This is a genomic window from Niastella sp. OAS944 (genome assembly GCA_024809215.1).
In the GTDB taxonomy this organism is placed as follows: Bacteria; Bacteroidota; Bacteroidia; order Chitinophagales; family Chitinophagaceae; genus Niastella.
The window spans coordinates 230,687-336,542 of record JANUBW010000011.1; the positions used below are offsets into that span (position 1 = coordinate 230,687).

Here is a 105,856-nt window from a genome sequence, read left to right on the forward strand (position 1 = left end):
TGGCGCCCACAAGCCGGTCCTGGTGAATGATACATTTTTTATAATAGCGCTTTGCTTTATCTAAGAAAATGATCTCTTCATATTCGTCGTTGGGGCATTCGGGTATACCAATACTACAAAGGTCAAAGCCATGGATCTTAATAATATTCATGAACAGGCTGCCTTTATAAAAGCTGGCGATATCGCCCTGTAAATAGCGGGCTACTACATGCGCCTGTTGCTCTGCCGCTGCCGTAATACCATACAGTATACCTTCAAATTCGGCAATTTCACCAATGGCAAAAATATTGGGGTCGCTGGTTTGCAGGCGTTCATTTACAATTACCCCGCGCTGGCAATGCAAACCGGTTTCCCGGGCCAGCTCAATATTAGGTACGGTACCAATGGCAAAAACCAGGGCATTACAATCTATAACCACACCGCTTTTTAACCGAATACCTGTTAATTCACTACGACCGTAGAACAACGTCACTTCATCGTCGTAATAAACATCGCATTGCTGATCAACCATTTCTTCATGCAGCATCTGGCTTCCTAGTGGATCGAGCTGCCTGTCGAGAAAACGCGAAATACGTTGTACAATGGTTACTTTAATTCCTACCTCACGTAATGACGCTGCCAGCTCAAGCCCTAATAAACCACCACCCACAATTACCACATTGCCATCGGCCGGTACGTGGTTCTTAAATTCATCGGCATCGGTACGGCTGCGCATGGTAAAAATTCCTTTCAGCGCAGGCACATTACGTGGAACCGCAGCGCGGCTACCCGTGGCCATCAGCAACACATCATAATATGTGGTACGACCGGTTGAGTCAATGACACATTTATTTTCGCGATCTACCTTTTCTACACTTACACCTCTGTATAATTTTATATTATAACCTATTTCCTCTGAATCTTTCATTTTTACCAGCTGGTCCCAGCTTTGGGTACCACTGATATAGTCGGGCAACATCACGCGGTTATAAAAAGGAAAGTTCTCTTTACTAAAGATCACCAGTTCATCTTCACTGTTCATTTCGCGGTACGATTTCACAAAACCAAAGGCACCGGCGCCGGCTCCTATGATCACAATTCTTTGACGCGGCTTTTTAAATGGCGCTACCTGTACGGCACAATATTTAAAATCGGGCTCTTTTGAAATGGGATCTATGAGGGTGCTGGTAATGTTGTTTGCACGATTAAGATCGTTGTTCAGGATCTTACCCCAGTGCATGGGCAAAAACACCACGCCTTTTTTGATGGTGTTTGATACGTTTACCTTAACCTGTACCTCGCCCCGGCGTGAAGTTACCACGGCAATATCGCCTTCTTTCAAATGCAGGCGGCGGGCATCTTCGGGATGTATTTCAAGAAACGCCTGTGAAATATGTTGTTTAAGTTTATTTACCTTACCGGTTTTGCTCATGGTATGCCATTGATCGCGAATACGGCCGGTAGTTAGAATGAACGGAAAATCGCCATCTGGTTTTTCACTGGTAAGATCATCGGATACCGGGTGAATGATGGCTTTGGTGGAAGGGGTATAAAATATTTTGTCGGTAAACAAACGCGCAGTGCCCTGACCCGTTTCCCCTTTGGGAAAGGGCCATTGCACCGACCTCCTGGTTTTTATAGTACTATAGTCAAGTCCGCTTATATCAATATTAGTGCCTTCGGTGAGACGGGCATGCTCATCATAAATAGCTGAAGCATCTTTATAATCAAAACCTGTATAACCCATCTTCTGTGCGAAACGGCAAATGATCTCCGCATCGGGCAATGCTTCACCCGGTGCATCAACAATTTTATTCAGGTAGGTAATTCTTCGTTCAGAGTTGGTCATGGTGCCCTCTTTCTCCGTCCAGCTGGCGGCGGGCAGAATTACATCAGCATATTTGAGCGTCTCAGGTTTATTGCTCACGTCCTGAACCACCACAAACTTCGCTTTCTTCAACCCTTCCTCTGCAACACGGGCATTGGGCAAACTTACCAATGGGTTGGTACAGATGATCCAAATGGCTTTTAACTTACCCTCATTCAATGCATCGAACATTTCGGTAGCAGTAAGCCCCGGCTTGGGATTGATTGTGGTACCACCCCAAAACTTTTCTACTTCAGCGCGGTGTTCGGCATTAGCCAGGTTCCGATGCGCCGGCAACATGTTCGATAAACCACCTACTTCGCGGCCCCCCATGGCGTTGGGCTGACCAGTTAACGAAAACGGACCAGAGCCTGGTTTGCCAATATGGCCTGTAATGAGGTTGAGGTTAATAAGGCTGAGGTTTTTATTAACACCCACGGCGCTTTGGTTAAGCCCCATCGTCCACAGGCTTATAAACCCTTTGGCATTGCCAATATGTTGTGCAGCCAGTTTAATAGAAACTACATCAACACCGCAGATCTCAGCTGCTTCCTCAAGCGTACGCTGAAAAACGATCTTTTTATATTGTTCAAATCCTTCGCTGTGGTTCTTTACAAAATCAAGATCAACATCACCGTTCTCTATCAACAACCTTCCAATGGCATGGTTCAGTGTAACGTCTGTACCTGGGTTCAATTGTAAATGAACATCGGCCAGTGAACAGGTATCGGTTTTACGCGGGTCGGCAACAATGATCTTTACATTGGGGTTGGCAGCTTTATGCGCTTCAATACGGCGCCATAAAATAGGATGGCACCAGGCCGGGTTAGCACCAGTTACAAAAAAACAATCGGCCAGTTCAATATCATCATAACAACCAGGCACACTGTCTTCACCCAGCGACATCTTGTAACCAACCACGGCGCTGCTCATACATAAGCGCGAGTTGGTATCTATATTGTTGCTGCCAATAAACCCTTTAATCAGTTTATTGATAACATAATACTCTTCGGTAAGGCACTGTCCGGATACATAAAAAGCAACGGAATCAGGACCATATTTATCGATAAAGGTTTTGAATACAGCGGCAGTGCGGTCAAGCGCATCGTTCCAGCTTACCCGCTGCAATGGCATATTTTTATTATAGCGCATTTGTGGGTAGAACAGGCGGTCGCTTTTGTCGTTCACCGTATAATGAATGTTCATGCCTTTGCTGCACAACATGCCTTTATTGACCGGATGATTTTTGTCGCCTTCAACCGTAATATTCCCTCTTTTGTCCTTGTTTACAACGATACCACATCCCACGCCACAATAGCTGCAGGTTGTTGTCACCGATTCGGGATGCTGATTATTCATGGTTACCAATCTTTAATTAATGCTTTCTTTTCACTTCGTCATTCAACATTCAATATTCATCTGTTTTTCTTAGGCTCTTGCCAAAGCAGCTTCGTCTTTTAGGTTTGTAGCAGCTTCTACGCCACGTGCAGTACGCAAATGCGTTAACAGTACAACCAAACCCACCACAGCCACTCCAATGCCTATGTAAAAGAAAGCCTGTGAATAGGTTATGTTCTTTGATTTAAAAAGGAATCCAATAAGCATGGCGCCAATATTTCCACCTGCACCTACAATACCCGACACACTTCCTATGGCTTCTTTGTTTACAAATGGTACAATTGAGTAGGTACCGCCATTTGCCATTTTAAGAAACAGGGCAAACAGCAACATGGAGAAAATAGCTACAGGTAAACTACCTGCTTTTGAGAACAGTACAATACCCAAACCTTCCAGTACCAGGAAGCCCGCCAGCAACAATCCTTTTCCACGCAAACCGTAGGCTTTACCTACTTTATCGCTTACAATACCACCCAGGGCGCGGGCAAACAGGTTCATAAAACCAAAGATGCTCGCCAGCGCACCGGCCATAATAAGGGTTGCTTTATAATTATCTACAAAATAGGTAGCCGCTACGTTATCAACTGTTATTTCAACACCAAAACAGGCTGCATAAGCAATGGCCAGCACCCATGTTCTGTAATCCTTCATAGCCATTATGAAAGTGCCTTTTTTCTTTTCTTTCGTTTGGCGTTTTATTTCGCTGTAATTACCATTAGGAGTATCTTTTGTAAAGCGGTAATAAACAAATGCCATTACCAGCAAAATAGCGCCGGGCACTATCATAGCTACGCGCCAGCTATTGCCTTTGTCAATATAACCGGCGCCTACAAAAGCGGCCGCAACCAATGGCATTACAATTTGAGTAACACCACCACCCAGGTTACCCCAACCACCGGCAACCGCATTGGCTGTTCCAATTACATTGGGAGCAAACATTACTGAAGTATGAAACTGTGTTATTACAAACGAAGCACCTATGATGCCGATCACAAGACGGAACAGCAGGAACGATTCGTAACTATTGGCAAAACCAATACACATTACGGGAATAGCACCCAACACAAGTAAGATTGTATATGATAAACGGGGGCCCAACGTATCGCACAAACGGCCGATGATCAACCGGGCAATAATGGTGGCAGAAACAGATGCAATGGTAATATTACCAACCTGCTCTTTTGTTAAATGTAATTGCTCACGTACCAGCGGCATCAACGGTGCAATGCCAAACCAGCCAAAAAAGCAAAAGAAAAAGGTTAACCAGGTAATGTGGAAAGTGCGCATCTGAATGCCCTTGCCTGAGAAAATGTTCAGCTTTGACAGTGGTTGATTCATACTTCAGTGATTAATGCTTTTAAAAAAATTAGCTTAGGGTTTATTTCCTTGTTAACTCGTCAACTTGTTAACTCGTCAACCTACTCCTTTATATCGTCAATTGAAAACTTATCAATTAATAAGTTTAACAACTTATCGTGCGTTTCCATGTAAACCGGGTCATGCACAATGTCTTTCTTGTTACGCGGCCGCTCCAGGGGAACCGGCACTATTTCTTTGATCGTTGCTTCGGGCCCGTTATTCATTACCACTACCCTGTCGCTTAAGAAAATAGCCTCTTCAATATCGTGGGTAACCATTACAATGGTCTTCTCGCGATTATCGAGGTTCCATAATTTCAGCAACTCTACGTGCATGTTGCTTTTGGTCAGTGCATCGAGCGCACCAAAAGGCTCATCGAGCAACAGGATGGTTGGGTTAATGGCGAATGCTCTTGCAATGGCCACCCGTTGTTTCATACCACCCGATAAATGACCGGGCAGTTTGTCTTTATGGTCCCACAAATGCACGGTCTTCAGCGTTTGCTCAACCAGTTCTTTCTTTTCGCATTTTGATAAATTCTTTAAAGCAGAGTCCACTGCCTCATATATATTCCTGTATACAGTTAACCAGGGCAGCAATGAATAATTCTGAAAAACAATGCCTCTGTCGGGTCCCGGACCTTCTACTTTTTTACCATTGGCTATCACTTCCCCTGTTGTTGGTTTTACCATACCGCTGATAGTACCCATAAGGGTTGATTTGCCACAACCTGAGTGACCGATCAATGATATGATCTCACCTTTTTGAACGGTGAGGGAAATTTCCTTCACCGCGGTATATGTGCCTTTAAGCGTTTTAAAACTCACCGTAACATTATTTACTGCAATAGCTGTTGACGGTGTTAGTACCGGCTCCAAAATGGAGTCGGCAATATTTTGTGTTACTGTTTTAGTGGTTGCTGAGTTCATCGTTTGCCGATTTAATGCGTTAATAATTTAATTGTTTACACCGCATAGGTGAATCGCTTTTGTAAACTGGTAAATAAGCGATCGAGTAACAATCCCACCGCACCGATGATCAAAATAGCCACCAGTATCTTTCCTACACTTCCGCCATTAAATCCTTCTTCCCAAACAAAATACCCAAGCCCAATACCACCCGACAACATTTCACCGGCAACGATCACCATCCAGGCCACACCTATCGACAAACGCAAACCGGTGAATATATGTGGTAAAGTATAAGGCAACATTATTTTGGTAATGTATTTCCAAACCGAAAAACCAAATGCCTTGCCTACATTCTTATGATCCTGCGGAATGCTTGATGCACCAAACGACGTATTGATGAGCGTGGGCCACAGCGAACAAATAAAGATCATAAAGATGCTTGCCTTGGGCGAATCCTGAAATATGGCCAGCCCCAGTGGAAACCAGGCCAGTGGCGACACCGGTCGTAATATTTGCACAATGGGGTTTATGATATTCATTGCAATACGGCTGCTGCCCAAAACAAATCCTAATGGAATGGCAATTAAACTTCCCAAACCAAACCCTATCCCCACACGGGCCAGCGAGCTCAGTAATTTTGTTCCAATACCTTTATAATCGGGATCGTTTTGAAAAGGATTGGTCATAACCTCTTTGAACGTACCCCATGTTGCAATAGGTGAAGGAATTTCGCCTTTGGTTATACGCGAAACCATATCCCACATACCCAGTAACAACAACATGCCCGCCACGAAATACACCAACGACCAACCTAACTTTATTGCTTTTGCTTTCATTTGTTGATAATTGAATGGTTAATAAATCGGGTTTACTTTGGCGAAGCAACGATATATGCTTTCGGATTATTAGGGTCGAATGTTGCAGCCTCGATATTCAGCTTAAAGGGCTTCATATCATCGGCAGGAACCGGTATGTTCATGCTTTTGGCCACTTCGGCATACAAATCGTCCATAATAAGTTTATCGGCAATCTCCTTGTAATTAGCAGGCAAAGCACCGATCATACCAAACCGGGCATATTGCGCCAGGAACCAGATGCCATGCGCTTTTCGCGGAGCATTTACAAAGCCATTATTATGGAACAACATGTAATCATCTTTATATTTTTGCACGCCCAGTTCGCAACCCAAATCGTTGCTACCCATAAGGCGGGCTTCCAGCACAGTTACCGGTGCATTTACATAATTAGGCTTTGAAAGTATAGCCGCAGCTTTTTTTCGGTTGCCCATGTTATCGAGCCATTTGCAGGCTTCCAGTATGGCCTTCATCACATTCTTCAGGTCTTCGCGGCTGCCATCGGCAAATGTTTTATTTACTACCAATGCTTTTTCGGGGTGGTTCTTCCAAATATCCTGTGTGGCAATATGCGTAAAGCCAACGTTTTGTGATGCAGCCACCCCATTCCAGGGCTCACCTACACAATAACCTTCCATATTATCAACCCGCATGTTGGCTACCATTTGCGGTGGCGGAATGGTGATGATGCCAACCGATTTGGCATTAACCCCACATGCCGCCAGCCAGGTGCGTAACCATATGTCGTGTGTACCGCCGGGAAAGGTTTGAGCAAACGTGACTTCTTTTCTCGATTGCACCGATTTTACTGCAGCCGCTACTTTCTTCAGGTCTTTAAACCCAACCAGCCCACAGAAATCTTTCGACAGCGTAATTGCCTGGCCATTATTGTTTAACATCATGGCAATACGCATTTCGGAACCAGCCTTACCACCAATGCCTTCGTATACTGAGAACGGCATAGAGAACAGGCAATGTGCCCCATCCAGTTCGCCATTCAATACTTTATCACGTACATTGGCCCATGAGGCCTCTTTAGTAACCTGAACATCGAGCCCATACTTTTGAAAGAACCCCATTTCTTTTGCTATCACCAGCGGTGCGCAATCGGTTAAAGGAATAAACCCCAGTTTAATAACTTTTGCGGGCCGGTTTGTTGTGCGATTTACAAACGAGGTTGAGATAATGAAAACAACCAGCGACGCTATTAATATTTTAGATATGTTGTAAATTCTCATTGCAGTTAGATTTTATAGTTCATCATTATTGTTTAATAGCCACTGGTTTTGTGAAGAAGAAATCCGGGCGGATGTTGATCATCAGGTAAGCCCAGTTGGCATTGTGCCGCGCCTGGTCCATAGTTGATCTTTTCACATACTCGGTACTGTTGTTTGCCTTCATAAAGGAGTAACCGAGCTCCAGTGTGGTGAACTTGTTCAATGAATAGTTAGCTATAAAATCAAACTCGTAGCCTAAATTTTTATCGATGTTAGCTTTTTCAGGATCGGCTGCATTGGCTATATCCTCTGCCAATCTGAAATTGTGCGCATCGAGACTTACAAAGAATAAATTGGTTTGGTATTTTACTTTGAAGTAAGCATCCTGCAAACCACCTACGGGTGAACCGGTGCCTACATAATAATAATCCATGTAGCCCCAGTGTTTATGTGGTGTGCCATACAGAGGATCGAAGCGGCGCGATTCTGTGCCCGGCGTTGTAGATGTGTTACCTGATAAATAATCATAACCGGGGCCAAAGCTGAATTTACCTTTTTGCAAGGTCAGCATAGCTGTGTAATGCGAAGCGGTAAGGTCTTTTCCATCGCGGTCTTTACCACTTTGAAAATAAGCGCCAACCTGCCATGCTTTTTTCAGTCCGGATGCGTTACCAATAGTACCATTGATCATTAAGCCGTAGGTAAGGCGGCTGTTTACGCCCTTCACGTCATATCTTCTGCCAAAAACATAACCTGAAGAAGCGGTGCCTACTGAATCGAGGCGGTATTTAGAGAAATCGTCTTTAAAGAAAAGGCCCGCAAATTTCGTTTGCCCAAACTTGCGGCTTATATACAACATTTGAAATGATTTGTATTGCTGGTTCATGCCATTGGTGCTAACGGTATTGCTTAATACCGGTGCACCTGCTTTATTGCTGGCGGCAGCAGTAGAGCCATTGGGTGCCAGGGGTATAAAACCTGCGGGAGTAGCTACCAGGGCTCCTGCCGAATTGGTAACATAAGCAGGCACATTGCCGGCTGTATAATTAGTTCCGGTAATACCAAAGGCGTCGGAGTTCTGGTTGAAGCCGGCGCCCAGGTCAACCTGCCAGCCATGGTGTAAAGCTTTTACCAATAAGGCATCATGGCGGCGCGCCTGTTGTAACCAATCGAGATCGCCCAGTAAACGAACATCATCATAGATAAGGGCCTGGCGGCCGATCTTAAAGGAGAGATTGTCGATACCTTTTGTTTTAATGGTGGTATCTGCCACATTCATAAGCGTAACTTCGGCCCATGCTTCGTGAACCATCAGTTTGTTGCCATCGGAATTAGTAATTGAGGAAGCGTCTTGTCCCCACACACGCACGTCCTGAACGGAAAAGTTGAAGTTTAAACGGTCCCATTTGTAGCCGAAAGTGAGACGGGTCCGTTGAGAAGTGAAAAAAGCAGCATCAGTACCTTTAGCATTGAGTGTTCCGAGCCCGTCACGTACTTCTGAACGGGTCCGCAGCTGCCCCTGCAATGAAAATTGCGCGGCACTGTTGAAAGGTTTAGCTAAAAAACACCCAATTCCGGTTACTGTCATGAAAATTAAATTTTTCATACTTTTGTTTTGGTTTTTTTAAGATGATGTCTCATTTTAAAATTTGCTTACCCCGGCCAGACTGCCATCTGCCGGGGTTTTTAGTTGGCTGGCGAATTTTTCGATGTGACCATACAGTGAATTTGGTGAACAATGTAGGAGAAAAAGCGGCAAGCAATTGTTACCTTAATCATAAGCTGGCAATCGTCGGAATCATCTCTTAAAACCTATAGCTCACTTCTCTGTTAACTACTCATTATCTTCTATACCTATATATACCAGATCGTTTTCAATTTTAACAGCGTATGTTTTCAGATCGCCGCAATCGTCGCCGCTCAAACATTTTCCGGTAGCAAGTGAAAATGTTTTTTTGTGAAAGGGGCATGCCACTTTAGGCTCATCGCCTTGTGTTCCTATCATGCCACGGCTGATGGCCATTTGCATTCTGTGCGGACACATATTTTGGGTTGCATACCACTCACCACGACGGGTAAAATTGAACAGCGCAATTTGATCGTCCTGATATTTTACACATACGCCTCCGTTCTCAGGTACATCAGTAGTGCGGCAGGCTAAAAACCAGGTAAGTACGTTTTCTTGTATCATAATATGGGCATTGTGTTTTTACAAAAAGATTCCCTATTCAGCTTTCACTGATTTTCCAAATGGCATTCAAAAAGGGGAAATAGAGATCTTGCTGCATCGTGTGATGCAGACAAGCAATCGTTAGTATATGCAGCCGGTACCAGCAATAGCCGGTAAGCCACATAGCAAGTGTTTGTGTGAGTGTTTTAGTATATCAGAATGTTATCAGAAGAAATTGACAATGATCTTTCGATCTGGTGCACGTTTGCCAATTAAGTGTGTTGCATTTTTATCATTTGGCTTTCGCCATTCATTAGCACATTAGCCCATTATCACATTAGCTAATTAGCTATTTCCACTCCTTCGCTTTTTTCTGTTCGCGCATTGGCTCAAACTTTATCGAAGGATCTTTTGTTTCGGGTGCATTTACGAAATGGCTGAAACGTTTGCGGATCTCAGGATTCTCAACCGCTTCTTTCCATTCGCATTTGTAATTATCTACCAGGGTTTGCATTTCTGCCTCCAGTTCTTCGGCTATACCTAAACTGTCGTTCACTACAACATTTTTCAGGTAATCGATGCCACCCTCCATTTTGTTTAACCAGGTAGCGGTACGGGTTAACGGATCGGCCGTTTTGATATAGAACATCAAAAAGCGATCGATATATTTAATACATGTTTCAGAATCTATATCAGTTGCCAGTAACAGCGCGTGTTGTGGTTTCGAACCGCCGTTTCCGCATACGTACAGGTTCCAGCCTTTTTCGGTAGCAATGATGCCGAAATCTTTGCTTTGTGCTTCGGCACATTCGCGAATACAACCCGATACGGCTGACTTTAATTTATGCGGTGCGCGTAAACCACGGTATCTTTCTTCAATTTGAATAGCAAAACTAACGCTGTCGTGCAAACCAAAACGGCACCAGGTGCTGCCCACACAGCTTTTTACTGTACGTAATGCTTTACCATAAGCATGACCGCTTTCAAAACCGGCTGCTATCAGCTCTTCCCAAATAGCCGGCAGGTCGTTTACGTGTGCGCCAAAAAGGTCAATACGTTGTCCGCCGGTGATCTTTGTATAGAGATTGTATTTCTGTGCAACCTGTCCAATTACGATCAGCTTTTCAGGCGTGATCTCACCACCGGGGATACGAGGCACTACTGAGTATGTACCACCTTTTTGAATGTTGGCCAAAAAGCGGTCGTTGCTATCCTGTGCCGTATCGTTGCCTTTTGCCAGGATCATATCGTTCCATAAGCTGGCCAAAATGGAAGCAACCGGAGGTTTACACAATTCGCAACCATCACCGGTGCCCAGCTTATTCAGCACTTCATCGAAGGTCATAAGCTTATGAACTTTAACCAGGTCGTACAATTCCTGACGGCTATAGTTAAAGTGTTCGCACAATACGTTACGTACGTATTTACCTTGCGATTTAAGTGTATGTGTGATGAGGTCTTTTACCATGGGAACACATCCGCCGCAACCTGTACCGGCTTTGGTACATTTCTTAATGGCATCCATGGTTTCGTTGCCATCGCATACGGCCTGGCAGATATCGCCTTTTGAAACGCTTTCGCAACTGCAGATCAAAGCGTCATCGGGCAAACTTGTTATACCAGCGCCGCCTTCACCACCTGAACCGCCGCGGGCGCCAAGAATTACATCTTCAGGGTTTGGGGGCAGAACTACTTTGTTCTTAGTGGTTTGCAGTAACATATTATATGAATCTGCATCGCCTACCAAAACGCCACCTAATAAATATTTTCCGTCGGTTGAAATATTAATGCGTTTGTAAACCCCCTTCATGCGGTCTTCCAGCACAATGCTGCGACCTTCGGTAGCAGGTACAAAAGGATCACCAAAGCTGGCCACATCAACACCAATCAATTTCAGCTTGGTGCTCATATCGAAACCGGTGAACGATTTATCGCCACCCATTAAGTTGGTAGCAACCACTTCGGCCATTTCATAACCAGGCGCCACCAGACCATATATCATACCACCATGTAAGGCACATTCGCCAATGGCAAATATGAAGGGATCTTCAGTAGCCAGTCTGTCGTTCACTACAATTCCACCGCGGTGACCAGTTTCTAACCCAGCCAGTTTTGCCAACTCATCGCGCGGCTTGATACCGGCAGAGATCACCAGCATATCTACATCAAGCTTTGTATCATCAGAGAACTGCATACCGGTAATACACTGATCGCCGAGGATCTCAGAAGTGTTCTTGCTGGTGTGAATGCTAAGTCCTAAAGACTCGAGCTTTGACTTTAATATATTAGAACCGGCTTCATCAATTTGCCGGGGCATAAGACGGGGAGCAAATTCAATTACGTGCGTATTGGTAACGCCCAAATCGATCATAGCCTTGGCAGCTTCTAACCCAAGTAAACCGCCACCAATTACCGCACCGGTCTTTGCTTTTTTAGCATAGGCCGTCATCATTTCCAGATCTTCAATAGTGCGGTAAATAAAAACGCCTTCTTTTTCAACACCGGGAATGGGTGGAACAAAAGCTGCTGAACCGGTTGCCAGCACCAGGTAATCGTATGATTCATTAATACCATGGTGAGAGCGAACGGTTTTTTGTTCGCGGTCTATATAAGAGATGGGATCTCCCAGGTAAAGCCTGATGTTTCTTTCAGCATACCAATCGAGACCGGCCATTGTAAGGTCGTCGGCTGTTTTTCCGGCAAAATATTCGCTAAGATGAACGCGATCATAGGCCGGACGGGTTTCTTCGCCAAAAACAACGATCTCGAACTGCCCGGGTTGGGCTTTGGCTGTTAGTTTTTCACAAAACTTGTAACCAACCATTCCATTGCCAATAACTACTATTTTCATAATCTGCGTTTTTAGGTCATTATTAATTCGCAGGCAATCGTTAAACATTAAATTAAATCACATGTAATATCAAAATGGCAATTCACTAAAAAATTTACCGCTGTTTTGTGATCTGTGTAATAAAAATAAGCTCTTTTTGTTATTATTTTTACTCATAATTACTAGAATCATGATATATTTATTTTATACATGTATAATCTATTAAGATTTTACCTCAATTTTGAGGGTAACAAAAGCTCGTATGAATTTGTAAAGGCGCTAATGCGGTTTTGCAAGTCATATTAGTCCAAAGACATTACATTAAATATTTTTACATATATATTATTACCATGAAAAGAAACAAACATGGTTGCGACCTGAAGAGCTGCTTTTTATGCAGACTATGCTCAAAGGAATGGCTTCCGGCCATAGATGTCCATCGCCAAAGCTTTCATGTTAATAAAGGTGAAGTGCTTTTCACCGAAGGAAGCGAGGTTACCGGTATATACTTTATATATAAAGGAACTTTTAAAGTGCATAAAAAATGGACCGATGATAAGGAGATGATCGTTCGCCTGGCTAAGAGCGGCGCCATTTTAGGTCACCGCGGTTTGGGTAATGATGTGTTTTATCCTGTTTCGGCCACAGCATTGGAACCTTCGGAGGTTTGCTTTATTGATCTTGGTTTCTTTCAGAGCACCCTCAAGGTGAATTATCAGTTCCTGTATGAATTAATGATGTTCTTTGCCGGTGAATTAAAAGAGTCGGAGAAAAAAATGCGCAACCTGGCACATATGCCGGTAAAAGGCAGAATAGCCCAGGCGCTGCTTTCAATGCATGCTAAGTTTGGCACTAATGCCGACGGCTTTATTGATATCAACTTAAGTCGTCAGGACCTGGCTTCCTATACCGGTACTACATACGAAACTGTGTTCAGGCTTATGAACGAACTGGTACAGGAAGGAACAATAGCATTACAGGGCAAACACATTTGCATACTTGATAGCAATAAGCTGAACGAACATGCAGGTGAGTGACATAGCAGCTGTCAACTTATGACATCAACTACTGCAATTAATTAACTTATTAAAGTCTCAGCAATACATATATTATATGTAAATACAGTTGAGCTTATTCAAAATATTTATTTCTGTGGCAGATACTCCTATTCAACCCGAACTGATTGTAGCAGGCGCCGGTGCCGGCGATCCCGAACTAATAACACTAAAAGCATACAAACTTTTACAGGAAGTACCTGTAGTGTTATATGATAACCTGGTGAACAAATCATTGCTTGAATATACCAAACCAGGCTGTGAGAATATTTATGTTGGTAAGCTACCCTATGGCGATTATACACCACAGGAACAAATTCATGAGCTCATTAAAGAGAAGGCTTATGCGAAAGGAAAAGTATTAAGGCTGAAAGGTGGCGACCCTTTTATTTTTGGAAGAGGATTTGAAGAGATCTTGTTTGCACGTAAACATAACATTAAAACAACCTTCATACCCGGTATTACCAGTATGCAGGCAAGTGGTTTTTATGATATTCCTTTAACGTTCCGCAATATAAGTGAAAGCATTTGGGTGGTTACCGGTACTAAAAAAGACGGGTCATTATCTGCCGATCTGCAACTGGCCATTCAAAGCAAGGCAACTGTTGTTATATATATGGGTATGAAAAAACTACCTGAAATAGCCGGTACATACATTCATAAAGGTTATGGCGATATGCCTGCTGCCATCATTCATTATGCTTCTTTGCCTTATCATAAACTGGTTAAGGGTAAAATTAAAGACTTACCAAAACTGGCAGCTGAACAACAAATAACACATCCGGCATTGATCATAATAGGCCCTGTTACCGATATAGATCTATTGTTGGAAACCCAATAGCCAACAAAAATCTGTTAATGTATATTAGTTCAATAAAATAAAACGTTATATATTACAATTAATTCTGGCGTCAAATCGTAACTTACAGCAGGATTCCTACCGATAACGAATGTACTAAGTTACAGCAAAGAGACTCACTAAGTGATTCTATGTATCGCCTTCTACATATTGAAACGTATATTAACAAGTTTTGCACTTTTTTTATTGTCATTTAATAACAAATGGGTGTTTTATAACCTAGTGTTGCTCTATATAGCAGCAGTAAATTTTTAGCGATTACTGCGTCTCAAATTTCTTAAAGTAAACACAAAGGCTCTGGTTAGGCACTAAGAGCTCCCGGCGATAAAAACCGGGAGCTTAATATTTCGTTATGGAAATTTTATGCACTACACCAGGATTTACAGGCCAGAAGGATGGGTTCATTGCTACTACCGGCCTGCATAAAAAAAAGGAAGTAGTTTATTCAAAACACTTTCAACATCCTTCTATTACCTTGTCCTTACGCCCTTTTTGCATACCTCTCGATATGCCTGCTGTTTATAGCTGGGCATGGAAGCAGAGCCGCTCGCCCAACACAATAGCAACAAGCTATTTGTATGCCGGCAGTTCTGATTTTATTCGCTCTTTTATGATAATGCTTAATGACAGAAGGGCTCTTTGCCAGGTTGATATTTGTGCAGCTGACAAAGACGAACTTTATGATGCTTATCCAACCACAACCGGCGATTACATTATCAGGTTAGTGATGAACACCAACAGAAATGTATTTCGTCCGCTTCACCTCAAAGCCCTTCAAACCTTTGTGGAATATTTCTTTTTATTCCCGGAGATCAGGCAGATCATTGCAGAACCCGAAGCCGAAAACAAAGTGTTCAACGACACCTTGTTGAAAGCAGGATTTCAGTTTGAAGAACAGGTACACAATCACTATTCGGTTTGTAACCTGTTTATATGTACACGAGAAAGCTTTATAGCTGCATAAAGGTCAGAATTGATGAAATAAAGATAAAGAGCTACCACATTTCTCTTTAACCTTATTTCGCCAATAGCTGGCGATACCATTACAACCTTGTCCAAATAAACCTTGTCCGAAACACTAACCAAGCACGTTAAAAAGTAACGCAATTTGCTTTTACATGTTCTTAGCCGTTACTGTTAGCCTTGTCCTGAAACTAAGAGCTTAAAGTGAGTAAGAGAGATATTAAGCGCTTTCCATAAACCTCTTTTTACTCTTTTACTCCTTTCACGCTCTTGGTTGTTACTAACCTTGTTCTGTGCTAACAACCTTGTTCTATGAGTTTTCATCCCTAAGTCAGGCGATAGTAGTGATATCTCCCGACACTAATGCACCTCGTGATGCTTACCTTATCCTTATTATACCTTATCCCCCATGGGATGCGCCATGGGCTATGAAGCAGAATTTTATAGAATTATTAAACCCATTCAGGAGGGAGCCTTACGGTTTCCTCCTTTTTTATTTCTCACTATTTCTTGCTTATTACCGGCCTGTAGATTAATCTCTACACCAGCCCTCCTTCTTCAGGCATGAATTTTTAGCACCTATCTTAAATAGGGTTCAATGCAACACGGACAAAAAAAGAGAAAGGTACGCCCGGCACAAAAAGTTAAGAAGAAGCAGGGGAAAGAAAAGCAAATGGAGCCACAACCGGTTTTTGAAAAAGAACGGGACGTGTTGCGCCTGCGAAATAAAACAGCCATTATTACCGGCGGCGATAGCGGCATTGGAAAAGCAGTTGCCATTGCATTTGCTAAAGAAGGCGCCGATGTGGTGATATCTTATTATGAAGATGATGAAGATGCCCGCTCAACAGCAGCACGTATTGAAAGCATAGGACAACAATGCTTATTGATACCCGGCGACATTGGCAAACCGGCACATTGTAAAAAGATCATTGAAAAAACGATGAGGCAGTTTGGCAAGTTGAATGTTTTGGTGAACAATGCCGGTATTCAATTTCCACAAACAGAACTGTCGGCCATAACACCCGACCAATTGAAAAAAACTTTTGAAACAAACATCTTTGCAATGTTCTACATGGTGCAGGCTGCGGAAGAATACTTACAGGAGGGCGCATCGATCATAAACACCACTTCTGTTACTGCCTATAGGGGCAGCTCACATTTATTAGACTACTCGGCAACCAAGGGCGCCATAGTAAGTTTTACCCGCTCGCTGTCGGCCTATTTTGCAAAGCTTAATATAAGAGTAAATGGAGTAGCGCCCGGCCCTGTATGGACGCCACTCATTCCGGCCACGTTTCCGCCTTCGCATGTTTCAACATTCGGTTCCGATACGCCGTTAGGGCGTGCCGGCGAACCGGTTGAAATTGCAAGCAGTTATATTTTTCTAGCTTCTGATGAATCATCATACATCACCGGTCAGGTACTTCACCCTAACGGTGGCGAAATTGTAAACACTTAAACCATTTTTATGAAGGCATTTGGAATAATACTGATTGTTATAGGCATTGCCATGGTACTGATAAGAGGAGTAAACTTCACAACAAAAAAAGAGGTAGTTGACCTGGGGCCTGTTGAAATAAATAAGAAAGAAAAGAAAGCGGTTGCCTGGCCAACCTATGCTGGCATTGCCGTAGCAGTCACCGGCGTAGTAATACTGGTTACTTCAACCCGTAAAACAACTTAACGGCAGGCTTTCCCTCTATGGGGATTTTTATGGACAGTAACAAACAGATATAGACTTATAAGTCAACGTATTAATTGCGGAATAGTATTTGAAGATATATAACAACAATATCTATTACTTATTTAAAAATTATAATCATGACTACAACGACTAAAGTTATTTTGGGCCTGGTGGGTGCTGCTGCTGTAGGCGCTGCGGTAGGTATGTTATTGGCTCCCGAAAAAGGAAGTGACTTAAGAAAGAATATAAAAGACTCTGCAGGTAAATGGAGCGACAAGCTTTCAGACATGTGGCAAAATGGTAAAAAAACTGCCGAAAAAGCCTCTTCTCGGATTCAAACCGAAATGTAAGATTTCTGGTTTATCCAATGAAACCATATCCGGGCAGGCTATAGGTCTGCCCATTTTTATGCCCGCCTCAAAAAAAAGCTGCCCCTTGAAAGGAGCAGCCGTGTTTTTATCCTATTAAATAATCTGCTTGTTTAATTACGCTTTTATCAATTTCACTACAGCTGTTTTATTTCCCTGCCATACAACAACCGTATAAACTCCCGGCCGCCAGCGTGCACCTACCGTTACCTGTGCAAAATTATTGCTTATGTTATATATAGAGGTAACCTTGTGCCCCGACGAGTCATATACGTGCAGGAAGATATCATCTGTATTGGCACTTGTAATAGTGAGCACAAATACACTGGTTGATGGGTTTCTATCCGGCTTCACGGTTAGTACGCCCAGATTTGGCAGCTTACTATCTACCACCGTCACAGCCATTGTTTCATTATTACCTGCTCCTTTATCGTCAATAACTGTTAACCTGAAAACATAAACACCAGGTACCATGTTGCGCATTTCGGTAGTGGCCGCATTGGGCGTCACCAGCGTAAAGGTAGAAGGACCGCTTACTTTAGTCCATTTATAGGAAACGATCTGTCCATCAGGATCATAAGATTGTGAACCATCCAGTGTAATACTGGGGATAGGCAGCTGTGCTGAAAAATCTTTTGGCAAAATAACTACCGGAGGTTGATTACCGGGCGAGGTAGCATTAAGTACAATAATTGTAACATCATCATTGGCTGTTGCCCCGCTATTATCAGTTACAGTCAACCTGAACACATAAGTACCAGCTACCAGGTTATTAATGATGGTAACCTGAGAACTTGGGCTGGAGATCATGTACTGGGAAGGTCCGCTTACTTTTGACCAGGCATATTGTGCAATATACCCATCGCTATCTTTTGAAGCCGAACCACTCAATTTAACGCTATTGGTTGGCAATGTAATAGACATATCAGCTCCGGCATTGGCTACCGGTGGTTGATTTACCGGCACATTGGCATTATTAACTATAACATTTACTTCATCTGAAGCAAAAGCCCCTTTGTCATCATAAACGGTAAGCCTGAATACATAAGTACCGGCAACCAGGCCACCTAACGACGTGGCAAGTGCATTTGGATCACTTATTGCGTATGAGGCAGGTCCGTTTATTTTTGACCATACAGATTTTACAATGGTGCCATCCGGATCTTTTGAAGCACCCCCATTAAGGGTTGTGGTATTGGTTGGCAGTGTAATGCTTATATCAGCGCCTGCGTTTGCAACAGGCCCCAGATTAGCAGCATTTACAGTTACAGTAACGTCATCGTAACCAGTGGCGCCTTTGTCGTCTGTTACCGTTAGGCGGAAAACATAAACACCAGCATAGAGACCAGTTACTGATGGCTGCACAGCCCCTGCATTTACAATGCTGAATTGCGAAGGACCAGCAATTTTTGTCCATGCATATGTAACGATCTTTCCGTCTGTATCCCGTGAAGCTGTTCCATCCAGGTCTACAAAATTTTTAGGCAAGGTAATGGTGATATCAGAACCTGCACTGGCAATGGGTGACTGGTTACCTGGCTGACCAACCGGAGAAGGAAAAAGCTGGCTCACCGGAACAAACTCGAGTACGGTGCTGGGACTCGACCAATACAGTTCCAACACACTACGATCATCTGAATTAAAATATTCCAGCTTAATATCATATTTCTGCCCTGCTACCAGGTTTATGGGAGAAGTGTTAAACGAGTTTGGATACACCTCCGTAAACTTATCGAGGACCAGTTTACCATCTATCCAAAGACGATGACCACCACCCGCGTTTAACTGAAATGTATAGGGTTCAGAAAACTGGGCCATTATCTGTCCTGTCCACCGCATTGAATACTTTAAAGTTGAAAGTGGAATTTTATAGTGGACTCCCAAACGCATCCAATCCTGAAAACAAATATTCGGATCTATTCTTGTAAATACCAGGTTTGAAAAGGTGTCATCTTTATAATACTCGCCTTTCAACCCGGTTCCATCGCCCCAAACAGTAGGAGCAAAAGGAGCAATATTTGTTTTACCCGACTTGGTAAGCATAAAAGGCTGACCGCTTATCGGTTGCACTCTAAAATTTTCCTTTGAGGTGGCATCGCTGCTAAGATAAAAATCAACCTGGGTTGTTGGTTTGGAAAGTGTACCACCTGCGGTACCGGCAATATTACATTGTACAACATCCAACCTTTTTGCACCGGCCGGCGATTGATTTATGATACCTGCTATTTTATGACCGGTAATTGTACAGTTCCTGATAAAAACTGGGAAAGGACCGTCGAGAGGACCTTCATCCAGGATCACACCGTAATCCAATCCGGCCGCATCGATCACCAGGTTTTCATACTTAGCCCGGTTGCTGCTTAAAGAAGCGGCTTTAACCATTATTGGGGCATTGTACAGAACACCGTTGCGATAGATGTATGAATTCACATAAGCGCCACCATAGATACCCGTTTCACAATTATATACAACAAATTTCTCAATGATATGGTGTGCTTCGTTGTTTTGCCATGATACCAAACCGCCCGAGCAATTATGGGCCATATTACCGTTAAAGATCCAGGGACTTTCAATTAATCCCTCATCCCAAAAATAAGCACCCCCCAGGCGAAAATCACCAGGATTTCCAACAACTACATTATTAGTACACACGTTGTCATCGCCTATACCCAGTAAAAAAGAAGATACCGTTAATGAGTTGGAAGACCCTGGTACATATTTACTCAAAGCTACTATGTTGCTATCCCATACAACACCATGGGTAAGGTCCAGCACATCCCACCAAAACGCAATTTCAGTAACATTGTATGCTACGTTGCCTTTCATGGTAATACCATTCGAAACGTGTGGTACATAGGAATGACTGTCGCAATCACGTATAACACATCCCTGTACTGTTGTTCCTACACTGCCATCCATACAATGGTGAAAGTGCATGCCATATCGCCCCAATACAAATTCAGATGCAAGACTGGTCTTTTTGCGTGGGCCTGCATAGCGAATTTGCACATATTGAATATTTTGTGGAACAGAGGAACGAATAAATACATGCGTTCTGCCACCGGCTGTACCTTCAATACGCACATTGCGCGTAAGGTTGATCACTTCGGCCGACCACTGGCCATTTATTTGCGGATGTTGCCTAACCGTACCAGCATTTAAAGTAACTGTAGATCCTGAGATACTATTAATAGTACGGTCTTCAAATCCGGTAAGATAAGCATCGCCAACTGTTGGCGACTGGGTAGGCGCAATGGTGATATTATCAGTTGCCTGCCAACCTGTAGGTGAGGTGTTCAATGGAATAGAAGTTGCACCTGCCGCAATATTTCCGGCAGCACGTACAAAAGAAGTTTTTGAAGAACCTACCAGGTCTAACAAACCTGCACCCATCACCCACAAACCAACATCGCTAGCAACGGGGTCCATACCCCCACCAACAAATTTGGTTTCGTCGATATTAATAAACTGTAAAAAATGAATGACGCTGGCACTTGAAGGACGCATGATCAATTTCCCTTCAACCACTACATTGCCTGAAGTTTGTAGCGTAGCGCTTCGGGCACTATCGAATTCCAATGTAGCCCCACTACTAACGCTAACACCTGCATAGCTTGCTGAAGCCATGTCGTACGTCACTATGTGTCCTGAAGAAATAAGAGGAATATCAGAAGGTGTTGGTAATTTACCACCAGCCCATGTGCCGGGATTAGACCAATTACCTGATTGAACAGTGGAGATTGTTCCTAACAGCGCGAAGGTTTGCTTCGGCGCACACTCTATTGTTTTGGCACGGACATCTTGCTTCTTCGCTCCCAATTGCGAAGTCACGACTAAACCGGTTGCAGTCATAGACGCATCCCGTAGGAATTTCCTTCGTGTAGTGTTGATCATAGGGATATTTTTACGTTTTTCTTAAAGAGTAGTTTCACGAGTTAAACAACAATTATGATGCCGGGAACATTGATCATAAAAAGAATCATAAAAAAATAGACTTAAGTCAAACACATCTTCAGGAATTAAAATATGTAATATGCATTTCGTACATTTTCCTCATCCGTTACTTACTACAACTGCCTTCCCTACTCGACTTCATAATAAACAGTATTGCAATGATAAAAGTATGAGCGAAAAATTCAGATCCCCAAAACCAGCAATGTTCCGCATAATTACACCCTACTATTACTACACAACAATAGAAATATTACTACAAAATAAAGAGCACTAGTACTTAGTTAAATGTGGAAAATAATAAGCGTCTGAAAAAATGCGGCAACGAGTCAAGGTTCGAAATAGTACGATGCGCACAAAATAAAAAAAGTCAGTCCCATTAAGAGTAAACTTAATAGAACTGGCTTTACATTAATAATATTAAGAAGATGCGAGCGCTAACAGCACTGCCTTTTTCTACTTAAAGATCTTTTCGAAGCGGTTAAATACTTTTATAAATCCCCAAACGCACACTTTGAATTTCCAGAAAGGAAATACGCCGCTCAGGTGTATGCGGCTAACAAACAACGGATTTATGACCGGTAGTTTATCAACCCAATTACTTACCCTGAACGCCAGCCTGATCTCATTTTGTTTCAACAACTCAAACATTGCCACCCGTTTGTTATCGTCCTTTTGGTTATAAGCGCCAAAAGTATAGGCGTGACAAGGTTGTACAGGAATCCCCAATTCTTTTAACCGGTGTTTTGTTTTTTTGATATCCTCGTCAATTTCGGGCAGGCTCAGTTTGGAATAACTCTGATGGGTATAGGTATGTAAACCAAACTGAACCATATCTTTAGTCATTTCAACCGCTTCCTCAACATGCATAAATTCGCCCATGGGGTTGGGAGCTATATGTTTATTATCGGGCGATTGAATAAACCCGGCCACCAAAAAAATATTCGCTTTAATATTATACTCTTTCAGCAGTGGATACAGAACGGTATAATTATCACGGTAACCATCATCGAGCGTTATCATCACCGGTTTGGCCGGGAGTGGCTTTTTCTGTTCAATGTGCCCGAGCAACTCACTGATAAAAATGGTTTTATACCCTTTCTTGTTCAGGTAGGCAAACTGTTGGCGTAACTGCGCGGCGCTTACAGTAAGAAAATCAGAATCATTGACGCTGGTTTTGTGATAATTCAAAACAGGAAGTCCGTTAAAAAGGGAACCCATTTTAAAGAACAACACTAACGCAACCAGTGTAATGATTCCAATCAGCAAATAGATCATCTTTATTCCTTTAGCTTTTTTCTATTTCAATATCTTTTTCAACCGTTGTGAGATCCTTATAAAGCCATTCAAGGCAATTGCATATTGCCACATAGAATAACTTCCATTCATATGTATACGGTTCAATAATAGCCGGCTTGAATTGTGTACACGTAACCGGTTCAGTCTGTCGCCTACTTTAAAAGCATACCGTACACCATGTTTTTTCAAAATACCAAACACCTCTGCCTGCTTTACCAGGTCGTCTTTAAAATAATAAGCCCACGAATAGGCAAACACAGGCTGATAGGGTATACCAAGTTCATCGAGCTTTTGCTTTGATACCCGCATGTCTTCATCAATTTCCTGCAAAGTAAGATCATGATAATTTTTATGATACATGGTATGCAACCCATACTGAACATGGTCTTTACAAATGGTCTTAGCCTCTTCCTGCAACATAAATTCACCCTCGGCACGGGGTCCCATGTTACCGGGGGTTTGAACAAAACCGGCCACAATGAAAATATTCGCCTTACAATTGAACTCCTTTAATAAAGGATACAGATCGGTATAATTATCCCTGAACCCATCGTCGAGGGTTATCATGAGCGGCTTCTTTGGCAAAGGTTTGCCATTTTCAACGTAATCGACGAGGTCGCTCAAAAAAATGGTAGTATACCCTTTTTTGGTAATATACTCCAGGTGCTCGCGCATCCGAGAAGTGGCAACCGTTAAGAAATCGGGCTTTTTTGTACTACTTATTTTATGATAAACCAATACGGGCAAACCTTTGAAAAAAGGGCCCGCATACAAGTACATAACAATAAAGGTTATTACCAGGAACGCTACTGGTATTATAATATATACCATGGACTGGGTTATTTTGATGAATAATAAATTTTAAGAAATGGACCTCCCGGAAGTTTAGTCCAAAACCTATCAGGCCAATATCAGGTGAGTGCGATCCTTAGGGTTGTGTGGGGGCAAATGAAACAGGCAACAACCATTATAATACATTGTAAAACGGGTTTCTTCAATATACTATGGTTGCTGCCTGAGGTGGTTGGTGTTTCAATCGGCGGCCGCTGTATAGGCCTTATTAAGTTGTAGATCGAGTTTTTCGTATTGAGAATTCTTGCTTTTGAATTCAGGGACCAACTCTTTCATCTTCTTTACAATGCCATAGTTGTCCTCGAGGCGGCTCATGTTTATCAACTCTTCAATATCTCTTACAACTTTATGTGAACAGGGTATTATTTTGGCAATCTTGATCTTTTCGTGGTGAGTGGGTAATGTTTTCTCTTTCTCGTTCAACAGCTCTTCATACAACTTTTCACCGGGGCGTAATCCGCTATATACAATTTTCACATCCTCATCGGGTGTTAAACCGGCCAAACGGATCATCTTCAAAGCCAGGTCAACGATCTTAACCGGTTTGCCCATATCAAATACAAATATCTCGGCGCCTTTACCCATGATCGCAGCTTCCAATACCAACTGTACAGCTTCGGGGATCGTCATAAAATAGCGGGTGATCTCTGGGTGTGTTACCGTAACGGGCCCGCCCTGTTGAATTTGTTGTCTGAAGCGTGGGATCACAGAACCATTTGAACCAAGCACATTACCAAAACGGGTAGTGATGAATTTCGTTTTCCCAATGGTAGCATTTTTGGCATCGCCATTGATGAGGCCCATAATAGTTTGATCAACGAGGTTATCGGCCACACTGCTCAACGACTGTACATACATTTCAGCAATGCGCTTAGAGGTGCCCATTACATTGGTTGGGTTTACCGCCTTATCGGTTGAGATCATTACAAACTTGTGAACGTTGTATAAAACCGACAGGTCGGCAACGATCTTTGTTCCCATTACATTGGTAAGGATGGCTTCGGACGGATGCTTTTCCATCATGGGCACATGCTTATAAGCAGCAGCATGGAAAACAAAATTCGGACGATATTCCCGGAAAGGGATCTGTAAGCGATTGCGATCGCGAATATTACCAATAAAGATCTTGATATCAGACTCAGGGAATTTTTCTTCCATTTCGAGCTGTATCTCATGCAATGGCGATTCGGCCTGATCGCACAACACTACCATTTCGGGTTTGAATGATAATACCTGGCGTACAATTTCGGAACCAATAGAACCGGCGGCGCCTGTGATCAATATTCTTTTACCGGTAAGCTCGCCCGATATTTGTTCGTTATTGATAATGATAGGTTCGCGTTGCAACAAATCCTCAATACGCAGCTCCTGAATTTGTTTCAAACTTAGTTTACCATAGATCCATTGATCGGAAGGCGGAACGGTAAGTACCTTGATCCCGAACTGCAAACATTTTTCAATCACCACTTTCTTGTCTTTGCTATCGAGCTGTTCGTTCATCAGGATCAGCTTATCGATCTTCTTCTTTGTTTTCAGCAAAGGCAGTTCCCTGATATGGTAAACTTTTTTCTGCTGAATAGAAACGTTTGCTTTATTAATATCGTTCTCAACAAAACCGGCAATCACAAACTTGTTGGTGATACTTGATTCAATAGCTTGTTTTACCAGCATTGCCTCGGTATCGCTGCCGAATATCAAAACGTTCTCTTTTAAAACAATGGCGTTTTGTTTTACATAATAATAAAAACCACGCACCATAGAACGTAACATCATATGCAGTGTACAACTGAAAAAGAAGTTGATAAGCAGCACACCTGAAATGTTCAACGAATTGATATGGTATTCGCGATTAACAAGAAATACTACGGCAATTGGGTATAATACACCAGTGATCAATACAGCCAGGGAGATCCGCATCATGTCGTATACATTTGAGAAGCGGAGCATACCTGTATGTATGCGCATACAATAAAATACTGGCAACGAAATGAAACAGTATAATATGGTGTAAACAAAAAAGTGACCGCGTAGAATTTCTGAGAATTGAAACTGCTTTACGACAAAGTATGATAACGTAAAGGAGAATCCGGTTATGACCAGATCCAAGATCAATATGACCCATCTGGGTACAGGCCTGGAGAATGACAGAAACTTCTTCATGCTATTAGCAATATGTTTACAATGTTGTTGTTTCGAACGCGGATTTTCCAGGAATTAAATGGAACTACCATGAGCGAACACAGGATGGCCACGGCGAAATGGATATTACGCAGGAAAAATGGATCCAGGGTTAAAACATGCACAGAAAAATGGATTGTAAACAGCAGGAAGTTCAAAGGATTAACACATCAACAACAACAATATAATTGTCTTTACACAAGGATATTGATATATATTAGATATATAGTAAACTTAAATAGAGGACAAAAGATGGATTTGTAATTGAAGATTATTTCAAAGGATCGGGACACATTGGAGGAGTAGAATCCTGTGGACATCAATTTCGTGGTCTATTATCAGAAAGGATTGCTACGTTCTTAATCAGGCTGGACAATTCAAAGGATCATTGAGAATAATTGGAATCAGGACGAAAGTACACAAGATATTTGATTTTTAATACAATTTTTCAAAATCATTTTCACAATACACTATAAGTAGTATACGCTCCCCAGTTACCGGGAGCATCCATTCAAAACCCTCGCCCAGTAGGGTTTGTAAAGAAAAGACAGCAGCCTTAAGCCACTACCAGCTCTTTCTTGAAAGCTACTGAATGTATATGCGCAATGGTTTTAGAAGGCGCCAGCCACTTCTCCCAGTAAGCCAGTGCATTTTGTTCTAACTCCATACGTTGTTCCTTATTCGCAACCAGTGAGGTTATAGCATCTTTTAATTCGGTATGAATATCTTTTATCTCCAGGTAATGTTTACCTGCCATAAAGTTACCAGGAAGCACCCTGTTAATAGGTGTAGAGATTATAGCCTTTCCAAGTGCAAAGTATTCGCCCAGTTTCCATCCCAAACAATCGTGCACTGCCGGCGTATTTATTACTACAGTAGATAATTTCAGATGCTCAAGATAGGTTCTGTGATTATACCTTTTTGCCGCCGAATAGTTTTCCAGCCCTTCAAAAGGCCCGAAGCGCGCCCTTGAAAATCCGCCTTCGAACGAAATCACCTTTTGTTTATCAAGGTCTTTTAACAGGGTGATGATTTCCTTGCGAAGATTGGTCACCGTGCTATGTTTTTTCCAGGGATAGTTCAGGTAAAACAAATAATTATCGGCCGAAGCTTTTCTATTGGCATATACATCATATGAGCACCTTTTCATTGACTGATGTGTATATACCCTGAAATAAGGATTTTTTATCCCTGCATTTTTATAAAGCCTCCAGGTTAATTTAAGATAGGCCGGAAGGCTAAAATAATTTATACCAAAGTTGGGCCCAAGGGAAATTACCTTAGGATACTTTTGCATGGCAGCCTCATCTACATTCACCTTTGCATACACATCTACCCACTCGTAAACAGTTTCGTTTACATTGGGTTTATCATTCGCCGCAATACATACTCTTGAAACATTGCCATTGTTCCATATTTCATAATAGAAAAATTCCTTTCTGAACTCTCCGTTCACAAACTCATTAAACCGCAGGAACCTGTCTTCGAAAGAAAATTCTATGGTATAGTCCTTATAAAAATCATGCAACCCTTTTATATAAAACTCATAATACCAGGGATCGAACAAGGGGCACATTAAGATCTTCTTTTCCATGTTAAGCGTTTAAAAGGATTATAAAGGTTTTATTAAATAGGCACCCCAACATAATCATATATAGTGGAAACAATTCTCTCCAGATCGGTGGTGGTTAAATTGGAACCTGAAGGCAAACATAATCCTATATCAAAAAGCCTGGCACATGTATCATTTCCATAGTAAGGCGCATCGGCAAATACCGGTTGCAAATGCATGGGTTTCCAAAGCGGGCGGCAATCAATATTATTCTCATTTAAACACATCCGCAGGTCTTCCCGGGTAAAATTGCTGCTCTTGATAAGAATGGCTGTAAGCCAGTGATTGGAAAAATAGCTCTTGCCCGGCTCCTCAAGAAATTCAATACCCTCTATAGCTGCAAATGCCTTTTTATAATATTGATAATTACTACGACGTTGTTTAATCCGCAATGGCAATACTTCCATTTGCCCGCGACCAATACCGGCGCAAACATTGCTCATGCGGTAATTATAACCTATATGCGAATGCTCATAATGCGGAGCGGCATCGCGCGCCTGAGAGCTTAAAAAACGCGCCTTGTGAACGTATTCGGCATTTGTTGAAATAAGCGCTCCGCCACCCGATGTGGTAATGATCTTATTACCATTGAAAGATAAAATACCAATATCGCCAAAAGTACCCACCGCTTTTCCATTGTATGTAGATCCTAATGCTTCGGCAGCATCTTCCACCACGGGGATTTCATACCTGCGGGCAATGGAGATTATTTCATCCATACGAGCCGGCATGCCATACAAATGAACTACAATAATTGCTTTAGGCGTTTTCCCTTTCTTTATACGGTCCTGTATTGCCTCTTCCAGGTATTCTGGCGACATATTCCAGGTGCTTTCCTCACTATCAACAAACACAGGAGTGGCGCCCTGATAAGCAATAGGGTTAGCCGATGCAGCAAATGTCATTGACTGGCAAATAACTTCATCACCTGCTTTTATTCCTAAAAGTATCAATGCCATATGCAAGGCCGCTGTGCCTGAGCTCAGGGCTGCCACATGTACATTGTTTCCTAAAAAAGTTTCCAGATCCTTTTCAAAACCATTCACATTCGGACCTAAAGGGGCAATCCAGTTTGACTCAAATGCTTCCTGAATATAAACCATCTCTTTTTCTCCCATATGAGGAGACGACAACCAGATTTTCTCTTTCATGGATTACAACTTAAATTAGCAAATTATAACGCTTTTGCAGATAATGCAAGCCCTGGCGACCAGGTTCCTTATTGCTAGCGACAAACTATTTTTCTAAAATTTTCAGAACTGGTTTATTTTTATTACTCTACCAGGATTCCCTACTACTACTGCATAATCCGGAACATCACGAATAATTACTGCGCCCGCACCTACCGTAGCCCATTTGCCTATGGTAATATTTTGCATAACACATGCTCCAATACCAATTTGCGTACCCTCCCCTACTTTTACGTTACCTGCCAGTGCAGCGTTGGGGGAAATATGCACAAAGTCATCGATCACACAATCATGATCGATAGAACAGTTGGTATTCAGGATCACATGCCTGCCAATTTTACTGAGTGCGTTAACAGAAACATTCGACATCACAACTGTTCCTTCGCCAATAGTTCCGCGTGGCGAAATTATGGCCGAAGGATGAACAGCACTGACAAATTGTACCCAATTCAATTTTTCGGCTACTGCTTTACGAATTCGGTTATTGCCAATAGAGATCACAAAACGATCATCTGCAGTAATAGCTGCCTGTTCCAATGTATTATACACAGGATAGTCGAGCAGCGATCTTACAAGCGGATTGTCATCAATTAATCCGTGGGGAATGTGGTGTTGGGTCTCTAATATCTCACAAATCACTTTCGCATGGCCACTGGCCCCATACAAAAAAATTCGATTGGTATGCGACATAATAAAATAAGGCCTTCAAAAAAAGATATTAGAGTACAAGTAATCATTCAACGAGGCAAGCAGAAAAAGCGGGCTTAGTACATTTCCCACAAAAATAAAGGCTTCTACTTAAAGTACCATATTAATATTGTGCAAACGCCCGGCCCGTAATTCACGACTATATATAAATGCAGAAATAAATGATGTATACCACTAACCGGTAAGTTTGTAAAAACGTCCTGTTTTCCTTTTTACAAAAGCTTCGGAATATTCGTATGCCTCTTCTTCAGTTTCTTCCGACAAAAATGAGCTATCGAAACTTCCCATCAGGATCATAACAGGGAACAATATTGAGTACAACAATTTTTTTACCGGCCGAAACTCCTTTACCGACTCAATAACAGCCTCTGTTACCGTTTTACATTCATCGTTTGTTAATTGCGGGTAAATGGGCAGCGATATTTCGTTGCTGAATAAATTATAAGCAGCAGGATATTCTTTTATATCATAACCTGCCTGTTTGAAAACAGTAAGCATGGGAAGCGGTGTAAAATGAACATTTACAGCCACTGAACGGCCAGCTATGCTTTCAATGATCTTGTTACGCTCTTCTTCACCAATATCTTTAATTCGCAAAGGGTACAGGTGGTATGAAGAAGCGCATCCGGTTTGCTGGTATGGCGGACAAATTGCCCAGTCATACTGAGAGAAGATGTTTGTATAAAAATCGAAGACGCGCTTTCTTTCAATAAGCAACAGGTTTTCATACTTCTTGAACTGCGCCAGCGCTACTGCTGCCAGCACATCGGGCATGTTCATTTTGAAACCGGGATATATAACATCGTATTGCCAGGCGCCTGCTTTGGCTTTTGAAAAGGCGTCTTTTGTTTGCCCATTCAAACTCCACACGCGAAGTAAATTATATATTTCTTCATTATTAAAAGGCCCCGGCAGGTTAAGTGCAATTACACCACCTTCGGCAGAGGTAACATTCTTTACTGCATGCAATGAGAACACTGTAATATCGGCGCATGAGCCAATGGGTTTGTTTTTATAAGTAGCACCCAGCGCATGTGCTGCATCATCCATGATCATAATTCTGCCCAGCTGGTGTTGCGCATCGGACGAAGGCCTGAATTTCTTTTTCACTTCTTCATCGTTCACTATGCTGTAAATACCATCATAGTCGCAAGGCCAGCCTGCAAAGTCAACGGCAATAATTGCTTTTGTTCGCTCTGTAATGGCTTCCCTTATCTTTTTGCAATCGATATTAAAATCGCGGCCCACGTCAACCATAACTGGTTTGGCGCCAACATGCATTACAGCCAGCGCAGTTGCACAGTAAGTATATGCGGGTACAATAACCTCATCGCCCTGCTTAATACCATACCAATGCAGCATCAGTATCATACCAGAGGTGGCAGAGTTTACCGCAAGCGCATGCCCAACGTTGCAAAACACAGCCATTTCTTTTTCAAGCTGCCTGGTAGCGGGCCCGGTCGTAAGCCAGCCACTTTGCAGAATGTTTGTAACTTCCTTGATTATATCGTCATCGATATAAGGCGGTGAAAAACGAATCATATATGGTCTTTAGGGTTTTATATGACTAAACTATAATAATTATCATAACATTTATATAAACCAGGCATTGCTAATAATCAATAAATGGGTAAATCCCCATTTACCATTATGCCTTTCAATTTTGATTATTTTATTTAGTTTCCTTCAAACTTTGTCATGGTAACATGCCCCTGCTGGCTAACTCCTTCGCTCTTAACAACCTTCAATAAAGTAAAAATCATAATCTTACAATCGAGCCAAAAACTCATGTTATCTACATACCATACATCCAGTTCAAACTTTTCTTTCCAGCCAATGGCATTACGGCCGTTAACCTGCGCCCAACCTGTGATGCCGGGCCGTACGTTATGCCGTCTCTTTTGTGTATCGTTATATAAAGGCAGGTATTCAACAAGTAATGGCCGTGGGCCAATTAAACTCATTTCACCTTTAATAACGTTTATGAGTTGCGGTATTTCATCAAGTGATGTTTTCCTAATGAAACTCCCAACCGGTGTTAACCGCTCGGCATCTGATAACAAATTTCCCGCAGCATCTTTTCTATCGTTCATGGTCTTGAACTTAACCAGCCAAAATATGCGACCGTTTTTCCCGGGGCGTTGTTGAACAAAAAAAGGCTTCCCCTGGTTGGCCATATATAGTAATGCCGTAACAACGATAAACAACGGCAATAGTAAGCTAAAGGCCACCAGGCTTACTATAAGATCAATAAAGCGTTTTAAAAATTTACGATACACTTGCATATTTCTTTAACTGGTCGTTATATTCTTTTAACAACAATTCCCAAAGGGATTTCTGTTCATAGCGCTCAATGATCATCTGCCGCGCATTCGACTTTAAAGCAGAATATAAAGCCGTATCGGCCAGTAACTTTTCCATGGCCTGTTGCAGCGCATGCACCTGCTTTGCAGGAATGATCAACCCGTTCTTTCTATCTTCAACAATTTCGTTACACCCGTTTATATCAGTAACAATGGAAGGCAAACCAAAACAACCAGCCTGCATAGGCACATTGGGAAAACCTTCGCGGTATGAAGGGAACGCCAATGCCTGACTGATCATTAAATACGGACGTACATCTGCCTGAAAGCCTGCTTTGATAATAGAATCATCTTTTTCAATGATCGCATGTGTTTCAGCAGCCAGCGGATCGCGCTCAGGTTCGTAAGGCCCTACCAGCAATAACTTAATATGCGGATATTTCTTTTTGAGTTCGCTATACGCTTCTACCAATTCTTCAATCCCTTTATCTTTTACCAGGCGGCCCACAAAAACAAATACAAAGTCCTTATCAGTTAAGCCATGTTTCTTTCTAAGCGCACAGGCTGCTTTATCAAGTTCTTCGGTGGGTTGAAAAAAGCGGGTATTGATACCGTTGCTGCTTCCATTACCCAGCACCTTCAGCTTGCTGGTTTTACAAAACCTGTTATCTATGATAAAATCGCTCAGGTGTTTTGAATTTGGATAAACACCGGTTGCGCAGCTGTAGGTTAACCGTTCCACAAAATCGAGCACCTTTCTTTTTATTCCTGTATTCTCCATTAATGGCAACCCGGCCACAGTATGCATACGAATGGGTACACCGGCCAGCCGGCTTGCCATCATACCCAGTAAACCGGCTTTGGGGGTATGCGTATGTACGATGGCGGGCTTTTCTTTTTTCAACAGTTTATACAGTTTCCACAACGCCTTTAAATCCTTCACCGGCGTAATAGCGCGGGTCATGGTAACCGGTGCAGTACGCACTCCTTCACGTACACCAACCTGTTCGAGTATTTTATCAGGCGATGAAATTGCAAGAACTTCAAAATGATCTGACATATACCTTAGCTGGTCCTTAAGCAATACGCTTAATGACAATGGTACGGTGGTTATGCGGATCAATTTATTAGATGATTTCATGTTGCACAATTTGTTCTATATTGAACCTACAAGTACTTTTACATAGTTTCAATCAATTATATTATAATGACCATGCAAATACGACCAGCTACCCCCCAGGACAAACCCGCCATTATCGGGTTGATGAAAAAATCCCTGGGTGAAGGCCTTATCCCCAAATCAGAAACACTCTGGAACTGGAAACATGAGCAGAATCCCTTTGGCGCTTCGTTTGTTTTGGTAGCCGAAGAAAACGGCACACTCATTGGGTTACGGGTGTTTATGCAATGGCAATGGCAGTGGCGCGGTACTGTTTACAAAGCCATTCGGGCAGTTGATACAGCAACCCATCCCGATCACCAGCGCAAGGGTATTTTCAAAAAGCTCAACCAACAACAACTTGATACCTGTAAACAACAGGGAATACACTTCATATTCAATACACCTAACGACCTAAGCCGCCCCGGGAATTTAAAAATGGGCTGGGTAGAGCAAGGCAGAATGCCTTTAAAATTTAAAGTGGTAAACCCCATTGCACTTGCATATGCCATTGCCTTCAAAAAAGACAAAAGCGCAGCCGGTGCAGATCCAACACCTACACAAACCTGGGACCCACGCGTATTTGACCTGATAAACAATTACCAGGTACATGACGAACATTTGAATACCATTATTTCTCCTTCGTATATCCGCTGGCGCTACACCAACAACCCGTTATTCAGATATAACTATTTTACCGACTTCGAGAACTTCCTGCTCATTGGCCGTATAAAATCACATTCATTTACCAGAGAGCTGCGCCTGGTAGATTGTATGCTTTTCAATAACGCATCAACAAACAGGCGCATTAGCTCACAGATAAGTAAGGCGGTTCTCCCCTACTGCAAAAACAATAAAATTCAGGTCATTTCATTTTCGGGTCAGCAGTATCAAACATATCGATCAGCTCTAAACTGGATGGGGATGATCCCTGTTCAAAACCGTGGTCCCATTGTTACCCTTAGAGATCTGAATATGAATGAAAAATTTCCCGAATTACTGGACATTAAAAACTGGGGCTATTCGTTGGGCGATATGGAATTATTTTAATCGCCTGCTTCCTTTAAAGGAACTTAGCTGGTGCACTGCTTAAAAACACACGGAATATGTTCCTGTGTGTTTTTTTATTGTAAGATCTTTCCTGCTTTTTTCGTATTGCTGGTTTCAGCCCTCTTTCCCATAAAATGATCAACATACTCTCCCATATTCCAACTCGTCATACCATATTTCTCTTTACATTTCTTATACTGCTCTAACAAAATGCGCAGGTTGTTCAGGTTCTGTTCGGGATAATCGCCAAAATTTTCAGGATGCCACCACAAATGATATACCTCACCCCGCCTGGCTGCCGAACGCATTTCCTCGCATGTACGTCTTATTTGCATTTTATTTGCAAATTCATATTTGGGTTGCCAGGGTCGCAAAAAGCGGCTGGCCGGTAACTGCAGTGGCTCACCTGGTACCACCTGAATACGATTTAACGGATAAGTAGTTCGTATTGTGCCCACCTGAATGTAGGCATCAGCTGTTCTAAACAATCGGCGCAACTTACTGGCACCACCTTCGTCAACCGGCTTCCAAAACCAGCCCGAAGGATTTGACCGTACCGCTTTGATCCCATTATCATAACACACTTTCAAATATTTTACATTCACCTGGTTTCTTGGAAATACCAGCGAACGCAACTGACCATTAAACTTTGCCAGAGCCACCTTTTGAACTGCTTTCAGATCTGCATCAAAAGCCTTCGCTTCACTTTGCTGTTCCAGGCAATAGTAGTGGCTAAAAGTATGTGTACCTAATTCCTGCCCGGCATACTTTTCAATCATAGCTACTTCTTCGGGACAAAAGTGCGCCCAGTTATATTCTGAAGGCATTCCATTTTGTCGTATCCATTTATAAGGCGAATAGCGTTCTTCGGCATAATCAGGTTCAATGGCAGGCTTGAATAGTTCCCACTCCTGCTGATTGGCGGCAAACAAACTGCCAACCGTTGCCCAGGTAACATGCACATCATACTCTGCAAACAGTTGCAACATTTGCGGAACGATGCGCAATGTATTTTTATAATTGGCCTCACGCTGCTTCCGGTCTCTTTTATCAAAAACTCCCCAGTGTAATTCAAAATCGAGTGATATGGTGAAGATTCCTTGCATATTAAAAGTTCTTAGTTTTTAGTTCTTAGTTTTTAGTTCCTGGCGATGCCGCTTCACGACTTCACAGCAACAGCCAGCTTAATTTCCTTTACAGGCGGCTCTGCTTCTTCCTGCGCCTGCATGGCCCGCCGTTGCCGCTTCATTATCTGCAAATGCTTTTTGTAATCCATGAACGAAAGAACTACAAACAACAAAAAGTACATGATCATACTTTTTTGCCTGATGATAATTCCCATGTTCGACATGGTGCCAGATAACGCAAATGAAGTTGCCAAAAACGTTACCGCACTTGTTTTCAAGAGCGCCGACCCTTTTCTAAAAAACTTTATAAATCCTTTCTGACATAGTTGAAATGCCAGGTAGAGATATAGCGTATTTTCAATTGAAACCACCAGCCCCATAGGCCCGGATGCATCAACAAACAAGGGCCTGAACCAGAAGGTGAACAATTTCAACACAAGCGGATAGTTAGAGATATCGATCCCCGACCCCGCATTCTTCGACAATTCATATGACCTCGAAGCCGAAAACTGGTTAAAGCTTTCCAGCACGTTATCACCATCTATTTTTGAAAACGCCATGATCTTATCGTACAACAAGACCATTGCGCCCACACTGGCGCCTAACACAAACAGCTTTTGCCATAAAGGCACTTTTTGCCGCCCGGTAAACAAACCCACCACAATACCCACAGCCATAAATAAGAATACGTGTGGCCGTACATGATATACAACGAGCAGACCAAGGATCAAAGCAATCTTCCGCGTTTTTAACTGGCTAAGGCCATACATCGCCATCCCAAGGCCGAAGAAGATGATGGACCCTTTACCCAATGACACTGTCCAAAAATGCATATTGGGCAAAAAGATCAATAAACCAATAAGATCTATGCCGTACAACTTATGCTTGTATTTTAAATTCTCCTTTATGTATACATAAAAGAAAACGAACCCCCAGTAGCCCAGCCACGCAAACAGCGCGTACATCATCTCAAAAGAAAAGCCGAGGTAGTTGATAAACGGGTAACTCACAAAATCAATGAAGGGGGTTCCCGTATCATATGCGCTCATCCAGTTAGCATAGGCCATCTGAGGCCTCAGGAAATACTCTTGCGAGTCTGACCGGGAAAATATCTGAAATACATAGTAAAAAACGCAAAACAGGCAATGGAACCAGTACAGGTTCTTCATCATGCCTAGCTGAAACCAGGGCTTACCCCGTTTCATTATTTGCAGCATTGGTATCGATGCTACAAAGAACAAGACCATCAAAAGTATTCCACCTAGCACAAGCCTGAGTTTTATTTATTAATCAAATTGTGGTAAATATCTTCCAGTTCAGCTACCATTCTCTTCATGCTGAACGAATTGATAACTGTTTCACGTGCAGCCTGTTTCATTTGCGCTGCCACATCGGGTTGTTGCAACAATTGCGACAAGCGGTCAACCAGTTGCATGGGTTGTTCAACCGGCACCAATACGCCATTCACCCCATCTTTAATTACTTCGGGTATACCGCCCGCGGCTGTACAGGCAGGTACACAATTCATACTCATTGCTTCAAGGAGTGCGATGGGCAACCCTTCAAATTCTGAGCTCATCATAAATATATCCATGGCAGTGAAATACGGCCGGGTTTCGGCCTGCGATCCTGCAAAGAATATATACTTATCAGTTCCCAATTCCTTTGCTTTGGCATGAATTTCTTCGCTTAGCGGCCCGGTGCCTACCATAATAAAATAAGTATCCGGATGCTTTGCATGCAATGCCTTGGCAATTTCAAGCCAGGTGCCCAACCGCTTTTGTACCCTGAATACACAGGTAATGCCTATAACTGTAGCGGTTGCCGGAATATTCAGCTCCTTACGAATGTCTTTCTCAAAAGTTTGCGTACGGGCGTACTTGGTAGTATCAGCACCATTCGCAACTACCTGTACCTGCGGTTTTGCCTTACCATAATTTATTTTAATGGAGTTGGCAACTTCCGCCGAAACGGCAATTACCAGCTGCTGATAGGAAAAACTCAGCTTGTTCATATAATAAGTGAGCTTATGGTATCGCTCCCATTTATTATGCTCGGTATAAACAACCGGTACGCCGGTGAGTTTGCCAACCAGGCGGGCGGCCATACCAGCCCAAGGAAGATGGCAATGAATCAGCTGAATTTTATGCTTACGTACATACACTGCTATTTTGCGCACCGCCAGCATTATGGCTGCGTTGTTCTTTGCCGGAATACAAACTACCTTGCCTCCCTCATTTTCAATAGCAGAAACCATTGCATCTTTCCACGACAGAAAATAGATATAATGAAAATTAAACTTCTGTTTATCGTGCTGACGCAAGGTTTCGGGCAATAACATCTCAGCTCCTCCGCGGCCCAGTGATTTAATTATGTGTAATACCTGAACAGCTTCCTGTTCCTGGTACATTCTACGCACATATGTTTTATCCAAGGTATCCATGTATTAGTTGTTAAGGGGGGATGAAACAGCATTGTATACATCCAAAAATTTGCCGGCAATTTTTGTATTCAAATATTCGCTTGTAACCATTTGCCAGCCATTTTGTACCAGCTGTTCATTATATGGTGTTTTATTGAGCGCTGCCAACACCTTATCGGCAAATACCTGTTCGCTTCCTTTTGGCACCAGGTAACCGGTTTTATCGTTTATCACTACTTCGCCAATGCCACCTACATCATAAGCCACCGTTGGTGTTTTGCAATAAAAAGCTTCCAGTAATACCCCGGGTAATCCTTCAATAATGCTGGGCAGCAACAACACATTGGCATTTTTAATGAACTGCATGGCATCGTTCCTGAACCCATAGAACCTTACCTGCTGCTGAAGCCCTTTATGTTTAACCAGCTCCTCTATTTGCGATTGAAGCGGTCCGCTGCCAACCAAATGCAAACTGGCGCCGGGCTGCCGCTTTAGCACTTCTTCGAAAATGGCTATAAGGCGAACATGATTCTTTTCATAAGTAAACCCGCCTACATGCACCAGTATCGGTTTCGAAGCGCCTTGCAACGGATTCTCGGCCCCATTGAAATCAGTTTCCTCAATACCAATAGGCACTTTTATAATACGCTCTTTGAGTTTCGGAAACATTCTGCCAAAATCAGTTGCCGAAGTACCGCTCACCGAAACGATCTTACTCACATATCTGAAAAAGAAACCGTTCAGCATCCTTGCCGGTGCAGTTTTTATATATAAGCTTATTGTACTGGCATTTCGAAATACGATGGGTTGTTTCCATCGGAAAAACAGTTTCGAAAACACCGCATATTTCAATGTATCGCTGGCATTGGCCTGCACTATGTCGGGTTTCTCTTCTTTAATTATTTGCGCCAACTGCCGCCATGCCTTCACATCCCACATGCGTTTTTTGGGCGTACCATTCAAATGCCTTGTTTCGCCCGAAAAAGGCAAGGGCGCGCTGCCCGGAAAAACAAATACGACGATCGCTTTATGTCCTTCCTTATTGATATGGGTCGACAGTTGCGAAGCAAACACTTCTGCCCCGCGTAATTGCGGTTTTTGAACCAGTTGAAGTATTATCAATTTGTTTCAATAATTATATTGAGTAAATAATTTTCCAGCTTGTCGGCAATCATTCCCAACTCGAAGTTCTGTATGGCATGGTTGTGCGCGTTTATTGCCATTTCCTTTGCAGTACTTAGGTTATCCTTATACCACAACAATGCGCGGGTAATGTCCTGCACCGATCCTGTTTTGAACATATAACCTGTTTGCAGGTGTGTAATTACTTCTTTGTTCACAGGAATGTCGCTGGCCAGCACGGGAAGTCCGGCAAACATGGCCTCCACAACAGCGCCACTAAATCCTTCACTATGCGAGGGAAAAACAAAACAATCGTAGTTATTGATAATTTGCGGGATATCGCTTCTGTTTCCCAGCAAAACCACATTGTTCTGTAAACCCAGTTCATTGATCAGCGCCAACAAAGCTTCTTTTTCAGTACCATCACCGGCAATATGTAAAACCGCATTGGGACATGCTGGTAAAAAATCATTGAAGGCCAGTATTAAGTCGCGCTGGCCTTTCACCGGTACTAATCGACCGACGTTTAGAAAATGGAGTGGTTTTCCAGAAAATGTCTGTGGAACCTGAAACCGGAACACTTTACTATCCCGGCCCCTGTTTATTACTTCAATTTTATCAGCAGCCACTCGCAGCGCCTTTGCACCCGATTGTTTAACCGTTTGCGAATTGGCAATAAATCCTTTGCAATAACCTGCGGTTGCCTTGTTGGCCCATTTGAAAAAAGATACGGCAGTTTTAGCCTTCCACGACAAAGCGGCATTATATGTACTGGCATACAGATCGCTTATGAAAGTACCTATTACAGGTACCCCGGTAAACCGGCTAACCAGCCTCGTTACCAACTCAGACCTGGTTAAATAAGCCACCAGCAGTTGCGGCTGCTCCTGCTGCACTATTTGTTTCAATTGTTTATAGGCAGTCATAAACCCATACTTCTTTTTCAATGCCACCGAATGCACGGTTATACCCTTGCTGGTAAAACGGGGCTTAAGCAGGTCGCCGGCGTATAAATGGCAAACAACAGGTTGAATATTCTTAAACCGGATGAGGTTGTTGAAAAGACTTTCTTCGGCCCCACCGGTTTGCAATGTATCAATTACAAACAGCACTTTATAAGGCTGCGAAGCGTTGTTGCTCTTGCTTACGAACGTATTTATTTCCCCGGCAACAGCCAGCGTATTGTTATCCATACTGGGCAACGGTGCTTTAATTGTCATTGAATAATATTGTTACATTTTCGCCTTTACAAAACATAGTAAACTCGCGATGGGCAATGGCTCTGAAAAAGGCAGATGTACAACCCGGGTGATCACCATCGTGCAATTCTATCATTACGCACCGCACCATGGGTAACCAGTCTTTATAGTTATACATGAACAGTTCCTTTTCGGCGCCTTCAATATCTATTTTAAGCAGATCGATCGATGTAAGATTATACTTCTTAACAATGTCATTGATAGTAATGCATGTGGTTGTGCCAACCTTTTTACCTGTAGCCTCTACAATCCTGAATGCATACTCGCCGCGGCCGCCATCATACATTTCCAGCTCTTTGTTTTCGTACCAGATGGCATTATTAAGGGCATGTACATTACTAAACCCCGACACATTCTTTACCAGCTGCTCGTAATTATGTTTCTCGGGCTCTACAGCAATCACCTGTGCATTGGGGTATTTTGTTTTAAAGTATAGTGCAGACAAACCAACATTCGCTCCCAGGTCAATAACAGTTTTCACCGGCGATCCATTGAGACCATTATAATTATACTGGTCAAATACCATCACCTGTTTAAAAACTTTAAAATCCGTGCTTCCTTTCCTGATATGTACCCTCCGCCCTTTCCATTTTACTGCAACTTCGGCTTCAGCATCGGCAGCAGTCATTGCCATACCAATAAGCAGCGATTTCACTATTCCGAAGCGGTAAATAAACCGCATAACGGAATACACTTTTTTGTTTAGTTTGTCTCTCTTCATGAATTAAGGTTTAATGTTTAATGAATTTTAGTGTTCCAGGATCGAGTGTTCTGCCACCAACACCTGTGATGCCATGCCAAATACCCATTAGCCTAAGCTTTACGCGTTGAAACCTGTCTGGGGCAAGAACGGCTGCTGAGATCAGCATTTTTGTTTGCAGATAGCAATAGCCTATTAAATTTCCTATAGAGAAATGTTTCTTTACAATAAACATGTGATTGCGGGCCGAGTAGTAGCCCCGCCATAAAGTAGCCCGGGTAAACTGACCGCCGCCGCCAAGGTATAAGCGGTTATCGGCGCCGTTCTTTAATACCCCTATTTTGTATCCGCTGCGTTGTATACGAACCGAATACTCATGATCATCGCACATCATAAAAAACTCTTCGCAAACGGGACCTACTTTACGAACCACATCAGCTTTTATCAGCGCGCCATCTATCATGGCATAATCGGCTTCCTGCAGTTTTATATCTTCCCGCACCGGAAACTTCTTTCCCATTTTAAGGTGTGCGCCATGTAAACCGAGCAGCGAAAACTTGCTTTGCTCAATATTTTCAACCAGCTCTTTTAGCGCATGTGGTGCATACATGGTATCATCATCCAACACCCAGAAGTACTGGCATTCTTTATTTTTTAAACCCGAATTCATTGCAGCAGCAATGGCACCTGCCGATCCGGTATTGCTTTCCATAAAAATGCACCGGATGTTATTGCTGCCATCAACTGTTTTCAGGTATTCAATTGTGCCATCGGTACTTTTGTTATCTACAACAATAATTGTTGCAGGCTTCAACTCCTGGGCCAATACATGGGCTAAAGCATCTTTAAGCGTATCGAGCCTGTTGTAAGTAACCAATATTGCACACACATTTGCGTTCATAAGAGGTAAGATGAATTAAAACTTATTTTTTTAGTATTGAGGCTTATCTTTTATACCACCTGTTCATACCGTAATCACGTATGGCTTTACAGGTGTTTTTAGTTACCAGGGTGCCATACCTGAAACCATGTTTATAGTTTAACAGGCTTTTACCTATTGAAATAAACAAAATTGACCAAAAGGCAGTGTAGTACCGGTTCTTTGCCATTACAAACAACGAATTGCGAATGCTGTAATAATCCCGCCACAAAACACTTTCATCCTTTTTTTGAATGGGCGGCCGTTTAACATTCATCCGGTTCCATTTTCTACGCAGGTCGAGGAACAAACCTGAGTGCACCAGTATTTTATACCCGGCCTTTTTTTGTTGCAGATCGTGATCGAGGTCTTCAAAGCCGAAGAACAGTTTTGCGGTTGGCTTTATGCCTTTCAATACGCTTTCGCCTTTTATCACCTTTATCATTCCGCCACCAATGGTATCTACTTCAATGTATTCGCCTTTCTCCAATTCTTCATTGGTAGTTCTTCGCAACAAACCGGTACGGGTATTTATTTTATGACCAACTACACCAACCTGACCGCAATTCCCTTCATACGAATCTGCCAGCTGCAATAATTTTTCAAACGTATCATTTGTATATGGAGGATCGTTGTCATCGGCCCACAGTATCCATTCGTATCCTTCTTTAGCCAGTGTTTCCAAACCAATATTTCCACCACCTGCAAAACCGGAGTTATATCCAACCTTTAAATGCACCACATTGGGGTAAAGCTGGGCCAGTTTGTTTTTCGTAAGGTCATTGTCGTTATTATCAACAATAAGCAGTTTATCGGGCGGCCTGGTTTGATCGAGGCACTTTTCAATAGTGTCCATCAGGATGTCGGGCCTGTTGAAGGTCACAATAAATGCAGCAAACTTCTTGTTCATAAATGTTACGTTTGAGGCAGCCGCTTGGTCGGTCGGTGCTCTTTGGGTTTACAAAAATTGTAGGGTTTAAATAGCCGGGGTTTATCTTTTGTAATATCTTCTCAAACTATAATCGCGAACAGCCCTGCAGGTGTTTCTTACTACCAGGCCGCCGTAGCGCCTGCCATGTTTATAACTCAACAGGCTTTTGCCAATGGAAACGGTAAGGAACGATAGCCAGGCCAGGGGAAGCCTGTGCTTTTTCATAATGAACAGGGCATTGCGAATGCTGTAATAGTCGCGCCACAATACCTTCTCATCTTTTTTCTTTACTATTTCGCGTTCAACATTCAACCTGCTCCAACGTTCACGACAGCCCAGGAACAGTCCGCTATGCACCAGTATTTTGTAACCGGCTTCTTTTTGCGACAGGTCAAAGTCAAGGTCTTCAAAACCAAAGAACAGTTTCTCTTCGGTTATAATGCCTTCGCGTATACTGTTACCGTTTACGATCTTACATTGGCCGCCACCTATTGTATCAACTTCTATGTAAGGATTTTTACGCAGCTCTTCGTTTGTTATGCGTTGTAACAAACCGGTGTATCTATTGAACCGGCTGCCTACCATTCCTACCTGACCGCATTTATCGCCATACGATTCGGCCAGTGTTACCAGCTTCTCAAATGTATCTTCTGTTTGTGGCGGATCGTTATCGTCGCCCCAGAAGATCCATTTATAGCCTTCTTTTGCCAGCATTTCCAATCCCACTTTATCGCCCCCCGCAGGGCCTGCATTATAACCCATGTAAACGTGTTCAACTTCGGGGTATAATTCTTCCAGCTTTTTCTTTGTTTCATCTGTTGCCCCGTTATCAATGATCAATACCTTTTCGGGCGGTAATGTTTGGGTAAAGATCTTATGGAGGGTATCCATCAAAATTTCTGCACGATTGAAAGTCACAATAAATGCAGCGAATCTTTTATTGCTCATAGAAATACTTTAAATGCTTAACAGCTAATGTTATTGATTTAGGTAAAGGTTTATGTAACTGACGTGCAAAAGGCATTACTTCCGTAATGCCTTCCTTACAATCTTTTAAAAAGCGATCTGTTAACCAGTGAGCAATCTTATATACCCTGCAGTGAAACCATTTTCTGAAAGCGGGTCGATTTATTTACCATTTCATCAAAAGAACCAGATGCGGTGACCTTACCTTTTTCAAGTAAGTAAATAGTGTCTGCTTCTTTTATGGTCGACAGGCGGTGCGCAATCAATACAATCGTGTAGTTACCGCGCAGTGCTTCAATATTTTCCTGAATGATCTTTTCCGTTTCTGAATCGAGCGCCGAAGTAGCTTCATCAAAGATCAGCACTTCGGTGTTCTTATATAACTCACGGGCTATGGAAATACGCTGCCGTTGTCCGCCCGAGATCAGGATCCCATTATCACCAAGGCGGGTATCTTCCTTTTCAGGCAGCGAATCAACAAAGCTGCCCAGGGAAGCCATCCGCAACACATCTTTAAAGCGCTTTTGATTTTCAGCCGTAGGCTCGGCCCAGAAGGTGATATTATTAAAGATGGTATCGTTAAACACTACCGGTTCCTGTGAAATATAACCCACTTTATCGCGATAGGTATTGAGGTTATACTGGTCCATTGGAATGCCGTCGATATACAGCTCACCGGCATCGGGTTTAATTAACCCGGCAATCATATTGGCCACGGTTGTTTTCCCTGCGCCGCTTTCACCCACCAGGGCTATTGTTGACTTTTTCTCCAGCTCAATGCTCATTCCATCGAGCACTTTTAAACTATCGTAGGAAAGCGTAACGTTTTTGAGCTCTATTTTATCCTGAATGGTTTTAAACGCAACAGGACCGTGTACTTCCTGTAAGGCCGCCATTTCATTGGTAAGAGAAGTTACGGAGTTGATACCGCCGCTGTTCTCAATAAAACCCTGCCAGTAGTTCTGCGTCATTACCAGGTAGCTAAGCGCGCGGTAAAACAGCAACAAGCTCAAAATGATACTACCCAAACTGGCGCCCATCCAGTTGAGCTGGGCAAATATTACAGCCATCACAATTATAACAATGATGGGCTCTTTTATACTGGTACCAATGGCCGTCATATGACCTATCTTCTTGTTCAACCCTTCGGCCTGGTTAATAACATTCCTCAGCTTACTTGAATACCTGTTGAAGGTATTGGTTGATTTGAGATATTTAAAGTGATGTGTAGTTTGTATGAGGAAGCTGTTGAAATCGGCTCCTTTTTTCGACAATTCGTTCGAAGCGTTCTTGGTGGTCCTGTATATTTTATTGTAGATAAGGTTAGATACCACGGCGCCAACACAAACCAGCACGGCAAACTGATAGTTGGCCAAAAATGCCAGGAACATATAGGTAAGCAACATAACCGATGCCTGGGCTGCAATAAAATAAAAGTGGAACGAAGAAAACAAACGCTGCACTTCCACCGTAAGCGTATTCTGTATCTTACCAGAATCGATCTTCAAAAAGGCGCTGTACGATAACCCTTCCAAATTATTCACCAGTCTATAGCGTACTTTCTTGATGAACAGCTCACGTAAACCGGCGTAATATTTCATCTGAAAATATTTCATTACACCTTTGAACACAAACAGCGTCACCAATACCACCAGCACAGTAGTAATAGTTAACTCAAATCCCATTTTCTTAATAAGACTGATGATGTGCTGCATTTGCCCCATCGACTCATGGTTATCGGCAGCAGCCTGTTGCGTTTGACCATCCCCTACCGCCTTTAACAACGGAATGAACATAGCCAGTCCCATACCATCCAGAAAACTGATGAATATGCACAACACCAGAAAAAAGAACAGCCTTTTACCAATGATGCTGTAGTAATATTTGAAATGCGTTAGGAAACTGCTTTTCAGCGTGAATAATTTCATCGTGCACTATTTTTTACACCCAAAGAATAAGGCTTAACCGATCAGTTAAGCCTTATCCCTTATGCGTTTTGCGTATTATGCTATTTTTAATTTACCTTCTGTGTTTTTCTTCTTCTTTTTCCCTTTGCCCATTTGCCCATATTCGTAACCGTAGCCATACACATGCTGGAAGCCATAACCAGGTTTAATACCATTTATGATCAGAGAAATATGTGGCAGCTTCTGATCTGTATGTAACTGGTTGATGAGTTTAACCGACGGACGTAATGTATACTTATGGCGCAGTACAAAGAATGATATGTCGGCCATTTTACCTAATGACAATGCATCTGATACTGCTTCAACCGGCGGCGTATCCATTACTATATAATCATAATGCGCCCGCAGGTAATCGAACAGCAGCTTCATGCGGGGGTTCAGGATTATCTCACCGGGGTTAAGCGGTAACGGTGTGCCTGCACTCAGGAAAGTAAGGTTCTCCATTTCAGGCACCGCTTGTACCAGATCGTCAACCTGGCTTTCACCACGTAAGAAGTTTGTAATACCGGGCGATTTTTTGAAACCTAACCGCTCGCTCAGGCTTGGGTTACGCAGGTCAAACTCGAGCAAGATCACTTTCTTGCTGCTGATGGCCAGCGAACTTGCCAGGTTAAGGCTCACAAAACTTTTTCCTTCACCACTCATGCTCGAAGTTACCATCAGCACTTTATGATCGGGACCGTACCCCATGTAAGAAATATTCGTACGCAGGGTCCTGAACTGTTCGGCAATGGGCGACACTGTTTCTTCAGCTATCACCAGATCGGCCTTGCTGTTATCGAGAATGATCTCACCGGCTATGGGGAGTGCTGTAATACCCTGAATATCTTCCCTGGTCTCAATTTTGTTGTTGAGCATAAACTGTACAACAATTATCAGCACGGGGATCATTATACCTAAAATGAAACCGATGGCATATACCACGTACGGTTTTGGGTTTACACTTTTACTTACATTCCAGTCAATGACACGCGAACCGGCAATACCGGCCGAAGCGTATTCCATTTTCTTATCCTCTATTTTTTGCTGCAAGAAAGTATACAAGGCATCTTTTACACCCAGTACCCGGTTGGTTTGGTTAAGGTCTTTCTCTTTTTCTGCCATACCATAAAAACGGCCACTCTGGCTTTGCTCCTGTGAAGCAATCAACGCATTGCTTGTTCTCAGTTGCTGGCGAATACTTCCAATGCTGGAATAAATACTATTCTTGGCAGTGGCTAATGCAGAGTTTATTTCGGGCAACCGTATATCTTGTGGCGTACCACGGTCGAGGATCTCTTTCTTTCTTAATACCAGTTTATTATAGCCATCAACAAAAGCGGTCAAACCCGGGTCGGCCAGTGCGGCTACGTTGGGAATGATCTGCTCCTGGCCACTTTGTGTTATGCTATTTTCAACCTGCGCCAGCAGGTTTTCTTTAAATACGTTCTCGGTTTTGTGGCCATCGAGTGTAGCCAGGTTACCCAGTATCTGGTTTGCCGAAGTACCTACATCGTTCACCTTGTTATTCGATTTGAAATCCTTTACTTTATTGGCCTGCTGCGACAATTCGCCCGACACTGTTGCCAACCGCTTTTCAAGGAAATCGATCTCAGTACGCAGGGCCTTGCTTTTATGCTCAAAGTTGGCTACGTCGTAATTGTACAACAACACATCAACTATCTGTTTAGCCCGCTCAGGGATCTCATCGCTTACTGATATCTGTAACATGGCCATACCGCCTTTGGGCACAGCGCTGGCAGAAATACGTGATGAATACTTTGCTACAGCGCCATCTTCACCAGGAAAGCGAAGCAGGTATTGTCCTTTTTGAATAGTAAGGAATGGTTTGGGTTCAATAGTAATGGTATCGTGTTTGAATACCAGCGGCACATTGTAAAAGCCTTTTACTATTTCCTTCTCAAGCTGAATTTTATAACCTTCTTCACTTACCAGCAGTTTATACATGGGCGTGGTTTCATCTACATCCCACCGTTTAACCTTAATGGCGAACGGTAATGAATCGAGGTGTAATGCTTTATCGCGTACCCGGCCATTTGTAAGCACTTCAATGTTCAAATGCAATGAGTCAACTATCTTTTGTATAAGAGCAGCAGACTCAATTTTAAAGATTTCGCTGTTTAAATCAGGTTGTGCTTGTGCCGCAGCGGCGTTGCCCTGGCTAAATGCCGATCCGCCAAGAATGTTAGTTGTTACTTCGCTCGATGTTTGTACCTGAATATATGTTGACACCTGGTACAATGGTACCGTGTAACGTATGTACAACCACGCAGCTGTTATACAAATAACAGCTGATAAGATAAGCCAGTAGTAGCCTTTTGCCAGTTTCGAGAAAAGCCGTTTTGCGTCAAAACCTTTACTTTCTTCTGGCTCGTCAAAATACTTCTGCTCCATTGGTGAAAGTTTTAGTTTTTATTATTTTGAATAGAGAATCCAAGTGTTATGGCGGAGATAAGAATAGTGACAATCGAGGTCGCCAACCCAAAGTCTTCTTTAAACAATGAACCGGAACGAGCCTGAACGTAAAGCACATCATTCGGCCGCATTTGAAAAATATCCGGATCTTCTAAAAAACTACCCTTTCTGAGATCGAACTTTCTTACAACCCTTTTTCCGTTATAATCACGTAACAATCTAACATCATATCTTTTTGCGGTATGTGGCAGATCGCCGGCGGCCGCCAATGCCTCCAACAGGGTGGCATGTTGCGTTGAGATAACGAAAGTGCCGGGGTTCCTAACCTCACCAAGTACGGTAACTTTAAAAGATTGAAAATTCATTTCAACCAATGGATCTTTTAAGTACGGGCTAACTATACCGGTTATTTTTTGCTTTGCCTGGTTTAGTGTTAAACCTGCTAATTGTACTTTGCCAACAACCGGAATTTCAACTTCGCCATCGGGGTTCACCAGGAAATCGGAGCCATTTGATACTGAGCCGCCCACTCCAGTGGCAGCACCAACAGCGCTGGCTACACCGTCCATACTGTGTTTGTTGAAAAACGCAGCGCTTTCCTGATCTTTTACGATAAAAGTAATGTCGAGCCGGTCGCCGCGTTCAATAATACGCTCTGGCACAGGCATTGCTTTTAATTCGTAAGCTTCTGAGTCGGGTAAATCATTAAAGTAATTTAATTTTTTACTGGTGCTACAGGAAGAGGTAAGAATTGATACGAACGCTACAAAACAGAGTATGAGGGTGTGCGGATGGATGTGGTTTCTATTCATTGTGCGATAATTTATATAATGCCAGTTGCTGGTAAGCCAGCAGCTTTTAAGAGGTTAATTTTAAATACGACGACTGCTTATACCACTCCACGGTTGTTTGTAATCCTTTTTGAATTGTTACAGCTGGTTGATAACCGAACAGCTGTTGCGCCTTGCCTACATTGGCCAGGCTATGGCGAACATCGCCTTTACGCTCTTCCCGGTATTGAGGTTCCAGGGTTGTACCGGTATTTGCACAGATGTATTGCCACAATTGATTCAGGGTGGTTGCCTCGCCTACTGCAATGTTCACTACTTCATGCTTTTTAATGTCAGGCGTCAGAACGGCTTTTATGTTTGCCTGAACAGCATTTTCAACGTATGTGAAATCGCGGCTCGTTTCGCCATCACCGTTAATGAACGGCGCTTCCTGTTTCAACGCACTTTGTACAAACAGGGGAATTACGGCCGCATACGGACCGCGTGGGTTTTGGCGGGGGCCAAATACATTGAAATAACGCAAACCAATAGTATGGAAATCGTATGTGCGACTGAACACCTGTGCATACAATTCATTTACATATTTGGTAACTGCATATGGTGAAAGCGGGTTACCGATTTTATCTTCTACCTTAGGCAATCCAGGGTGATCGCCATAGGTGCTTGAGCTGGCTGCATACACCATTCTTTTAACACCGGCATCGCGTGCAGCCACCAGCATATTTAAGAAACCGCTTACGTTCACTTCGTTACTGGTAATAGGATCGTTGATGGAGCGGGGCACCGAACCAAGCGCAGCCTGGTGCAACACGTAATCAACATCTTCAACCGCGCGGCGGCAGGTATCTAGGTCACGTATATCGCCCTCAATCAAACTAAACTCGGGCCGGGCAAACCATTGGTCAATATTCTCCATTGAACCCGTACTAAAGTTGTCGAGCACACGCACTTTACCTGCGCCATGGCTCATTAAATATTCTACAAGGTTCGACCCTATAAAGCCGGCGCCGCCCGTTACTAAAAAGCTGGCGTTGCTGATATCTATGCTATGGTATTTTTGATCGTACATAATTAAAAGTTATAAACGTGCATCAACTAATTCTTTACTCAAAAGGGATTTTACATCAAACAGAACGCATGCGTTGCTGCATAACTTTTTGATGGTCTCATGGCTGAACTGCTTATGCGCTACAGCCAGTACCACTGCATTGTACTGCGATTGGGTAGCAGGCAGATCCTGCACTGTTCTTACACCATACTCTTCATATACATGTTCAGGATCGGCCCAGGGATCATAGATGTCGACTTCTACGTGGTAGCTTTGCAAGTGCCGGATAATGTCAATAACCTTGGTATTGCGAACGTCGGGGCAGTTCTCTTTAAAGGTAATACCTAAAACCAACGCTTTGCTTCCTGAAACAGGTATACTTTTTTTCACCATAAGTTTTATCACTTCCCCTGCTACATATGCGCCCATTCCATCATTTAACCTGCGGCCCGCCAAAATGATCTCGGGGTGATAACCTACTTCCATGGCTTTTTGCGCCAGGTAATAAGGGTCAACGCCTATACAGTGGCCACCTACTAAACCGGGCCTGAATGGCAAAAAGTTCCACTTTGTTGATGCTGCTGCCAAAACCTCCTGCGTATCAATATCCAACAGGTTGAATATTTTGGCCAGCTCATTTATAAAGGCAATGTTGATATCGCGTTGTGCATTCTCAATTACTTTGGCCGCTTCTGCTACTTTTATCGAAGGCGCCAGGTGTGTGCCCGCAACGATGATGCTTTTGTAGATCTCATTTACTTTTTGTGCAGCTTCGGGTGTAGAACCGGAAGTTACTTTTTTGATCTTTGTAACCGTATGTTCTTTATCGCCCGGGTTTATACGCTCGGGTGAGTAACCGGCAAAGAAATCTACGTTGAACTTCAGTCCCGATACTTTTTCCAGAATAGGTACGCACTCTTCTTCTGTTACACCGGGATATACAGTAGATTCATAAACCACGATATCGCCTTTCTTTAATGCCTTACCTACTGTTTCACTGGCTTTCACCAATGGAGTAAGATCGGGGCGGTTATATTTATCGACCGGGGTGGGAACCGTTACAATGAAAACATTGGTTGTTTTAATATCCTCTATCTGATCGCTCACCCATAAACCAACTGTGCTGTCCAATTTCTTCTTAATAACGGAGGTAAGCTGATCGCTGCTAATTTCCAGGGTGTGATCGTTACAAGACCTCAATTCGGCTATACGTTCTTTGTTGATGTCAAAGCCTATTACAGCGTACTTCTTCGCAAATTCAACTGCCAGTGGTAATCCTACATATCCTAATCCGATTACCGTTATGTGATACTGCTTTGTCTCTTCCATTTCTATTGTTATTAAAGAGTTTATTGAGATGAACCTTTTGCAAGGTTATTTTTATCAATGGCCACCAGGGCAAACCCAAGTGAAGGTAACATCACTTTCACCATTCTATTACTGATCTCCATCACCTGTCCGGTTTGCTGCATAAGAGGTCCTTGCATAATGGTCACTTCATCATTTACATTCACATCTATTCTTTCTACCTGAATGTGTTCATAATTCTGCAGGAACTGTTTCACCGCTTCAATCTCTTCATCGCGTATAACGGCAGGTTTTGCCTGAAAAGTTACAAAACCTATTACTCCATCGGTTTGCAGCACCGGAATGTGTGCTTTGGGCGCTAAACGAACCAGCACATACGACTTAAATAATGGTTCCAGTATTATTTTCTTACGGTCGCTCCAATTGCGCTCAAGTCTTTGCACCGGACAATAGTTCTCAATTTTTTTTTCATCGAGCAGTTCCGATACTTTCTTTTCCCATCGCGACCGTACGTAAAGAGCGTACCAACGTAAATTATCATCCATGGATTCAGGTTATCTTACGTCTCAGCGCAAAGCTCCCGCTACACCCAGTCACACGCTTAACTGAGAATCAATTTTTTATAAATTAAAAGTCTACTTGCATCAATACCAATTTCACGTTCTCTTCTTCGTTCGTCACGAGGAATATCAGATCGTAATGAGGTTATTGAGGTCCAATAAAGCAATAACAGTACACAAGTAAATAGTAATCCAGAGGCTATTCGAAAGGATTGGTTCAGAGGCTTTCGAAGGAAATCGGGCCTATGGGGTGATTCGAAAGGAAAATCGGGTGACGATCGGTAATTACAAGGGATGTTGGACGATCAGAGGGTTTTGAAGACGCTCAAAAGTAGAAAGTTTTTTGATATTATGCAATATCGGCGGTCGATTTTTATATACCATAATGTGGTAACTGGTAAAATACCCAATCATCTTATCTTCAGCATAACTACCTGGCGTACAATTCGTATTAACTACATACAACGATCGAAGAACTACATATTAATAATGTGTAAACAGCGAGGGGTCATATCAGTGCTTATCAAAATAAAACAACCTTTTTCAGGGAGTAAGAGTCCTGAAAAAGGTTGCTTCTCTGTTACCGGTTACCGGGTTGCCGGTTACCAGTTCGTGCCTCGTTATATTCAGTTACAGGTTACAAGTTCCAAGTTTCAAGGGCTTATATTCGGAACTCGCTATTAATGCCGGCAGAATTTGCGTATAGATCCTGAGTTAAGGTTTGCCGTTTTACGCTTAGCGAGCCAGGAATTTCGGAAACCATTGCCGATTCACGATTGCCGATTAAACGCGAGCCTCAAAATTGAACGCCCGTTTCACGTTTCACGTTTGCCGTTTCACGACAAAGACCGCGCAATCCCCAGCTCCAAACCACGTAATTCAGCCAGTCCGCGCAGGCGGCCAATAGCCGAATAACCTGGATTGGTCTTTTTATTCAGATCATCTAACATTTGGTGACCATGGTCGGGGCGCATAGCCAAATTCACTTTACGCTCCTGCATTACTTTCACCAGGTTCTTTACCACACTGTACATATCTACATCGCCTTCGAGGTGGTTGGCTTCGTAAAAATTGCCGTCGGCATCGCGTTGCGTGCTGCGCAGGTGAATAAAATTAATGCGGTTGCCAAATTGTAATACCATGGCTGGCAGGTCGTTATCGGCACGCACGCCAAATGAACCGGTGCAAAAGCAAAGGCCATTGCTGGCATTGGGCACTGCATCGAACAACTGTTGTACCTGCTCGGCATTACTTACCACACGGGGTAAACCGAAAATAGCATATGGAGGATCGTCGGGGTGAACCACCAATTTAACGCCAACCTCATCGGCAACCGGCGCCACCTGTTGCAGGAATTCAATTAGGTTCTGTTGTAATTTTTTGGCATCGATGCCTGCATAGGTATCAAGCGCAGCCTGAAACTGCTGCAGGGTAAAACTTTCTTCACTGCCAGGCAAACCAGCTATAACATTGCGTTGCAACAGTTTTTTCTCTTCCTCGCTCATGCCGGCCAGGCGTTCTTTTGCTTTAGCCAGCTCTTCGGGTGTATAATCTTTTTCTGCGCCTGGTCTTTTCAACATCAGCACATCAAATGCAACCATGGCTGCGCGTTCAAACCGCAGGGCTTTACTACCGTCTTCAACGGTGTAAGCGAGGTCGGTGCGCGTCCAATCGAGCACGGGCATAAAGTTGTACGTAACAACATAAATACCGCAGGCTGCCAGGTTACGAATGCTTTCACAATAATTGGCAATGTATTTTTTGTAATCTCCTCTTTGCGTTTTAATGTCTTCATGCACCGGCACGCTTTCCACTACCGACCAGGCTAGGCCTGCCGCTTCAATGGTTTCCTTGCGTTTCAGAATTTCTTCTTTGGTCCAAATGGAGCCATTGGGTACATGATGCAGCGCAGATACAACACCTGTGCAACCCGCCTGCCTGATATCTGCCAGGCTAACCGGATCGGCGGGGCCGAACCAGCGCATTGTTTGTTCAAATTGATACATAATGTAATTGTTTATAACAATTTTTCACAAGGTTACAATTTGTATGGATAGAATACACAAATTGCCTTCCTTAATTCTTTGCAAACGATTTCGAAAAATGTTGCGAAAATAGCCAGCAATTGCTAATCTTTGCCAGGGAACTCCTCTATGGATCAAGTGAATTTAAAACAGCTGGCGAAAGAACTGAACCTGGCCGTTTCAACGGTTAGCCGCGCTTTGCGAGACAGTCATGAAATAAGCCCGCAAACCAAAGAAAGGGTGCGCGAACTGGCCATGAAACTAGGTTTTCAGCCCAACCCCCATGCCAGTAGCTTAAGGCAGAACAAAAGCAAGACCATTGCGGTCATCATTCCTGAAATTGAGAACAACTTTTTCTCCCAGGTAATAAACGGCATTGAATCGGTAACGCCCAATAAGGGCTACCATGTGCTTATTTACCTTACGCACGAAGATTACAATAAAGAACGCGATATTCTGCAACTGCTGCGCAATGGCCGGGTTGATGGTATTATGATCTCGGTATCAAACACCACTACCAACCTCGATCATATTACAGCCTGGCAGCAGGCGGGCATTCCCCTGGTGCTTTTCGACCGTACCTGCGACGAGCTCGATGTGCCAAACATTATGACCAACGATGCCGAAATGGCTTTTAAAGCAACCGAGCATTTGTTGAAAAGAGGTTGTAAAAACATCGCCTTCTTAGGCATGGCCGGAAATCTCAGTATTTCAAATCGGCGCAAGGCAGGTTACCTTTCTGCCCTTGAAAAACATAAAGTGACAACACCGCCGCAGGTAATTGAATTAACGGCGAAAGATTATATCAACCGCGAAACCTTACATGCCATTTTTCAACAGCCGCAACACCCCGATGGCGTTTTTGCCGCCATTGAAAAATTTGCGGTGAACACATATGAGGTTTGTAAAGAATTAGACCTGCGTATTCCGCAAGACGTAAAAGTGGTCAGTTTTTCGAATCTGCAGGCAGCAGCCCTGTTCGATCCCGCCCTTTCAACTATTATTCAACCCGCATATGATATCGGCCGCGAGGCAGCAAACATTTTATTTAAGTTAATAGAAAAGAAAATGCTGATGCCGTACGAGAAAAAAATGATACTGCCATCACAACTGATTGAGCGGGCGTCAACGGCAACCGGCAGTTAAGTAAAAGGCGTTCGCCACTTGTGTAACGAACGCTCCGTATTTAACAATTATTTGCAACTTTCTATTATCGTTAGTATGTTTATTATAATGAAATTATTTTCATGAGAACTGAAGTTATTAGCTTTCTACTTATAGTGCTTACCGTGTTGGTTTCGTACAGGGGGTTTCAGGATCATTTCTTTTTTGAGAAGTATGAATTTGGTGTTGACAAAGTGAAGCTGTACCGGGATTTCAAACGGCTCATCACATCGGGCTTTTTGCATGTGAACTGGATGCACCTTATTTTCAACATGATCGGTTTGTTCTTTTTCGGCGGATCACTGGGCCCGCTTGATTTTGTATTGATCTATTTTGCCAGTATGGTTGGCGGCAATCTGCTTACACTGCTTGTTTATAAGAACCAGGGCGATTATTCTTCAGTAGGCGCATCGGGCGCGGTGAACGGTATCATCTTCGCCACCATTGCACTTGAACCCGGCATTAGAGTTATGTTTATGCCCGGCTGGTTATTTGGCCTTGTGTACATTGGTTTCACCATTTGGGGCGTTCGTTCAAAAAGAGATAATATTGGGCACGAAGCACATTTGGGCGGCGCCATCATTGGTATGCTGTTAGCTTGCGCCCTGCACCCCGCAGCACTGGTTCAGAATTATATTACCATTTTAATTATTGCCATCCCAACCATAGCATTCATATACCTCATTATAACAAGACCGCACATATTACTGGTAGATAATCTGTTTTACAATAAACATGTTGATCACTACTCCATAGATCACAAATACAACGAAAGCAAATACAGCCAGCAACAGGAAATTGACCGCATCCTCGATAAAATAAGCAAACGCGGCATTAACAGCCTTAGCCAAAAGGAAAAACAAATGTTGAAGGATTATAGTAAGAAATAACCACCTTCGCAGTACCAATACGTTTACCGAAACCTACATTATGAAGAAAGTTTGGCTGGCTGCCATTGTTACCCTGTTCTTTTATGCGCCATTACTGGCTGCATCGCAAAGAGATACCACTCTTACCGAAACAACTATCATTTTACATACAGCAAAGGGTGATATTAGCGGCACCCTCACCATTCCCGGCGACCACACAGGTAAAATGCCTGTTGCGTTGATCATTGCCGGCTCGGGCCCAACAGACCGCAATGGCAATAACCCTATGATGAAGAATGAGAGCCTGAAACTGCTGGCGCATGGGTTAGCGTCGCATAATATTGCATCACTTCGGTTCGATAAACGAGGAATTGGCGAAAGCAGAATTTCAGGTAAAACCGAAGCCGACCTGCGATTTGAAGATTACATTAACGATGCACGCGGCTGGATAGATACCTTAAAAAAAGACCCGCGTTTTACCAAAGTAATAGTGGCCGGCCACAGCGAAGGTTCATTGATAGGCATGATTGCTGCGCATAAAATGGCAGATGGTTTTGTTTCCATTGCCGGTGCGGGCCGTTCGGCAGATAAAATATTAAAAGAGCAACTGGCTGTTCAACCCGCCATGGTAAAAGACAGCAGCTACCCCATTATCGATAGCCTTGTAATGGGAAAAACAGTAGCCAATGTTCCTAAAATGCTCTTTGCTTTATTCAGACCCAGTGTACAACCCTACATTATATCGTGGTTTCACTACGACCCGCAAACGGAGATCAAAAAACTCACCATTCCGGTGTTAATACTCCAGGGCACAAACGACCTCCAGGTTACAGTTGATGATGCCAACCTGCTGGCCAAATCGCATCCCAAAGCGACGCTGGTACTTATAAAGAACATGAACCATGTTTTTAGAATAGTTGAAGGGGATAGAAAAGCCAACCTGGCTACTTACATTGCAGCTGACCCTATTAGTACTGAACTAATAACAACTATTGCTACATTCGTAAACAGGAAATAAACCATCACTCCACACCGGCCTTCGGCCATCTTACAGCGACATTACAGCGACCTTATAGCGACATTATAGCGACCTTATAGCGATGTTATAGCGACCTGCCTCCCGGTTAACTCCCTGGTAGCTCCCTGGCATGTCCCCGGCAACTCCATACCAACTACCCGTTCACGCTTTTGCACATCTATACATTGCGTACTGCTTAAGCATACCTGGTATATTTATGATAGTCATGGGCCGAGGTTGAAATGAGGTGGAATTAAGGTAATAAATGAGGCTGAATAGAGACGACAATAAAACCACCGTAAAAGGTAACTAACAGGCTGCAAACGGTAAACCGTGAATGGAAAACAAGATATTTTCACGGAAACGTTAGCGTAACAAAATTGCGCCAGCCCTAAAAACTAAGCTAAATTACCTCGGATTGCATCATTAATTGCCATTTGAAGTAAAAGTAGCTTAATACATGAGGCCACAGCTTTTAAAAGTATCACGTGAGATCCGCCATTCATTTAGCGTTCGGCAGGACCTCGTTCCCTACATCAATAACCGCTGGCACTACCACCAGGAGGTAGAACTAATTCATTTTAAAAAAGGCGAAGGCACCCAGTTTGTGGGTGACAGCATCAGGAACTTTAAATCGGGCGATGTGGTTTTGGTAGGCGCCGGCCTTCCCCATTACTGGCGCTTTAACGACGCTTTTTTCAGTGAGAACGAACGGTCAACGGTCGACATTAGGGTATGTCATTTTTGTGAGAACTTCTGGGGAGAACAATTTTTACAACTGCCGGAAAACATTAAGATCAAAAACGTGCTCGAAAAGGCCAAACGCGGTCTGCAGATCACTGGTAAAACCCGCACGGTGGTTGCGGAATTCCTTGACGTATTATTACATACCGAAGGGCCGCACCGTATTATGCTGCTTACCCAGGCATTGAACGCCATTGCCGAATGTGAGGAAGCGGAGCCATTAAGCTCTATTGGTTTCAAGCACGAACTGCCCGATGCGGAGCACGATCGCATCAACGCCATATACGATTTCTCGCTTAAAAACTTCAAACGTCCCATTCAGCTCGATGAAATAGCTTCTGTGGCTAACATTAGCCCCAATTCATTCTGCCGGTACTTTAAGTCAAAAACAAGTAAGACTTTTTCGCAATTTCTTATTGAAGTTAGGGTTGGGTATGCCTGTAAATTGCTCATAGAAAATAAAATGAGCATAAAACAGCTCTGTTTTGAGAGCGGATTCAACAATTTTACCAGTTTTCATAAGTACTTTAAACTAATTACTGGCAAAAGTCCGTTGAATTACCAGAAAGAGTTCATTCAAAAACAGTAGTACCCTTGCCTATGAGCATACGTTTACCTAAGAAGGTAGTTATAAGCGCTACCTTGGTTATTGCATTTAGTTTCAGCCCCCCGATCAATAAGTGGGAGTCGCGGTTTGTTACGATGGCCCCGAACGGGGTTTTACGTTACCATGCCGACGAACACGGTAATACCATTCCCGACTTCAGCCGTGTTGGTTATTATCAGGGCGATCAACCGATACCCGATGTACCGGTTGTAAAAACCGTTTCGCCAGGCGATACTAATAGCCAGGCCATTATTCAGCAGGCCATTGATGAGGTTGCTCAACGAAAACCCGATGCAAACGGTTTCCGCGGAACTATCTTATTAAAGAAAGGCACCTATAAAATTCCGGGCACCCTTTACATTCTCGCCAGCGGTATAGTTTTACGCGGCGAAGGGGAAGATGAACAAGGCACCAAACTGATTGCCACCGGCAACACGCAGCGGTCATTGATTGAAGTTATGGGCGATGGCTACCTGGAAGAAGTTGCCGGCACCCGCGCTTCTGTTACCGATGCCTATGTACCTACCGGCGCAACTACGTTAACACTTAACGCTGCAGATAAATATAAGGTTGGCGATAAAATAGTACTGGTTCGCCCGGCCACTGAAGAGTGGATAAAGGACCTGAAAATGGACGTTATTGACGCCCGTAAAGGAACCAAACAATGGAGTGCAGGCGAATATGAATTGTATTATGAACGCGTGATCACCAAAGTAAAAGGCAATACCATAACAATAGATTGCCCGGTAATGATGCCGTTGGAGAAGCAATACGGCGGCGGTTCTATATTTAAATATTCCTTTGAAGAACGCCTGTCGAAAGTGGGCATCGAGAACCTGCGTTGCGAATCGACCTTTGACAGTGATACCGCAGAAGATCATGGCTGGACAGCCATTCAGTTCAATAAAATTGAAAATGGCTGGGTGCGTCATGTTACTTCGCGCTATTTTGGTTATGCCTGTGTTCATTTAAACGAACTGGCCAAATGGATCACTGTTACCGACAGCCGCTGCCTCGATGCCAAGTCAAAGATCACCGGCAGCCGCCGTTACTCATTCAATAACGACGGGCAACAGAACCTGGTAATGAATTGCCACACTACCGAAGGGCGTCATGATTATGTTACCGGCGCACGCACCTGCGGCCCCAACGTTTTTTATAACTGTACTGCACGAAATGCGCATGCAGATATTGGTCCGCATCATCGCTGGTCGTCGGGCACGCTGTACGATAATATTATTACTGATGGTGAAATATGCATCCAGGACCGCGGCAACTGGGGCTCAGGCCATGGCTGGGCCGGCGTTACGCAGGTGTTATGGAACTGTACCGCCAAACGTGCTGCTGTACAAAGCCCCTGGGTTAGTGGAAAGAATTATTGTATAGGATTGAAAGGCGCCAAGTATGCCGGCCGCTTAGGGGGCCGCCTCGATGGCGAATGGGAAGGACAAAACAAACCTGGCTTGTCGCCTGTTTCGTTGTATATGACGCAGCTAAAAGCACGACACAGAAAATAGTCACAGTTCACTGTTCATAATTCACAGACAAAAAAGGGAGAGCCGCTTTTTACAAGTGGCTCTCCCTTTTTAGTTATTCAGTTGTTCAGTTATTATGTTGAATTTATGAACCGGCAATTGGTACAGCTCTCACTTTTACCACAACTTTCTTTACAACCTGCTTCTTCCCATCAGGTGAAATGTTAGGTCTGTGCGCTTCGCCGGGAAAGAAGATGATAAATGATCCGCCGGGTATAACATAGAATTTACCGGGTGCAGTATAGTTGGCAACGTCTTTTGCTTCATCATAAGGCTTTGTGGTAGAAGTAACTTCGGCCACCGGCCACTTGCCCATTTTTTCATCACCGGTAATAATACATTGCACATCGATGTACTTGCGGTGCGACTCCCAATTGGTTTTATCAAAATCTTTGCTTGGATCTTCAGTTACCGACACAAATACATTATCGCCATCAACAGGATATTTTCCTTTGGCCAAGGTTTTAAGGTCGTGTTCTTTCAAAAAAGCAAAGGCCTTATCCCAATACGGTTTATTGATAGCATACTGGCGGGCAAACTCTTCCTTATTAATAGATTTATGCGGCGTAAGCGCCACCCCATTCAACCATTCTTTTTTCTTATACCATTTGGCCGCTTTCGATTTGCTGATAGCAGTATCGGTCAACTGGGCATTTACCGACAGAACAGAAAAAGCAACTAATAAAACTGACAGTACCAGACCTTTTTTCATACGTGCAGAAATTATAATGGTGTAAATATAAGGCGTAAAAAGTTGACAAGTTAACGGGTTAACAAGTTGACAAGGACCTTAAGTGCCACCTTCTGACGAATAGCTGTTGTCACCTATTTCAAACCATTTATTTTATAACCCGCTGGTACCAGTGCCGGTAAATCGTTTGTCAGACACTTTTCCTTTTACCAGCACCTTAATAACAGTAGCCATTTTATCGGGCGCCTGATCGGGAACGGTTATTACCAATCCGTCTTTACCAGTGGCGGCAGCCAGCTTTTTACCGCCGGCCAGTAAGGTGGCCGATATTACAGATTGTGTCAATCCTGGCACTACCAACTTTTTGTCGGCCGGCCAGTTAAATACGCTCAGGTATAGGATGGTGTTATCTTTCTGTTCTTTCTTTGTTATTCTTCCCCAGGTAACGGCGGCCAGCGGACTGGCTTTTGTTCCATAAATAGCTTCGCCATTTACTTTCATCCAGGCGCCTACCTGTTGCAAACGGGCAATGCTTTCAGCAGGTATGGTACCATCATCTTTTGGCCCTACGTTCATTAAGTAGTTACCACCTTTAGAAGCAATATCAACCAGGTTCCTTACCATTACTTCTGCACTTTTCCATTCGTGGTCATTTTTCTTATAGCCCCAGGTATTGTTCATGGTCATGCAGGTTTCCCAATCTTTACCATCCAGCTCACTCTCTTTCGGGATCCTTTGTTCGGGCGTTTTATAATCACCCGCAAAATTGGGACGCTTTAACCGGTCGTTTGTGATAATATTGGGTTGCATTGCCAGCACCGCATTCAGCTTTTCGGCAAATTCATCGGTCATGCCCGTAGGTGTATCCCACCACAATACAGCTACATCACCATAATTGGTAAGCAACTCTTTTACCTGTGGTACAGCCACCTCATCAATATACTGCGACATTGTTTTTGAGGTTTGAGCGGGGTCCCAATGACCTTCGTGCGAGGCAATGTAGGCATCGATGGTTGCAGAATCGGGATTAGCCCAACCTTCGCTGGCCGCTTTCTTTGATGCCGCGCCGCCCGGGTTACACCAGTCCTGTGCCTGGGAGTAATAAAAGCCCAGCTTCATTCCGTATTTGCGACAGGCCTCAGCCAGTGGCGTCAACAGGTCTTTGCCATAAGGCGTAGCATCAACCATATTCCATTTGCTGGCGTTTGATTTAAAGAGGGCAAATCCATCGTGATGTTTGGCGGTGATCACAATATATTTCATGCCAGCGTCTTTAGCCAGCTTTACCCATGCATCAGCATCATACTTAACGGGATTGAAAGAGGAAGCAAATTGCTGATATTCGGCAACGGGGATTTTTCCGCGGTTCATGATCCATTCACCAATGCCTTTGATGGACTGGCCATTGTAATAGCCAGCAGGTACCGAATAAACACCCCAATGGATGAACATACCAAAACGGGCTTCGCGCCACCATTCCATGCGTTTATCGCGATTTACACTTTGAGCAGCATTTTGCGCCAGTGCAGTTTGCAGTAAACCAAACAACACGATTGCAGAAACGACTTTTTTCATGAGACGTTCTTTTTTATGCAACTAACGGAAAAATATGGTTGGAATGACCGAGAAGGGTGGGGAATTATTAAGTTATTTTAGCGTGGAAGCATATTACGCAAGCAGCTCTCTTATTTCTGCTGCTTTATTTTCAAATTCGTTTAATTCTAAGCCACTTATGGGTGCATCAAGCCATGTCAGCAGCTCAATTAATGTATTATTGGCATCACCTAATTCATTAAGATATTTAAGTTGCTCCGGCTCAGTAATGGGTAATAATCGATGATGAAACAACTGATTCCTCAGGTCTTTTACTTCATTTAACTTCTGATAAAGATCTTTTCGTTTAATTGTTGGCGGTAACAGAGGAAATATCTGTATTGGTAATCCTTTAACACTTTTATAAAAATCTTTACTGAAAAACTCAACCCATAATGCCAACCCAACCTCAATCAAAAAACCTTTTTCATTTAATATAAACCCTTTAGGTTTTCTTTGTAATATAAATTCCGCTTCCCGTTTAATAAGATTACTGTCATCGCTTGAATTAATTTGAAGCGTAAACCAGTTAGCCCCTAACCTCTCTTTAAACAATTGAAATAACCGATTCTTTAGAAGAGTTTCCACCAAATAGTACTTCGGATAGAAAGTAGCGTACAAATCCAAACTAAGGTGAAGCAATCTATCCTTATTACCACTTTTAATTTTTTTTTTATTGTCAGATGTCATAAATGTATTATCTTTACTATACCCCACACAGCTTAGTAACTCCTCTTACGCAAGTAATGAAACTAAGCTTTTTTTATTATTGTTACAGGTCCTGAACTATGCCTACTTCGATCAGCGTAATAATCACCTTTCAACATTAATGGACTTATACAAGGTTTAATCATTACACTAGTCATTCCATGATGCATATATTCATTATTTGCAAATTCGGGTTTTCTTTGAGACAAGTATTCCCATTTAAGCGTAAATAGCGATGAGGTCTGAACTTCAATCCCAGCCATTATTGATCTTGATGTCGCTTTTTCTCCATCTAAAAAGATATAAATCTTCGTCCAGGTTTGTGTTATAGTTAGTATACCCTCATATTCTGTGGCATAATTGTCTATTGAGGACTTCATAAGCATTGTCCAGGTACCATTTAGATTTGGCGTACTTAATAACCTATTAAGCCAGGGCAACTTCCAAAGAACCTGATCAAACAACCAATAGAATGTACCAAATACAGCGAATGCAGAGGGAACCGGCATCCATGAAGGTGTGTTTATATAATTCTTCAAAATCAGTATTGTTGAGATACTTAATATCCCTAAAACTCCAATAACGGTTTTACGTTCGTCTGAATTAATGCTATAGGTGTGCATCTAACTATCTCCTATCCTCACTTAAGGTTTTACATTTTAATAAGATATTTCCACCTTATTGGATTGCATTTCCATCGAAGGCTGGTGCTGATCCTTAAAACCGGGATTAATTGCATCATACTGAACCTTATAATTATTACCTTTATTAAGTTCATAAAACTCTTTTAATGAGATAGCTGAACTTATTTCTTCACCTGGTTGCAACAGTATATATTCATCGGGTGTTCTTGTACAGTTAGCCATCATTCCTAAATAATCAATTTCATCACCGTTACTATTCTCAATTTCAAAATAATTGTTTCGCACTTGTCCATCGTAATAAACTACTTGCTTATTCAAATAAATACTATTACCTGATTTATTCCGAAAAACCAGGTGAGCTGTCATTGTTTCGTTTTCTTCAACTGACAACTTAACTTCTACAACATGGGCGTCCATAAAATTTCTATTTGTATTCTGTTATAAAAAAAGCATACGAATCGGCGTTATACAATGCTTTACGTAAGCTAATATTGGGTAAATTCTCACAAAAGCCATCATAGTCGTGATCCCTTGTACTCCCTATACTTTTAAAATGTGATACTTCATGAATTAACACAGTAGCCTTGGTATATTTCTTCGATGATTTATCATTCCAAAAATGGCTTCCTAAATAAATTGTTCTGAGCTCGTCCGTTGAATATACCATGGCAAACAACTTCTGATAATCTCCTTCGTACGATATCTTATCAAACATTCGTAACGTCACCTCCTTGAAAAACTTTATCTGCCTTTCCATCCGCTCTACAATAACAGCTTTTCTTTCATCTGTGAAAAGGCCAAACCACTTCACAAACCTCTCCATTGTTTCTGGATCATCCTTCACCAATAATGCCAACCTGTGTTGTAACAAAACAATACATTCTTTTATTACCTTGCCAACAATAGCAATCTTCTCGCTGTCTGATGGTTCTTTGAAACCATCTGTAGGCACCAGGAATTTCAAGCCCATACTTTCTCCAATCAACACAGTCGTACCCCCTCCTATTACTACTCCACCGTGTTCACAGCTATCGCCCGAACGGGCGGCGGGTCTACCGCCGATAAATACACCGCCTGATCCACTTATTATTTTATCGGGCGGGCCTACACAAATACAGTCATCGCCTTCGGTTGCTGCTGGTTTGCCTTCTATTATTACAGTTACACATCCGGGACCAATCACCGGTCCACCAACGTGTGATGTGCCGTTTGGTTGTACCATCGGACAGTTATGCCCATCCCCTAGCCTTGCTGCTGGTTTACTCACAATATGAAATTTATAGTCATGCCAAGACACATGCCTTGCGCGGAACAATTGCCTAATACGCTGAATGGTTGGTGCTAACTAATAGATGCCTTGTAGATGTTGTTGCTAAAAAATCAGAGATACTTAACGCAGTGATAAAATCAAATATATGTATAATTCAATTACAGACAAAAAAAGTACCGCCCGGTTGAGCAGTACTTTTTTGTTGATGTCTTATGCATTCCGACCTCAGTACTTTACCACAATGCGTACGACTTTGTATTTACCATCCGTTACATGCAAAAAATAATATCCATTGGGTTTGCTCGTAAGATCAAATTGCACTTCATTGCTTTCAGCTGAAAGTGAATTGACGCCAACAACACTTCCTTTATTGTCCAATACAGTGAATACATAATTCTTTCCCTTTACCGGAACAATGCGCGCAGTAAAACTACCGCGCGTGGGATTAGGGAACGCCCGTAAAAAGAATTCATTTGTTACCGACTCAAGCCCTAATACCAATATCGTTTGTTGTACCGGGATACCAGGCTCATAATTTTCATTACCAGGTTGGCCTGCCTGAACCGTTACCAATCCCTCGCCTGTTAATTTCACCGTATTGCCGGTTATTGTTCCCGGCCCCGATGCCACTGTAAATGCAACTGGTAAGCCTGACGTTGTTGTTGATGCCAATGCTACCTGTTCGTACTTTATCTTAGGCGCAATAGCCGCAAATGTTATACTTTGCTGTGCCTTATTTACAACCACTGTTTTTTCTACCACCACAGGAAAGTACCTGTCGTCACCCGCCTGGGTGAAGCGTAACGTAATGGTGCCCGCTCCGGTTATGGTCACCACTGAATCGCTCAACGTACCCGGACCAGCAACCAGTTCTGTTGTTACCGGCAACCCCGAACTTGCGCTTGCCACCAGCTCAAACGGCTCATCACCATAAGTTTGCCCGGGGATCTCATTGATGGCGATCGTTTGCTGCCGCCGCTCGTACAACTCCCATTCAGCGAACTGCGTACCCGTATTCCCATTATTGGCTGTTATCATAAGTCGGTAATAACTATACGCTGTACTGTTATTATTGATGAGATAAGTTTTTTTCAGGAACCGCGTTGCAAATACCTCATCGTTTCGGGTATCAATAACAGTCCAGTTGACGCCATCATTTGACCCGGAGAGCGTCCAGTTCTTTGGATCGCGGGTGGGCACATCGTTGGCTGACGTTATGGTATAATAAGTTACTATAGCGGCTACTGTTGACTGATACTGCACCCACAAATTAGTACGTCCGCTGCGATAATATTTTGTTTGCGAACTATTATCAATAAGCTTTGGATAATCTTCATTCGCATTGGTATTAGCGTACTGCGCGGTAATGATGCCGCCATTATCAGTAAGATCAAACGAAGTGCCGGGCACTGTTCCAAACGATACGCGTGGCTCACCGGCAATTTGGATGGCCCTTGCCCGCAATGAATCGCGCAACTGATTTTGCAATTGTTGCGTGGTAGCAATATTCTGTACCGCCTGTGCACCCATTCGCTCTTCGAGTTGTTGCAGGTACAAACTACGTGGCAGCACAGGTGTTCCCCAGCTTTCCCAATAACCTGTATTTACCTGCACAAGCCCAATACAGCCTATACCCCAGTTGCGTGCAGTGGGCGGGCTCTCTACTTCAAAATCACTTTTTACCGAGCGGCAATTCCAGAACATGGTTTGCGCACCTGCCCAACCATGCCCCGTTCCTGATGCACCTCTGTTCTGCACCCGTATTCGGCCACCATAAATGTTATCGAACAACAGGCCGGTACTCCAACGATGATGCGGGCCTATATCATCGAACGTATTCTCAGCCACACAATCCAAAAACACATTTGGACCAGTTACCCGGGCGCCGCTTACGTAATCATGACGGCCACCCCAGGTCATACAACGTTGAAATAAATTACTGGTAGCATACCCATCGAGGTTAAAGGAATATTTTCTGCCGCCTGTTGTTATGGACTTAGGATCTATCATGGCACAATCTTCCACTGTATTGAACCGGGAATTTCCTAATATGCTTACACAGGAGTTGCCGAAATATTTTGCTACTACATTCTTCACCCAGCTATTTTCAACACGGGCCATGTAGATAGCCACCCAGCCATGGTTTTCGCTGGTATCGCTGATGAAATCCGATTCCAGGCGCAGGTTTTCTACACCGCATTCGCGTATGCGGCCGGTAACATTCGAGCGGTAAATATCTGCACCGCCATATGCCTGCTCAACAGGATCAACAATGGGAATGTTTAGCGTAAGTGTATTCCCCTGCACCGCTACTACCTGCCGTTCAAATGTAGTGCGGTATTGTGCGGTTGTCCACCCGTACTGGCGCATATCGAGGGTGTCGATCCAGGCTTCATTGGGCGTTCGTTGAATTACAACATTACTGCCCGCCACAAATGTATGTCCGGCAGGAACGGTAATTGTTTTTGTACCCGTTGGCACATAAGTATCGGCAATGTGCACCCTACTTCCGCTTATTTCGCCATAACCACTTCCTGCGCCCTGTAACACAATAAAGTTATGTTGCACACTGCGGGTAGCAATTAATACGGTACCGGTAATACCATTGCCTTCGCCCCGTAACACCACGCCCCCCGCTTTAATAGTGAGGGAACTATCAACCTGGTATACCCCGGCTTTTAATAAGATGGCGCCGCGCCAGCCATTGGCGTTGGCCGGCAATGCAGATACACTGTCAATAGCAGACTGAATAAGCGCCCGGCAATTACCCTGTACCGCCTGTACAGTTTTTATTACCGGCACATTTGGAAGACTTACACCACCACCCCGGTAGCCGCAATTGGAGAAATCGGGCACTTTGTTCACCGCATTGGTCTGATGCGCATTCGCGTAATTGTTATACACCAGCTGACCATTTTGTAATGATACCAATGGGGCCTGTGCGGTAGCGTGAGAAAAACAGAGAATAGAAAAGAGAGCGGAAAGTGTAGAGAAAAGAAAGATCCTTCGCCAGGATGCACATAGCACACCTGGCATAGCAGCAATCGTTTTGATTAACATGGAACAGGTTTTTTGTTGGTTAATGTATGGTTTAAAACAGATGTGCCACGTCTCAAAGAGCGTGGCACATCTGTTTTTATCTTCTATTTCTTATTCTGTCTTAACAATGCTTCCAAATAATAATAATCAGCATAATTGAGCGGCACATCTACTTCACTATTCGCAGGTTTTGAACCGGTGCTGTGCAACAAGAGAAAACCTTTGTTATCCCCTATTGGCGAACGGTAACTTTTGGTAAGGCTTTGTAAAATGGTATTAGTTACAGACAGGTATTCTTTTTTGTTCTTACTGTATTTAGCCAATTCCAATAAACCTGACGCTATTACTCCTGCAGCAGATGCATCACGTGGTTCATTGGGAATAGCAGGCGCATTGAAATCCCAATAAGGTACTTTATCTGCCGGCAAATTTGGATGGGTTAGAATATACTTCGCAACATGCTCCGCCTGTTGCAGGTAAGCTATGTTTTTGGTTTCGCGGTAACACATGGTATAGCCATATAAAGCCCATGCCTGTCCGCGCGCCCAGGCAGATTCGTGCGCATAACCCTGGTGTGTATTTTTCTTTACCGCTTTACCCGTCAGCGTATCATAATCAATTACGTGATATGAACTATAGTCGGGTCTGAAGTGATTCTTCATGGTGGTGTTGGCATGGCTTACCGCTATCTTGTAAAAAGAAGAATCGCCGGTGAGCCTGGTAGCTGCAAATAACAATTCCAGGTTCATCATATTATCGATGATAACCGGATAACCCCATTGTTCTTTATGATGGTCCCATGAACGAATACAGCCTACCGTTGGGTTAAAGCGGGTACTTAATGTTTTGGCCGACTGAATGATCACGTCTTTATACGCAGCCTCTTTTGTAATTTGGTAACCGGTACCGTAACTACAATATACTTTGAAACCCATATCGTGGGTACCGCCATTGAACTTTTCTTTTTCAATAAGTGCGGTATAGGTCTCTGCTTTAGTTTTCCATTCGGGTTTCTTAGTGAATGCATATAACATCCACAATTCACCGGCGAAGAATCCGCTTGTCCAGTCTTTGGAAGGCACCATTTTCAGTTCGCCATTTTCGAGGGTACGGGGTGCTACCAGTTCGGGTTTGGTTGTTCTTATTTCAGCCACATTGGTAAGCATTACCTGGGTTTGCTTTTCGGCATCGGCAAATACCTGTGCTGTTTTTACAGCCTGCGCTTCGGCCATGAAGCCGGCAACCATTAAAGCAAAAGCACCATAGAGTTTTTTATGCATCCTGTTTTATTTTCTTTGTGTTAGTTGTAGTTCCAGCAACTTCATTAACTCGCCTTTATCAATAGACACAGGTTTAATGGTAAGTTCATGAGTTCCGGCGGGCAAAGTTAATGTTCCGAGGTCCTCGTTAAGCACTTTTGTGACAGACCCGCTGCCGGTAATTTTTACTTCTTTGGAATAAGTACCGGTTTGCAGCACGAACGTTCCGCCATTACCTTCGCCGGCCAAATATTTCATATTGACGGTAAAACTTACCGGTTGGGTTGTACGGAAGGTCCAGCTTAACCACTGATCGTTTGTTTTCCAGTTCTGAACATAATATTTATCGGTTTTTCCATCGCCGTAGCTAAAGCCCTTACCATGTAACTGTGCATCAAAAGCCAGCAGGCGCTGTTGTGGTACGTTTGATGCCAGTACACGCACGCTATCGGTTTTCAATGCTCCCTTTAATTCAAGAACAATCACGGTAGCCATGGTATCGGGCATTTGTGCAGGCAGGTCGATCTCTATATCGTTCTCATTAAGGCGGCGTGTCGTTAATGTCTTTTTATTCGCCAGCAAGTATGTCTTGGCTGCATCGCTTTTTAAACCGCCCACATATAACTTTTTATTGGCCGGCCATTCGAACACATGCAGATATAGCTTATTTCCTTTTACCGTTGATACACCCCAGCTTTGCAACGGCAGCGGACTGGCCACCGAACCATAAATGCTTTCGCCGTTTATTTTCATCCAGGCGCCAATGCCTTTTAAAATAACCTGGTCTTTGCTATCGAACACGCCATCGCCTTTAGGGCCAATATTCACTAACAGATTTCCACCGCGCGAAGCCGACTTGGCCAGCAGATGCACAAAGTCGCGCACAGGCTTATGGCTGTTATCGAACTTATGATATCCGTATGATTCATTTGTTGTAGGAATGGCTTCCCAATCACCCGTTACGGGAAAGAATTCCAGCGGACGGTCGGCCGTATTCTTATAATCGCCAAAACTGATCTCTGCACTTCTTGCCAAGCGGCCATTTACCACTACATTTTTATCAGCCTCGCGAATGGCTTTCAGAATGCGTATATTTTCTGATAAGGGCAACTTTGAAGGTGTATCGAACCAAAGAATATCGGGATGGTATTTTGCCAGCAGTTCTTTTATTTGCGGGATCGTTTTTTCGTCAACATACTTTTGCGCTTTGGGCAATAACTCGGGATGAATATTAAACCAATTAACGGCGCCATGTAATCCTTTATCGCCACCGGGATTATTATACTCCCAATCGTTACCCGGCGCATCGGGATGCTCCCAGTCGAAGGCATGCGAATAATAGAAACCGAACTTAATACCGTATTTATGACAAGCCGCCGAAAGTGCCGCCATAGGATCGCGCTTCCAGGGCGTTTGTTGCATGATATTAAAGTCGCCTATTTTCGAATCAAACATCGCAAAACCATCGTGGTGTTTTGATGTAATGATCATATACTTCATACCCGCTTCTTTTGCCTGACGTGCCCAGGCATCGGCATCAAACAACACGGGGTTGAACTGATGCGCCAACTGAAGATAATCGGCTCGCGTAATTTTTTCCTTACGCATCAGATGTTCGGCATACCCATCTACTTTTTTACCTTTCCACTCACCACCGGGCAATGAATAAATACCCCAGTGTATGAACATACCAAAGCGCGCCTGTTGCCACCATTGAATTCGCTCATCATGGTTCCTCATGGATTCTTTCCACCAACCATTTACAGCTTCATCAATGGCCTGTTTATCTCGTTCTTTACCCCGATTAAACATTTCTTTATCTTCATCGCCGTTTGTTTGAGAAAAGACGCTCAGTGATACTAAGCAGATTATTAGAATTAAGTATTGTTTTCGTATCATGGATACAAGTTGTTCAGTTATTGGGTTGTTCAGTTTAAAGCCATATTAAAGGATGCCTTACTGGCAAATTCCTTATCACTTCTTCTACTGTTGGTTTGTGTTCCAATCCCTTCCAGGTCTTTAGCCATTCTTTATTATCGTACGCATTGGCGCCAAATACAAGAAAAGGCTGGGCTACCGGCCAGTTTTCCCAATACATTACATCGGGCGTTTTTGGCCATTTGCTTTTATTGGCTATGAAGGGTTGTAAATATTCTATTCCTTTTTTAATATTCCGTCCATCGGGGGTGGTATAGGCCCACAGATCATCTTCTTTTGTAGATAAGATCTGGCAAATGGTTGTCATGGCATCGAGGTTAAAGATCGAATAACCATAAGGTTTTGTTCTACGCAATTCCTGCGGAAAACTTCCATCGGCAGCCATTTGGTTTGGCAGTAATACATTCTTATACCGGTCGGCACAAAAACGCATCAGCATTTCGTTATGGGTGAACCGGGCAAAAGCGGCCGTTTGCATTACCCAGCAGGTACCATGGTTATTGGTAGCGTTCATTTCATCTTTACCGTATTGATGGGTAGTTAACCATTGCAGGTATTGTTCAAACCAACGCCTGATGGCTTCCAACGCCTGGCGATCCATAACTTTTGCATTTTCCATTACCAATAATCCCTGCACTACTTCCATCAATTGAATGGTATCTATAATGCCAATACCCCTACCTGTGAACCTGCCCTTTATAGCCTGTGCATATTGCAGGTTAGGATTCATGCGTGTTGCTGTGTCAACAAACCAGGCCTTGCAATGCATTAATACCCTGCTTACATATTTTTCATCGCCCGTTACCTGGTAAGCAGAAGCCAGCGCACCAACGATCTGGCTTAACCTGATCATTGCATGGCGATGCGCAACAAAATTCTCAGGGTTCGTCATGCCATCTCGTTGCACATATGGGCTATCAGGGAATTTTTCATTGGGCCACCAATAGTCGCCTTCTGAAAAGAAATCATGTTTGCCGCCGGCACTTCGTGGCGAGCTTTGCACCGTTACGGTAACCGGCTGTTGTTGCATTGCCCATGCCGCCTCCTGTAGAATTTGCTTTCGCAGTGTCTTTAGGACTTCGGGTTTGTAGTCTTTTGGTGCTTCTTTGTTAAATGATAGCAGGCCATTAGCGAGAATGGTTACTATTAAGCAGATGAATATTTTCTTTGGTTTCATAAGTTTCTTTTAATGTGGTTGAGGCTTATGGCCCCTCCCCAAACCCCTCTCCGCCAGCTGGCGGATGAGGGGCAATATTAAAGTATCCTGGTCATGGAGTTCGGTTAATGGCCCCCCTCCCCTGCCCTCCCCCGGTGGGGGGAGGGTTCCCTATTAGTCATATATTCAAATAATACATTGCCTACGGTGTTAGGCTTTCCTTTTACCGGTGCTGAAATGCTTCCTTTTAATTTACCATTCTTATCGCGCTCTACTTTTATTTCGCGCCAGCAGTAATCGCCTTTCTCGTAGTTATAGCTTTCGCCGTCATCGTCGTACAACATATACTTTCCGGGCTTATCGCCATAATAGCGAACATTAAGATCAACTTTTTCTCCTGGCAGCGGCGCGTGTAACATAGGTTTCATCATAGGAATGATGCCCCCGTCTTTTACATACACCGGAATTTTATCTAACCCTGGCGTAACAGTTATAACCTGTCCATCGCCGACAAAAGCGCCGGTAAAGAAATCGTACCATTTACCTTTTGGCAGTACCACTTTACGGGTTTGCTGTCCCGCAAATAATGGCGCTACCAGTAAATAATCGCCGGCCATATATTGATCTTTTATTTCTTTCGATACCGCTTCAGCATATGGATTCTCTTCGAGGTTGGCATTACCATTCTCTTTTTTTGCTTCCTGTACAAATCCTTCCTCAAGGTTCATAGCCCTAAATGGCGGCAACCCTTCAAAATGATACCGCGCAAATGCACTATACCAATAAGGCATCATTTGCATACGTAACAATGCCAGCTGTTTTATAGGCTCAGCCACTTCATTATACGACCATGGCTTGGTACCACTGGCCCATGCATTGATCATGGCCATTGGCGAAAACACTACCGTTTGAAAACGCCGCAGCCACTCCTCTCCTGTTTTGCTGGCCCGAACTTCAGGTGTCCATAACACTCCGGCAAAACCGCTATTAATAAGCGCCGTTATAAAATCTTCATGATTATAATAATCGTTATAAATAACATAAGGGAAGGAAGTGCCGCCCGCATTGGATGCACGCACTAACCCAAACGTTCTTTTATTCTGTTGATGAAAGATTGTTTCACTATACCGTTGAACCAGTAAGCCAAAGGTCTGGCGCATTTGTTCTGCAGGAATGCCAGAGGGAAAACTGGCCACATCGGGCCACAGGTAATGATCATAACCATCTACCTCATCTATCTTATACCCGCTTACACCTTTGGATACCTGATCTCGTTGCAACTGATCGAAAAATAACTTGCGTGCCTGATCCTGTGTAAAGTCGGGCACCAGTCCATTCCATACCGTATGTGAACCGCTGAATGGAACGATCGCTTTATAAAATGGCGCTTCGGGTGATACGTATGGATTCGTCCAGAGATTTACGCGAATGTTTTCCTTCAGTAATCCTTGTACAAAACCAGCAGGATCGGGATAACGCACACTATCCCATGAAAAAGTACAGGGGTAGCTTTTGCTTTGCCAGCCTGGTTCAAGCCCTATAAAATCGAGCGGGAAACCTTTTTCGCGAAATGCCGTTACTTCTTTTTTTACTTCTTCAGCAGTATATAATGATTTCACTCGTTGCGTAAAACCCAATCCCCAGCGAGGTGGTAAACAGCCGCCACCATTGAACAGATTAAAACGCTTTACCGCATCTAACGCAGTGGGGCCGCCGAACACGTATATTTCCACGCCGGCAGCCGGCACCAATATTTCAACCGCATCGGAATATGGACGGGAACTCCAGCTTTTATCAGTATTGCGGTCTTTGGCCACCGGGGCATTCTTACTTTCTACCCGTACGCCTGTTCCGGCATACACCGTTAAATACCGCGCTGAGTTGATGAACACACCATACCCTTTTGACGAAACATAAAACGGCGTGGGCGCATGCGTTCTTCCATTATCTTTTCCGCCGTAATGATCAACATGTAATTGTAAGATCTTGCCACGCTGGTGAATGGTTTGAAAATTCAACCCAAAACCAAACAACTGCTCCTCTTTTTGCAAGGGGAAACGCAGGTACGTTTTTCCATCTACTACTTTTATAGAAATATCTGTTTGCGATAAAGGAAATGCCGCCTGCGTAATGGCAGATAAGGCTTCACGATTGGGTGTGGCGCCCGATGCCTTTAACAGATCATAACTTTCCGGCACACCCGCAGTTGCCTTCCAAACGCCCGGGGCGGTTTCGCTCCAGGAGATCTGGCTGTGTATACGACCTACGTTACCTATTAAAACAATAACCAGTAATATAATTTTTGCTCCAGACATATTAGAATGTTTTTCGTGAATCGGCAATCGTGAATCGGCAATGAAACTCCATATTTTTGGCCTCGCTAATCGTGAAACGGTCCGCCAGCTGGCGGATGAAACGTGAAAGGGCCGCTCAATTTTGAAGCTCACGCTTTGTCGGCAATTGGCCCCCCAAACCCCTCCCCCGGAAGGGGGAGGGGCTTTTCACCTAGCCAGATTTCGTTAATTTGTTAAAGTATTATTTTGTACTCCTTTATCAACACTATCAACTCTATCACCTTTTTAACTTCTTTGTCAACCTACAAAGCAACAATAGTATACACTTCCCCCTTCTTCGTATCAAACTCAACAGTATACTCCTTTGCCACCTCCAGCGAAACCAACTTTGCCTGCTCATCTTTTTTATAAGGTGGTAATCCGTAGGAAGTATTTAAATTATTTGTGTTCGTACCGGCTGACGCTTTTGACGTTACTTCAACTACTTTAATGGGGCATGGCGCGCTTACCCGGCATGGCCCACCTAAATTAGAGGTGATAGTAGCCTTCGATAATTTTCCTTCTTTCCAATTAATAGCTACAGTAAAATTGCCGCGAGCCTTTATGCCACTAATGGAACCATTCTTCCAGGAATCGGGTAATGCGGGTAATAAAGCCAACTCGCCATTATGACTTTGCAACAACATTTCAGTCATACCGGCTGTTGCGCCAAAATTGCCATCTATTTGAAAGGGCGGATGCGCATCGAACAAATTGGCATACGTTCCGCCGCCACTCATAGCATCTCTTGTTTCGAGTGGATTGATATAAGTAAACGCATCGCTCAAGATCTTATACGCATGATTGCCATCGTGCAAACGCGCCCACCAGTTTATTTTCCAGGCCATAGACCAACCGGTACTTACATCACCTCTGAAGATGAGCGATTGCTTTGCCGCCGCTGCCAGCTCAGGTGTAGTGGCCACATTGATCTGACTACCGGGATACAAGCCAAACAAATGCGATAAGTGCCGGTGTTTATCTTTAGGATCGTCCCAATCTTTGTTCCACTCCTGCAACTGACCATACTGACCAATATGATATGGGTATAATTTCTCTTTGGCCTGTATCAACTGATTGCGAAATGCTTCATCGGTATTTAGTATGCTGCTGGTTTTTATAGCCGCAGTGAACAATTCGCGAATAATGCTCATGTCCATCGTAGTGGCCATACCAACCTGAAACTCTTTTCCTTTTATCTTCATGGTGTTCTCCGGTGAAGTAGAAGGATTGGTAACCAGGTAACCATTCGCCGGGTCGGTGATGAGCCAATGCAACATAAACTGTGCAGCCCCTTTTAGCAAGGGCCAGTTATTCTTTAAAAAATCTCTATCGCCTGTAAATAAATAATGCTCCCACAAATGCGTGCTCAACCAGGCGCCGGCCATTGGCCAGCAGCTCCAACGCGGCATTCCTTTAGGGTCCCACTCATAACCACCGGGCGGTGAAGTTTTTGCCCACAGATCTGAATTATGATGTACCACCCAACCTTCGTTGATATTATAATTTACTTTGGCTGTTTTGGCGCCATTGATGGCCAACTCTTTTAAAAAGCTGAACAATGGCTGATGGCATTCACTCAAATTGGTATTCTCTGCCAGCCAGTAATTCATCTCGGTATTTATATTGGTGGTATAGTTACTACCCCATGGTGGCTTTATGTGATGGTTCCAAATGCCCTGCAAATTAGCTGGTCTTGAACCTGGCCGTGAACTGGCGATGAGCAGGTATCGTCCAAACTGATAATACAAAACCTGTAACTGCTGATCGGTTGGCGCCGATGCATACTTCTTTAATCGCTCATCGGTAGGAAGCTTCAGCACATTCTCATCGGCACTTAATTTAAATTCAACCCTTTTAAACAAAGACCGGTAGTCGTTGATGTGCTCCGTCTTTAATTGTTCATACGAACGCGCCAGGGCCTTTTGTAAAATGGCTTTTGCTTCAATGGAAGGGTCTTTGCCTTCGAGGCCCGGCGATTTATCAAAGCCATTAAAGCTGGTAGCTTCTGACAAATAAATAGTGACGGAATTGGCGCCTACCACGCTTAATTCTTCATCTTTTTGTTCAACGCGGCCGCCTTCTACTTTTATTTTTGCATGTACTTCAAAGTTCATGCCTTCGCCTTTCTCACCTGCAGAATCATACACTACCTGCTGTGGCTCAGATTCACGGTTCGCAACAAATTTGGGCGCTTTACCTTGCAGCACCAGGTAATTGGCTGCTACAGTTTTTACTTTAAACTTTAATTGGCTGCGCAATTGTAACCGCCCACTGATAGCGCCTTTCTTATCGGCGGTAAGCCGCATCACCAATACTTTGGCCGGGTAACTAATAAAAACCTCGCGCTGGTAATTTACCTCACCCAGTTGGTATCGCAGCGCGGCTACTGCAGTATTCAGGTCCAGATCGCGATAATATGTTTTCGGCGTTACATCTTTCGCTGGTAAAAGCCATAACAGATCGGCCAGTGGTAAATAGCGGGCAGAATAAGGCCCCTGCATCTTTTTCCATAATGCCGCCGCCTTTTCATAATCACCATCAAATACTGCCTGCCGCACCTGGGGCAAAACAGTTGGGCCGTTGGGATTATTCCCTGCATCAGGATAACCCGACCATAAGGTGTTATCGTTTAACTGAACCAACTCATCCTGGCTGCCCCATACCATAGCGCCGGTTTTTCCATTGCCTAATGGCAGGGCCTCTTCCCAGGCTTGCGCAGGTTTGTTGTACCATAACTTTAAACTAGGATCACTGGCCTTTTGCGCATACACAGCAATGCAAGCCAGTTGAATAAAGCAACAGATCGTTATTGATAGTTTCATGCTCGTCTTATAATTCTTTAAATACAGTTTCCAATCCTTCGCTTTTTGCACTGATCACTGAGTGACCTTTATTTGTTTGCACCCGAATGATGGCGCGGCCATTGTATGCCTGCACATAGCGCGAACCGCTCGATGTGCCCTGGTTATCGATCAGTTTGCCATCGCCGGCCAAACCGAACCGAATAAAGTTAGCGGCATCTAAACAAGGCACGCCTTTATCATCGAGCATGGTTGCCTGCATGGTAGCTATGCCATTTTCTTCACCTGTTTTCTCTAACAACAACTTCGCCGGCTTGCTCCATTTTTCCGTTTGATATTGAAATTGAAGTGAATCAGTTACTATAATTTTTCCATTACGTGCAACCACCTTTATCTGTTGCATTCCTTTGTTCAATGGAACATTCCAACGCAAACCTGCAGCGGGAAAATCCTGGCTATTGCGTTTTTTAACACCATAGCTTTTCCCATTTACAAACAACTCTGCTTCGGCGCAATTAGAATAAACTTTTATCATCTTATCTTCGCCTTCACTTCCCCAACGTACCGGCCAGCTATGCCCGTAAATATGCACCATAGGCTGCGCTGTCCAATAGGATTGAAATACGTAGTACGATTCTTTTTTTGTAAGATCTCTTTCTACAACACCTTTCTGGTTCATATAAGGCACAGGATTATCAGGCCGTACAGGAGTAGAAAAATCTTTGAATGGCCATTGGGCTGTACCTGTAAGCCAGGGCATGGTTTCCTGTTCTTTCAAATGCCAGTCGACCAGGTTGCACAAATACGATTCGCTCCAGTCGCCATCTTTTGATACACGTGCAGTGCCGCCGTACAAACTGGCGTCACCGGCCCGCTCATCGGCGCCGTTGCCTGTTTTCACTACCTGCAATGCTTTATCGGGATTTTCTGAATGCCGGCGGGCATGGCTGTCGCCACCCCATTCAACATGTAAGAAATGATTTACTTTTTTAAACTCTTCTTCCGATACCTTTTTGTATTCGGTGTACACGCCGCGGTACCAGCCGGCCCAAATAGAGGGAGAATATACATCTACAATGTCTTTACAAAAATCACAACGACGGATAGCCGTTTTGCGTGAGGCATCTAATTTATGCGACAGGTCGTGCAGTTCTTTCATAAAATGGCGGATCTTCTCTTTATCGAACTCGGGAAAATCGCCCGGCCAGTCATTCTCATTACCCATGCCCCAAATGATAATCGCCGGATGGTTGTAATGTTGTTCTATCATATTAGTGAGCATGCGTTTTGCCATGTTCTGGTAAAAAGGGCCACCCAAACCGCCGCGACACCAGGGAATTTCTTCCCAAACAAGGATCCCCAAACTATCGCACAGATTTAAGATAATACGAGATTGCTGATAATGGCCCAAACGAATAAAGTTTACGCCCATCTCTTTCATCATGATCATCTCCCGGCGCATCATTTCTTCGGTCATGGCAGCAGCTACGCCTGCATGGTCTTCATGGCGATGCGTTCCGCGTAACAGCAACCGCTGTCCGTTCAACATAAATGGGCCATGATCAACGAATTCAAAATGACGGAAGCCGATCTTTTCGGCTTGAACATGTTTACCGGTTGGTGTAGTTACCGTTGCTTCTACCGAATACAATACCGGCTTTTGCGGCGACCATAACTGGGGTGATTTGATAGTAAAGTCAGTAAGCTTTACATCACCGTTCAGCGCAGTGGAAGCGACTTCTTTTTGTTGCATTACTTTACCAGCGGGGTCAAAGAGCTTTATTGTAACAGCAGCGTTAGCGGCCACTGTTTGATAAAAGCGCGCTGATACCTGTACAGTACCAACCTTGCCCGCTTTATCAACTTCAGCTTTTGCAAACAATTTATCAATAGCTACCGGTGGCACATACACCAGATTCAGATAGCGGTAAATGCCGCCGTAGATATTAAAGTCAGACAGATCGGAAGGGATCATTTCCAGATCGCGCGAATTATCGGTGCGTATTGAAATGGGCACCTTTCCTTTGAACTGGCTTTGCGCAACCGGCGTTTTACTAAAGGCTTCAACGGCATCTGTGATATCCACTACAAACTCATCGTACCCGCCAACATGCGAACCTACTTTTGTTGTATACACGTACACATCGGTCTTTTGGCCTGCACCTTCAAAAAAAAGCAGGGTACGGCCATTACTATACGGGTTCTTAATATCGAGTTGAGTACGATACCAGGCCGGGCCCTGGTAATAATTTACATCCGGATCAACACCATCTTCGGCGTTCACACAATGTGGCAATTGTACTGTTTGCCAAAGCGGCACACTCTCGGGGTTTCCTTTCCCTACCGGGCGTACCACTTCCCAAATACCACCAACATCCTGTTTAATAAACTCCCAATTACCAGTTAAACGACTTGTTTGCTGGGCTTGTGTTGATGAAGCAATGATCAACAATAAAGACAACAATCTGAGTATCCGCATTATGCTACTTTCTATTTTTATATTTCCTCCGAAAGATAAGTAAGAACATCTCTCCTATTTCCAGATTGTACGCAATCGTTTCCGGGTTGCATTGACTTTGTTAAAACTTAAAATTCTGGCCCTGGAACTAATAAAGCTCTCCAGGGGCCAGAATTCAATTGTAGTAACCGCTATACGATTAATTAATTTATTTATGGTTTCACACCATACTCCACCATCCTGTCAAACACATGTATTGGGCCATTGTCGCTAAGGATACCAGATGTACGGCCTGCAGTGGCGCGAACGCTGTTGAGAAAATCATTTATCCGCACTCTTGAATCCCTGTCATTCGACAATATGAAAGTCATAATGCTTTTTGGATTGGCCGGATCTGCTCCTTCTGGTAAAAGTGTCTTTACCTCTACATTTTCGGGCCCTATGTTATCGTAGCTATACTCCCCCTTTACTATTAAATACAATAACCAGTTCTTCACCTGTTGCGGCGTATATGCCGACCAGCTTTTGGGGATCTGGCCATTGACCTTATAACGCGACCAATAATTATCAGTAGGCTGCGGAGTTGCCGTTCTGAAAACTGCATCGTTATGCAGGAAAATAAATGTTTGGCCCGGTTGCAGATAAAGCGCGGTATCAATACCCGAATAAACGATCGCTTCGTACATGCGTTTAAAGATGGTATCGGTAGAACTTAATACACTTCGTTCCTTTAAATACTGCCAGGCAGTTTTATTGATATGCGCATCGAGTGTAGCGGTTGTATGCTCGGCATCTTCCTGCAGGCGCAAACCGGCAATTTTTTTACATCCGGTAATACCCATCATTAACAAACCAATGAAAATGGTGCTATATATAATTTGTTGTTTCATTTTTGTCGCTTTCATTTTACCAATAGGTTTATTCTGAATAAGGTTCGTTTTGCCTCAACAATGTATTCCGTGTTAACGCCTGGCGTGATATTGGCCACAGAATTTTCCGCGGATCATCAAAGCCGGTCTGGCTGATGTTCAGCAATTTCTGGCGATAACGCACCATTGGGTCCATCACTTCAATAACACGATCTGTTCTAACGAGGTCGAACCAGCGGCGGCCTTCAGCAAAAAGCTCTAACTGACGCTCATCCAAAACGGCCTTTTCAACATCGCTATCTGTAGGATAGTCTGTTGCCACCAGCGGCGTTGCGCCTCTTAGTGTACGTATACGATTAACAATGGTAAACACCGGCGCTTTATTGGCACTTGTTTTATTCAGGGCCTCAGCACGTAATAACAGGATATCGGCCATACGATACAGTGTTAACTTGGCATCGTTTTGCGCATTGGCCGGAGGTACCGGTTTGTTGGAACTGTTCACCGGATAGAATTTACCTATCTGTATAATTCTGGGCGTAGTGGTGAGCGGCACCGTAGTGTCGTAAGTAGCCCAACGGCGGATATCGTTCTTATTGCTTTCGAAACGCAGGAACACCGAACTGTCGATATAATACTGAGAGGTATTACCGCCCGATCCTATTTTAGAGATACCATTGCCACCATCGCGGGTATAATCCCAATGCATGCTCCAGATGGCTTCTTTAGTGCCGGCCGGGTCGAGGAAGATCTTTTTAAAGTCGGTAAAATTATTGGCACTCACATCATATTTGTACGACAGGTTAATGAGGTCCTGGGAAGACTGCAACGCTTTTGCGTAATCCTTCTTCCACATATACACATCTGTTTGCAAGGCCAGAATGGCGGCGGGGGTCATTTCCCAAACATTGGTATTTGTTTTAGTAACCAGGGTATAGGCTTTGGCAAGATCGGGCAGAATAACATTATTCAGGATTGAGTCTGCCGAGTTTCTTGGCGCTAAAGGATCTTCATTCAGGTCTTCATAAGGTTCCAACCGAACGGGTACCGCACCCCATAACCTGATAGCATAAAAATACATATACGCTCTTATACCGTAAGCCTGCGCCAGGTAATTGTTACGTATTGCTTCGGTATATGTAGCTGATGAAGGAATTTCGGGTATATGCTTAATGGCCAGGTTGGCGCGCCCAATGGTATAATAAAGATTATTCCAGTTTGCAGCCCCGGTAAGTGAATTCAGTCCATTCAGTGTTACGTTGATCTGGTTTTCACCTGTACCACCATAGGTAAAGTTGTCTGAGCGGGCATCACCCCAATCGGTATAGTTACCGTTCAGTGTTTTTTGAATACCATCATATATAGCCGCTACACCTGTTTTGGCATCATCGGCCGTTTTCCAGAAACTTTCGGGTGCGAGATCGGAAATTGGTTGCTGATCGAGAAATTTCTTACACCCTGCATTTGCAAACAGCCCCAGGGCCAATGTATAATAGATTAATTTTTTCATTGCTTGTACGTTTTAAAAGTTCAGATTAACACCGGCGCCGAATTCTCTTTTCCGTGGATAACGGCCACTATCCTGACCCATTTCCAACGCATTGTTGAAAGCGATCTCCGGATCGTACCAGAAGTAATTGGTGTAGGTAAGCAAATTATTTCCATACAAATACACGGTAGCGCCCTTCAGTTTCATTTTATTCGCGATGTTCTTTGCTAAATTATACGTTAACCTAACATTACGTAAGCGAATGAACGAAGCATCTTCGAGGTACAGGCTGCTTAATTCGCGGCCATTACCCATGCCATTGTTTTTGGGAGTAGGCCATTTTGTAACATCACCAGGTTGTGCCCATGCATCGCGAATATATTCAGGATCGGGCGTTACGTTGGAAATAGTGTTTTGGTTCAATTGCTGACGGCCACGGTCGTACAACAAACCGCCCCAGCTAACGTACACACTGAACGAGAGACTAAAGTTTTTATAAGAAAATTGGTTCGAAAGACCAGCTATCCATTTAGGCTGGGCATTACCCAAAGGAATACGGTCAGCGTCATCTATTACACTGTCTTTGTTATTATTCAGCCAGATCATATCACCGCCTTTTAAAACATTACCCGCTGTTTTCAATTTGTTCACAGTGCCATTGTAAGCTTTTCCATCGAGTGTATAACCGGTAAAGGTACCAGATACAAATACGGGGGTCAGTTGTTCCCAGTTGTCGGTGTAAGCATTCGATTCATCGTACTGATATACGCCGAGCGCCTGCCAGCCATAGAAATTACCTAAGCGCTGCCCTTCCTGGGTGATCCAGTTAGTAGAAGTAATGGGAATACCACCATACAGACTTTTAATGGTAGCGTTATTGAACGACATATTATAAATAAGGTTCCATGAGAAGTCTTTATTGCGCACGGGGTAGCTGTTGATCACAAACTCAAAACCTTTGTTTTGAATAGAACCAATATTCACATTTACTTCATTAAAACCAGATTCGTATGGCAACGGTGCCTGATAAAGCAGTTTATCGGTTATCTTATTATAATAATCGGCTGTAAAAGTAACGCGGCCCTTCAGGAAGGTGAGGTCGAGACCGATATTGGTTTGTTTTGTTTCTTCCCAGCTTAAAGCAGGATTACCGAATGTGGCAGCAGGCGCCACACCAGAAACGCCATTATACCAGTTACCATTATCGTTATCATCACTTTCACCAAATGAATAAATTCTAATGGCATCATATTCACCAATACGGTCATTACCTGTTACGCCATAGCTGGCGCGAATTTTACCTTCGCTCAGATAATCATAGGCCCATCTCATAAAGGGCTCTTCGCTAAAGCGCCAGCCTACTGAAGCTGAAGGGAAGTAACCCCAGCGGTTTTGTTTTCCGAACTTCGATGAGGCATCAGCTCTGAAGTTACTGTTGAAAAGATATTTTCCTTTGTAGCTATAGCCCAACCGGCCAAATGCCGAAACAGAAGTATATCTTTCTTCCCGGCTATTAGGAACGCCATATACCTGTGGAGAATTGAGGGTAGTAACCTCTTCAGTAACATAATTGGTACCTGAGATCTCTGCACCACGGTTAAAGTTACGGTCGGCGCTTACACCGAATAAGCCGGTTAATGTATGACCACCACCCAGGGTTTTGTTATAGTTCAAATAAGCCTGTGTCATCCAGTAGGTGTTCAGGTCATTTTCATCGCTGCCGTCATTGTCGTTACTGCTGCTTAACAGTCTTGGAGCAAACGTAAGGTGATGGGTGTATTTGGCTTTTACATTCGCATCTACCGTCAACTTCAATTCAGGTAAAAATTGATAACTAACATAATTATAGAAGTTACCATCCATGATCTGGTATTCATTCTTACGTAACAGTGCTTCCGCTACAGGATTTCTGCGGCCACCGATCTGTCCGGCCAGCGTGCCATCAGGTAAGTACACCCTAAAGTTTGGTGGCCGTTGTATAGCCTGGTTAAGGGTATTTCCATCATTGATACGGTTTTCGGTTTGATACGAAAACTGTATGCGGTTACCGTAGGTAAGTTTATCTGTTGCTTTATAATCTATATTAAAGCGGCCACGCATGATCTTGGCCCAGCTGTTGATGATAATTCCTTCATCTTTTAAATAACCCAAACTTCCATAATAGTTTAAATTGCGCGAAGCGCCACCGAGGCTAACATCTACCTGCTGGCGATTGGCCGTACGGGTAAGCATGTCCTGGTAGTCGTTATCGGCATTGAAAGAAGGGTTCAATGAGTCGGTATTGAAACCACCGCCGGTATTACCATTCCGTTTATATTCAAGCAAACGGCGTAATTCCGCATTTGACTGTGGAATTTTATGCGATAATTTGCTTAAGCTGGTGAGGTACCGTACGTCGAGTGTTGGCTTTCCTTCCCTACCTTTTTTGGTAGTAATGATCACCACGCCATTTGCCGAGCGTGAACCATAAATAGCTGCCGATGCCGCATCTTTTAAGATCTCAATTGATTCAATATCGTTGGGGTTGATACCATCGATATTTACCCCCTGGGCGCCATCTACAATGTACAATGGATCGGCACCACCCTGCAGCGTACCAATACCACGAATACGTACCGAATTGCCGGCACCGGGACGGCCCGATTCCTGTGCAATTTGTAAACCAGGCGCCTGGCCCTGCATCGCATCCAGCACATCAATTGCCTGACGCTCTTCGATCTGTTTTGCCGAAACAGAAGAAATAGCGCCGGTAACATCTTTTTTACGCTGAGTGCCATAACCCACTACAACTACCTCATCCATAGAGGCGTTGCCAGCCGTTAAAACAACACTGAGCTCGGTTTGAGAGCCAACAGTAATTTCTTTGGTGGTGAAACCCACAGAAGTAAATACAAGAACGGAATTAGGTCCGGGAACCATAATTTTAAATGCACCATTGGCATTGGTAGACGTTCCGCCCGTGCCTCCTTTGATACTTACAGTGATGCCATTGAGGCCTATTCCTTTTTCATCTTTTACTGTTCCTTCCACAGTTTTAGTTTGTGCCATAGCAGGCATAACCTGTAAACAACCAATAAATAGCATGAGGGACCAAAGTACCCGGCGAAAAGGGACGGATAAACGCCTTGAAGAAATGTTTTTCTCTTCCATACAGCAGTTAAGTTTTTACACTTCATACCCAACCGTTACGGTATGACAAGTAGTCAGTTTAACAATAGAGGTTAATTGCGTAACAAATGCAATTACGTAACTTATTGGTATGTTTAATTTTGCTTAATTGGTAATATGATAAGCTATTTTACCACATCGGTTTCCCACCCTGGGCATAGTTTTTTTATGCATACTGAAAATTCACGGTTATGGCAAAAGCAACAATAAAAAACAAGCTCAGCGATGAGGAGCTTAATGATAAAGGGTCTTTTAATAATGAAAAAACACCGGCAAAAGATTCCACTGCCAGTAAAAGAAAAAAAGATAAACTAAAAGAGGATTCCGATGCCTATATTGAAATTCCCGATGTATCTGATATTCCCGGACAGGAAAAAATAACCAATGCAGGTGTGCCCGGCGCCATGAGCGATACTACCATTTCTTCAGACGATGAGGAAGGCATTCGCGATGGAAAGGATATTTTAGCTGAAGATGATAATGTTGATATTGTAATGGGTACCGAAGCCGATGTTACTGAAGAAGACCTGGCCCTGCTGGGCGATAAAGACCAGGATATGGATATGAATGAAGATGAACTGGTAAGAAAAGAAGGACTCGATGATACTGATTTTGATGGTGATCCCCTGAATGAAGCAGCTGTTGATGAAGACAGCACCGGCGACGATTTGGACATGCCCGACAGCGGAGACGAAGATGCCAGAAAGGAAATGGATGATGAGGAGAACGATTACTATAGCTTAGGCGGTGGCGACAAGGATGCGTTGAATGAAGGAAGGGATGATGAGGAGAAATGATTATAGTGAATGGTCAATGGTGAATGGCCTCGCAAAATCGTAAAACGTGAAACGTGAAACGGCAAACGCCCAATTTCGGAGGCTCCCGTTCAGTCGGCGATTGGCAAAAAATTTTTAGGCAATTAAAGATCATTAGTGAGTTTGAGAAATTAGCGAGCTCTTTCACGTTTCACGTTTGCCGTTTCACGATTGACCATTCACCATAGGGCTTCACCGCCAAATTCGAATTGGTATATTTCTTCTCACTGGTTACCTCTTTATCAACCCAATCGGGTAAGGAGAATTGTTCATTTTCGGCCGACAATTCTATTTCTGCAACGATCAGCCCTTCATTTTGCCCCAGAAATTCATCAACCTCCCAGGTGTGCCCATCGTATGGAATGAAATATCTTATTTTACTGAGCTCTGAAACGCAAAAATTGTCAAGCATGTGCCGGGCATCTTCCATTGGAATGTTGTATTCGAACTCGGGCCGTGCAGCGCCAACGGTTTGCCCTTTTATGGTTAGAAAAGCCTCTGTATCGGTAAGCCGCACCCTGATCGTTTTTTGCGGATCTGATAAAATATATCCCTGACGAAAAAGGGATCTTTCCTGTTTAACAACCTGCGCCCATTTATCTTTCTTTACCAGGAATTTCCTTTCTATTTCTATGCCCATGGTTATAAATATTAGCCCAAATCTACACCTTATTTTTCAGGGCAGTTAGTGGCTCACCCTGCCAAAATCGTTGAATAAATAGGCAACCTGCCGCCTATGCAGTAATAGCTGGTTCCCTTTATTTGTATTATGATAAAATATGCACTCTTGTTTATTTTAAACTGTTCGTTTTTGGCCGTTTTGTCGCAAGCCCCTATTGTGCTTCAAACAAAAAACTCGCACCTGGTTTTGACTGTTGGCAACAATCACCGGTTGTACCAATCGTACCTGGGCGCGCGGTTAACGAATACTGCTGATATTGAAAAACTATCGGCCGGCCGGGAGGTATATCTTACCGCCGGTATGGAAAACCAGTTTGAACCTGCCATCCGAATAGTGCATGCCGATGGCAACCCATCGCTTGAACTGGAATATGTTTCACATAAATCAGAACAAAAAGGCGATGTTTCCTATACAAATATCATATTGAAAGACCCGGCCTACCCGGTTGAAGTGACCTTACAATACAAGGTATATTTTAATGAAGATGTTATTACCTGTAATAGCATCATTCAGCACCATGAAAAGAAACCGGTGCGATTAACGCAATATGCATCAGGCATGTTACACTTTAGCGCCGACAATTACTGGTTAACGCAATTTCATGGCGATTGGGCCCGCGAAGTGAATTTGGTTGAAGAAAAATTAACCAATGGCATTAAAAGCCTTGAAAGCAAACTGGGCGCACGTGCTAATTTCTACCAAACACCCGCCTTTTTTCTTTCGCTGAATAACCCGGCTACTGAAACCAGTGGCGAGCTGATTGCCGGCACCCTGGGCTGGACAGGCAATTTTCAATTCACCTTTGAAATAGACCAGCGTAACCAGCTCCGTGTACGTTCGGGCATCAACCCTTTCGCATCCGACTATACCCTACAACCCAATGAAGTTTTTACCACGCCCGAATTTATTTTCACTTACAGTAACCAGGGAAAAGGACAAGCCAGCCGCAACCTGCATCGCTGGGCGCGCAACTACGCCGTGCTAGATGGCAAAAGCCCGCGTCTCACATTGTTGAATAACTGGGAAGCCACCGCTTTTAACTTTAACGAAGCAAAACTGATAGAACTGTTCGATGGCGCCAAACAACTGGGTGTTGATATGTTCCTGCTCGACGATGGCTGGTTTGGTAATGCATTCCCAAGAGACAGCGATAAAGCCGGCCTGGGCGACTGGCAGGAAAACAAAACCAAATTGCCCAACGGTATTGGTAAACTGGTACAGGAAGCAACAAACCGCGGTATAAAATTCGGCATCTGGCTTGAACCCGAAATGGTAAACCCCAAGAGTGAACTGTATCAAAAACATCCCGACTGGATCTTACGCCTTCCCAACCGAACAGAAAACCTGGCGCGCAGCCAATTGATATTAGATCTTGCCAATCCGCAGGTGCAGGATTTTGTGTATTCGATCGTTGATGACATGCTTACCAAAAATCCCGGCGTGGCGTATATAAAATGGGATTGCAATCGCAGTATGACGAATGCATACTCTGCTTACCTGAAAGAAAAACAATCGCATTTGTACATTGAATATACCCGGAGTTTATATAAAGTGCTTGAAAGACTCAGGGCAAAATACCCGCATCTTCCTATTATGTTATGCTCCGGCGGCGGCGGCCGAACCGATTATGGCGCACTTAAATACTTTACCGAATTCTGGCCAAGTGACAATACCGACGGACTGGAACGGGTATTTATTCAATGGGGTTATTCTTACTTCTTTCCGGCGAACACTATGGCTGCCCATATAACCAGTATGGGTAAAGGCCAGTCGCTTAAATTCAGGACCGATGTAGCCATGGCCGGCAGAATGGGTTATGATATCAGGGTAAATGAATTTACGCCGCAGGAAATGCAGTTTAGCCAGGAAGCAATTAAAACCTACAAACGCATTAGTGATGTAATATGGTTCGGCGATCTGTATCGCCTTATTTCACCTTATGATGAACCACGCGCTGTTACTATGTATGTGAATGAAAATAAAAGCAAGGCTATTTTATTCAATTATAATTTGAACATTCGCCGAAAGGATATTTTCATAAAGGTGCAATTGCAGGGGCTCGATGCGCAGAAGAAATACCGGTTCAAAGAGATCAACCTGTTTCCCGGCACTAAAGTAACCCACCCCGATAATGATAAAGTATTCACGGGCGAATACCTGATGAATATTGGGCTGAACCTCAACCCCGGAAAGGTAACATCGTTAACAAGCAACGTTTATGAGATAACTGAAGAATAATCACATATGAAAAATTCATTATTACGTGCGGCATTCCTTTTTATTTTTATTATTATTTGTAGCAGCGCTTCAGCACAAACATCGCGTATGTTATTAATGGACGCGGGACGATTGGCAGTTATAAAAGAAAAGATACAACAACATGATGCAACAACCCTTGCACTGGTAAAAGCATTACGAAAACAGGCCGATGAATTACTAAATAAGAAACCGGTATCGGTAACAGACAAAGCCTTTACACCAGTCAGTGGCGATAAACACGATTATATGAGCCAGGCCCCCTATTTCTGGTACGACAGTACCAAACCTAATGGCCTGCCATATATGCGAAAAGATGGTGTTCGGAATCCTGAGATCAATAAAATAACCGATCACCGCTGTTTAAATGAACTGGACAATGCCTGCAGAATATTAGCCCTTGCCTGGTTTTGTACAGGTGAAAAGAAATATGCAGCCAAAGCAACTGCCCTCTTACATTATTGGTTCATTAACGAAGCCACTAAAATGAATCCTAACTTAAATTATGCCCAGGCAATTCCGGGTATTAACAATGGCAGAGGCATTGGTATTATTGAAACCATAGCATTAACAGGCATAGCCGATGCTGTAGTTCTTTTAAAAGGCGCTAATACTTTAACTGAGAAAGACAACAACTCAATTCAACAATGGTATACCCAATACCTCAACTGGATGCTGACCAGTAAGAATGGCAATGAAGAACACGCCGCTAAAAACAATCATGGCACCTGGTTTTATGTGCAGGCAATTGATTTTGCATTATTCACCGGCAATAATGCAAAAGCTAAAGAGCTCATTGATGAAGCTAAAAAAAGAATGGATTCGCAGATCAATAAGGAAGGTAAAATGCAACTGGAGCTCGACCGCACCAACGGGCTTGGATATAGCACGTTTAACCTGCAGGCCTGGTTTAAGGTAGCAACGCTGGCACAGCTAACCGGCACTAACTTATGGCAATATGTAAACCAGCAGGGCGCCGGCATTCGTACCGCATTGGATTGGCTCACCCCTTACGCACTGGGTCAAAAAACCTGGACTTACCAGCAAATAGGTGAATACAAAAAGAATAATATCTATACGCTGTTGTTACAGGCTGCCGTTGCTTATAACGATCCAAAGTATACTGCATTGGCAAAGCAACTGGATAATGAAGTTGATGATACGCTGATAGACCTTTTATATAATTAGAAGATCTAATTCTTTAACTCTTTCAATTTCTTAGCGGCTTCGCTTTTGGCGTTTTGGTCGCCATGTTTAGCGGTGAGTTCAAAATACCTGATGGCATTTGATCTATCGCCTTTACGTTCATACATGGTGGCGATGTTGTTGAGCACAATAGCATCCTGCGGCATTATCTTTTCGGCTTTTAATAAAGCTTCCAGCGCTTTGTCGTAATTGCCCTGCAAGCCATAAGTGATGGCAAGGTTAGAAAGGCTTTCAACATGGCGGGGATAATATTTTAATACAGCCTGTGCAATACGGCGCATGCGGGTAAGCTGATCATCGCCAACGTTATACAACTGTACCACATAACTTTGAATATTGCCCAACATGAATTTTTCAGGGGCATCCAACTTTTGGTGGGCCGTCCATTGCCAGTTATTCTTTAACTTATTGGCAACTTCAATGGTGTTTATGATCTCTTTGGTGAAGGCTTCATAATTTTCAAGCTGGCCAAGCGCGTAGATCTTTCCAAAACGCATATCTAACCGGGCTGGCCAGGCGCTAATGCCCGAGTCTATGCTTTTAAAGGCTTTTTTAAGGAGGGATTGATCGTATTCAACCTGATCGCCCAGGTAACCTACTGTTTCTGCGCCCGTGCTGTCTTTTACTTCAAACGCTGAGGATTTATCAGCATCATTTGTAAATTGAACGATCTCTTTACGGCTGGCTAAAAAATAGTAATTGAACCGGGCAATAAATAATTCAGCGTCTTTGGGACTGGTTTGCTGCCATTTATAGAGTAATTGCCGTTGTGCGGCGGTATCATTTTCTTCTAAAACCTTATCAAAATCTGCTTTATAACCTTGTGCAAATGATTGACCGGCAATCAATAGCACAAAAAACGCGGGTAAAATTCTAAACATTTAGGGTTGTTGGGTAAGCCAAATCTACAAATCGCGCTTAAATAAAGAGATTAATTTTTACCAATGGGTGGGGATTGTCGATGAAGTTACATGTTATGCGGCCAGGAGTCGCACTTACGTGGCCACATGTCACACTTGTGCGCGCAAGTATTGCACTTTGGGGACAAGTGTCACACTTTGGAGAGAAAGTGTTGCACTTTAGTGGGAAAGTGTCACACTTTGGTAGGCAAGTGTTACACTTTGGAGTGAAAGTGTCGCACTGTGGTAAGAAAGTGTCACACTTTAGAGCGCAAGTGTTGCACTTTGGTGGGCAAGTGTTACACTTTGGAGTGAAAGTGTTGCACTTTGGTAAGAAAGTGTCACACCTTAGAGCGCAAGTGTTGCACTTTGGTGGGAAAGTGTCACACTTTGGGGGAAAGTGCCGCAGCAAACCTCCAAAGTTGTACTGCAAAGCATTCCGGTGTTACAGTGGTAAAATTACCTCCCCTTCTGAAGAAAGTAATGAATGGCGCAAATAGCATTAGCACAATGTCCGCTCCAATGGGTATCGAAGTTCCATTTAAAATCCCACACTGCATTCTGCTTGGCATCTGACGATTTATGCCCATATAACAAGAGGGAATTCTTAAGATACTTATATATGGCGCCGAGGTCTTCGTACAGATCGCCATATACAATGCCGGTATCTTTTTTCTTTGCCGTAGGATCGAATACGTACCAATAATAACGGTAGTCCCATAAACGATCGGCAATAAAGTGAAGTGATTTTTGAAACTCCTGTTCATCCAGCTTTATCTCAAACTTCTTATCGCTTTTTTCTTCCATCAATATCATACAGTTGCCCAGGTTATACAGGCTCAGCAAATGATTTTGTGAAAGAAGGATAAACTGTCGTGGTGTTTCCGCTTCGTGAGATTCAATGAAGGAACAATACTTTCGCGCAGCATCGATGAAGCTGGTGAACTCGTTTGTTGCAATAATTTTCGATACTAATATCTTATCAGATAGTGGCAAAGTGTTCTCAATAGCGGTTATTGAATAATGGTTGCTATTGAAGTATCCAAAAATGATGCCTATTTATTGTACCTGTAACACTAAAAGCAAGGCCACTATTGTTTCTCAATTCACTACTCATTGTTTCAAACGCACATAAGTATATTTAGCGGCCTTACTTTAGTTAACATACTAACCAGCACAGTAATTTTACTGTAAGCTTTAAAGCTGTATAGCCTGGGTTGAACCTTCTTTTATCACCATCTTTTTCTCTTTTCCATCCTTTTTTATGGTGATAGCCAGCTTACCTGCTCCTGCCCTGCTTACTATTATATCAAACACATTCCCAAATGCGTGCATATTACGTAGGGTCATCTGGTCCCAGCCATTGGGCAGCCTGGGTGTGCAATTGAAACTGTTGAAACCGGTAGCCCTGATCCCAAACAACCCTTCAGTATATATTCTGCAATACAAACCACTCTCGGCCGATAAATGCCGTTGGTTACCTTCGGGGTATGCTTCTACTGCATAAGGCACATGTTCACCCAACAACCGCCTTTGCGAATAGTAGCGTAAGAAGGTCATTGCTTTTTCAGTTTCACCGGCAGCCAGTACACCACGCAATGCATATAAGGTTGAACGGTCCCAAAAGGTTGTATTGCCGGCAAGCGAAGCCAGCCCGTCTGCCGTCCATAAACGTGGTGAGAACAGGGCAGCAATAGTGCCTTCTTTTCTATCGAAAATATCAACGATCAATGGTGAACAGATCCAGGCGCGCAGGGTATCGTTGCCTTCATAATAACGATAGGTTTTAAAACCTTCTACAGTGGCGCCAAAGAACTTTTCAATATTTGCTCTCATTGTTTGTGCGTCCTTTGTATACTTATCTGTTTGTGCTTTGGGAACAGCCAGCAATTTACCCAACATGGCTGCTGATTTCAATGCATCATAATACAGAACGCTGGTATTTAAATTGGCTTTACCCGCGGGGAAGCGGCCTTCCAGCTCATCGCTGTTACTGGCCACAACACCATTTGCATCGAGCTTTTTGTTTAAATATTCAAGGCACCATTCAATAAGCGGCCATAATACTTTGGCTGAATCTTTATTACCATAGGTCAATGCATAACGGGCAGCGCCATAGGCTATCATGGCCATATCGCCACGGTCTTTGGCGCCATGCCAGGTAGCATCGCCCTCTGCAATGATAGAACTGGGAATGGGTTTATATTCACCATTCATATACCGCGCAAACCAGCGGTACGCATTCATGGCCGATCTGTTTCCCGTTTCATCGCCCAGCATGGCAAAGAATGGATTAATATATTCAGCCTGATCGTTGGCCCAAATAGCTGCATAATAACGTAAACCACCGGGGCCATGTAAATAACCGCCCTTTGTTTTATAAATACTTTCCGTTGCCCTCATTTTCGCAAAAGCAAAGGCAGTATTGAGTATTGGATCGGGTGTTTCCAATTGCATCAGTGATAAAATACCGTTCAATCTTTGTTGCCGGGTGTTTAACTCCCCATTCACATCCACGGTTGCCAGCGGATTGTTTTTGTTGATGGCCTGGTACAGAATAGCAAACTGTACCGAATCGCCCGGTGCTACAGTTTTCAATCCTTCATTTACGGTGCTAACCACAAAGCTGTGTTGCACGGGCGTAGTACGTTCTGCAGCCGGTTTTACTTCGCGATACAGGTACTCCATTTCAATTTTAACTGGCTGTTTGCCTGTATTGATGAATACCCATTTTTCAATAGCCACCGGCTTATCCGTAGAAGGGAACAGCGTACGTTGTAATGTAACATTGCCATCTTTCCCCAACTCGCTGTTTATTTGTAAAACGCCCTTTTGTTTAATGCTGATCACTTTCTCCTGCATATCGGGCGCCACAGCTGCATTGTATACGCCGGTCTTTAACAATTTATCGTTGATGAGAAACCTGGGCAATTCACCATCGGTAACATTGTACATCATACTGGCAATGGTGCGCACAGGTAATAACCTAAAGGTGGGGAACACCATAGTGCGATCTAGTGTTGCCTGCCCTTTTTCATTTACTCCATACTGCACCCATAACGATATTTTTTCGCCGCTCATTTCCAAATGATCGTTATGCGGTACGCGATTATCTATCGCCCATTCGATACTACCATCGGGTTGTATCTTCCAGCGGTCTTGTTGGGCTGGCAATGATGTACCCTGCGCGTATACTTCAGCGGCAATGCAACAAGTTAATACTAGTAATAATTTATTTTTCATAAAAAGCTTTTGGCTCCCTCCCCAACCCCTCTCCGCCAGCTGGCGGAGGAGGGCCTTCTTTGCTAATAATCTTTTAAATTATTTTATCTCAACCACGCAGTAGCGCACCATAAAATAGGAGCCTGTCCATGCAGATCACCGGTAAGGCGTTTGCGGTCGATGTAGTACTGGCGGTCGTTCTTTTTATTGGTGCCTTCACATACTTCGCGCACATCGTTATTTTCATTGATGTAGGTTACCAATGCCAGCCAGCCTTTACGGGCTGCAGCACCATAAGTTGCAGCATCGAGCCAGCCATTCTTTACACCCGTGATCATGGCAAAGGTGAACATACCCGTGCAGCTTGTTTCAGCCCATGATCCTTCGTCATCTATCAACTGACGCCACATACCGCTTTCGGCCTGGTATTTCAGTAATGAAGCCATCATGATTTTATAACCTTTCATTATACGTTCGCGATTAGGATTATTTTTTGGCAGCGAGCGAAGCAGTTCGGCCATACCTACAGCCATCCAGCCATCGCCGCGACCCCAGAAGTAAGGCACATCTGGTGCATGGTAAAACAATCCGTTGGGCTTTTGCAGCGAGTCGAGGTACAGCACCATTTCCTTTGCAGCACGTTCAATATATTTTTTCTTGCCTGTGGCCCGGTAAGCCTGTGATTGTACGGCCGTGATCATAAACATATCATCTATCCACATACGGGTTTGCCAGGTATAACCTTTATTATAAAACTCATGCGACTCTGGTTTTACGCGTGGCCCTTCGGGTGGGCCCCATTGTTTATCAGCAATACGCTGCCCTACTTTAAGGTAACGTTTGTCTTTTGTTTGCATGTACAATTCCAGTGGTACAGAACCAAAAACAGTGTAATCAACGTGGTCGGGTGTTGGGATCAAAGTATCCTGCGCCCCCAACAATGGTTCAAAACGCTGCGCCAGTTTTTGGGTAAGATCTTTGTCGTTTGTTTGTTTGGCAAAGGTGAGTGCGCCATACCACGTGCAGGTTTCGGGATAGGTAATCACTTTCGGTGGTGTTGACCGGCCGAAATTGGTATGCGGGGTTGCTACAAAATGTTCCGCTATTCGTTTACCAACTTCCTGCGGCGATGTTCCTACCGGCCAGCTTTCACCTTGTGCGTTGCCTTCCTTTGATTGCGCTTCGCAAATAATGGGCTGCATTTGCATTATGCCAATTCCCAGTATTAAGCATTTAATCGTTCTGTTCATGTGTCTATGTTATTTTATATACAGTAAGTTCAGTTTGCCTATAAATTTATTTCAATTTAACCATTACTCTTTTTACATCGCCCCTCACAGTTAACCGGGGATGAACGATCACCGCACGGTACTGATATTCTTTTCCCCCTTCAACTTCGGGCAATACTTGCATAAAACGACCCAGATCGTTGATAGAGACTGAAGACGTTCTGAGCCAGTCTTTGCCATACAGGTTCTCTGCAAACCCGGCATATGGACGATACTCAAAATACAATTGCAGCGAATCGGCATTCCCCTTTTTAAGCACCCGGGCATTCAGCTCAACATTTCCATTGTTTATAACCGCGTTCCCTGTTTCAACCTGGGGCGGATCAAGTGCGGGCTCTATATTTTCAAGTTTAATGGTAATGGGGTTGGGCCATTTGTAATTGTCATACACGCGTTGTGCCTTTACGACAGAAACATGCAAGCCATCCTGTTTTTGTTCAAAACGGGAATGTACATCGAGCTGGTTCTGGTATTCGGTCACTTTATCATTTTGCCCCAATACGCTGATGGTTGTTTGTGGTGTTGCTTTTATAGAACCGAATACAAACTCTTTGCGATCGCCCTTTGCCCAATCGGGCCAGCCTGTGATAACGGCGTATACTGTTCGTTTGTCTTTGGAAGCGGTAAACCAGATATTTTCTTCATTGGTGATGATCCAGGGACGAACGCCTTCTATTGCTTCGTGATTGATAAAATGCCAGGCTGCCACTTCGCGCAATTGCGTTTCCTGTTCGTAAGGAATATAACCATCGGGATGCGGCCCTACATTCAATAAAAAGTTACCGCCTTTGGCCCGTGCTTCTACCAACAACTCAATTAAGCGGCCTGCAGTTTTAATATTATCATTTGTTGGTTTGTAATTCCATTGCGTACCCATGGTTACACATGACTCCCAAAATTCGTCAAGCGCAATACCCGGCAATGTTTGTTCGGGCGTATTAACTGCACCCCGCGTAATCACTACATCGGGCTGTAACTTCCAGGCTGTTTCGCGACATGGCCCCTTAGGTTCGCCATCAATAAACAGCACATCTATTTTACCAAACATCGTGAACAACTCAGCGGTTTGCTTTCGTACCAGATCGTCATAAGCCACCGTGATGGTTTTATCGAACTGATTATCGCCACGTTTAATTAAGATCTTGTGATCGTACAAAAATTTAAAATCTTCGGGCGAGTAATACAATCCTACTGCCAACCCGGCCTTTCTAATACCTTCAACATATTCTTTCAGCAGATCTTTTTTATACGGCGTATTGGTGATCTTAAAACTGGTTGTTTTGGTATCCCAAAAACAAAAACCTGCGTGATGTTTTGCTGTGAACACTACATACTTCATACCTGCCAGCTTAGCCAGTTTTGCAATGTCGTAGGGACTAAACTTTGCCGGATCGAATGTTTTAGGCAATTCATTAAAATACCTTTTTAAATAATCATCTGAGGCGCCTACCAGGGAGTGACTGATGGTAATTCCCAATTGCGCATCTACATTAAAATGAATGAACATGCCAAAACCCAGATCGCGCAACCACTCCTGGCGTGCCGGTTTATTTTTATTCGCGCCAAACCGGTTATCACTTTCTTCTTTCTGGGCATATAAAAGGTTACCAATACAAACCAGCCATACGACAAACAATTTCTTCATAAACAAAATTCTTAAATGAATTCGCGGGTCGGGTGAGCGCCATCGAGACGGGCGCAATTTTTAACATCAGGAAGCGACGCCCACCTTTGCCGCTAGGGAAACAGGATGGATATTGGACTTAATTCCACAAAGGGAAATATAAACTATTGTTATACGGATCGCCGGTTGTTGTGGCATCTATTTGCGCCTGTGGTATGGGGCGTAATATATGTTTATCGATTATATTAGGCGCAGCTTCTTTATTATGCATTCGTACCCGCTCCAATAATTTACTGGTGCGCACAAGGTCCCACCAACGCACATTTTCACCACACAGTTCGCGGGTACGTTCATCGAGAATAAAATCTATTGAAAGATCAGACGCGTTAATATCCATGGCCGTTGCATTGCCGGTTGGATATGCTGCCCGCTCACGTACCGCATTAATGTATTTTACTGCATCGCCTGTATTGTTTAGCATAAATGCCGCCTCGGCCGCTATAAGATAGGTTTCTGCTAACCGGAAAGCGATGGTGGGTCTTATTGAAGGTGAATTCAGATCGGCCCGTTTGGTATCGAAATATTTCATCATGGTTGCAGACAGTGTAGCATCGTAGTTAGCAGGCGGAATGAGCAAATATCTTGTAGCAGCTATTTTTGCAGCAGTAGCAGGAACGCCCGGCATATAGATAGCCGTATCGCCAAACTTAAATTTCGGCTGCCCTACAACGGCATCTGCTGGTGCACCGGCAGGTAACGGACTCGTCCACACCGGATACCCTTTTGGATCGGGGTTATTGGCATACCACACCGTTTGAAAAGTTTTGCTATACCTGGTGTCGTTCACTCTTTCTTTAAAAGCTGTATCGGTTAACCAACGAGTAGGAATGCAACGGATATATGGACGGCCATATGGCGTGCTGCGGATCATACCTGGTCTTTTTTCATATTGCCCCACCCACATATGGTTCAGCACATTGTCGGCACTATAGGTACTAATGCCATTGCTTGAGCTGATGCCACTGTTATTGGGCCCGTTGTAGGCTATATTTGCCGTGTGCTGCACACTCCAGATCACTTCTTCATTATCTTCATTTCCTTCGGCAAACACTTTACCAAAATCAGGCACCAGGTTCAACCCAAGCGATGCTCTGTTATTAATAAGATCAACTGCCGTATTATAGGCATTTTGATAATCGTCGGCTTTTTTTGCTTTCGACCCTGCTCTTGTTAAGTATACTTTTGCCAGTACATGTTTTGCGGCAGCGGCAGTTGCTTTGCCGGGTAACACGCCTGAACTTTTAGGGCCTGCAGGCAAAACGGCAATAGCATCTTTCAGGTCCTGAACAATAAAGTCATATACATCGGTCATGGGATCGCGTTTGGCGGCTGTACTTGACGACGAAATAAAGTTTTTGTTCAATGTAACATCGCCCCAAAACTGTACAAGAATAAAATAATAGTTAGCCCTTAAGAATTTGGCCTCAGCCACTATGGCATTCTTTGTGGCTAGCGGCATATCTACTTTATCGGCGTTATCAATAATACCGTTACAGGTATTAATGAATACATAAGCAGCTCTCCAAAGGGTGGTAGTAGTGCCATGCGATGAAGTATAACTATATAAGTTTATATCCTTGTTGCCATCGGTACCGCGTTGAAATTCATCGGTACCAATTACCGTAGCGGTAAACAATTCCTGTGCGCCCCAGAAGTTGCGCATACCTGCATATGAGGCATCCAACCCGGCCTGCAAGCCCTGGCTGGTTTGAAAAAAAGAAGGTACCAGCAAAGAATTAGGTTCTTCCTTTAGCTTCTTATTACAATTGGTTAATGCAATCAGTAACCCAAAACAGTATATTGACAGCTTTTTCATTTCTCTCTTTTTTGATGGTAATAAATTAAAACGACATATTTACACCAAAGATCAATGACCAGGTAGGCGGCGTATCGGGGCCTACGGTGCCTGTGCCTTCAGGATCTATACCACCTGCCCTGCGATATGGCGAAAACAGAATGAATGGATCTGATGCGGTTGCATATACCCGAAAACTTTTTGCCTTCATGGCTTTTACCAATGAAGGATCGAGGTTATAACCCAGGCTTAAACTTCTGATCTTTACAAATGAGCCGTCGAAATAACTCATCACCGAACGGTTCAATGGATTGGTTGCATTGGCATCGGGTTTGGGATTATTGGGCTCGTGATTTAACGGCGTCCAATAATTTGTTTTCACATTGTTGTATGTGCCCTGGTAAGTATTGGCAAATCCGCCGCCATACAAACTGCTGTTCATGGTATAACCCCACCGGGCAAATGCCACTACTGTGAGATCAAAACCGCGGAAGCCAAAACGCTGTGTGGTGCCGCCTTCCCATTTAGGCTGGCTGGTGCCCACTATAATGCGGTCGTATGTTGCATCGATCTTGCCATCGGGTTTACCATCGGGACCGCTGAGATCAGCTACACGAATGGTACCTATTACAGATGCGGTACCTGTTACCGACAATCCCAGCGCTTTTGCTGCTGCAGAATCTTCAGCAGTATTTTGCCAAATGCCCGATCTTTTATAATCATAATATACATCGAGCGGCTGACCAACAAACCAGCCATTGGCAGCGTCTTTTGTAACGCCACCCGCGAGTTCTGTAATTTTTCCCCGATTCATAAAGAAGTTGAAATCGCTTGTCCAACTGAAATCGTTCCGCGACTGAGCCTGTATGTTACTTGTATTGATATGTACCTCAAGTCCTTTATTTTCAGTTTTACCAATATTGGCAACTACCGGGTTGGGTATGCCGGTTGTTGGCGGCAGCGCCTGAGGTAACAATAGTGAATTGGTCATTGCCTTGTATACCTCAATTGAACCTGTAATGCGATTGTTTAACAACCCGAAGTCGATACCAAGGTTGGCAGTTTTGGTATACTCCCAGGTTAATGTGGGATTAACCGTTGAACTGAGATAAGCCCCGGTAACCATATTGCCGCCATAGTTATATACCAACCCGTTCAACTGCCCAAGCGTTTGATAGGCATTGATAGATTGTTGACCAACGCTACCATAGCTGGCCCTCAATTTAAGATTAGTAATTGCTGACACACCCTGCATAAAATTCTCGCGGCTTACGTTCCAGGCAAAAGCGGCGGATGGGAACGAATGCCATTTATTTCCCTCGGCCAGCCGTGATGATCCATCGGCACGAAGGGTGAGGGTTAATAAATATTTGTCGTCAAAACCATAGTTCACCCTTCCCATGTAAGAAAGAATATCGGCGCGCGAAGAACTCCCCTGTCCTTTCAGGTTCGATGCATAGGTTGGATTCCAATATCCAAGGTAATCGGCTAAGACATTTGTATTATCAAATTGATTCGTTTGGGTGCCTACTTCCTGCAAACTATATAAACCGGTGAAGTTTATTTTATGCCGGCTGGCAATTGTTGCGTCATAGATCAACAGGTTTTCAAGGGTGTAATTATTTGATAAACTGGTACGGTTAGAAGATCCGGACCCACCCTGGTTAACGCGGTAACTTGTTTTGGCTGAATAAAAATTACCATAGATATCTGATCTAATCTCTGCACCGGCATTGAACCGGTATTTCAATCCTTTGAACAAATTCGCTTCCAGGTATAAGGTGGTAAACGTACCCAGTCTCTTTCTGTTCTCTATGGCCGCACCGGGAATAATATCTGCCAGCGGATTCCAAACCTGGTTGGCGCTCCCGGGAACATAATCATTTATTAAGTTACCCGCGCTGTCCCAGGGCGACACGAGCGGACTGGCCCTTAGCGCCTGCCCCATGGGGTTAGCGCTCTCCCCTTTACGGAGCGAATAAGTGTTCAATGAGTTCAGGCCTACCTTGAATATTTTTCCCAACAGTTGATCTATACTTAATTTAACTGTATACCGCTCAAAACTTTGACCATTGTAAATACCTGTTTGGTTAAAGTAACCGCCCGAGATAGCATATTGTGTTTGGTCGGTACCACCTGCAACAGACAACTGATGATCGGTAATAATACCGGTTTTATAGATCAGGTCCTGCCAGTCGGTATTGCGGCCCGTTTTTATTCCCTCTACTTCAGCAGGATCAAAAACTCCATTGGTCAAAAAAAGCGGATCATCGAGACCTGTATATTTTCCCGGATCCTTGGTTATGTTAGCCCATTTTTTTAATTCGGTAAACTCAGCGGCATTCATCATTGGGAACTTTTTGGTTAACCGGCTTGAGCCAACATACCCGCTATAAGAAAATACCGCCTTACCTGTTTTACCGCGTTTGGTAGTGATGAGTATTACACCATTGGCGCCACGTGAACCATAAATAGCAGTAGAGGAACCGTCTTTTAATATTTCAACAGAGGCTACATCATCCTGGTTAAGGTCATTGATATTTCCATTAAAAGGAATTCCATCAACTACAATGAGCGGATTGTTGCTGGCGCCTAATGACCGGGTACCCCTGATCAAAATATTAGGTGCTGCGCCGGGTTTGCTATTGCCCCCGCTACGTTGAACGTCGATACCAGCGCCCTGGCCCTGAATGGCAGAAGCAAGGTTAGAGGAAGGAACATCTTTAATTGATTGTTCGCTGATAGAAACTATTGAACCCGTTATATCTGATTTACGGCGGGTACCATAACCAACCACTACTACTTTATCCATCTCCAGTTTATCGGCGCTTAAAGTAACGGCAAGGTTTTCCTGGCCCGTTTTGCTCACCTTTATTTCTTTGCTCACATAGCCCACCATTGAAATGGAAAGTATACTATTGACGGCTGCTTTTATTTCAAACGCCCCATCGGCCTTTGTAGTGGTGCCATTGGACGTTCCTTTAACTACAACGGAAACACCCGAAAGGGGTTCGCCATTTTCAGTTCTTATTGTTCCTTTTACAGTGGCCGCATCCTGCGCGTGCAGTGCTGCAGCCGTTATCAGTAGTGAAAAACATAATAAATAAAAAGACATGAATGCCTGCCTTTTAAAAAAGGGTAGCCCATGCCGTTCGCAATGTTGCGAGGTGTTACGTTTTAACATACAGCATTATTTTACTATTACGAAATAGAAACAATCGTAGAAGGGTGCGAGGTCCTATGTAGCAGGAGGTGCTTTATCGTGAATGATATCGTTTCTCATATAAGCTATTGTTTTGGTTATTTCTTTTTAACGCCAGGCGTTTTATTTTTTCTCAGCTGTATGTCTTTACTATCGCCCTCCGCACTTACGAATGCGTCTGCCGTTCCCAGCACATTCATATTACTGATGCTGGCTTTTTCAACATGCTCGAGGCGAATGATAGATGGGGCGTTGGAAGTTGCAGGAGTTTTCCAGCCTGTAAGCTCAATCTCTTTTCCATCTTCACAAACAAAGGCCGGCCGTTGGTCATTGCTGTCAAGTGTAAACGTGATGTTCACCAGTTTTAAACCTTTTACATGCCTGGCCCAAATGCCATAAGCCGGCACCAATGGGCCAAAGGTTTTTACTTCAGGATATTTATTAACGGCTTCGGGCACCTGCTGCCGTGCATTGAGGGCAGTGCCGCCCCCAGCCAAGTTGATGGTTATGTTTTCAAGTGTAAGATTGGTAATGTAATGTCCCGGCACACCGGTAATAAGAATGCCTGAGGGTGGCGTTAACTGGGCCTTGGCAGCAGCCTGGGCCTTTACATTTCTTATTACCACATTTTCCAGTGTGCCGGTGGTTTGCTGGCTATCTTTCCCTTTTCTAAAAACACTTAAGCGCGATCCCAGGCGAATAAGCATGGGTGTTCTTACGTTCACCATTTCAATATCCGAGATCTGAACATTGCGTAAATGAGCGCCATCTACTGTCAATAATTTTATACCTCCGTTATTGGTATCGTAGATATAGCAGCCGGAGATGGTAATGTTTTCAAATGGGGCCATTGATTCGGTACCCATTTTTATAGCGCCCTGGTTGCTTCTTAGCCGCAAACCTGTAACAACTATATTGCTACAGGCCATTGTGCTGCTGGTGGTCTTAAAACAAAGCGCATCATCGCCACTGTAAATATCACAATCTTTAATACGTACGTCCTGGCAACCATCTATATCAATACCATCATTATGTGCCACACCATGGCTTACGATCTTTATATTTTCTATTCGTACCTGTTTGCTTTGGAAATAATGGGAGGTCCAGGCCGCAGCATAATTCAGGGTTATGCCTTTTACGGTTACGTTCTCACACCGCACAATACGTACTAAAAACGGGCGGCGTCCCCAGCGCTCACCTTCGGGCCGGGTATCGGTTGCAATTTGTTGTTCTTTTAATTTAGCGCCTTGTCCATCAATAGCGCCTTCACCTTCAATGCCAATATCTTTTGCATCAACAGCTACCAGCAATGCCCAGCCTACATCAATGCCCAGGCCATCGGTAAAGGGATCGATATTCTGATAATCGTTGATATTAGTGCTTCCTAATAAACGTGCATCTTTTTTGAATTGCAGAATAACATGATCTTTCAATACAATGGTACCCGACAGCCAGGTTCCGGCCGGAAGCACCACTTTGCCACCACCCTGTTGATGGCAATCGTCAATAGCTTTTTGAATGGCAACCGTATTCAGCACTTTGCCATCACCAACTGCTCCATAACGGGTAATATCAACTTCAACCGGCGGTGCAGCAAATACACTTATCGCACTGATCAGTAAGCCCATACCTAAAGCAATCATTTTCATATGCATCGTACAAAATGAAACCAGTTAAATACATGCCTGGTTTTCATAATGCAACTAACCAATTATTGTGACAGGCTTTCTATAAACAGTTCACTATCTATTCAACTATTTTGGCAGAAAAAATTCCGGGAACGATTGCGTAAATAAGAGGAGGCAGCACGACGGCTGCCTCCGTTTTGACTTACTGTATAGGAAAAAACGTGCTTAACAGCTATGGTACCTGCCGGTTCTCATAGTTAGAATAAAATGTGTCTATTGCATTCGGGGCCGGTTTATATAAAGTACGGAATTGAAATTTGTTCCCCTTTTTAAAATCGGGCAATACTGTAACACTATCCGGCGCCCCTTCATGTTTATTGAATTGTTTTCTTGTCGCGCCAAAAACATCGTCATAAATAAATTCTTCCCCTATTACATCGGTACCAACGCCAAACCATTTAACGGTCGCAGTTTTCGCAATGTCATCATAGGTACCGCTTTTTATTGCCCGGTTCACCAGCTGGGCAATATATTTTTCGCCATATACAGTACCAATTACATCTGATTTTACGGACCGGTGCCCGGCCTTATCATAGGTATAAATATAAAAGGTATAAGTGCCCTCGGCCAGCTTATTAAAAGAGAACCGTACGGTATCTACATCAGCAGTACGTTGTACGTCCTTTTCGGTTGAGTCGGATTGCCCACCTGCATCCCACAACACTTTTACTTTACTTATACGGGGATCTGCTGTCAGGAGCATCGACAGGTCCATACGGGCATTACCGGGATACGCCCGTGCAGAATCTACTTTGGCGATATAAACTATTTCCCCGTCTTTGATAAAATCATCATAGTTATCGTCCATCTTACTACATGCCAACAGGCAGGTAAAACAAATAGCAATAATAGCCTGGTATATATTATATTTTTCTAAACGCATACATTAGGTTTAACTGATAAAACAATTCAGGGCAATGGCATTACTTCTTCTGTCCCCATACTGATAGCTCTAACAGGTGAAAGAATCCGGTATACCCATCAATAGATCCCCAGCTATCAATATTCTTCCAGCCAATATAGCGAACAGGTGGTACGCCATTTGGAAATTCAAACTCCTGGCCATCGTTTGCCACCTGTATATCTTCATTGGAGTTTTGTCCAACCTCCCAACCTGAAGGTTTGGTCATTGTCCATTCACCAAGTTTTACCCAGCCAACATTAGGATCGGTATTATTGGCGTTGGAACTTACTACATTAGGTTTATTGGTGCCCCATATTTCCCAATGGTGCGGGTTACCGTGATTAAAAATATAGTTGTCTTTACGTTGCCAGATCTTGAACCGGCTTAATACAAACTTTGAAGCACCACTCTTATCAAGATCGATGGGTATCCATACCGGCAGATCGTATTTCTCTTTGGTATGGAACATGCTGGTAACGTTGCCATCGTACAAATTTTTCATCACATAGGTATTGTTATAGTCCACGGCATTCACCATGTTCAAACCGGAGTTGGGTTTTGGGTCGAACTGTGGAATGAAATTGGCAAAATTGGTCCTTACATCATTGAACTTTGTTTTATCTAATGCCTCTTCATAAATAGGTGTGATCTTAACCCGCAATGTATCACTGTGATTATCCCAGCGGTCGCGGGCATAAATGCCCCAGGTACGTTCAACCGGTGGAAAGCCGCGAATATTGAAACTACCCTGTTTCATACTGGTATAATTGAAATCAACATGCTGCCAGTCGCCCACCGAATCAATGGTCAATACTTCAAATACAATATTGGCCGAATCAACGTTCACATATTTTACATTGATGCCGCCAAAGGTTGAATCGGTCTTTATTGATTTAAATACATTCACAATAGGCGGGGTCAATGGTTTTACTGTTACAGAAACCGGTTCCGACACCACCTCAGCTCTGCTTACTGCATACAGTTCAACATTTCTTTCTTCGGTATCCCCAAATCCATCTACCAATAATTTTTTCTGAAACATAGACACCTTCACTTCTTTCGGTTGCCCCTTCAATGTATACACAGCCTTTACATACAACAGGTTTTCATTATCGGGCAGGGTATAAGTGATCAACGCGGCGCCGGCCAAATTGGTCACCTTTACATTACTGATGGCGCCGGGCGCAGTTTTATCAGTTGAAAGCGGATTTCTGTCATCTTTTTTACAGGCGCTGACAAGCATACACAACATCAGCCAACCTGTTATAACATATTTACCTGGTTTCATTGTAAAATGGTTTAGCGTTAATAATGGTTGGTAAGTAAACCCGGGTATTGCAACCCGAGATTCTGTTAGAACCGTGCGTAACAGTCTCCCGTTACACGGCTCCGATTATCTTACCGTTGGTATAGATTTGAGTAATTTCCAATGAGCAAATAAGGTTGGTTGTCGTACAGATATCCCGTGCAGCCATCTCAT

76 protein-coding genes (1 of these 76 only partly in view) are annotated in these 105,856 nt (G+C 43.5%); 15 read left to right on the forward strand and 61 right to left on the reverse strand.

What is annotated here, in order from left to right; genetic code table 11:
* From GGD38_RS32400 to nirB, 8 genes are all read right to left on the reverse strand, one after another.
* Positions 1-3,205 carry the 5' portion of a molybdopterin-dependent oxidoreductase gene (locus GGD38_RS32400; RefSeq protein WP_375296520.1) on the reverse strand. 314 nt of this gene lie to the left of the window's left edge, so 3,205 of the gene's 3,519 nt are visible here — the first part of the coding sequence; the start codon lies at positions 3,203-3,205; its stop codon lies off the left edge, out of view.
* Positions 3,206-3,274: 69 nt separating this feature from the next.
* Positions 3,275-4,582 carry a NarK family nitrate/nitrite MFS transporter gene (locus GGD38_RS32405; protein WP_375296521.1) on the reverse strand — a complete coding sequence of 436 codons (1,308 nt, stop codon included), beginning with the start codon at positions 4,580-4,582 and terminating at the stop codon, positions 3,275-3,277.
* 80 nt (positions 4,583-4,662) lie between these two features.
* The gene (locus tag GGD38_RS32410; RefSeq protein WP_375296522.1) at positions 4,663-5,532 is read right to left on the reverse strand and encodes an ABC transporter ATP-binding protein; all 870 of its coding nucleotides are present in this window, start codon (positions 5,530-5,532) and stop codon (positions 4,663-4,665) included.
* A gap of 35 nt (positions 5,533-5,567) precedes the next feature.
* Positions 5,568-6,350 carry a nitrate ABC transporter permease gene (gene ntrB, locus GGD38_RS32415; RefSeq protein ID WP_375296523.1) on the reverse strand — a complete coding sequence of 261 codons (783 nt, stop codon included), beginning with the start codon at positions 6,348-6,350 and terminating at the stop codon, positions 5,568-5,570.
* Between the two features lie 32 nt (positions 6,351-6,382).
* On the reverse strand, positions 6,383-7,606 hold the full coding sequence (locus tag GGD38_RS32420) for a CmpA/NrtA family ABC transporter substrate-binding protein (RefSeq protein ID WP_375296524.1): 1,224 nt from the start codon (positions 7,604-7,606) through the stop codon (positions 6,383-6,385).
* Positions 7,607-7,631: 25 nt separating this feature from the next.
* A complete protein-coding gene (locus GGD38_RS32425; protein ID WP_375296525.1) occupies positions 7,632-9,191 on the reverse strand; it encodes an alginate export family protein in 1,560 nt (519 codons plus the stop codon).
* Positions 9,192-9,419: 228 nt separating this feature from the next.
* Positions 9,420-9,776 (reverse strand): nitrite reductase small subunit NirD, encoded by a 357-nt coding sequence (nirD, locus tag GGD38_RS32430; protein ID WP_375296526.1) that lies wholly within the window; start codon positions 9,774-9,776, stop codon positions 9,420-9,422.
* A gap of 328 nt (positions 9,777-10,104) precedes the next feature.
* Positions 10,105-12,606, reverse strand: a complete 2,502-nt coding sequence (nirB, locus tag GGD38_RS32435; RefSeq protein WP_375296527.1) for a nitrite reductase large subunit NirB — start codon at positions 12,604-12,606, stop codon at positions 10,105-10,107.
* A 329-nt stretch (positions 12,607-12,935) separates the two neighbouring features.
* On the opposite strand from nirB, the gene GGD38_RS32440 reads away from it, so the two are divergent.
* The 6 genes from GGD38_RS32440 to GGD38_RS32465 all read left to right on the forward strand — a co-directional run bounded on the left by GGD38_RS32440 (position 12,936) and on the right by GGD38_RS32465 (position 17,499).
* A complete protein-coding gene (locus tag GGD38_RS32440) occupies positions 12,936-13,622 on the forward strand; it encodes a Crp/Fnr family transcriptional regulator (RefSeq protein WP_375296528.1) in 687 nt (228 codons plus the stop codon).
* Between the two features lie 115 nt (positions 13,623-13,737).
* Positions 13,738-14,481 (forward strand): uroporphyrinogen-III C-methyltransferase, encoded by a 744-nt coding sequence (gene cobA, locus GGD38_RS32445; protein ID WP_375296529.1) that lies wholly within the window; start codon positions 13,738-13,740, stop codon positions 14,479-14,481.
* A 370-nt stretch (positions 14,482-14,851) separates the two neighbouring features.
* Entirely contained in the window at positions 14,852-15,463 is a 612-nt protein-coding gene (locus GGD38_RS32450; RefSeq protein ID WP_375296530.1) for a GNAT family N-acetyltransferase, read from the forward strand.
* 597 nt (positions 15,464-16,060) lie between these two features.
* On the forward strand, positions 16,061-16,924 hold the full coding sequence (locus GGD38_RS32455) for a glucose 1-dehydrogenase (RefSeq protein ID WP_375296531.1): 864 nt from the start codon (positions 16,061-16,063) through the stop codon (positions 16,922-16,924).
* Between the two features lie 9 nt (positions 16,925-16,933).
* Complete coding sequence (locus tag GGD38_RS32460) at positions 16,934-17,149, forward strand: hypothetical protein (RefSeq protein WP_375296532.1); 216 nt, start codon at positions 16,934-16,936, stop codon at positions 17,147-17,149.
* A gap of 137 nt (positions 17,150-17,286) precedes the next feature.
* Positions 17,287-17,499: a YtxH domain-containing protein gene (locus GGD38_RS32465; protein WP_375296533.1), complete on the forward strand. Its 213-nt coding sequence runs from the start codon at positions 17,287-17,289 to the stop codon at positions 17,497-17,499.
* A 135-nt stretch (positions 17,500-17,634) separates the two neighbouring features.
* Here the strand turns inward: GGD38_RS32465 and GGD38_RS32470 are convergent, their stop codons facing one another.
* From GGD38_RS32470 to GGD38_RS32515, 10 genes are all read right to left on the reverse strand, one after another.
* Positions 17,635-21,411: a PKD domain-containing protein gene (locus GGD38_RS32470; RefSeq protein WP_375296534.1), complete on the reverse strand. Its 3,777-nt coding sequence runs from the start codon at positions 21,409-21,411 to the stop codon at positions 17,635-17,637.
* Between the two features lie 513 nt (positions 21,412-21,924).
* Complete coding sequence (locus tag GGD38_RS32475) at positions 21,925-22,746, reverse strand: polysaccharide deacetylase family protein (RefSeq protein WP_375296535.1); 822 nt, start codon at positions 22,744-22,746, stop codon at positions 21,925-21,927.
* A 21-nt stretch (positions 22,747-22,767) separates the two neighbouring features.
* On the reverse strand, positions 22,768-23,598 hold the full coding sequence (locus tag GGD38_RS32480; protein ID WP_375296536.1) for a polysaccharide deacetylase family protein: 831 nt from the start codon (positions 23,596-23,598) through the stop codon (positions 22,768-22,770).
* 201 nt (positions 23,599-23,799) lie between these two features.
* Complete coding sequence (locus GGD38_RS32485) at positions 23,800-25,584, reverse strand: polysaccharide biosynthesis protein (protein ID WP_375296537.1); 1,785 nt, start codon at positions 25,582-25,584, stop codon at positions 23,800-23,802.
* A 769-nt stretch (positions 25,585-26,353) separates the two neighbouring features.
* Positions 26,354-27,391, reverse strand: a complete 1,038-nt coding sequence (locus GGD38_RS32490; protein WP_375296538.1) for a glycosyltransferase — start codon at positions 27,389-27,391, stop codon at positions 26,354-26,356.
* A gap of 32 nt (positions 27,392-27,423) precedes the next feature.
* The gene (locus tag GGD38_RS32495) at positions 27,424-28,560 is read right to left on the reverse strand and encodes a DegT/DnrJ/EryC1/StrS family aminotransferase (protein ID WP_375296539.1); all 1,137 of its coding nucleotides are present in this window, start codon (positions 28,558-28,560) and stop codon (positions 27,424-27,426) included.
* 102 nt (positions 28,561-28,662) lie between these two features.
* Positions 28,663-29,289, reverse strand: a complete 627-nt coding sequence (locus GGD38_RS32500) for an acetyltransferase (protein ID WP_375296540.1) — start codon at positions 29,287-29,289, stop codon at positions 28,663-28,665.
* A gap of 192 nt (positions 29,290-29,481) precedes the next feature.
* Positions 29,482-30,849 carry a DegT/DnrJ/EryC1/StrS family aminotransferase gene (locus tag GGD38_RS32505; protein WP_375296541.1) on the reverse strand — a complete coding sequence of 456 codons (1,368 nt, stop codon included), beginning with the start codon at positions 30,847-30,849 and terminating at the stop codon, positions 29,482-29,484.
* A 134-nt stretch (positions 30,850-30,983) separates the two neighbouring features.
* Positions 30,984-31,592, reverse strand: coding sequence for a sugar transferase (locus GGD38_RS32510; protein WP_375296542.1), 609 nt, complete (start codon positions 31,590-31,592; stop codon positions 30,984-30,986).
* Complete coding sequence (locus GGD38_RS32515) at positions 31,576-32,751, reverse strand: glycosyltransferase family 4 protein (protein ID WP_375296543.1); 1,176 nt, start codon at positions 32,749-32,751, stop codon at positions 31,576-31,578. The genes GGD38_RS32510 and GGD38_RS32515 overlap by 17 nt, the downstream gene beginning before the upstream one ends.
* Positions 32,752-32,817: 66 nt before the next feature.
* On the opposite strand from GGD38_RS32515, the gene GGD38_RS32520 reads away from it, so the two are divergent.
* The gene (locus GGD38_RS32520; protein ID WP_375296544.1) at positions 32,818-33,819 is read left to right on the forward strand and encodes a GNAT family N-acetyltransferase; all 1,002 of its coding nucleotides are present in this window, start codon (positions 32,818-32,820) and stop codon (positions 33,817-33,819) included.
* A gap of 74 nt (positions 33,820-33,893) precedes the next feature.
* Here GGD38_RS32520 and GGD38_RS32525 read toward each other — a convergent pair whose 3' ends face one another.
* The 16 genes from GGD38_RS32525 to uxuA form a co-directional block, all read right to left on the reverse strand.
* Positions 33,894-34,925, reverse strand: a complete 1,032-nt coding sequence (locus GGD38_RS32525) for a polysaccharide deacetylase family protein (protein WP_375296545.1) — start codon at positions 34,923-34,925, stop codon at positions 33,894-33,896.
* A gap of 53 nt (positions 34,926-34,978) precedes the next feature.
* Complete coding sequence (locus tag GGD38_RS32530) at positions 34,979-36,151, reverse strand: hypothetical protein (RefSeq protein ID WP_375303937.1); 1,173 nt, start codon at positions 36,149-36,151, stop codon at positions 34,979-34,981.
* 74 nt (positions 36,152-36,225) lie between these two features.
* Positions 36,226-37,389 carry a glycosyltransferase gene (locus tag GGD38_RS32535; protein WP_375296547.1) on the reverse strand — a complete coding sequence of 388 codons (1,164 nt, stop codon included), beginning with the start codon at positions 37,387-37,389 and terminating at the stop codon, positions 36,226-36,228.
* A 3-nt stretch (positions 37,390-37,392) separates the two neighbouring features.
* Positions 37,393-38,490 carry a glycosyltransferase family 4 protein gene (locus tag GGD38_RS32540; RefSeq protein WP_375296548.1) on the reverse strand — a complete coding sequence of 366 codons (1,098 nt, stop codon included), beginning with the start codon at positions 38,488-38,490 and terminating at the stop codon, positions 37,393-37,395.
* Positions 38,487-39,710 (reverse strand): glycosyltransferase family 4 protein, encoded by a 1,224-nt coding sequence (locus GGD38_RS32545; protein ID WP_375296549.1) that lies wholly within the window; start codon positions 39,708-39,710, stop codon positions 38,487-38,489. The genes GGD38_RS32540 and GGD38_RS32545 overlap by 4 nt, the downstream gene beginning before the upstream one ends.
* Positions 39,700-40,470, reverse strand: coding sequence for an FkbM family methyltransferase (locus GGD38_RS32550; RefSeq protein ID WP_375296550.1), 771 nt, complete (start codon positions 40,468-40,470; stop codon positions 39,700-39,702). The genes GGD38_RS32545 and GGD38_RS32550 overlap by 11 nt, the downstream gene beginning before the upstream one ends.
* Before the next feature lie 10 nt (positions 40,471-40,480).
* A complete protein-coding gene (locus GGD38_RS32555; protein WP_375296551.1) occupies positions 40,481-41,350 on the reverse strand; it encodes a glycosyltransferase family 2 protein in 870 nt (289 codons plus the stop codon).
* Positions 41,351-41,393: 43 nt separating this feature from the next.
* On the reverse strand, positions 41,394-42,278 hold the full coding sequence (locus tag GGD38_RS32560) for a glycosyltransferase (RefSeq protein WP_375296552.1): 885 nt from the start codon (positions 42,276-42,278) through the stop codon (positions 41,394-41,396).
* An 81-nt stretch (positions 42,279-42,359) separates the two neighbouring features.
* On the reverse strand, positions 42,360-43,247 hold the full coding sequence (locus tag GGD38_RS32565; protein ID WP_375296553.1) for a glycosyltransferase: 888 nt from the start codon (positions 43,245-43,247) through the stop codon (positions 42,360-42,362).
* Positions 43,248-43,384: 137 nt separating this feature from the next.
* On the reverse strand, positions 43,385-45,193 hold the full coding sequence (locus tag GGD38_RS32570; RefSeq protein ID WP_375296554.1) for an ABC transporter ATP-binding protein: 1,809 nt from the start codon (positions 45,191-45,193) through the stop codon (positions 43,385-43,387).
* A 75-nt stretch (positions 45,194-45,268) separates the two neighbouring features.
* Positions 45,269-47,626 (reverse strand): GumC family protein, encoded by a 2,358-nt coding sequence (locus tag GGD38_RS32575; RefSeq protein ID WP_375296555.1) that lies wholly within the window; start codon positions 47,624-47,626, stop codon positions 45,269-45,271.
* Between the two features lie 11 nt (positions 47,627-47,637).
* Positions 47,638-48,459 carry a polysaccharide biosynthesis/export family protein gene (locus GGD38_RS32580; RefSeq protein ID WP_375296556.1) on the reverse strand — a complete coding sequence of 274 codons (822 nt, stop codon included), beginning with the start codon at positions 48,457-48,459 and terminating at the stop codon, positions 47,638-47,640.
* 46 nt (positions 48,460-48,505) lie between these two features.
* On the reverse strand, positions 48,506-49,507 hold the full coding sequence (locus GGD38_RS32585) for an SDR family oxidoreductase (RefSeq protein ID WP_375296557.1): 1,002 nt from the start codon (positions 49,505-49,507) through the stop codon (positions 48,506-48,508).
* A 9-nt stretch (positions 49,508-49,516) separates the two neighbouring features.
* Positions 49,517-50,815: a nucleotide sugar dehydrogenase gene (locus GGD38_RS32590; protein ID WP_375296558.1), complete on the reverse strand. Its 1,299-nt coding sequence runs from the start codon at positions 50,813-50,815 to the stop codon at positions 49,517-49,519.
* Positions 50,816-50,835: 20 nt separating this feature from the next.
* On the reverse strand, positions 50,836-51,339 hold the full coding sequence (locus tag GGD38_RS32595) for a transcription termination/antitermination protein NusG (protein ID WP_375296559.1): 504 nt from the start codon (positions 51,337-51,339) through the stop codon (positions 50,836-50,838).
* A gap of 851 nt (positions 51,340-52,190) precedes the next feature.
* Entirely contained in the window at positions 52,191-53,360 is a 1,170-nt protein-coding gene (uxuA, locus tag GGD38_RS32600; RefSeq protein ID WP_375296560.1) for a mannonate dehydratase, read from the reverse strand.
* A 147-nt stretch (positions 53,361-53,507) separates the two neighbouring features.
* Here uxuA and GGD38_RS32605 point away from each other — a divergent pair, with 147 nt between their 5' ends.
* The 5 genes from GGD38_RS32605 (at position 53,508) to GGD38_RS32625 (ending at position 59,297) form a co-directional block, all read left to right on the forward strand.
* Positions 53,508-54,524 (forward strand): LacI family DNA-binding transcriptional regulator, encoded by a 1,017-nt coding sequence (locus GGD38_RS32605; RefSeq protein WP_375296561.1) that lies wholly within the window; start codon positions 53,508-53,510, stop codon positions 54,522-54,524.
* Positions 54,525-54,625: 101 nt separating this feature from the next.
* Positions 54,626-55,432, forward strand: a complete 807-nt coding sequence (locus tag GGD38_RS32610; protein ID WP_375296562.1) for a rhomboid family intramembrane serine protease — start codon at positions 54,626-54,628, stop codon at positions 55,430-55,432.
* A gap of 40 nt (positions 55,433-55,472) precedes the next feature.
* Positions 55,473-56,429 carry an alpha/beta hydrolase gene (locus tag GGD38_RS32615; RefSeq protein WP_375296563.1) on the forward strand — a complete coding sequence of 319 codons (957 nt, stop codon included), beginning with the start codon at positions 55,473-55,475 and terminating at the stop codon, positions 56,427-56,429.
* 460 nt (positions 56,430-56,889) lie between these two features.
* On the forward strand, positions 56,890-57,762 hold the full coding sequence (locus GGD38_RS32620; protein ID WP_375296564.1) for an AraC family transcriptional regulator: 873 nt from the start codon (positions 56,890-56,892) through the stop codon (positions 57,760-57,762).
* An 11-nt stretch (positions 57,763-57,773) separates the two neighbouring features.
* On the forward strand, positions 57,774-59,297 hold the full coding sequence (locus tag GGD38_RS32625; protein ID WP_375296565.1) for a hypothetical protein: 1,524 nt from the start codon (positions 57,774-57,776) through the stop codon (positions 59,295-59,297).
* A 103-nt stretch (positions 59,298-59,400) separates the two neighbouring features.
* On the opposite strand, the gene GGD38_RS32630 is transcribed toward GGD38_RS32625, so the two are convergent.
* The 16 genes from GGD38_RS32630 to GGD38_RS32705 all read right to left on the reverse strand — a co-directional run bounded on the left by GGD38_RS32630 (position 59,401) and on the right by GGD38_RS32705 (position 84,614).
* The gene (locus GGD38_RS32630) at positions 59,401-60,027 is read right to left on the reverse strand and encodes a YhcH/YjgK/YiaL family protein (protein ID WP_375296566.1); all 627 of its coding nucleotides are present in this window, start codon (positions 60,025-60,027) and stop codon (positions 59,401-59,403) included.
* A gap of 132 nt (positions 60,028-60,159) precedes the next feature.
* Positions 60,160-61,581 carry an alpha-L-fucosidase gene (locus tag GGD38_RS32635; protein ID WP_375296567.1) on the reverse strand — a complete coding sequence of 474 codons (1,422 nt, stop codon included), beginning with the start codon at positions 61,579-61,581 and terminating at the stop codon, positions 60,160-60,162.
* Between the two features lie 93 nt (positions 61,582-61,674).
* Positions 61,675-62,289 carry a hypothetical protein gene (locus GGD38_RS32640; protein WP_375296568.1) on the reverse strand — a complete coding sequence of 205 codons (615 nt, stop codon included), beginning with the start codon at positions 62,287-62,289 and terminating at the stop codon, positions 61,675-61,677.
* A 62-nt stretch (positions 62,290-62,351) separates the two neighbouring features.
* Complete coding sequence (locus tag GGD38_RS32645) at positions 62,352-62,930, reverse strand: hypothetical protein (protein WP_375296569.1); 579 nt, start codon at positions 62,928-62,930, stop codon at positions 62,352-62,354.
* A gap of 36 nt (positions 62,931-62,966) precedes the next feature.
* Positions 62,967-63,368 carry a hypothetical protein gene (locus tag GGD38_RS32650; protein ID WP_375296570.1) on the reverse strand — a complete coding sequence of 134 codons (402 nt, stop codon included), beginning with the start codon at positions 63,366-63,368 and terminating at the stop codon, positions 62,967-62,969.
* A 7-nt stretch (positions 63,369-63,375) separates the two neighbouring features.
* Positions 63,376-64,218, reverse strand: a complete 843-nt coding sequence (locus tag GGD38_RS32655; RefSeq protein WP_375296571.1) for a PAAR domain-containing protein — start codon at positions 64,216-64,218, stop codon at positions 63,376-63,378.
* 228 nt (positions 64,219-64,446) lie between these two features.
* Positions 64,447-67,281, reverse strand: a complete 2,835-nt coding sequence (locus tag GGD38_RS32660; protein WP_375296572.1) for a T9SS type A sorting domain-containing protein — start codon at positions 67,279-67,281, stop codon at positions 64,447-64,449.
* A gap of 83 nt (positions 67,282-67,364) precedes the next feature.
* The gene (locus tag GGD38_RS32665; protein WP_375296573.1) at positions 67,365-68,540 is read right to left on the reverse strand and encodes a glycoside hydrolase family 88 protein; all 1,176 of its coding nucleotides are present in this window, start codon (positions 68,538-68,540) and stop codon (positions 67,365-67,367) included.
* A 6-nt stretch (positions 68,541-68,546) separates the two neighbouring features.
* Positions 68,547-70,418 carry an alpha-L-fucosidase gene (locus GGD38_RS32670; RefSeq protein WP_375303938.1) on the reverse strand — a complete coding sequence of 624 codons (1,872 nt, stop codon included), beginning with the start codon at positions 70,416-70,418 and terminating at the stop codon, positions 68,547-68,549.
* 34 nt (positions 70,419-70,452) lie between these two features.
* A complete protein-coding gene (locus GGD38_RS32675; protein WP_375296576.1) occupies positions 70,453-71,634 on the reverse strand; it encodes an alginate lyase family protein in 1,182 nt (393 codons plus the stop codon).
* A 104-nt stretch (positions 71,635-71,738) separates the two neighbouring features.
* Positions 71,739-73,928 (reverse strand): TIM-barrel domain-containing protein, encoded by a 2,190-nt coding sequence (locus tag GGD38_RS32680; protein ID WP_375296577.1) that lies wholly within the window; start codon positions 73,926-73,928, stop codon positions 71,739-71,741.
* A gap of 281 nt (positions 73,929-74,209) precedes the next feature.
* On the reverse strand, positions 74,210-76,771 hold the full coding sequence (locus GGD38_RS32685) for a glycoside hydrolase N-terminal domain-containing protein (protein WP_375296578.1): 2,562 nt from the start codon (positions 76,769-76,771) through the stop codon (positions 74,210-74,212).
* Between the two features lie 7 nt (positions 76,772-76,778).
* Positions 76,779-79,229, reverse strand: a complete 2,451-nt coding sequence (locus tag GGD38_RS32690; RefSeq protein WP_375296579.1) for a glycoside hydrolase family 2 TIM barrel-domain containing protein — start codon at positions 79,227-79,229, stop codon at positions 76,779-76,781.
* A 191-nt stretch (positions 79,230-79,420) separates the two neighbouring features.
* The gene (locus tag GGD38_RS32695; RefSeq protein WP_375296580.1) at positions 79,421-80,113 is read right to left on the reverse strand and encodes a hypothetical protein; all 693 of its coding nucleotides are present in this window, start codon (positions 80,111-80,113) and stop codon (positions 79,421-79,423) included.
* A gap of 13 nt (positions 80,114-80,126) precedes the next feature.
* The gene (locus GGD38_RS32700; protein ID WP_375296581.1) at positions 80,127-81,587 is read right to left on the reverse strand and encodes a RagB/SusD family nutrient uptake outer membrane protein; all 1,461 of its coding nucleotides are present in this window, start codon (positions 81,585-81,587) and stop codon (positions 80,127-80,129) included.
* Positions 81,588-81,599: 12 nt separating this feature from the next.
* On the reverse strand, positions 81,600-84,614 hold the full coding sequence (locus GGD38_RS32705) for a SusC/RagA family TonB-linked outer membrane protein (RefSeq protein WP_375296582.1): 3,015 nt from the start codon (positions 84,612-84,614) through the stop codon (positions 81,600-81,602).
* A gap of 311 nt (positions 84,615-84,925) precedes the next feature.
* Between GGD38_RS32705 and GGD38_RS32710 the strand changes: the two genes are divergently transcribed.
* Positions 84,926-85,531: a hypothetical protein gene (locus GGD38_RS32710; protein WP_375296583.1), complete on the forward strand. Its 606-nt coding sequence runs from the start codon at positions 84,926-84,928 to the stop codon at positions 85,529-85,531.
* 169 nt (positions 85,532-85,700) lie between these two features.
* Here the strand turns inward: GGD38_RS32710 and GGD38_RS32715 are convergent, their stop codons facing one another.
* On the reverse strand, positions 85,701-86,189 hold the full coding sequence (locus GGD38_RS32715; protein ID WP_375296584.1) for a CYTH domain-containing protein: 489 nt from the start codon (positions 86,187-86,189) through the stop codon (positions 85,701-85,703).
* Positions 86,190-86,387: 198 nt separating this feature from the next.
* Here GGD38_RS32715 and GGD38_RS32720 point away from each other — a divergent pair, with 198 nt between their 5' ends.
* On the forward strand, positions 86,388-88,469 hold the full coding sequence (locus GGD38_RS32720) for an alpha-galactosidase (protein ID WP_375296585.1): 2,082 nt from the start codon (positions 86,388-86,390) through the stop codon (positions 88,467-88,469).
* A gap of 6 nt (positions 88,470-88,475) precedes the next feature.
* Complete coding sequence (locus GGD38_RS32725; protein ID WP_375296586.1) at positions 88,476-89,675, forward strand: alginate lyase family protein; 1,200 nt, start codon at positions 88,476-88,478, stop codon at positions 89,673-89,675.
* Between the two features lie 5 nt (positions 89,676-89,680).
* On the opposite strand, the gene GGD38_RS32730 is transcribed toward GGD38_RS32725, so the two are convergent.
* From GGD38_RS32730 to GGD38_RS32775, 10 genes are all read right to left on the reverse strand, one after another.
* Entirely contained in the window at positions 89,681-90,574 is an 894-nt protein-coding gene (locus GGD38_RS32730) for a tetratricopeptide repeat protein (RefSeq protein WP_375296587.1), read from the reverse strand.
* Between the two features lie 477 nt (positions 90,575-91,051).
* On the reverse strand, positions 91,052-91,588 hold the full coding sequence (locus tag GGD38_RS32735; RefSeq protein WP_375296588.1) for a DUF5063 domain-containing protein: 537 nt from the start codon (positions 91,586-91,588) through the stop codon (positions 91,052-91,054).
* A gap of 201 nt (positions 91,589-91,789) precedes the next feature.
* Positions 91,790-93,835, reverse strand: coding sequence for a hypothetical protein (locus GGD38_RS32740; protein WP_375296589.1), 2,046 nt, complete (start codon positions 93,833-93,835; stop codon positions 91,790-91,792).
* 83 nt (positions 93,836-93,918) lie between these two features.
* A complete protein-coding gene (locus tag GGD38_RS32745) occupies positions 93,919-95,064 on the reverse strand; it encodes a glycoside hydrolase family 105 protein (protein ID WP_375296590.1) in 1,146 nt (381 codons plus the stop codon).
* 46 nt (positions 95,065-95,110) lie between these two features.
* Positions 95,111-96,748: an alpha-L-fucosidase gene (locus GGD38_RS32750; protein ID WP_375303939.1), complete on the reverse strand. Its 1,638-nt coding sequence runs from the start codon at positions 96,746-96,748 to the stop codon at positions 95,111-95,113.
* A 118-nt stretch (positions 96,749-96,866) separates the two neighbouring features.
* The gene (locus GGD38_RS32755; RefSeq protein WP_375296593.1) at positions 96,867-98,603 is read right to left on the reverse strand and encodes a RagB/SusD family nutrient uptake outer membrane protein; all 1,737 of its coding nucleotides are present in this window, start codon (positions 98,601-98,603) and stop codon (positions 96,867-96,869) included.
* Between the two features lie 25 nt (positions 98,604-98,628).
* Entirely contained in the window at positions 98,629-101,766 is a 3,138-nt protein-coding gene (locus GGD38_RS32760) for a SusC/RagA family TonB-linked outer membrane protein (protein WP_375296594.1), read from the reverse strand.
* A 116-nt stretch (positions 101,767-101,882) separates the two neighbouring features.
* A complete protein-coding gene (locus GGD38_RS32765; RefSeq protein ID WP_375303940.1) occupies positions 101,883-103,433 on the reverse strand; it encodes a glycoside hydrolase family 28 protein in 1,551 nt (516 codons plus the stop codon).
* 211 nt (positions 103,434-103,644) lie between these two features.
* Positions 103,645-104,355, reverse strand: a complete 711-nt coding sequence (locus tag GGD38_RS32770; RefSeq protein ID WP_375296597.1) for a DUF4998 domain-containing protein — start codon at positions 104,353-104,355, stop codon at positions 103,645-103,647.
* A 40-nt stretch (positions 104,356-104,395) separates the two neighbouring features.
* The gene (locus GGD38_RS32775) at positions 104,396-105,664 is read right to left on the reverse strand and encodes a DUF4959 domain-containing protein (RefSeq protein WP_375296598.1); all 1,269 of its coding nucleotides are present in this window, start codon (positions 105,662-105,664) and stop codon (positions 104,396-104,398) included.
* Positions 105,665-105,856 lie beyond the last annotated feature (192 nt).

What these genes read in the sequence shown, in the direction of transcription:
- GGD38_RS32555 (WP_375296551.1), bottom strand. Translation starts at nt 41,350, where the DNA reads ATGAACGCAAATGTGTGTGCAATATTGGTTACTTACAACAGGCTCGAT.
- GGD38_RS32615 (WP_375296563.1), top strand. Translation starts at nt 55,473, where the DNA reads ATGAAGAAAGTTTGGCTGGCTGCCATTGTTACCCTGTTCTTTTATGCG.
- GGD38_RS32725 (WP_375296586.1), top strand. Translation starts at nt 88,476, where the DNA reads ATGAAAAATTCATTATTACGTGCGGCATTCCTTTTTATTTTTATTATT.
- GGD38_RS32690 (WP_375296579.1), bottom strand. Translation starts at nt 79,229, where the DNA reads ATGCGGATACTCAGATTGTTGTCTTTATTGTTGATCATTGCTTCATCA.
- GGD38_RS32605 (WP_375296561.1), top strand. Translation starts at nt 53,508, where the DNA reads ATGGATCAAGTGAATTTAAAACAGCTGGCGAAAGAACTGAACCTGGCC.
- GGD38_RS32505 (WP_375296541.1), bottom strand. Translation starts at nt 30,849, where the DNA reads ATGATTCGTTTTTCACCGCCTTATATCGATGACGATATAATCAAGGAA.
- GGD38_RS32440 (WP_375296528.1), top strand. Translation starts at nt 12,936, where the DNA reads ATGAAAAGAAACAAACATGGTTGCGACCTGAAGAGCTGCTTTTTATGC.
- GGD38_RS32665 (WP_375296573.1), bottom strand. Translation starts at nt 68,540, where the DNA reads ATGCATAAAAAACTCTATGGTGCTTTTGCTTTAATGGTTGCCGGCTTC.
- GGD38_RS32775 (WP_375296598.1), bottom strand. Translation starts at nt 105,664, where the DNA reads ATGAAACCAGGTAAATATGTTATAACAGGTTGGCTGATGTTGTGTATG.
- GGD38_RS32570 (WP_375296554.1), bottom strand. Translation starts at nt 45,193, where the DNA reads ATGAAATTATTCACGCTGAAAAGCAGTTTCCTAACGCATTTCAAATAT.
- GGD38_RS32750 (WP_375303939.1), bottom strand. Translation starts at nt 96,748, where the DNA reads ATGAAGAAATTGTTTGTCGTATGGCTGGTTTGTATTGGTAACCTTTTA.
- GGD38_RS32525 (WP_375296545.1), bottom strand. Translation starts at nt 34,925, where the DNA reads ATGCAAGGAATCTTCACCATATCACTCGATTTTGAATTACACTGGGGA.
- GGD38_RS32765 (WP_375303940.1), bottom strand. Translation starts at nt 103,433, where the DNA reads ATGAAAATGATTGCTTTAGGTATGGGCTTACTGATCAGTGCGATAAGT.
- GGD38_RS32490 (WP_375296538.1), bottom strand. Translation starts at nt 27,391, where the DNA reads ATGGAAAAGAAGATCTTAATGTGCCCCTTGTTCGATCCCTGGTATTAT.
- GGD38_RS32660 (WP_375296572.1), bottom strand. Translation starts at nt 67,281, where the DNA reads ATGTTAATCAAAACGATTGCTGCTATGCCAGGTGTGCTATGTGCATCC.
- GGD38_RS32495 (WP_375296539.1), bottom strand. Translation starts at nt 28,560, where the DNA reads ATGAAAGAGAAAATCTGGTTGTCGTCTCCTCATATGGGAGAAAAAGAG.
- GGD38_RS32680 (WP_375296577.1), bottom strand. Translation starts at nt 73,928, where the DNA reads ATGTCTGGAGCAAAAATTATATTACTGGTTATTGTTTTAATAGGTAAC.
- GGD38_RS32760 (WP_375296594.1), bottom strand. Translation starts at nt 101,766, where the DNA reads ATGTTAAAACGTAACACCTCGCAACATTGCGAACGGCATGGGCTACCC.
- uxuA (WP_375296560.1), bottom strand. Translation starts at nt 53,360, where the DNA reads ATGTATCAATTTGAACAAACAATGCGCTGGTTCGGCCCCGCCGATCCG.
- GGD38_RS32585 (WP_375296557.1), bottom strand. Translation starts at nt 49,507, where the DNA reads ATGTACGATCAAAAATACCATAGCATAGATATCAGCAACGCCAGCTTT.
- GGD38_RS32685 (WP_375296578.1), bottom strand. Translation starts at nt 76,771, where the DNA reads ATGAAACTATCAATAACGATCTGTTGCTTTATTCAACTGGCTTGCATT.
- GGD38_RS32650 (WP_375296570.1), bottom strand. Translation starts at nt 63,368, where the DNA reads ATGGACGCCCATGTTGTAGAAGTTAAGTTGTCAGTTGAAGAAAACGAA.
- GGD38_RS32710 (WP_375296583.1), top strand. Translation starts at nt 84,926, where the DNA reads ATGGCAAAAGCAACAATAAAAAACAAGCTCAGCGATGAGGAGCTTAAT.
- GGD38_RS32705 (WP_375296582.1), bottom strand. Translation starts at nt 84,614, where the DNA reads ATGGCACAAACTAAAACTGTGGAAGGAACAGTAAAAGATGAAAAAGGA.
- GGD38_RS32425 (WP_375296525.1), bottom strand. Translation starts at nt 9,191, where the DNA reads ATGAAAAATTTAATTTTCATGACAGTAACCGGAATTGGGTGTTTTTTA.
- GGD38_RS32625 (WP_375296565.1), top strand. Translation starts at nt 57,774, where the DNA reads ATGAGCATACGTTTACCTAAGAAGGTAGTTATAAGCGCTACCTTGGTT.
- GGD38_RS32535 (WP_375296547.1), bottom strand. Translation starts at nt 37,389, where the DNA reads ATGGATACCTTGGATAAAACATATGTGCGTAGAATGTACCAGGAACAG.
- nirB (WP_375296527.1), bottom strand. Translation starts at nt 12,606, where the DNA reads ATGAAAATAGTAGTTATTGGCAATGGAATGGTTGGTTACAAGTTTTGT.
- GGD38_RS32420 (WP_375296524.1), bottom strand. Translation starts at nt 7,606, where the DNA reads ATGAGAATTTACAACATATCTAAAATATTAATAGCGTCGCTGGTTGTT.
- GGD38_RS32580 (WP_375296556.1), bottom strand. Translation starts at nt 48,459, where the DNA reads ATGAATAGAAACCACATCCATCCGCACACCCTCATACTCTGTTTTGTA.
- GGD38_RS32560 (WP_375296552.1), bottom strand. Translation starts at nt 42,278, where the DNA reads ATGAACAAGAAGTTTGCTGCATTTATTGTGACCTTCAACAGGCCCGAC.
- GGD38_RS32530 (WP_375303937.1), bottom strand. Translation starts at nt 36,151, where the DNA reads ATGAAACGGGGTAAGCCCTGGTTTCAGCTAGGCATGATGAAGAACCTG.
- GGD38_RS32635 (WP_375296567.1), bottom strand. Translation starts at nt 61,581, where the DNA reads ATGAAAAAAGTCGTTTCTGCAATCGTGTTGTTTGGTTTACTGCAAACT.
- GGD38_RS32675 (WP_375296576.1), bottom strand. Translation starts at nt 71,634, where the DNA reads ATGAAACCAAAGAAAATATTCATCTGCTTAATAGTAACCATTCTCGCT.
- GGD38_RS32410 (WP_375296522.1), bottom strand. Translation starts at nt 5,532, where the DNA reads ATGAACTCAGCAACCACTAAAACAGTAACACAAAATATTGCCGACTCC.
- GGD38_RS32590 (WP_375296558.1), bottom strand. Translation starts at nt 50,815, where the DNA reads ATGGAAGAGACAAAGCAGTATCACATAACGGTAATCGGATTAGGATAT.
- GGD38_RS32670 (WP_375303938.1), bottom strand. Translation starts at nt 70,418, where the DNA reads ATGATACGAAAACAATACTTAATTCTAATAATCTGCTTAGTATCACTG.
- GGD38_RS32510 (WP_375296542.1), bottom strand. Translation starts at nt 31,592, where the DNA reads ATGCAAGTGTATCGTAAATTTTTAAAACGCTTTATTGATCTTATAGTA.
- nirD (WP_375296526.1), bottom strand. Translation starts at nt 9,776, where the DNA reads ATGATACAAGAAAACGTACTTACCTGGTTTTTAGCCTGCCGCACTACT.
- GGD38_RS32630 (WP_375296566.1), bottom strand. Translation starts at nt 60,027, where the DNA reads ATGAAAAAAGGTCTGGTACTGTCAGTTTTATTAGTTGCTTTTTCTGTT.
- GGD38_RS32515 (WP_375296543.1), bottom strand. Translation starts at nt 32,751, where the DNA reads ATGAAATCATCTAATAAATTGATCCGCATAACCACCGTACCATTGTCA.
- GGD38_RS32575 (WP_375296555.1), bottom strand. Translation starts at nt 47,626, where the DNA reads ATGGAGCAGAAGTATTTTGACGAGCCAGAAGAAAGTAAAGGTTTTGAC.
- GGD38_RS32520 (WP_375296544.1), top strand. Translation starts at nt 32,818, where the DNA reads ATGACCATGCAAATACGACCAGCTACCCCCCAGGACAAACCCGCCATT.
- GGD38_RS32460 (WP_375296532.1), top strand. Translation starts at nt 16,934, where the DNA reads ATGAAGGCATTTGGAATAATACTGATTGTTATAGGCATTGCCATGGTA.
- GGD38_RS32450 (WP_375296530.1), top strand. Translation starts at nt 14,852, where the DNA reads ATGGAAATTTTATGCACTACACCAGGATTTACAGGCCAGAAGGATGGG.
- GGD38_RS32695 (WP_375296580.1), bottom strand. Translation starts at nt 80,113, where the DNA reads ATGAAAGCGACAAAAATGAAACAACAAATTATATATAGCACCATTTTC.
- GGD38_RS32550 (WP_375296550.1), bottom strand. Translation starts at nt 40,470, where the DNA reads ATGAAGAGAGACAAACTAAACAAAAAAGTGTATTCCGTTATGCGGTTT.
- GGD38_RS32620 (WP_375296564.1), top strand. Translation starts at nt 56,890, where the DNA reads ATGAGGCCACAGCTTTTAAAAGTATCACGTGAGATCCGCCATTCATTT.
- GGD38_RS32565 (WP_375296553.1), bottom strand. Translation starts at nt 43,247, where the DNA reads ATGAGCAATAAAAGATTCGCTGCATTTATTGTGACTTTCAATCGTGCA.
- GGD38_RS32610 (WP_375296562.1), top strand. Translation starts at nt 54,626, where the DNA reads ATGAGAACTGAAGTTATTAGCTTTCTACTTATAGTGCTTACCGTGTTG.
- ntrB (WP_375296523.1), bottom strand. Translation starts at nt 6,350, where the DNA reads ATGAAAGCAAAAGCAATAAAGTTAGGTTGGTCGTTGGTGTATTTCGTG.
- GGD38_RS32730 (WP_375296587.1), bottom strand. Translation starts at nt 90,574, where the DNA reads ATGTTTAGAATTTTACCCGCGTTTTTTGTGCTATTGATTGCCGGTCAA.
- GGD38_RS32470 (WP_375296534.1), bottom strand. Translation starts at nt 21,411, where the DNA reads ATGATCAACACTACACGAAGGAAATTCCTACGGGATGCGTCTATGACT.
- GGD38_RS32740 (WP_375296589.1), bottom strand. Translation starts at nt 93,835, where the DNA reads ATGAAAAATAAATTATTACTAGTATTAACTTGTTGCATTGCCGCTGAA.
- GGD38_RS32480 (WP_375296536.1), bottom strand. Translation starts at nt 23,598, where the DNA reads ATGGTATATATTATAATACCAGTAGCGTTCCTGGTAATAACCTTTATT.
- GGD38_RS32475 (WP_375296535.1), bottom strand. Translation starts at nt 22,746, where the DNA reads ATGATCTATTTGCTGATTGGAATCATTACACTGGTTGCGTTAGTGTTG.
- GGD38_RS32755 (WP_375296593.1), bottom strand. Translation starts at nt 98,603, where the DNA reads ATGAAAAAGCTGTCAATATACTGTTTTGGGTTACTGATTGCATTAACC.
- GGD38_RS32485 (WP_375296537.1), bottom strand. Translation starts at nt 25,584, where the DNA reads ATGCGCATACATACAGGTATGCTCCGCTTCTCAAATGTATACGACATG.
- GGD38_RS32640 (WP_375296568.1), bottom strand. Translation starts at nt 62,289, where the DNA reads ATGACATCTGACAATAAAAAAAAAATTAAAAGTGGTAATAAGGATAGA.
- GGD38_RS32645 (WP_375296569.1), bottom strand. Translation starts at nt 62,930, where the DNA reads ATGCACACCTATAGCATTAATTCAGACGAACGTAAAACCGTTATTGGA.
- GGD38_RS32545 (WP_375296549.1), bottom strand. Translation starts at nt 39,710, where the DNA reads ATGACAATTAAAGCACCGTTGCCCAGTATGGATAACAATACGCTGGCT.
- GGD38_RS32715 (WP_375296584.1), bottom strand. Translation starts at nt 86,189, where the DNA reads ATGGGCATAGAAATAGAAAGGAAATTCCTGGTAAAGAAAGATAAATGG.
- GGD38_RS32500 (WP_375296540.1), bottom strand. Translation starts at nt 29,289, where the DNA reads ATGTCGCATACCAATCGAATTTTTTTGTATGGGGCCAGTGGCCATGCG.
- GGD38_RS32700 (WP_375296581.1), bottom strand. Translation starts at nt 81,587, where the DNA reads ATGAAAAAATTAATCTATTATACATTGGCCCTGGGGCTGTTTGCAAAT.
- GGD38_RS32770 (WP_375296597.1), bottom strand. Translation starts at nt 104,355, where the DNA reads ATGCGTTTAGAAAAATATAATATATACCAGGCTATTATTGCTATTTGT.
- GGD38_RS32745 (WP_375296590.1), bottom strand. Translation starts at nt 95,064, where the DNA reads ATGAACAGAACGATTAAATGCTTAATACTGGGAATTGGCATAATGCAA.
- GGD38_RS32465 (WP_375296533.1), top strand. Translation starts at nt 17,287, where the DNA reads ATGACTACAACGACTAAAGTTATTTTGGGCCTGGTGGGTGCTGCTGCT.
- GGD38_RS32405 (WP_375296521.1), bottom strand. Translation starts at nt 4,582, where the DNA reads ATGAATCAACCACTGTCAAAGCTGAACATTTTCTCAGGCAAGGGCATT.
- GGD38_RS32455 (WP_375296531.1), top strand. Translation starts at nt 16,061, where the DNA reads ATGCAACACGGACAAAAAAAGAGAAAGGTACGCCCGGCACAAAAAGTT.
- GGD38_RS32595 (WP_375296559.1), bottom strand. Translation starts at nt 51,339, where the DNA reads ATGGATGATAATTTACGTTGGTACGCTCTTTACGTACGGTCGCGATGG.